This is a genomic window from Rheinheimera muenzenbergensis (assembly GCF_036984005.1).
GTDB classification, from domain to species: domain Bacteria; phylum Pseudomonadota; class Gammaproteobacteria; order Enterobacterales; family Alteromonadaceae; genus Alishewanella; species Alishewanella muenzenbergensis.
On record NZ_JALAAR010000016.1, the window covers coordinates 1 to 110,468 of the forward strand.

Genomic DNA, 110,468 nt, shown 5'->3' on the forward strand with positions numbered 1-110,468 from the left:
GTAAGTGTGGTTCAATAACAGGTAGTGGCTGAGAGCTCCGCGCAGCGGCTTAGTTCAACAGCTTATTCAAAGGATCAAAACCCGCGAGTTGCAAAATTAGCTCCAGTCTATGGCGCTAGCTGAATGTAAATCAAGCATTTTTACTTTGTTGCAATTTAGGTTGCTGCAAAATACGGGTTTTACGCCAGCAAGTTGCAGATAAAAAACTCAACGGCAAAACTGTGAATTTAAACAGCCATTTAGTGCAGATTTTAGCGAGGTATTATTGCACTGTGCAGCGTTTAGCATTACTTAGCTGTAATAACTCCAGTGTGGCGGTGGCGTCAATAATTGGGGCAACCCCATTTATAGAGATAGAAAGAAGCAATGATAGTGCCCTATACCTAATCAATAACACTGATCCTATTGATTATTTCCTTTCCAATTTTGAAAAGCGCTTACCTTATCGTATGAATCTATCGGTATGACGATTTCGCCACCACCAGACATTATGAAATAGTAGAGGTCGGTCGGGTGTTGGATCTCGGCTTGGTGCATCCGCATTTCGTCGATCATCTTGTTGACTTGATTTAGCTTGCGCTTGAGACGTTTGATCTCTTTTTCGATTTTTATTAACTGCTCCTTGATATCCTTTGCGAGCAAATCAATCTGCAGTAAATTCTGCTCGCTTATCGCAATCCCATCCTCAACGTCATCAAGTATTTCGTGGGCATCGATGATTAATAATTCGAGCTGAATACTATGTTCTTCAATTGATTTCGCAACTGCAAGCTCCATGAGTTGATCGACATGGTCATGAGCCTCATCAGGAGATTGGAAAGGTTTGACACTTTTATCGATGTAAATAGCCAATAACTCATTGCCGTACTCAATCGCACCAATTGCGGTAGATAACTTCTTTTTACCTACAGGCGTAACATAGAAACCAGGGCCTTTGCCGATGCCACGGCCTTTCCCAATCATTTCACGGCTTGGCCCGTCTTTGATTAAGGCTGCGCTTTTCTCTTTTGCATCCGTTTCGTGCACACCGAGTTTTTTAAGATTGCCAGACGACTCTGGAAATGACTCCCATCCAAAGTCGTCGGCCAGTATAGTGCGCTTGCTTTTACCACCACTTTGACTGGATGCAACATAGTTAGGCTGGAATGCCGTAAAATCAACATCATCATCCGAACTATAGGCAGCATCATCGTCCCACGATCCGCTATCGCTACTGCTATCGTCATCAAGGCATTCAAGAATTTGATCACAGTCGTCACGATGCTCTAGCTCAGATTTCAACGCTAGCTTCTGCTCATCGGTAAGAGCCTTGGATATACCACCAAATTTGCTCCAGCCGAGTACTTCCACAATTTTTCTGTAGGGAGTCGAGCTGGTAATGTCCACGTCACCTATGAGTACCCTTTGTACAATTGCTGTTGGGTTAAAGCGAATCAGGGAATTTTTAGCAGCCCCTTCTTTTCTTTGAATAGGGGGGCTTACATTCATGGCAGTTAAGCTGTTTAAGGCTTTTGTCTCAATCACATCCGCCTCAGTCTCAGTTTCTAACCCCACATCGTCATTAACTGGCGCATTTCCTATCACCTTCACCCTAGGCCTCTCCCGCCCTTGAGCCTGCTGTACTGCATTAGTGGAGGTTTGCGCGGTTGTATTTAATCGTTGCATCGCGGAGCTACTCGCCATCATTTGTGCAGTGGCTTTTAGTTTTTGTTGCTGCGGGCTGTCTGCCAGCATAGCTTGTAATGACAGTTTCGCAGTGGCGGGTTCCAGGTTATCGGAGAATGCCTTCTTGGCAACTTTGATGGAGTTTTGCTGATATTGCGCACGCGATTTTTCCTTGCGCTGGAAAACATATGCCATGACGTGTCACCGTTAAGTTATGTGATAGTAAACATAGATGACAATAGTACTGAACGATATGGATTTCGCTGAAAAAGAGGCGGATAAACGGGGTTAGTTGCGTTGGTATTTCTGTTATAACTATTGCCTACACCAAATCAATGCCACTGACCCTACCATTGAAGAATATAACTTGATTTGCTTTGTTCTCAGGGATAGATTGGTTCTATAAAAGGAATGAAGAAGTATTTCATGGATAAGATTTCCCTCTCCAAATCGAATTATTCTGAATGGGTCATTCGAAATAGCTTGTACTGGTTATCTTCAGTAACTGACTGGCAATTATCCGACTCTGATAGCTTTTGGACAATATCGCTGAAAGACAATAATGATCAAGTTGTAAGTCAACTGCATCGCCTACTAAACGATTATAAATTGCGTGAAATACTCGCACAAAAAACACAGCGTATAACTGACTCGATTGCTGTGAATGTACTGACAAGTATTGATAACAGATTGAAACTGCAATGAAATTGATGCCGTTTAATTTTGAGCGATTACACGAAAATTCATATTTTATTAGTAATGTTGCTGGCTTTAGCATGTTCATTAATTTTCAACAGTTAGAAAGCATTATTGATTTTGGTCAGACATTTATTCCTGAGCTTGATCATAATCTGGAAAATAAACTATTTATAAGCGCCCCATCTTCCATCAACACTGCCATCTCATCTTTAGCTTCTGCTCTAGGCAAACGAGTTGTGGCAGGGCTGGAATTTAAGCCCATATTCATGATCGTACCGACGCTGCGTTGTGATCATAGTTGCAAGTATTGTCAGGTCAGTCGTGCATCGATTAACGCTCAGGGTTTCGATTTGGACGAAAAGCTCATCCCAAAAATAATTGACGCTATCGCCCGTCTTTCTGAGTCACCGTATAAATTAGAGCTGCAAGGCGGCGAACCACTATTAAGATTTGATTTAGTTAAACTCATTTACCAGCAAGCTGAAGAAAAGCTTGGGGGTGATTCTATTGAAATGGTGATTGCTACCAGTTTATCGCTGGTAAGCGATGAAATAATAGACTGGGCTCGCAGTCGCAGTGTGGTATTTTCAGTCTCATTGGATGGCGATCAGCTAGTCCATGATAGAAACAGAATCCATCCTTCCGGAAACGCTTATCAGCTAGCTATCAACGGCATTAAGAAAATTCAATCACAGCTTGGCATGCATCGGATCTCAACCGTCACTACAGTTACAGATGAACTTATTAAGAATCCGCTATCGCTATTAGAAACCCACAAAGCACTGGGCCTTTTTGAATTGTTCGTCAGGCCTATTAGCCCATATGGTTTTGCCAATTCACGCTCCTCCGTGAATTACTCCATGCAGGAATATATGCGGTTTTACGCTAAGCTTTGGGATGGCATAAAACAATACCGGGCTGATGGATTGCCATTTGTCGAACATTCCGCCGCTATCCATATCAAAAAGCTTTTTGTTCCCAGTTTCTCCAGCTACGCAGATTTAAAGTCACCAAGCGGTGTAGTACTGAACTGTGTACTGTTCAATTACGATGGGCGAGTTTATGGCAGTGACGAAAGCCGTATGCTTCAGAAGGTTAATCCTCAGCTTGATTTCAGTGCTGGTACTGTTGATGAGATTTCCTTTGCAAATAGCGCTTACTATCAGAATCTAACTTCGGCGTCTTTTAACTTTCTGCATCCTGGTTGCGAAAATTGCGCATTTCTACCGTTCTGTGGCTCTGACCCTTGTCAGAATATCAGCATGCAAGGTGAGCCCATTGGTGACAAAAGCTTGTCCGCATTCTGTGAATATCATAAAAGCATGTTTAAGTTTCTGGTCAGCAAGTACAACTCCTCTATAGACGACAAATCTTTAATTGAGGACTGGATCCATGCTTGAGGTACTCAGAAATGATTTGTTTGAATGCGCTGCGGAGGAAAGCAAGCTTAGTGGGTTTTATGTACTGCGAAAATGCCAGCCACTGATTCCCGGTTTTTTACCTCAAGTAATTGTTTATGAGAATAGCGGCACCATAATAAATCCCGAGACTCCTGCTGTTATAAACTCTGAACTGTTCCGCGCCATTGAAGATGGTGATATTGCCAGCATTAGTCCCAATGGCAAAATCAGAGTTATTCTGTCAAGAAGAGCTAATCACAATACATTGTTGTTAACCGAACGCTGCGACAATCGATGTCAATTCTGCTCTCAACCGCCAAAAGACGGCGATGACAGCTGGCTGCTGGAACAAGCAATTTTAGCAATATGTGCATTTAACTTAGACGGGGAAATTGGTCTGAGTGGGGGCGAACCATTACTTTATCGTGATGATTTTATAAGGCTACTTGATACCACAATAGAGCACGCACCTCGAACCAGGCTGCACGTGCTAACTAATGGCCGGGCATTCGCTGATTTGTCATTTACCAAATCAGTAGCAAAACGCACAGAACATATCACCATGAGTTTCGGTATCCCTCTTTATGCCGCTAACAGTACGATTCACGACAAGCTTGTGGGTGCCGAAGGTGCTTTCAATGAGACAGTAAAAGGCATAATAAACGCGGGCAACTCAGGAATAAATATCGAACTTCGATTCATCCCTACCCGCCAAAACGCACAGGAATTGCCATTTGTTGCCGAATACGCCAATAGAGTTTTTACCAACATTAATCAAATTTCAGTGATGAATATGGAGCCTATGGGGTGGGCACGTAAAAACTGGGATGGGCTGTATTTACATCCCTTGGAGTACCCTTTACTACTTGAGAACGCAGCAAAAATATCACGTCAAAACAGCACACCGCTGTACTTATTTAATTATCCTTTATGCCACCTACCTGAACATTTACACGAGTTGTCGGTTCAATCCATTTCTGACTGGAAAAACTATTATCCGAAAGAATGTTCTTCATGTTCGATGAAAAACCAATGCGGTGGTTTTTTCGCATCAGCCAAAGGAAAATTTCTTCAATCACCTCAGAGGTATGTATGAAACGCTTGTTGAATTTAGCTGCTTTCTTACCTGGTTTTTTAAGTCTCAATAGCAACGCCTCTGACTTTGATTCAGGACCGGCAGCAGATAATTACCGCGATTTTGGCTTAGATAGCCTGGAGCTATCGCCCTTGAACAACGAAACGCCAATTTACATTGCCGGGCATCGCAGCCATCGCTCTCATAGCAGCCATCGAAGCCATAGCTCACATCGTTCATCAGCAGGTGGTTCTTATAGACCCTACACACCACCTCCGCCGAAACCAGCTGCGCCAGCCCCCCAAAAGCAAACGCCATCAACGCCAAGTAATACATCGTCTAATGCAGCGACTACAACCAATACAAAGCAAGCTGCGGATACATTGACCGACCAACAGAAGCGTAAATTACTGATAATGCGTGTGCAATTGGCTTTATATTCAAGTGGCCATTATTTAGGCGCAATAGACGGCATAATGGGCCCTCAATTAAGAAGCAGTATTAAAAAGTATCGGGCAGAAAACTACTTGATGGATTCAGACCAAATAGACGGTGGACTACTCAGCTCTTTGGGCGTAAGTGCCAACTAAGCTGTTCCTAATACTTATGCAGATTACTGAATTACAGAGATCAAGAGAGATTGAAAGGGCCAGTGTCATTCACATTTCTGCCAAGAAAATATGCGTATGCCGAATCAATGACACTGACCCTATTGATTCGTATATCAAAGTGCTGGCACAGGTTGTCAAAACTGTACCAACAAATGAGTATTTCGGAAATATCTATAATCTAAGCTTGTTATTCCTGTTGAGCTAAAAACAAACAAATGATACATTTATTTAACTTTAACAACTCAAGGAATGATAAACCATGTCAAAGTTACTCGAACCTTTCAGTGCTATGTTCGGCATTTTTACCGATAAAAGAAAAGCCAATAAAGTTTACACGAACCTAATGCCTTCGCTTGAATTTGTCATGACGATTAAAGGCCGTAACTCTGCAGAAGCCAGAGGCTTGCTGGCTATCTTGGCAGGTTTACCGGCCTCAGGAGCCAAAAGCGTAAACTTTGCTAAGAAATATTTGCATAACCCTGACGGATGGAAAGAGTTACCGGCAAATCCCGATGACATACCATTTGGCCACTGGCACTAAGGATCAATGATGACAAACCGCACCGGCTGGAAGCTGTTTTTTGTGCTAACAGTAATTTATTTATTGCTTGGCGTATTTAGCCTGATACAAGCAACACAACAGCCTGTCGCGATGACTAATAGTGAGATAGCCGGTTGGCTGTTTATGCTGGCTTTTGCTGTTCTTACAGCAATAGCCAGTTATGGTTACGCCTGGCGTAAAATTATAGGTTTTGGCAAATTCTGGTATCTGTTGCTCGCTGCTGCACTTTTGGCGGTTATTTACGAAGGTACAAATATGTATCAGAGCGCTGACACGGACAGCAGCGAAAAACTCTTTGTTGCGATAGTTGGCTTGGTGTATTTCGGCTTCTTTAGCCGCTTAATGCTTAACTACGCCGCTGAAGATCACAAGTCCTGAGCTAATAAAGTACTATTTTTCGTCACTCTCTGACGAGCCACGCTTTGCATTAATCATCTTGAGTAACTCCACCGTAGCGGTGGCGTCTGCCAGTGCGCGGTGGTGGTTGGTGAGTTTAATGCCGAACTCGGCGCACAGCTTGCCCAGGCTGTAAGATTGCAGCCCCGGGTAGTAGCGGCGCATATTTACTACCGTACACAACTGCGGCATATCAAACGGCAGTTCACAGCGGGCGAATTCGGCGCGGATAAAGCTGTAATCGAATTTGGCATTATGCGCGACAAAGACCGCGCCTTGTAAAAACGCACTGAGCTGGTTGGCGACATCGGCAAAGGTGGGCGCGTCGCTTACCATGTTGTTACTGATACCGGTTAAGCGGCTGATAAAAGTCGGAATGTGCCGCTGCGGGTTAATCAGGGTATTAAAAGTGTCTAATACTTTACCCGCCTGCACTTTTACCGCGCCAATTTCGGTAATGCGATCGGTACCGGCTTTGCCGCCGGTGGTTTCGACATCCAGCACCACGTATAAGCGGTTCGGGTCGACTATCCACTGCAGTTTTTCGATGCGGGCGTTAAAACCGGCATTTTGCAGTGCCAACAACCGGGCTAACTGATGGCGCTGTATTTTATCGCCCGGCGCTTTTACTTCGATAAACTGCAACTGCTGATCTTTGATTAACAACAGATCCGGATAGCCGCTGCTGTGGCGGGCAAAGTCTTGCGCCATGGCGCGCAATAGTGGCGCTAAGCTGTTTTCGCCGTTTACCTTGGGCGCATATTGCAACAGTGGTAACAGCTGCTGTGCCAGGTCGCTGTGCCAGTAAAACAGGCTATTGTTTTTGCCGTAATGCGCAGTAAGGGCACTTAGCAGCGCTGTGCTTGCAGTAGGCTGCGCCAATTGCGCCAGCTTTTGCTCGATAACAGCCTGAAACTGCTGATAAAAGCCACCGCTGGCTAAATTTCGCGGCCGCCGCTCAAACGGGTTATGCAGCGCACTGTCGTGATGCTCAAACAACTCATGCCAGAACCACAGGCCAAATAGCGCCAGCCAGAGGTTATTTTCGCCATGAAATACCGTACAACCCTGAGCCGCATAATGCGCCATTAAGCCCTGTTCGGCTTTGCCGAGGTACAACTCGTCTACGCCCACCAGCGGCGCATCTTGCAGCAACTGCGTAAGCTGCGAGCGCTGGCGGCCACTGCTGTGCTCAGCAAATTTGCGCCGGTAAAAATCTTCCGCAAACAGCCATTCTTCGTCGCAGCTGGGGTCGGCCAGTAATTGCTGCAGATACTGCTGACACTGTGTGAGCTGGCCCTGGCTGTAGTACAACCGTGCCAGCCGTTCACTGGCCGGAAAGCCGTTGCTGTGCTGATAAAAGGTGATAGCCAACTCGTTAAGCTGATACTGCTCGGCCAGCTTGCCCAACTGATAACAGCGCTCGCTGCGCTTTAGCGCCAGCGCATTGTCATCGCTTTGCGGCCATAGCGTTACCGTGCTCAGCCAGGGTGTTATCAGCAATGCCGCCTCATCGGGCTGGCGTTTAAGCTGTTTTGCCAGCTCTGCCAGTTGCTGTTTTGCACAGGCTAAAGCGTAGGCCAGCCGGGCCTGGGCTAAGTTGGTAAAGCGTGGAGTAAATTGCTGCTTAAACTGGCCGCTTTGGCGGATGCCTAAATCCCGTAAGGTAAACAGCGATAAATTTGGCTCGATGCGGCCAAAATAGAGAAAATACAGGTAGTTAAGCGCATCCTGGCGCTGCAATGCCACATAGCGCTGCGGCAACTTATCGATAAGTGGCAGCCAGTTTAGCGGTAGCTTAAGTGCGCTGCGCAGTAATTCCGGCTTGGTCTGGCTTTTTTTTGCGCCACAGCTTACACCGGTTTGCGTCTCGGCCAACTGCAGCAGCTGCCACAGCGTATCTTTTGTTAACCGCAGCCAAAAGTCTTCAAGCTGCTGCTCGCTAAGCGCACTGACAAAGCCGGCTGTGTGCAGCGCGTCCAGCACCGGCCCTGCCGGACCAATTTCGCTGTAGCTAAGCTCGGTATCGGCAAACACTGTGCCTTTACGGTTTAACATCCGCACCAGCAATTGCTGCGCCGGCGCATTTAGCGCAGCAAAATCGGTTAAAAACTGCTGCGCATCGGCGGTTAAACACTGTGCATAGTGGCCAGCAACAAACTGCAGCAGCTCGTTAAAATGCTGCAGGTAATAGCCACTGTCGAGTTCCGGCTTTGCTGCGCTCATGCGTTAGGCAATAACGGTACTAACCAGATAACCGGTATAGGCAATAAACACCGCCAACAAGATGCCGCCCTCAATGCGGTTAATGCGGCCCTGCTTTTTATAGCCATAACCCATGACAAAGATAACGGCCGTTAATACCGCCATTAGCGTCCAGTCGCGGGTCAGTACTACCGCATCAACGGCCATGGGTTCAATTGCTGCTGCTATACCCACTACAGCCAGCGTGTTAAACAGGTTAGAGCCGATAACATTACCCAGGGCGATATCATGCTCGCCCTTTTTAATGGCAATTAACGAAGACGCCAGCTCTGGTAACGAGGTACCTATAGCCACAACTGTTAAGCCTATGACTAAATCACTGACACCTAAGCCCTGAGCAATAAACACCGCGCCATATACCAGCATGCGCGAGGCGACAATTAACAGCACCAGACCGACTAACAACCAGATAATGGCCTGTTTTAATGTCATTTGCGACTGGCTTGCTAAGTCTTCGTCCATTTCGGTGGCTAAGGCATCCTGCGGGTTGCGCATGCCCTGCCAGACAGACCAGGCCATAACGGCAAAAAACACCCCCAGCAAACACCAGGCGTCAAAGCGGCTTAACTGATGATCAAATAACTGCCAGCCGGCAAACAGGGTTACCAGCATTAATAACGGCAGCTCTTTGCGCAGCACCTGTGAGTGCACAGCAATAGGGCTTAGCAATGCCACCAAACCCAGAATAAGCGCGATATTGGTAATGTTAGAACCATAAGCATTACCCAGCGCCAGTGCCGGGTTACCATCGCTGGCAGCCATAGCTGATACCACCATTTCCGGTGCTGAAGTACCAAAGCCTACTATTAACATACCAATTAACAGCGGCGGCATACCGGCATAACGCGCCGTTGCTGCAGCGCCGTCAACAAAGCGGTCGGCACTCCAAACCAACAGGCCCAACCCCGCTATCAGTGCCACTATCGCCAATAACATATGGATTCCTTTTTAAGTCAGATATAGTGCGCTCAGCATAGCATGACGCCATTTTGCCGCGAAGCGACAGCGGCGGCTTTTTGAAACTAAAGTTAAAACCGGTTAAGCTGCGCCAGATACGTAACGGAGCCTTGTATGACAACCTTAATTACCATTTTAGCCCTGCTGTTTGCCGCCCTGTTTATCGTGGTAACGTTAACCGAAAAATACGGCAACCGCGATCCGCAGCAGACCGCTAAACTCAGCCGTTATATCTTGCCGCTGGTGGCCTTACTGGTAATAGCCCAGGTCATTAAGTTTGCCTTTTTTTCTGACTAGCTGTTTTTTTGCTTTAACACCGTAACCAGTAGCGCCGGTAAAAACGTTAAGCTGATGACAGTGGAAAACAGCAAACCGCACAGCACAATAATACCAACGCCGCGATACAACTCGGTGCCCTCGCCGGGTATTAACACCAGTGGTGCCAGGCCGAACACCGTCGTGGCGGTTGACATTAAAATGGGCCTAAGCCGGGTTGCTACCGCCTGTAATACCGCTTCTGGCACTGTCATATGGCCAGCGTGCAGGTTATGCCGGCTTTGGTCGACGATTAAAATCGGGTTATTTACCACTGTGCCCAGCAGAATTAAAAAGCCCAGCATGGTGATCATATCAAATGGCTGATAAAAGCCCCCCAGACCGACAAGGTTAAGCGCACTGCTAACAGCATTTACCGACGCCAGGCCAACCAGAGCGCCAGCCAGCCCCAGTGGCACCGTAGCCAGAATAAATAACGGATATCCCCAGTGGCTGAAAATGGCCACCAGCAACAGGTATATCAGCAATACGGCCACTGCAAAATTAGCGCCCAGCGCTGCACGGGTTTCGTCCAGCTGATCAGACGCACCAGAGATGTCCAGGCTGACATCGGCTGCGATAGCACCGTCCCGCCGCAACTGCGGCACCAATTGCTGTTGCACAATTTGTACTGCGGTTTCCAGCGCCACCGAGCGTGGCGCAATAATATACAAGGTAACGGTGCGCCGGCCGTCTACCCGGCGCAGGGTGTCACTGTCGGCGACTTCGGCCAACTCGGCCAGGCTGCCAAGCGGCAACACAGCCCCGTTTGGTGTCAGTACCGGTGTTTGTGCTAACTGCGCCAGGCTCTGCTGCGCGCCGGCGTTACTAAACAGAAAAATATCCACTTTATCGTCGGCGATAAAAAACTCATCCACAAAGGCACCGTCACTCAGTGCCGACACTGCATAGCCAAAATCGGCGGCACTAAAGTTAACTTCGGCCAGCCGCTGCCAATGCGGGCGAATTTCAATCAGCGGTTGATCCAGCGACAGGGAGGACGGCTCTGAGTTTAACTGTGGTTTATCAAATAACTGGCCGGCAGCAACATAGGCCGCATCGGCCGTAGCGTACAGCTTGGCCAGATCCGGCCCGGAAATATCCAGCGCCACCGCCCGGGTACCGCCGTCATTGCTGCTGATGATAGAACCACGCGATGAAAAAGCCCGCATGCCCGGATATTGGCGAAACAGTGCCGTCATCGCCTGCATCATAGCGTCGATATCCTGCGGCCGGTTGGGCTCGCTCAGCACCCGGATGCGGCCTACCGACACACTAAGCGAGTAATACTTCAGCGACGGCATAGTGGTTTCGCCACGGTCAAACAACGCCGGATCGGCATCAACTTTGGCGGTGAGAAAAGCTTTAATTTCTTCAGCAATAGCGGCCATTTCCGACAGGTTGTAGCCCGGTGGCGCAATCATCGACGAAAAAGCTTTGGGTTCTTCGCCTTCGGGCAGGTATTCAGCCGGTGGCAGCAAATACCAGCCTGCGCCCAGCGTCAGCAGCAAGGTTATGGCCAGGGTAAACAACCGGCTGCGTTGGCTGTGGATAATAGCCTGCACCATAGCCAGCAGTGCGCCCGGTGTACTGCAGTTGTCCGTTTGCGCTGACAGTTGCTGGCCAAAGCCGAGCCGGGCAATAGCCGCCGGCACCACAAACACTGCCACCAGCATAGAGGCAATAATGGCGGCACCAATGGCAATGGCGATATCGGAATACAGCTGACCGGCTTCCTGCTCGACAAATAAAATCGGCACAAACACCAGTACGGTGGTGAGGGTAGACGCCAGCACTGCCGGCCAGACATCGCGTACACCGCGGATGGCCGCTTCAATCCGGTCCAGACCCCGGCGGCGGGCCTGCTCAATGCTTTCCAGCACCACTATGCTGTTATCCATTGTCATACCAATGGCAAAGGCAATACCGGCCAGTGAGATCACATTAATAGTGCGGCCAAAAGCCAACAGGCCCAAAAACGCCGCTATGGTACAAATGGGCACGCCAATAACCCCAACCAGCGTGGCGCGGTTGGAGCGCAAAAACAGATACAGCACTAAGGTAGCCAACATGGCGCCCAGTGCCAGATTGGTCCAGACATTGCGGATCGAATCTTCAACATAGCGCACATCGTCGCTGATCAGCATCAGTTGCAGGCCATTGCCAGCCAGCATGTCCTGATTCAGCTGCGCCACCACCTGCATCATCTGGCGTTTAATGTCGATGACATTGGAGCCCGGTTCACGCCGTACCGACAAGCCCAGAGTGCGCTCGCCATCGGTAAAAGACAAATCGCGCACCTCAAAGTGATCCAGCACCAGGGTGGCCACGTCTTTCAGCCGTACCTGGGCATCGCCCTGCTGGGTTAAAATCAGGTTTTCTAATTGCGGTAATTGCTCAAAACGGCCCACCATGCGCAATAAATAGCGCCGTTTGCCACTGTCGATATCACCGGCCGAGCTGTCGCGGTTGCGGGCGCGGATAGCGTCACGCACGTCGGTCAGGCTAATGCCACGCTGCGCCAGCTTTGCCGGATCTACCAACACCTGTATCTGCCGCTCAGCGCCACCGCTTACGCCCACTTCCGACACACCGGGCACCCGCTCCATTTGTGGCCGCACATAGTCTTCAGCGTAGTCACGCAGCATGTCCATATCCAGCTGCAGCGGGTTACCGGCCAGCGGCATCAGCCGGAAATACATAAATGCATTATTTGAAAACGAGCTGCTGAACAGCCGCGGCTGGTCGACATTTACCGGATAGGCACTGACCTGGCTTAGCGCATTGCTAACGCGGATCAGCGCTTCGTTAACGTCAACCCCAAACGGAAATTCCAGCTCTATCTGCGCCGAGCCGGTGCTGGCGCGCGACACCATCCGTTTCAGGTTGGGCAAGGTGCGCAGATAGCGCTCCTGTTCAATCAAAATTTCTTTTTCGACATCCTGTGGCGTAGCACCGGGCCAGCCGGTTACCACACTGATGGTACGCACTTCCAGATCGGGGATCATTTGCACCGGAATACGTAGCGCCGCCACTATGCCCAGCACACAGATAATTAACACCGCCACCGTTAAGATGGTACCGCGACGAATTCCGGCATCCAGCATGCGTTACTCCTTGCTATCGCGCGGCGCACCGCTGGTGTCGTCGCTCAGTATCCGCACCGGTTGGCCGTCACGCAGGGTTTCGTTGCCGCGTATAACAACCGGCTGCTCAGCCGGTAAACCCGATAACACTTCTACGCCCTGGGCACTAACGCGGCCTAATTTGACATTGTGCCGCTGTGCGGTGTTATCCCGGATGCTAAATACACTGAAATTGCCATCCGGATGGCGCAGCAGCGCATCAGAGGGGATCACCAGCACGCTGGCATCATCACGGGCAAAGTACAGGCTGGCCGTGGCAGAGCTGCCGGGCAGCAAAGCATGCTGCGCATCGTCCACCTGCAGCCGGGCCAGAAAGCTGCGCGCAGTGGCATCGGCCACCGGCACGGCCGCCACCAGTTGGGCTGACAAACTCTGCTCGGGCTGCAGATCAGAACGCACCTCCAGCCGTTGCAAGGCTGGCAGGGCGGCAAAGTATTCTTGCGGCACCTGCACGTCCAGTAACAGCGGCGTTAAACTGACCAGCTGTAACACCGGTGCCCCCAGCGCCAGCCATTCACCGCTGTCGGTATAGCGCCTGACAATTACGCCGGCAAAAGGCGCCGTTAGGGTATGGCGGGCCAGTATTTCCTGCTGCAACGCCAGCGCTGCACTGGCCTGTTGCAGCTCAGCGTCCGCCCGTGCCAGCGCTGCCTGGCGCAGGCTAAGTTCAGTTTGCGGAAATAATTGCTGCTGTGTCAGCTGGCGGGCTTCGTCTACCAGGCGCTGCGCCTCTGTCTGTTGTACCCGGGCGGCATTAAGCGCGGCCTGGCGCTGCGCCAGTTCGTGTTGCGCCAGGCTGGTATCAAGTTGCAGTAAGGCTTGGCCCTGGCTAGCCTGGCTGCCGGCATCTACCAGCACCTGAGCTACCAACCCGGCAATGCGGCTGGATAAGCTGGCATCCTGTTGCGCGGTTAAACTGCCGCTTAATACCAGTTGCTGCGACAACGCCTGCTGTTGTGGCATCACCACGCGCACAGGTACGGCGTCGTTGGCCGTGACAGGTGTGGCAACCAGAGCAAACAGCACAGCGGCAAAGATAGGCCAGCGCATAGACATCCCCAACTAAATAAGAATTGTTCTTGTTAAGCTGCAGAGTATGGCGCAAAGCGCGCTTCAGATCACTTTTTTCTGTACAAGGTGGCGCTACCAGCTTAACGGGTTTAGGCGGTAAAAGCGGCTGAGTTCCTGGTACAGGCCGTTATGCTGCTGCGCCAGCGCTGATGGTTGTTCAAAAAACACTTCGCTTATCACGGCAAAAAACTCCGCCGGGTTAGTGGCACCGTAGTGATTAAATAAGCTGCTCTGGCCTAAACTGGCCTGCCGCTGCAGGGTGGCAAATTCCGCCGCCATAACACCGGACCAGCGCTGATAGTCGCTGCTACGCTCCAGCAGGGGCGCGCCATTGGCAATGCCTTTTTCCTGATCTAACTGATGGGCAAATTCATGGATCACCACATTACGGCCATCACAGGGGTTTGCGGCGCCTTCGAGCGTATCAGCCCAACTTAACACCACCTTACCCTGGCCCCAGGACTCGCCCGACAACACCCGGTGCTGTTGTTGCATCACGCCGGCGGCATCGGTGCTGTCCGTCCTGACGACAAAGGCAGCCGGATACAGCAATATTTGCTTTAACTTAGGGTAGTAATAATCTGGCCGGTTGAGCAATAACAAGCAGGCCTGTGCCGCTATGGTTACGCGCATTTCATCGCTTACGGTTAAGCCATCACAACCAATAAACTGCTTTTCGGCAATAAACACCTGCATATGTTTTTTCAGTTGCAGCTGTAAATCTGCCGGTAACGCCCGAAAATACGGCAGCCGGCGCTTTACTATATCGCGCCATTGCGCCGGAAAAGGCTTGGCCATGATTTTGCCACGCTGATAGCGGCGCCAATAGGGTAACAATAACACCAGCGCTATAATGGCTGCGCCGAGTAACAGGGTAATCAGGATAGCCAAGGGTCACCTCAGGCATTAAGCGCCGTATACTGTAATAACGATGATGGCAACTTAATGTGGCAGCCTGGCGGATTTTTCAAGCATGCTGCACTTAGCAATATCTGCCTGGAGAACTTTGCCGTTTACTGCGGCTCTAACCCCGGTTACCAATCAAGGAGCAGCGATGTTTCAGCTATTTAAAACCCTGTTGGATAAAGTAAATGATGGCCTGGCCTCGCCGGTGGGCAATAATAGCCGCTTCGGCCTGACTGAGACCGAGCTGGCCTGTGTTTCGTTAATGCTGATGGTGGCGCACGCTGATTTTGCCAGCGGCGCAGAAGAGCAGGCGTTGGCGATTGCCTATGTCAGGCGTGAGTTTAATTTAAACGAGGCCGATGCTGCGGCGGTGGTGGCACTGGCCGATAAGCAGGCCGACGCGGCAATATCACTGCATCAGTTCACGGCCAGCTTAAAGCAGTTAAGCTATGCTGCCCGGCTCGCCTTGTTGGATAATTTGTGGCAGCAGGCCTATGCCGACGGCATACTGGACCCGAATGAAGAAGCCATGCTGCGCAAAATTGCCGATTTATTGTTTATTCGCCACAGTGACTTTATTCAGGCCAAACTGGCGGTGTGTGGTAGCTAAACATTTAATCACTGAACGGAGAATCGGCTTGCAGCAGTTAATCTTCGCGCTTATGCAGCACTTCACCTTCAATGGTCTGCTGGTCATTACCGCTTTGGCGATATTGCCCCTGAGCTTGCTGCTGCCGCTGTTGCCAGGCTTTAACTTTGCCGCGGTGACGAAACAGCAGGATCGGAATTAAAATCCAGCTTAGCAGCAACATAAACACCAGCACTGCCATGCCGATAAACAGCATCAGCCCCAGCAGTAACCAGGCCAGAATACGCTGCAAGGGCCCGCCACTGCGGCCACGGGCAAACACCTGTTGCCACTGCTGGCCTTGCTGTTTAAACGAAGAAAACATAATTACCTCAAGCTGAGTCAGCGCCCAAGCGTGACAAACACAACATCCCGCCAGTGGGGTTTTCTGTTCGATGTCCCACGGTAAGATGTCACAATAGGCTATTAGTCAGGGCGGCCAGGCAGAAGTTCAACCCCCAAGTGGGAACTGGCTGCTATACTGGCTGTAATTTTAACCTGTTATTAACCGCTATGCTGGCACTCTTGCTCACCACTCTAGTACTGACACCACCAAGCGGCAATGCCTTGCTATTGGCATCGCACAGCCCGCACGGTACAGACGACAGTCACCGCCAGATGCAGTGCATTATGCAGCAATTACAGTTGCCCTATCAAACTCTGGCCATGCCATGGCGCCGCGCCAAACAGGAAGTGAAATACAACCGCATTGATGGCTACTACACAGCAATGGCCAGCGAAGAAATGCACGATACTGCGGTATTGTCTGCACCGCTGTTTTTAGAAAATTGGTACTGGTTTTGGCATCAGCGCAATGCCGGCCCCGACAACGGCGCTAAATTGCGCTATGGTGCAGTATTGGGTAGCCATCAGGCCGACTGGCTACGCAGCAACGATATTACCGCTGAAATTGAAGTGAGCGATATCGCCCAATTACTGCAACTGCTGCATATAGGCCGCATTGACATCTTTATTGCCGATCTGGAAGATTTTGACCAGGCCAGAGTGCGGCTAAAATTGCCGGCAGAAGATTTTCAGCAGCGCTTTTTACGCTATGCCGCTTTGGGGGTGTATTTCTCGGCGCAACGTCTGCAACAACACCCCGGGCTGATCCGCCAGTTTAATGCCGCCGCGCACCTGTGTGCTACCCGCTCTTTTGCCTTGTCAGATATCGAACAACGGCAGATTAGCGACCTGATGCTGGAACATGTACGCTCGCTGGCCAAATCAGCAGTGTTGCGCCAGGCCGTTATCCGGCAAAATCAGGCGGCGATGAGCATAGCGCAGGTTCAGCAGGCTGACCTAGCCTGGCAACAACAACTGGCGCAACCCGATGGCATGCCGACGCAGGCGAACACATTGCTGCAACATCCGGCGTCAGCCGCACTGCAGCACTGGCAGGCTAATTACCAGACGTTGGTAAATGAAGTGATCCTGATGGACAACCAGGGCGCCAATGTCGCTATCAGCCGGCTGACGTCAGATTACTGGCAAGGCGATGAAACCCAATTTCTCAGCGTGTTTCAACAAGCACTGGATTATTATATCGAGGTAGTAGAATACGACCAGTCAACCGGGCGCTTTCAGGTAAAACTCAGCGTGCCCGTGCTGGATGAAACCGGCGTACATATAGGCGCACTCAGCATCGGTATTGATGTTGAGCGCGCCCTGACTGCAACCGATTAACCGGTTTTGCTACCCGGTGTTGCTACTCGGTTTTGTTACTTAGCGCCCAACGCACTATTTCGCCCCAGGATGGCTCTTTACCATACATTTGCATGCCGCGTAAAAACACCCGGCCGGCCAGGCGGCGCATCCACCATACCGTTGCCAGCAACAGCAACAGCGATAGCAGCGGCTGCCACCAGGCCACGTCCACCATAGCCATTTTTACCGGCATAGCAGCAAAAGAGGTCAGCGGTAAAAAGCTCAGTAATGTCATGGCCCAGCCAGATGGGCTGTCGATGACCAAAAAGGTAAATACCATCGGCAGCCAGGTGATCATCATTACTGCGCCTTTGCCGCTGGTATTGGGGTCGTCAATTGACGCCGCAACAGCGCCCATAAAGGCCGCGCACAGCACTACACCCAGCAATGCAAACGGGATCAGCCACAACACCACACTGAGGTTAATCCAGCTTAAATCGACACCTTTTTCGCCAAACAAACTCACCACGGTAAACACCAGCACCATCACCAGTCCGGAGGTCACCATCGCCTTCAGCGCGCTAAAGCTGTGGCCCAGCACCTTGCCATCCATCCACTGTTGCGGTGTTAAAATGGCATACAGCTGCTCTGTGACCCGCTGCTGTTTTTCGCCGGTCACGCTAATCAGTACCTGACCAAAGGCGGTAGACAGACCAACAAACAACAAAATAAGTGCGCCCATGGCAATCATTTTTTCCGGCGTATCTTTGCCTTTGTAGTTTTGATCCAAAAAGTCTGTATCAATAGTTACTGGCTGCTCCAACCGCGCCAGCTGCGTTTCATCCAGCCCCATCTGATCGGCCGCAAGTTTACGGTAGTGTTGTTGCAACACCTGCTCCAGCTGTAGCAGCCACTTTTTGCCGGTAAGGGTATGGATCACTATACCTTCGGTTTGCTCGGTCAGCACCGCATGCCAGGAGTCATCGGTTTGCATTTGCGCCAACTGCTGCGGCAAACTGATACCTGGGCGCTGAAACTGAAACTGCTCAGTGTTAGCAATATTAAAACCGGCCGGCACCGCTATACGGTATTGTTGCCGGCTTTCATCGGTAAAATAGCTCCACAGCGCCACTGCAGCCATCACCGCCAGCATCAATAAATACGATATAAGTTGTTGTTTCCACTTAAAAAATCGTAAAAACTCCCACTTAGCCACTATTAAACTCTGCCGTGAAATCATGCTGCGGCCTCCGGTTGATGTTTTGCCATAGCCGCCAGATATAGCTGATGTAAGTCGGTGTTTTGCATTTCTACCTGTGTCAGCTCACCCAGTTGCAGCAGTTGTTGCAGGCATTGTGACACCGTGACCGCTTCAGCCAGTGTCAGTAACCAGTGCCGGCCGTCGGCTGTCGCCTCAGCGATAGCCGGCAGCTGCTGCAATTGTTCTGCGCTGACTGCGCCTTCAAAAGCCACTTTAAGCTGGCGCTTATCAACACTTTGACCGCGGATCTGTTCCAGCGTACCGGCCAGTACCACCTGCCCTTGTGCCATCAGTAACATATGGTCAGCCAGTTTTTCTACCATCGCCATCTGGTGGGCACTGAGTATAACGGTCATGCCGCGGGCTTTTAGTTGCTTTAAAAACTCGACGACTTTTTCCTGATTAATCGGGTCCAGCCCGGAGAACGGTTCATCCAGTATCACCAGTGCCGGCTTATGCAGCACGGCAGCAATCAGCTGCACCTTTTGCTGGTTACCCTTGGATAACTGCTTTAGCTCATTATGGCGCCGCTCGGTAAGCTCGAACACCTGCAACCAGGTGTCCATTTCAGCCAAAGCCTGCGCTTTGCTTAAGCCGTGCAGCTGGGCCAGATACAACAGATTTTTTTCAATGCTTTTATCCGGATACAAGCCACGATCTTCCGGCAGATAGCCCAGCAACCGGCGGGGCACATGGTCATAGTGCTGGTCCTGAAAACTTATCAGTATGCTGCCACTGTCGGGCTTCGTCATACCCACCAGCATACGGATAATAGAAGACTTACCCGCGCCATTTGGCCCCAGCAGCGCAAAAATGTCGCCACTATTGATCTGAAAACTTACCTTTTTCACCGCCTGCACATTAGCGTAGGCTTTGCTGATTGCGGTAACAATTAACTGCATTTTCGCTTCCTGCTTATTAACCTGCAGTTAGCTTAACATTGCGCCCGCCGGCATTGCCAATAGCAAAATGTCAGCAAATATAACCGGCCGTCAGTACGACTGACCAAACGACAGGTACACGGCATCCTGTTGTCCCGACTGGCCATCTTGTGCCAGACCGACTCCAAAATACAGCGGCCCCAGCGGTGTGTCCCAACCAAGAAACATGCTACCGGCCCATAGCCAGTCAGTGGCATCTACACCGCCTGAGGCACCAAACACATCTTTGCGCACCCGGCCACGCTCAACAGAAGCGCCAAAGTACAGCGGGCTATTGATAAACGAAATACGCGGCTGGTTAAGCCGGTACAAATACACCAGACTGCCAAACTGAATATCGCTACCATACAGCGAATTGGGCGCATAGCCGGATAAGTTAAGAAAGCCGCCCAGGCTGTATTGTTCTAACGCCAGAATATCGACCTGATCGGCCTGGTACTGTTCAACCTGCCAGCGCGTGCGCAATGTGTGGCGCTGCCAGCTTTTAGCCGCCAGCAGTTCGATACTGCTACTGTTACTGTCGGTGTTCTGACCTAGTACATCGTCATGCATAAAACGATAGTTGCCGCTCAGGCGTATGCCCCGGGTTGGAAAACTGCGGCTGTTCAGAGTGTCCCAGATAAACTCCAGCGACGGCCCCTGACGGCGATAATCAATCTCAGGCCGGCCCAGTAGTGTGGCATATTGGCCGGGTAACACATAGCCACCGTCGCGCCAGAGCCAGCCCAGCTGTAACCTGGCATGGTCAGAAATATTCCAGCCGGTAGCAAACTGCAGCGCATGTTCGTTGTTTTTTAGTTCGCCATCCGATAAGCCGTTTTCATCGCTTAATGCCTGCACATTGCGCTGCAGCTGATAATTAGCCAACGCATATAAACCGCTGCCAGCCAGCGGCCAGTACAGTTCTGTTTCGATAAACTTATTGCTACCCAGCGCCAGCTCCAGCTGCCATTCAGCGCCCCAGTCAGACAGGTTGGTTCGGGTATAGGACGCCGCCAGCTGATACAGGTGGTTAGTACGAAAATCATCTTCAAACATCAGCCGGAAGTTGGCATAACCCGGCCCCCAGCTTTTTTCGCTGGCACTGACATTTAACACGGTATTACCCGACTCATCGCTACTCAGTTGCTGGCTAACCCGTTCAAAGGTGTCCAGACCATACAACTGGCGTAAGCCACGGCGCAGGCTGCGTTCGGTGTAAGGCTGACCAGGGCTTAGCTGCAGCCTGTCCAGCAACAAGTCATCGTTCAGCCGCGATTGGTTTTGCAACGCTATACGGTCGATAGTGATCGCCTGGCTGTCAGGCTGTTGAAATCGGCTAAACCAGTCACGGTATAGCCGTTGTGGCTGGCTGAACCCGGCCAGCGCCTGCACAAAGCGGATGGCGCTTTGCCGGCCGGATACGATAGCCTTGTCGATATTGCCAAAATCCAGCGTACTAATGTCGACTAAGTCCGGCTGCAACAATAAATCCTTGTCTGTCAGCAACTGTAGCTGTTGCTGCACGCCGGCACGTACCAAAAAGCTGGTGAGTTGCTCGGTAATGCTAAAAGCCGATTGTATTTGCTCGCGCCGCAGCAACGGTGAGTCAATACTGACCGCGATAATACGATCGACACCAAGACCCCGGGCCACACTTACCGGCAAATTGTTTACTACGCCGCCATCTACCAGCAATCTGCCGTTGAGCTCCAGTGGCCGCACCACACCGGGAATGCTCATCGATGCCTGCACCGCCTGCACCAGACTACCGTCAGCCAGAATCACTTCTTGCTGTGTCAGCAGATCGGTGGCTACCGCCCGAAATGGCACCGGTAACTGATCAAAATGCTTAAGGTTAGCAAAGATGCCAAAGGTGCCTTGCAGGATCTCAGCCAGCGCCTGGCCGCTTAAAATCCCTTTCGGTAATTTAACGCCGTCGGCGGACACGCCTAAATCGAGATTAACCGGATAGTTGTCGCTTTGCTCTTTGCGCCTGAGCGGCATTTCATCGCGGTGCACCCGATCACGAAAACCTTCGGCCCAGGGGGTATGCTGCAGCTTTTGTTCAATTTGCGCTGCACTATGGCCGCTGGCATATAAGCCACCGATAAAGGCGCCGATACTGGTACCTACCACTAAATCAATCGGAATTTGCTGGCGCTCCAGTTGCTCGATCACCCCCAGATGCGCACCACCACGGGCGCCGCCGCCGCCCAATACCAGCGCGACACAAGGCCGCTGCTGTGCTCTGGCTTGCTGGCAAATATCGGCTGCCTGTACGTTTGTTACACTGCTTATCCAGCACAGCGTCAACAAAACCCAACCCTGACGTATTAACCCTGTCTTCATTTTGTGTCGGTCCGTCTCATGTTAACTACGCTAATACCATATTGTATTTGAGCCTGTCATAGCTTATTGCTATTGTTAACCAAATTGATAAGCACGATACCGCATATGGCAAAATTTTTCGTTATGCTGCTGTTTACCCCGCCAAGCCCATGTTGCATGAAGCTGGTGCTGCATAGCAACACCTTGCCGACCAACTGCCTGCACCTCCCCGGCGCCACCGCATGCGGATAACCTCGTTGCGCAGTAAGCTGGTGGTTATTTTTGTGCTGGTGTTAAGCCTGCTGGCGCTGGCCAGTGGCTTTGCCACATTAAATACCATGAAGCGGGACAGCCAGACACAGGCACGGCAGATCCTGACCGTTGCCAATAAAGTGTTACGTCAGGCGCTGGATAACCGCGCAGAGCAGCTAAGCGACAGTGTCAGTTTGCTGGCCGCCGATTTTGCTTTTCGCCGCGCTGTCGCCACCGCCGAACAGGAAACGATAGAATCGGTACTGCAAAACCATGGTAGCCGCATTGATGCCAGCCTGATGCTGTTGCTGTCTCCCGCTGGCGACTTATTAGTCAGCTCAGATACTACGCTAAGCATCGCTGACATCGCTCCCCTGTTCCAGCAAACGCGCGGCAACAGCAACAGCACTGTAGCCGATATCGTCAGCCTGGCGGGCCAGCCATACCAGTTAGTGCTGGCGCCGGTGAAAGCGCCGGCCCTTATTGCCTGGGTAGGCATGGGGTTCCCGCTGGATACACCGCTGGCGGAAAACATTAAGAGCATTACTGCGCTGGACATCAGCTTTGTCACCCGCCAGCACAGCGGCGTGCAGCTGAAAAGTTCAACACTGGACCAGGCACATCAGCAATTGCTGCCCGCCCTGGTGCCACAGTTAATTGCCCAGGCCGACACCGCCATTATTAATGCCGAGCAGGATTATATTTCTGTCGCGCTGCCACTGGATAAGCTGCAGCAGCTATGGGCGCTACAACATTTGCCCAACCAGCGCTGGCTGGCCAGTTATCAGCAATTCCGCCAACAGCTGTTACTGATTTTCAGCGCAGCGCTGGCAGTAGCCTTGCTGGTAGCAATAGTATTTGCCCGCAGTATCACCCAGCCGCTTAACACACTCAGTCAGTTTGCCAGCCGCATTGGTCAGGGCCAGGCAGACAGTGCGCCAACCATCAGCGGTAATGATGAAGTAGCACTGCTTAGCCGCACCCTCAGCACTATGCAGCAGGATATCCGCCAACGTGAACAACAGCTGCTGTTTAACGCTGAACATGACAGCCTGACCAGCTGCTACAACCGCACAGCCGCCGAACGTTTGCTGCAGCCCTGGCTCAGTTTGCAGGATGGCTGCCTGATCCAGCTGAATATTCAGCAATTTAAAAACATTAATGATGTCCTTGGCTTTAGTAACGGCGATCAGTTACTGCAACAGCTGGCCCAGCGTTTAAACCAACTTCACCCGGCAGCCGAACTGATAGCCCGGCTGGGGGCAGACGAATTTGTCCTGTTGTACAGCAGCCCGAAAGCCACTGTGCAAGTGCAGCAGCTGCTGCAGCAGTTACTCGGCGGTTTTTTACTGCAACGCTCGGTTATTAACCTGAAATTGCGCGCCGGGGTATTTAATTTCAGTGCCGGCGCGGCAACCGTTAATGATGCGCTGCGCCGGGTTAATATAGCGCTGGACAATGCCCGGCAAATGCCGGCCGGCATTGCTTTTTATCAACAAGGCCAGGATGAAAGCCATCAGCGTGAGCTTACTTTAATTCACGACTTACCGCTGGCACTGCAAAACGGCCAGTTTTATGTGGTGTATCAACCGAAAGTTGATATTCAGCAACAACACTGCCACAGCGCCGAAGCATTGATCCGCTGGCAACATCCGCAACTGGGTTTTATAGCGCCGGATCAGTTTATTGCTCTGGCCGAGCACGCCGGCTGTATTGGCCTGATCACCGACTGGATGCTGCGCCAGGTTATCAGCCAGGCCGCAGTATGGTGGCAACAGGGGTTACATCTGCAAATTGCCGTCAACCTGTCGGTGTTTGATTTGTTAAACCCGTCCCTTACTGACACTATCCAGCAGCTGTTACAACAACAGCAACTGCCCGCAGCAGCGCTGGCACTGGAAGTGACAGAAAGTGCCATTATGCACGATGCCGATACGGTTATTCAGCAACTCAGTCAACTGCGGGCGCTGGGCATCAGCCTGGCTATCGACGATTTTGGCACCGGTCAGTCGTCACTGGCCTATTTAAAACAACTGCCGGTACATGAAGTAAAAATTGACCGCGCCTTTGTCAAAGACATTGAGCACAATGCCAATGATGCCCTTATCGTGCGGGCCACCACGCAACTGGCACACAGCCTGGGTTTTAGCCTGACCGCAGAAGGGCTGGAGCATCAGGCCGGCTTAGCCCTGCTGCAGCAATGTGGCTGCGACAAGGTGCAAGGCTACTACTTTGCCAAACCCCTGCAGGCAGCGCAGTTTGCTCAGTGGTTAAACCAATTTAATGCCGATAGCCGGCCCTGGTTCAACACGGAGACTATTGCATGACAATACGCTTACTACTGACTCTTTGTTTTTTAACCAGCCCGCTGTGTCTGGCAGGCAGCAAAATTATCGCCACCGGTGGTGCCAGCAATATTGAAGGCAGCGCTGGCGGCGGCATAGTGCCATGGGCGGTAATTAATGGCTATGGCAGCAGTGGCGAATGGGCGGCCACCGCTTTTGCTACCCAGGTCGGCGTGGATGATTTTACCCTCAGAGTGCAGGGCGCCAGCGTCAGTTATGACAATAACTGGGAGTGGTCATTTGCCCGGCAAACTTTTAGCCTTGACACTATAGGCGGTGAGTTACGCCAGGACGTGTTTGGCATCAAATATCATCTGGCCGGCGAACTACTGTACACCGCTATGCCGCAACTAAGCTTAGGCCTGCAGTACAAAAAACACCGCGATTTTGCCCTGCCGCAGGCGGTTGGCGCCCGTGATAACAGCGGGATAGATCTGTATCTGGCGGCCAGTAAAGTGCTGTTTGATCAAGTCGCCGGCCGTAACCTGCTGCTTAATGCTACGCTGCGGGCCACCAAAGCCAACCAGACTGGCTTACTGGGTTTTGGTAACAGCAACAACAATGACTATCAGCTGGTTTTCGAAGGCTCGGCGGCGCTGTTGTTAAATTACAACCTGGCGCTTGGCGTTGAATTTAAGCAAAAACCCAACGAACTGGCTTTTGCCAATGAGCAACACTGGCGCGATATTTTTGCCGCCTGGTTTGTTAATAAGCACTTGTCGCTGGTGGCCGGCTATGCCGATCTGGGCAGTATTGCCGGCCTTGATCAGCAGCAGGGTTATTATTTATCGATAGAAGGAGCCTGGTAATGCGGTTCAGTGCCATGTTAGCTATCCCGCTGCTGTGCAGCATCTTTGTGAGCAGTTGCAGCCACAACACTGCGCCCAGTTTATATCAGCAACTGGGCGGCGCCGATGGTATTGCCGCCATAACCGACGGCCTGCTGCGCGAAATAGAGCAGGATAAGCGCATCGTGCACCACTTTGCCGACACCGACATTGACCGCTTTCGCACCCTGTTGGCCGAACAACTGTGCCAGCTCAGCGGCGGGCCCTGCGTTTATAGCGGCGGCACTATGCAGGAAAGTCATACCGGCTTTAATATCAGCCTGGCTGACTATGATGCGCTGGTAGAAGGTTTAATTAAGGTGATGCAGCGGCAGCAGATCAGTATCAGTGCGCAAAACCAGCTGTTAGCCTTGCTGGCACCGATGTACAAAGATATCAGCTACCGCTGAGCCGGCCCTGTCAGGGCTGGCGCGTCAGTTTGCTGCTTAACTTGCGGCTTAACGGCGCAAAAATAAATACTAACGGAAAAGCGCAGGCATGGGCATACAGGTAGGCTTTTAACCAGGCAGCAAAAAAGCCGGTAAACCAGCCTAAGTTAATAAAAGTCAGGATGCCTGACATTAAAAATGCCATAAACCCCGACATGATAAAAGCAAACAGCACTGGCTGAAAACGCGCAGGAAACATAACAAACTCCGCCAACAGGACACCTGGTACAATTCAAAGGCGACTTTAACACAGTTTCACTGCCAGCCTATTTACACCGCGTCAGGACGCCGCTGCAGTGCGCTATATTGTTGGCATAACTACAGGATACAAGATGTCACAGATCGTTTTTCTTGATGCCGGCACCCTGGCTGACAGCGACTTATCAGCACTACAAGTTGATCATGCCAGGCTGCAATGTTTTAACTATACCGGTTACGCCGACATTGTAAGCCGGTCGCAGCATGCCAGCGTCGCCATTACCAACAAGGTGGAGCTGACAGACGCCATCATGCGCCAGCTGCCGGCGCTAAAACTCATTTGTGTCGCCGCTACCGGCGTAAATAATGTCGATCTTAACGCTGCCAGCGAGCTTGGCATTACAGTGTGTAACGTGCGCGGCTATGCCAACACTGCTGTACCGCAGCATGTGATGGCGTTATTGCTGGCGTTAACCAATAAAGTGGCCTTGTATCATCAGGCGGCGCAACAAGGCGGCTGGAGCCAGAGCCGGCACTTTTGCCTGCTGGACTACCCGCTGACTGAGCTGGCAGCAAAAACCTTTGCCGTTATCGGTTACGGCGCTTTGGGCCAGGCCAGTGCCAGACTGGCAGCCGCGTTTGGTATGCAGGTTATCATTGCCGAACAGCCCAATGCCCGCACCTGCCGCCCCGGCAGAGTACCGTTTTATCAGGCGCTGGCGCAGGCAGACGTGGTATCACTGCACTGCCCGTTGACGGCGGAAACCACCAGGCTGTTTAATGCCCAGGTGTTAGCCGCCATGAAACCGACAGCTCTGCTGATTAATACTGCCCGTGGCGGCTTAATTGACGAAACGGCTCTGCTGCAGGCGCTGCAAAACGGCCAGCTCGGCGGTGCCGCGCTGGATGTCCTGTGCCAGGAGCCGCCGGCGCCGGATAACCCGCTACTTAATGCCGGTTTAGCCAACCTGATTATTACCCCGCACATGGCCTGGGCAACAGCCGAAGCCCGTCAGCGCATGGTGGCCCAGCTTGCCAGCCATATCAGCGCTTACTTTGCCGGCAAGCCATTGCCGTCGCTATAGCTCTGGCGGCGATTAGCCGCTAAACTGCATCAAACTTTAAGAATACTGCTGCTATGCCAAGAATTACTGCTCTGTTATTGCTGTTATTTTCGCTGAACACTTTGGCTACCGAGACGTTGCAAACGCGGCTGACTGAAGCGGGTAACAATGCTGAGCAAGTCAGCAATGCCTTGCTGTCCATGCCCGCTGACAACCTGACCACAGAAGACTGGTTAGTACTGACCGAAGCCCAGCGCCGCTTGCGCAATAAAGAAGCGGCTCTGGACGCCGTTAACCGTGCCCTGCAAAGCAGCCGGCAACCCTTTTTACAGGCGCAGGCCTACCTGCTTAAAGCTCAGGTTTATGGCATTTTGTACCGCGATACCGCTATTGCCATTACCCAGCTGGAATTGGCAGAGCGTTTAGTACAACAAGCCGAAGACAATGACAGCCTGACACTGTACAGCGAGGTATTACAAAGCTTTGCCCAGGCGTATAACCAGTTAGGTGACGTAACGCGGGCCATACCCTATGCCGAAAAAAGCCTGGCGCTGGCGGTGCGTCAGCAACAAGCCGACGCTGAACTGAGCGCGCGTATTATACTGGGCCGTCTTACCCTGCAAAACAACGCTTATGGCCAGGCACACCAGCATTTACAACATGCGTTAGCCCTGGCAACCAGACTGAATAATACCGATGCGCTGGCGTCGATTCATTTTCGCCTCGGTATGGCGTATCGCAAAATTAATGACCACGTACAGGCGTTGCAGCATCTGCAACACGCCAAACAGTATTATCAGGCGGTGCAAAACCACTCCAGTTACGTTTACAGCTTAATTTACATTGGCGAAACCTATCTGGAAGACGCCAATACCGCCGAGCAGGCGGCAGCTTATCTGAATGAAGCACGGACCCTGGCCGAACAACAAAATGATCTGTTGCGCATCGGCATGGTGACGCTGGGTCAGGGCCGGCTGGCGGTATTGCAGCAGCAACCTGAACTGGCATTGCGCTATTTTAATGATGCTGTGCAGTTATTTCGCCAGCAAAATGTACAAACCTACCTGCTGGAAGCCCATCTGGCGCTGGCAGAACTTTTGCTGCAACAAGGCCAGCAGCAACAAGCTGCCCAGTTGCTGACCGAACACAGTGCACAGATGCCGCAGGCGGCAAGCTATCTGCGCTACCGCTATCATGATCTGGCATCACGTATTGATGCCGCACGCAACCAGTGGCCCGATGCCTACCAGCATTTGTTACAAGCCAGTCTGTTAAAATTTCAGCAGGTTACCGAACAAAGCGCTTTGCAGCTGGATATGCTGAATAAAAGCCTGACCAATGCCTCGGCCGATAGCCAACTGCAGCAGCAGGCGCAGCAGCTGCAGCACAAGCAGCAACAGTTGCAACACCAGCTTAATGTAAGCTGGCTGGCACTCGCCCTGGCGCTGTTAACAATGCTGATATTCAGTGCGTTGTGGTGGCGTAGCCGGCGCCAGCTGCTGCTAACTAGCCCCGGTATATCAAACTGGCAACATTTTTGTCAGCGCCTGCAGCAAAAGCGTAGCGATACCCTTTGGCTGCTGGCCATAACGTCAACGCACAGTCTGAAGCTTAAACAACATTACGGCGAACAGCGGTTGCAATTGCTGTTACAACAATATGTACAGCAGTTCGCGCCTGAGCTGGTATTGGCCAGCTGCCTGTCGGATGACGTGCTCTGGCTGGCGGTGCAAAGCGATGCCCAGACGATAAGCCAGCAGCAAACCGAGTTTTTATCGTTATTGCAAACCCGTTTCGTTGCCGCTGAGGCCAGCATACCGCTGCTAAGTCTGGCACTGCCAGTTACAGAACTGTTGGGCGCGCGCTGGCGTGCCAGCGACGTCAGTGCCTTGCGGGAAACCCTGTGGTTAAGCCTGGCCTGCTGTGAGCAGCAAGGCGAATTGTCGTATCCGCTGCTGCTTAGCTTGCGTGCTAATAAACCCCGCGCCTGTGAATGGCGCAGTAATCTGGTACGCCAGGATGTGCTAAGCGCACTGCAACTGGGAGATTTGAGCCTGCACTGCAATGGCCGCGTATTGCCAGCGTCCGGGTTTGAGCTAACCGACTAAAGCTGCAATAACCACAGCTGCGGCGGCACCTCAAACTGCTGCGGCTGGCGCCGGAACGGGCAATGAAAACTTAACCTAACGGCTTGCAGTGCCAGCCCGGAGCTGTCTTTATTGCCCTCGCCATACTGCGGATCCCCCATTACCGGATGGCCTGCCAACGCAAAATGCCGGCGTATTTGGTGCTTACGGCCGCTGATTAACGCTATATCTAACCAACTCTGTTCACGCACAGCATCGTAGTGGCGCAGGCGGAATTTGGTCTGACACGCTTTACCATCCAAAGCAAAATTCAATTCAGCCGTTGCCAGCAGCGCTGCGCCAAGCTGGCCCTTAACCCGGATCAGATAATCTTTGTTGATACGCCGCTCGCTAATCAGTTTGCTAAAAGCGGCGGCAGCGGCTTTGCTGTGCGCGATCAGCACCAGGCCACTGGCCTCCCGATCCAGCCGGTGCAGCAGAAAAACCGGCCGTTTAGCAGCAAAATGCTGCTCGGCAACACGTAGCAAAGCCAGATGATCACCCCATTCATTGCCCTGTGTCAGCATACCGGCAGGTTTAAACCAGACACTGTATTGCTGCTGATCACTGACCAGCAGTGCAGGTTCGCATTGGCGTGCCAGCAAATCGTCATCATAGTGCAGTTGCAACTGCTGGCCAGGCTGCAGCTGTGTCTGGGCACGGCGCAAACGTTTTTGCGGTTTGCTGTTTAACAACACCGCACCTTTGGCCATCGCATCCTTTAACCTTCCTTTGGATAACTCAGGTGCGCCCTGACAGAGTAAATCTATTGCCAGTATCGCCTTGTCGGCCGTTAGCTGTCTTACCAGTTTCATTGCTTTACAGATCCTTTACGTTAAAGTTCAGCCAAAATTCATCGCCGCAGCCTGTAATAGTAACAAAGCACAAGGAGATACTGTTATGAATAAAATTACCGGCTGTTTAATCGCGATACTGTGTTTACTCACTACAGAAGTGGCCGCGCAGAGCCAGAGTATCGAGCGCCGCGCCGAGCTGCGCGCAACTCCAACGGGCAACAACAGTGGCCAGAGCAGTATTCAAGCCTATCAAAGCCATGTGTGGTTTCACCGCATTGAGCTGACATTAAGCGGTGACCTTAATGACAATGGTTACTATCACCGGCTGGAAGTGGAATTTGATGCCGACACCTCGCAAAACTATCAGCAGGTATTTGCTGAGTTTAGTTTATTGCCAACCTACGGCGGCGAACGTATCTATTACACCAGCTCAGTCTTTGAATTGTTTAGCGACAGTCCCGGCGACTGGCTGGCTATCGACACCGTACTGGACCAGCGCTATGCGCCAGATACGTACCTGCTGACAGTAAGATTATTTGACGCTGCCAGCGGTTATTTGCTGGCGGAGATTTCTGGTTTTGATGATGTTAATCTTGACCTGCTGCCGCTGGAAGATTACAGCCGCGATAGCTACATCGACAGCAGTACCACCGTTGAAGTATCGGCCGGCATGACTGGAATTGCCGCCTTACTGGCATTATGCTTGCTGTTATGGGGCAGACAAAAAGCTCGGTGTGCATGAAAGCTGCGTGGTTAGTTGTGTTATTGCTAGTACCCTGGTGTCAGGCGGCACCGCTGCGCCTGACATTGCAGCAACAGAATGACATGCTGCATTTCAGCTATCGTTTTGCTGTCGGCGGTGAACCACAACAGCTCAGCTTTAGTTTGGAAAACAAGGCCATAAGTGAGCATTTCCGCCAGTTCAAACCCTTTAAACCCGCACTACTGCAACATTATTTATGGCGTGATATTCAGCGCCATGTCGCCAGCCAAGCCGGTGTAACGGTTAAACGCATGCCACGGCATGACCGGCTGGAATACCGTTTGCTAAGCACAGACGCCAAACAGCTCCAGCAACTGGCAGCAGAACTCGATGCATTAGAGGCAGAACAAACCGCGGCCTATTTACAGCAGGAATACTACACACAAGTACGTTTAGCTAACGGCCAACTGGCGGTGGTGCCGGATCATCCACGTTTAATGCAGCAAAGTCTGCCGGCTTTATTACCGGTTGCAACCGCCTTACATGCAAAATTGCAGCAGCTCGATGTGCGCCAGGCTATCGGTTATATCACTGAGTGGTTGCAGCAAATTCCGTATCAGGATTTATCAGACCGCTTACAGTCGTCCGGTGCCAGCTTCAGCCCGCCGCTGCGGTTGTTGCGTGAAAACCGTGCCGACTGTGATAGCAAAGCCGTGTTGCTGGCGGCGCTGATCCGTATGTTATTGCCGGATATTAAACAGGCGATCATTTATCTGCCGGGACATGCAGTACTGGCGGTACAACTGTCTGTGAAACAAGGTGATAGTAGTGTGACAATCAACGGCACTAACTACATCTTAATTGATGCCACCGGCCCGGCTTTATTGCCAATAGGCGAGATCAGCCCGGAATATAAAATATTTGCCCAGCCAGGTGGCTTTGCCTACCAGTTACTCTGACGGGGGTTGCCGCTGCAGCTGACAGATACGGTCAAACAACTCTCGCCACCCCTCCGGAATATGACGCACGCCATGCAGCTGGCCCTTCAGCAAACGATCGGTATGCACCAATAGCCGGTTAAACGCCGATAAAGTTCGTCGCCGGTAGCGGTATTGCATCAGCGCCAGCAGTGTGCCAAGCAAAACCAGATAAGTAAGCCAGTGCCAGAGAAAATCTTTGACCCCGGCGGCAAACAAACTGGTTTTTTGCTCCAGCAAGGCCACCGACCATGGCATGGTATTGAGCCGTTGTACCTGTAGCATATGGCCACTGATCATCTGCGGCGACAGGCTGGTAGAGCTGTGGATCACCTCGCCTGATGCATCCAGCAACATATACTGCACACCGTTATTTTGCCGCTGCAACGGGCTCAGCATAGTTTGCAGCGACAAGGCAAACACCAACCGACCCAGTCTGACGTCATCAACATACAGCGGCACCATCAACGCAGCCTGCTCGGGCAAAAACTCACTGTGAAACGTCATGTCGCTCTGATACGACATATCATCAGGTAGCTGCTGCAGCCATAAGCTAAACTGGTCCGCGACATAGTCGGGCCAACGGCTTTCGCCGTTCACAGCAAAACCCTGCTCTGATATGTAATACATGCCAACTAAGTGCGACTGCACCTGTGATGCCAGCTCAAAATAGGGCCATAACCGCTGCAGCATTTGTAGCTCATTTTGCTCAGCCGTTACCGTCAGGCTAGCGTTTTGCCGGCTGCTAAGCTGCAATACATTTATTTGCGTTTCGGTGGGCTCGGGCGGCAGTGTCAGCTTTAACAGCGCCGAGCGCTTTATTGCTTCGGCGAATGTCAGCACCGGAGTAAATTCAGCATCAATGCGCGCGCTAACATTAATTAACTGGTTTTTACTGAGCACAACTTTATCATCAACACTGCGCAGATAATGAATTGCAGCGCCGGTTAGCGACAGTAATACGATAAGAATGCAGCCAAACAGCGTACTGCGACGATACTCGTGATAGACAGGGTTATACATGCAACTCCTTTTGCACAGGCAGGTTTTATTGTTTTGGACCAAAAATAGCCTAGTTGAACTGTCGCAGTAGTCAACCAGGCTGGGTTAAAAAACGTCAGGTTTACAGGTTAGCTTCGGCAAACGATGCCAGCCGGCTACGCACAACGCCATTCAGATTAATGGTGGTACTGCCTTCAAAGTTCTTAAATCGCTCGACAATGTAAGTTAAGCCAGAGGTGACCGCCGTCAGATAGTTGCTGTCTATCTGCGACAAATTACCGGAACAGATAAGCTTTGTGCCCTCACCACAACGGGTAATAATGGTTTTAAGCTGGGCAGCGCTTAAGTTTTGGCACTCATCCAAGATCACGATAGCATTTTGAATGCTGCGGCCACGCATAAAATTGACCGATTTAAACTGTATATTGGCTTTTTCCATAATGTAATTAACACTGGCGTGTGGATGTTCATCGGTTTTATGCAGCACTTCCAGTGAGTCGGTTATTGCCGCCAGCCAGGGCGCCATTTTTTCCTCTTCAGTGCCGGGTAAAAAGCCGATAGACTCGGCAATTTCCGGCGTATTGCGGGTGACAATGACTTTGTCGTACATGCCTTTTTCAATAACCAGCTCCAGCGCTGCCGCCAGTGCGATCAGGGTTTTACCACAACCTGCCGGGCCGGTTAGGATCACCAGATCCATATTCGGGTCTAGCAGTGCCTGCATGGCCATCGCCTGATAGATGTTTTTCGGATGTATACCCCAGGCATGCCGGTGCATTAAGCGTTCATAGCCAAAATCGAGTATGCGGATTTCTTTGTCAGTAATCGCCACCACCTTGCCGGCGAAACCTTCCACTTCATCAATCAGGTATTCATTAAGATAGGCATTGGGTAACACACTGCGGTTTACAAAATGGAAGGTTTCACGTCCTTCATTTTCACTGCGACATTCACCAACCTGGCTCCAAAAATCACCGGGAAATTTATAGTAACCTTTGTATAAAAAGCGCACGTCATCAATAAGCTGGTCGGTACGGTAGTCTTCCACCAGTTTTAAGCCGGCCCCCTTGGCCTTAAGGCGCATATTGATGTCTTTGGTGACCAGGATAACTTTGGTCGGGCTCTTTTCGCGCTGCAGATACAGTGCGGTATTGATAATTAAATGATCGTTCTCGCCACCTGGCAGGCCGGGGATTTGATCAGAAATATGGTGGTCGTTAATGATAAACACATGGCCACCGCTACGCTGCTCGCCAGCTCGCGGTATCGCCACTCCTTGCAGCATTTGCTCCGGACTGGCGTCCTTTAGCACATCTTCCAGCGCGCGGATGGCCACCCGCGCATCGCGACTGACATCTTTGTTTCGGTCTTTTATATGGTCGAGCTCTTCCAGTACCGTCATTGGAATGACGACGTCATGTTCTTCAAAGTTCAGGAAAGCAAAGGGTTCGTGTAGCAGAATATTGGTGTCGAGGACGTAGATTTTTTTATCTTTACTTTTTCTTCGCGCCATATGGCTCTCCTTTTCGCCTGGCACAGGCCCCACCTGTGCCATAAAATAAGCATAGTGCACCAACGGGCTTTGCCCAGTTTAATTACAAAATTTACTGCTCATTCAGGTACTAATACTGTGACCTGCTGATATGGCACTAAGATGACAGCAGTTTTACCGCAATTACGGATGCAGGAAGGCGCGAATACTAGTACCATAGCGCCCCCAATTTCACTGATAAGGCTGAAGATGAAGTTTGCTCTGGGTCAACGTTGGATTAGCGACACCGAATCGGATTTAGGTTTAGGCACCGTAGTGGCTGCTGAAGGCAGAATGGTGACAGTACTGTTTCCGGCCAGTGGCGAAACCCGCCTGTATGCACAGGCTGAAGCACCGCTTACGCGGGTGCGTTTTAATGTTGGCGATGAAATTCGCAGCGCTGACGGCGCTAAGCTGCTTATCAGCGCGATAAAAGAGCAACACGACATTTTGCTGTACTGTGGCAGCAATTTGGATGACGGCAGCTATGTTGAATTACGCGAAACCCTGCTTGATCACTTTATCAGCTTCAATCAACCGCAAGACCGGCTGTTTGCCGGCCAGATAGACCGTTTTGACTGGTACACCCTGCGCTATCAAGCCTGGCAGCACTTGCATCACCAGCAACAAAACCCGTTGCAGGGGCTGGCCGGTGCGCGGGTAAGTTTGATCCCTCATCAATTGCATATTGCCAACGAAGTGGCACAGCGTCATGCCCCGCGTGTATTGCTAGCCGACGAAGTGGGCCTGGGAAAAACCATTGAAGCCGGTTTTATTCTGCATCAGCAACTCATCAGCGGTCTGGCCAGCCGGGTGCTTATTGTCGTGCCGGATTCTTTACAACACCAGTGGCTGGTTGAAATGTGGCGCCGCTTTAACCTGCGCTTTGCCATTTTTGATCAGGAGCGTTGCGAACAAGCCCTGCTGGATGCCAGCAACCCGTTTGAAACCGAACAATTGGTGTTATGCAGCCTGAGTTTTATCAGCCAGAATGAACGCTGGCAGCAATTGGCTGCGCAGTGTCAGTGGGATTTATTGGTGGTGGATGAAGCACACCACCTGCAATGGCACGAGCAAACGCCCAGCACTGAATATCAGTGCGTCAGCGCACTGGCCAGCGCCAGTGCCGGCCTGATCCTGCTAACGGCTACGCCGGACCAATTAGGCCATGAAAGCCATTTTGCCCGTTTAAAGTTACTGGACCCGGCCCGTTTTCACAGCTATAAGGCGTTTTTACAGGAAGAACAGCAGTACCAGCATATTGCCGCTATCGCCGCACCACTGCTGCACAATGATGCCCTGACAGCGGCTCAGGCCACGGCACTGACAACAGCATTAGCAGAGACTGATATCAGCGCTGAACTGGCCGTGCTCTGTGACACTACAGCCGCCGCTGACGCGCAAATTCAGGCGAAGCAGCAGTTATTACGCCAGTTACTGGATCGCCATGGCACCGGCCGTATTTTATTTCGCAACAGCCGCGCCAATATTAAAGGCTTCCCGAAACGCATTGCCAATATGACGCCGCTGGCATTGCCAGAGCAATATGCCAACGCGCTAAAGGTACATTTTAGTTTGAACCCACAGCTGACACTGGCGGAAAAAGTCAGCGCGCAGCTGTTTCCTGAGCAGGTGTTACAACAACTGGACGCCAGCAGCAACTGGTGGCAGTTTGACCCACGGGTCGACTATCTGCTGCAACTGTTAAAAACGCATAAACAGGATAAATTTTTACTGATTTGTGCCTCAGCACAAACGGCAATAGCGCTGGAAGAAGCATTGCGCCAACGCGAAGGCATTCGGGCCGCGGTGTTTCACGAAGGCATGAGCATTATTGAGCGTGACAAAGCGGCGGCCTATTTTGCCCAGGAAGATTACAGCGCCCAACTGTTATTGTGTTCTGAAATCGGCAGTGAGGGGCGTAATTTTCAGTTTGCCCATCATCTGGTGTTGTTCGATTTGCCATTAAACCCGGATTTACTTGAACAACGTATCGGCCGCTTAGACCGTATTGGCCAAAGCGAAGATATTCAGCTGCACCTGCCCTATTTCGCTAATCAGCCACAGCAGCGCTTGCTGGACTGGTATCACCAGGGCCTGGATGCATTGCAGCACACTTGTCAGACTGGCCGTAGCGTATACGAACAGTTTGCCGAACAACTGCTGCCGTTACTGGCACAAAGCGATATTGAGCACAGTGCGCTGACACAGTTAATTAGCGCCAGCCAAGCGCTAAACCTAACCCTGCGCCAGCAGTTGGAGCAAGGCCGGGACAGGCTGCTGGAGATGAACTCAGCGGGCGGCGCGGCTGCAGTGCAGTTGGCGCAGCAGGTAGCGGCTCAGGACAATGACACCGCCCTGCCAATGCTGATGTTTAAAGCCTGGGATATGCTGGGTATTAATCAGGAAGACCGCAGCGATACCAGCATTATTCTGACACCGTCCGAGCAAATGCAGGGCAGTTATCCGTGGCTTGGCGATGAAGGTGTCACCATTACCTTTGATCGCGCCACAGCGCTGGCCGAAGAAGATATTCAGTTATTAAGCTGGGATCATCCGATGGTACGCGGCACCCTGGATATACTCACCACAGAACCGCACGGCAGTACCTCGGTTGCGATACTGGCCAATAAAGCACTGCCCGCCGGCAGCTACCTGCTGGAGCTGAATTTTATTGTTGAAGCCAGTGCCCCTGCGCAGTTACAGCTAAGCCGCTATTTACCAGCCACCCCACTACGTGTATTGCTGGATAAAAATGGCAATAACCTGGCGGCTAAAGTCAGCTTTGATCATCTGAGCAAACAACTTAAACCTGTTGGCCGCCAAACAGGCAGCAAACTGGCCGGAGCCTTGCAGACGCTGCTACATCCACTACTTGGTAAGGCCAGCAACCTGGCCGAAGCCGAACTGGCCACTTTAGTGCAGCAGGCGAAAACGAAAGCCGATACTGCGTTAAGCAGCCAATATCAGCGTTTGGCAGCACTGCGCCAACAAAACCCATCGGTGCGGCAGGATGAGCTGGATGCGGTGCAACACAAACAACAGCAACTTGCCGAGTACATCAGCAAAGCCCGGGTGAAACTGGATGCTGTGCGCTTAATTGTGGTCAGTCACGACTGATATGTTATTGCACTATGCACCACCGCTGACGCCTTATCTGCAGATCCTGTATCAGGATGACGCACTGGTCGTGTTTAATAAACCCAGCGGCTTACTCAGCGTGCCGGGCAAAGCGCCAGAGCATAAAGACAGCCTGGAGTACCGTGCCAGGCTGGTTTGGCCCGGGATCCGGCTGGTACACCGGCTGGATATGGCTACATCAGGTATAGTGGTAATGGCGCTTAGTGCTGACAGCCAGCGCGAGCTAAACTGGCAATTTCAGCAGCGCAGCACCAGGAAGCACTATATTGCCCGGGTTGCCGGCCAGGTCAGCGCAGACTTTGGCAGCATTAACCTGCCACTGATTTGTGACTGGCCAAACCGGCCAAAACAAAAGGTCTGCTATACGCATGGCAAGCCATCATTGACACACTATCAGGTGCTGGAGCGTGACCACACTGGTAGCCGGTTAAAGCTGATACCGGTAACCGGCCGCTCACACCAATTGCGGGTACACCTGCAATGGCTGGGTCACCCGATCCTGGGCGATAAGTTTTATGCCACCGGGGTGGCAAATGATACCGCCACTAGATTGCAGCTGCATGCCGAACAATTGACAATACAACATCCGCAAACAAAACAACCTATGCATTTTGTTTGTCCCTGCCCGTTTTAATCCGCTAAAAATCATTTTTTTATTAACCTAAGGTTCATCTGCTTAAGATAACATCTGAACTATGCTGATTTAACAAGAAAATTGAACTACTTTTTTAAGGTTATGTATTAACAACTACATTAAATAATGTTGCTGTTAAATTGTTTTAGTCTAAGGAGATATGGATGAAACTTAACAAGACGTTTTTCGCAGTTGCTGTCGCTTTACCTATGTTCAGCGCCCCTTTAGTGGCCAATACTGTCAGTGCCGCTGATTTAAATGAACGTGTATTTGGTTCATTGTTTGCTGAATATTATATGCCTGACCGTGATAAAACCCGTTCTGCCGCCTGGAATTACATGGAAAAAGATGCCGGCTATGGTATCGAGTTAGGCTACTACCTGACCGAAAACTGGGCACTGCGCGCAGAGTTTGCCAAATTGGATTTGCAATCGAAACTAAACGGCTCGGATGCTGACGGTAACCGTATCGGTATAGATGCTTTATATCATTTACCACAAATGAAACCGGTCTATCTGGTAGGTGGTTTAAAGCGGATGGACGCGGTACAAAATAACACCGCTTTTAATATTGGTATTGGCTACAAACACTTTTTTAATCAGAATTTTGGCCTCTTCGCCGAAGCAAACCGTTATCAGGGCATTGATGATTCTTATGCCGATGCCGGTATCAAACTGGGTATGACCTTCCTGTTTGGCAGCGCTGCAGCTAAAGCTGCGCCGACACCTGCGCCAGCTCCTGCTCCGGCACCCGCTCCGGTAGTTGCTAAGCCGGTCGCTGTTGCTGATACAGATGCCGATGGTGTGCCAGACAACGCTGATCGCTGCGCAGACACGCCTGCCACGCACAAAGTCGATAGCAGCGGTTGTACAGTGTACGAAGAAACGATGGCATCGGTTGGCGATATTGATATTGAAGTACGCTTTCCGTTTGACTCAGCTGCAGTGCCAGCCAGTCAGCGTGTTGATGTAGAAAATCTGGGAGCCTTTATGCAACGCTTCCCGGAATCTACAGTGCTGATTGAAGGCCATGCCTCTAACATCGGTAATCCGGCTTACAACATGAAGTTATCTGAGCGCCGCGCGGCGACTATTGCGGATATCCTGAAGAATGATTTCAACATTGCCCAGTCACGCATTACCGCAATAGGTTATGGTGTTACCCGGCCACGGGTTGAAGGCAGCAGCCGCGAAGCCCATGCAGCAAACCAGCGGATTGAAGCCAAAGTAACGGCAAAAATTAAGCAACCTGTATTACGTTAAGTTTTTAAATACCGCAAAGCCGCTGATATACAGCGGCTTTTTTTTGCCTGCGTATAAAGCAAAAAAACCGGCTGCCAAGCCAGGCAAGGCTGTGCTAGGATTAGGCTCTAAGTTGTTGCGCATCCGGAGCCGGATGCCAGTTTTAATTCAGCAAGCGCCACACTTGGGCAGGATGTCGTAACAGGTGCAGCCTCAGCCGGAGTTTGTTATGTCCAGATACCCGTTACTGACCACACTGCCAGGTCTGTTATTCTTTGTCAGCGGCTTCACTGCCACAGCAGAACCAAACAACATTATATCGTTAAATGCCAACGCTCACGTCTGCAACAGTAAGGATGAAACCGCGCGCTTAGCAATAAACCCGCAGTTGCAGGAAATGGCACGGGCACTGGTAGAATTTAAACCGACAAAATTCTGTTTTATTCTGCCGGATGCCGCAGAGGTGGTTTTATTGCAGCAGCACAGCGGCTTTATTGAGTTCGACTACAAATCTCAGGTGTTGTATACCTTTAGCCATTATGTGGTTGAACGGGCATTAACTGCCAACAGCCATTAAAGCCCGCCGTGTAACGGCCGATAACCTGCCAATAGCGTGATATCGGCTGTGCGGAGCAAACAATGCGATTATACCCGTTACTACTGTTGCTGCTGTTTAGCGCCGGTTTACAGGCCGAACCCGCAGCCAGTCAGGAACAAAATAATACAGCCGACTTGACCCGACAGTTACCTGCAGAAGAAATACGCATGCTGGGCAGTCAGCCCCCCTTTCTGGTATTGCAGCGCAACTCTCTGACCGCCGCCACTAAAGGTACGGTTATTTTGGTCGCGGACGGCAATGAACATGCGGCCAGCGCTAAACATATCGATATCCTGCGCCAGCATTTAAACGAGTACGGTTGGAATACACTATCGGTAATGCCGCCGCCGTCAGAAGAATTGTTGCACACCAGCGAAGCATTGCAGCAGTATCAAAGTGCGTTACAACAACGGCTTAGTGCTGCAGCAGAACTGGCCAGCCAGCAGGCTGGCAGCATTATTGTTATTGCTCAGGGTAACAGTGCTGCTGCACTTAATCATCTGTATGCGGCTGGGCAACTAACCGAACCGGCTGCGCTGGTATTGTTAGGTGCCTATTTACCGGATGAACAACTTAACAAAGCGCTGGCCAATGCTATCGCCAGTCATCAGGTCCCCACACTGGACATCAACCTGCAATATGACAATCGTTTTGTGGTTTCACAGTTAAAATTACGCCGGCAACTGGCGAATAAATTATTTAAACCAGTATACCGCCAGCGCTTGCTCTCCGGCTCTGGCTACAATAACGATATGCAACTGTGGGTACTGCAGGAAATTTATGGCTGGTTAACCTCAGTCGGCCTGTAAATTAGCGTTGGCTTCGTTGTTGTTTGATCATTTCGTATGCTGCCTGGATCTCCTGGGTACGTTGTTTGGCTAACTCCAGCATTTCTGCAGGTACGCCTTGCGCCATCAGTTTATCCGGATGATGTTGTGACATTAGTTTACGATAGGCCTTCTTCAACGCCGTGTCGGTATCCGTTGGTTGCAATCCTAATAGCTGATACGCATCCTGCAATCTGTGCTGCATGCTATGTTGCTGCTGTTTGCGCGATGAAAACCGGCTATGCGCCTGGTACGATTGCAACAGCAGTTCTAACTGCGCCTGGCTAAAGTTCAGATAACCGGCAACCTGTTGCAGTATCTGGTATTGCGCCGCGGTAATTTGACCCTGCACACTGGCAATACTGAGCTGGATTTCGACAAATAATTGCAACACATCCTTGCGTCGCCGGTAAACCTGATAAAACTGGCTTAATTGCTGACGCAGCGGAAAACTGGCTACTTTGCCGTCACGAAAGGCGTCTTGCGCTTCTTTTTGTTGTGCTGCGCTCAGGCCCAAATCAGCCATAAAACGGCTGGCCTGCTGAATATGTGCCGGCGTGACAACGCCGGTTGCTTTGGCCAGATGGCCCATAGTAGCGAAAGTCGTGTAACGAAACAGTCCTTGTTCATCTTGCTGGCCAAACAAACCGGCAAAACCGCCGCTACTTTCAAACTGCCGTCCCCAGGCCTTGTCAAACCAATGGCCGAGTAAGATACCTAACAGCAATCCCGGCAGCTTTAATAATGCCAGACCAAACAAAGCACCGAGTATTTTACCCCACACATCTTCACCTTTAACATCATCTGTAACTGGCAGCTAATTTATACTGCGTATGCGCAGCACTATATCGGATTAGCAGGAATTCTAAAATTGATTTATTATACCGGGTCCGCTGGTGTACATAATGTCAACAGAATAATGAGTAAGGCAAGAGTGGCTGCATGAAGCATGGGTTAGCTGTGGTATTTCTTTTTCCAATCTTTAACGCCACTGTGGCTCAGGCTGAAGCTGTCTCTGCCTGTTACGTGCCCTTAGCCGTGCCGGCCGAATTGTCGCAACTGGATGTAAATGATCCGGCGATACGCATTGCATCTGACCATGCTGACATGGAAGCCAATTTGCGTACCCGTTTCAGTGGGCAGGTGGAAATCCGTTACCGTGATACCTTATTGCTGGCACCGCAGGCAAACTTTGACCGGGACAAACAAACCATCAATGCCGATGGCGGCATTCAATATTATAACCAGAGCGTGCAGGTACAGGGCGCACAGTTTAGTGCCGACCTGCTAAATAACGCAGCCCGTTTAGATCAGGCCAGTTATCACTTTCTGACACAGGCCGGCCGCGGTGATGCCAAGCGCCTTACCGCCGGTGATCAACAGTTACTGCTGGAAAACGCCTTATTTACCACTTGCCCGCAAAGTGACAACAGCTGGGGCTTGCATGCTACTAAGATCAATATTGAAGCCGGTGAAGGCTGGGGCGAAGCCCATCATGCGGTGTTTAAGATAAAAGATATTCCGGTATTTTATCTGCCTTATTTAACCTTTCCGGTTACCGAACAACGCCGCAGCGGCGTTTTACTGCCCAAATTTGGCAGTTCACAAAAATTGGGGGCAGAATTTGAACTGCCTTATTACTTTAATCTGGCGCCAAACTACGATCTGACTCTGACACCACGCTATATGAGTAAACGCGGTGCTCAGCTTAAATCTGCCTTTCGTTATTTAACTGAGCAACACCAGGGCACATTGCAGCTGGAATATCTCAACTCTGACAATGATAAACCGGACAATTTTGGTCAGCGGTATCTGGCGCATATCAGCCATGTCAGCGACTTTACCGAGCAGTGGCGTGGTTTTATTGATCTTACCGACGTCAGTGATGATGCCTACCTCAGTGAACTGGGCTCCGACTACAATAATCAAAGCGACACCCAATTGCTGCGCGAAGCTAACCTGAGCTACTACGGCGAGCAGGTGCATTCACAGTTAAGGATGCAGGGTTTTGAAATTCTGGGTAATTACAATAAAGCTTACAGCACTTTACCCGAGCTGAGTTTAGCCTCCGCCCAGCCGCTATCTTTATTACCTGGCATAAACTTCGATTGGCAGGCGCAATATGCCCATTTCAGAAATGATCAGGCCGATATCCGCGATGCTGACCGTATTCACCTTGAACCCAAACTGGTGGCACCTTTTATTACTCCGGCGTTCGAGCTGACCGCTGAAGCCAGTTTGCTCTACACCTATTATCAGCAAGACGCTGCCGATGACAACACCGCTGTAGCCTCGTCGGTCAGCCGGACTATCCCGAAAGTCAGATTACATTCCAAACTTAATCTGGAGCGTGAATACGACTGGTTCGGCGAAACCGGTTTGCAAACCTTCGAACCTCAGTTGCAATACCTTTATATTCCGTATCGGGATCAAAGTGCTATTGGTTTGTATGACACCGCCCGCCTGCAGGATGACTACTATGGTCTGTTCCGGCAAAACCGTTACTCAGGGTTAGACAGGATCAACCAAGCCAATCAGCTGACCGTCGGTTGGACCAGCCGGTTTTATGACAATATCGACAATGAGTTGTTTCGGTTTAGTCTGGGACAGATCTTTTTCCTCGATACGCCTGTGATACAACCGGGTGAAACCGACGATTTAAGTCCGGCAGAGTCGATGCTGGCTGCAGAATTAATCTGGCATTGGTTTCGCAAATGGTATTTCAGCTCCGCCGTACAATATGATATCGATAACGATCAGGTAATCAAAAGCAGTGCTTCGCTGGATTACCGTGCCAGCGACAAAAGCCTGTTTCAATTGAACCATCGATACAGCCGGGCAGTCTCAGGTGTGGAAATACAGCAGCTTGGCATGTTGGGCACCATGCCGGTGTCCGAGCAGTGGCAATTGGTCGCCAGTTACTACCGCGATTTAACGAATCATCGTATGATAGATGCCAGTATAGGTATGCAATATGAGTCCTGCTGCTGGGCCGTCAGACTGATAGCAAAGCGGCAACTGTTAACTGATTTAGAATTACCGGTTGGTAACTTTAATGATTACAGCCGTTTAGATACCAGCATTGGCGTGCAATTCGTGTTAAAAGGTTTTGGTGACAGTGCCGGCTTTGGTGTTACCGATATGCTGTCTAACGGTATTTTCAGTTATCGTCGGCCATTTTTATTAACTAATTGATGTAGGAATTTATGAAGTTATCCCAACTTATCGCGGCAACCCTGCTGTGTTGTACCAGTATCAGCGCTGTCGCTGCTGAACGCGAAATTGATCGGGTGGCCGCTATCGTTGATAACAGCGTCGTGCTAGAAAGCGACATCGTCGATATTGTCGAGCGGGTTAAGCGTAATGCCGCAGCCCAGGGGCAAACCTTACCTTCAGATGCTGCGCTGCGTACCCAGGCCACTGAAAGGTTAATTTCAACTAATCTGCAGTTACAAATGGCTCAGCGTATGGGCATGCAGATCAGCGACTCCCAGCTGGATGATACTATTCGTAATATTGCCGCCGGTGAAAAGCTGTCACTGGAAGCCTTTCGCCAACAGGTCGTCGCCGAAGAAGGTAACTACGAGCGCTTCCGTGAGCGGCTACGTGAAGAAATGATCACCAATGAAGTCGTTCGCGCCAACGTTCAAAGACGCATTTATATCAGCCCGCAGGAAGTCGATAGCCTGATCAAATTGATGGAAGAACAAGGCGCCAGCAAAGAGCAATACAACCTGGGGCATATATTAATTGCCATACCGGCTCAGGCAGGTACTGATGATGTAAACCAGGCAAAAGAGCGTGCCGATAAGGTAATGGAATTATTGCGCAGTGGCAGTGATTTTAAACGCATTGCGATAGCGTCTTCCTCCGGTGCCAAAGCTCTGGAAGGCGGCGACCTTGGCTGGATGAATATCAATGAGATGCCGTCGCTGTTTTCTGAAGCCATCCGGGGCCGGAAAAAAAGCGACATTATCGGCCCGCTGCGCTCTGGTGCAGGTTTTCATATATTGTCTATCTTCGACATTCGTGGTGACAATGTTGCCGATATAAAAGAAGTCAGATCCCGTCATATCCTGCTAAAACCGTCCATCATTCTCAGTGAAGAGCGGGCCCGTACTATGCTGGCTGAGTTTGCCGCTAAATTACGCCAGGATGACAGCGACTTTGCTGAGCTAGCCAAACAACATTCTGAAGATCCGGGCTCAAAATTAAACGGTGGCGAGCTGGGTTGGGCCGAAGCAGACATTTTCGTACCGGCCTTTCGCGATACGCTAAACCGGTTAGAGATAAACGAAATCAGTGAACCATTTCGGACTGAACATGGCTGGCACATCGCTCAGGTTATGGAGAAACGCACTGTCGATGCGACCGCAGATAAAAAGCGCGAACAGGTCTACCGCATGATCTTTAACCGTCGTTACGGTGAAGAAGCCACCAACTTCCTGCGCGAACTGCGTGAAGAAGCGCATATAGAAGTCATGTCGGAGCAATAAATGAGCATGCGTATTGGCATTACTCCAGGCGAGCCGGCAGGCATAGGGCCGGATCTGGTGATCCGGCTGGCACAACAGGACTGGCCGGTTGAACTGGTGGTATGCGCTAACGCCGCCTTATTAACCGAACGTGCAGCGCATTTGCAACTGCCGCTAAAGTTACTGCCATATGATGCCAGTAAGCCGGCCAGACCACAGCAAGCCGGTAGCCTGACAATAGTTGACTTTGCGCTGGCAGAGCCGGTGCAGGCTGGCCAGCTGAACGCTGCCAATGGCCGCTATGTTGTTGATACGCTAAGCTTTGCCGGTGAAAAATCGATCAGTGGTGAGTTTGCAGCCATTGTCACCGGGCCGGTACATAAAGGCATTATTAATAAAGCAGGCATTCCCTTCAGTGGCCATACGGAATTTTTTGCGCTGCAATCCAATACACCCTACGTCGTTATGATGCTGGCTACCGAGGGGTTACGGGTTGCTTTGGCAACGACACATATTCCGCTGGCTTATGTCGCCAAGGCCATTACCGCTGACCGGCTTACCAAGGTGCTGACCATCCTGCATCAGGATCTACAACAGAAGTTTGCTATTGCCAAGCCGAGGATCTATGTCTGTGGCCTGAACCCGCATGCCGGGGAAGATGGCCATCTGGGCCGCGAAGAGCTCGACATTATCAACCCAACCTTGGCACAACTGCGTGAAACAGGTATGGATTTGGTCGGGCCTTTGCCAGCAGACACGCTGTTTCAACCCAAATATCTGAATGACGCCGACGCTGTACTGGCGATGTATCATGATCAGGGTTTACCGGTACTAAAACATATGGGCTTTGGCCGCTCGGTTAATATTAGCCTGGGCCTGCCGTTAATCCGCACTTCAGTTGACCATGGTACTGCGCTTGAATTAGCCGGTACTGGCAAAGCAGATGCCGGTAGTTTTTTTCATGCTTTAAATCAGGCTATTACACTGGCCAACCAAACGACGAATTAATATGACTGACAATGTACATCAAGGCCACAGAGCCCGTAAGCGCTTCGGGCAAAACTTTCTGCATGATCCTCAGGTTATTGGCCGTATTGTCAAAGCCATAGCGCCCAAGCCAGGCCAGACACTGGTTGAAATTGGCCCCGGCCTTGGCGCGTTAACTGAGCCGGTAGTCGAGGCCGCCGGACACCTTATCGTCATAGAACTGGACCGCGATTTAGCGCAACGGCTAAGCGAACATCCACAGCTGGCTGACAAACTGACGATTCATCAGGCCGATGCGATGAAGTTTGATTTTAACAGCCTGCTCAAGGATGGCCAAAAGCTAAAGGTATTCGGCAATCTGCCCTACAATGTGTCAACGCCGTTACTGTTTCACCTGTTTAGCTATGCCGACCAGATTGAAAACATGCATTTCATGCTGCAAAAAGAAGTCGTACAGCGCATGACAGCCAGCCATGGCAGTAAAGCCTATGGCAGACTGAGCGTAATGACACAATATTATTGCCAGGCCATGCCGGTAGTAGAAGTGGGCCCGGGAGCCTTTAAACCGGCGCCTAAGGTTGACTCAGCCGTCGTGCGGCTGATCCCCAAAGCCATTGCGCAACGGGCCGATGTACCGGCGGAAGTGTTAAACCGCGTTTGCCTGGAGGCCTTTAATCAACGGCGTAAAACCATTCGCAACTGCTTTAGCAACATCGCCACCGCCGAACAACTGGAGCAATTGGGCTTAAACCCGACCTTACGGCCTGAACAGTTGACGGTAGAGCAATTTGTACAGTTAGCACAGTGGCTGCACCAGCAAGAGTCTGCAGTATGACAACACAGTATAATATCGCAGTTAGCGTAGATACCTTTTATATCGCTGCACAATCCGACCCCAGCGCCCAGCGCTATGTGTTTGCTTATACCATCACTATTCGTAACCACAGCAACGAGGATGTGCAGTTGCTCCGGCGGCACTGGTTAATTACTGACGCTAATGGCAAACAAACCGAAGTAGACGGCGACGGTGTTATCGGTGAGCAACCTAAACTGGCCCCCGGCAGCAGCTATCAGTACACCAGCGGTGCAGTATTGGAAACCCCGGTAGGCACCATGCAAGGCCATTATGAGATGGTGACAAAGCAGCAGGAACAGTTCAATGCTGCTATTCCGCTTTTTCGTCTGGCCATGCCTAATATTCTCAATTAATGGCTACTTACGTCATAGGCGATTTGCAGGGCTGTTACGACGCACTGCAACGTTTACTGCAGCATATCGGCTATGATCAGCACAATGATACCTTATGGTTTTGCGGCGATTTAGTTGCACGTGGGCCACAATCGCTGCAGTGCCTGCAATTTGTCAACAGCCTGGGCGATAAAGCCGTTACCGTGCTAGGCAATCATGACTTGCATCTTATTGCCTGTTATTACGGCATTAGCAATGTTAAAGCACAAGACCAACTGCAACCGTTGCTCGACAGCCCGCAGCTGGATGAACTAATACACTGGCTATGTCAGCAACCCTTGTTGTATTTAAGCCCCGATCAGCGCCACCTAATGGTGCACGCCGGCCTGGCGCCGGAATGGTCACTGGCGCAGGCTATCGCAATGACGGCAGAAGTGCAGCATCAGCTACGCACCAATCCTCAGCCTTTACTGCAAAGCATGTATGGCAACAAGCCTGAGCGATTAACCGATGCCATCAACCCGCAGCAGCGCTGGCGATTTACCGTTAACAGCTGCACACGCATGCGTTTTTGCCGCCAGGACGGTTCACTTGAGCTAAAAGAAAAAGGCCATCCCCGTAATCAGACCGTGCTGGTACCCTGGTACGAATTCTGGCGCAACCGTTTGCAGGCTGAACTCTTTTTTGGCCACTGGGCAGCGCTAAACGGGTATAGTCCTATACCCAACATCCATGCTCTGGATACCGGCTGTGTCTGGGGTAACGCATTAACAGCCTATTGTATAGAAACTCAACAAAGATACAGTGTGGCAGGTTTGGCCCGCTCAGGGTATAGTTAACAACTTAAAAGTGTGGCCTGATGTCAGCCCAATGCTGAGCTGACCAGCAGTACTGAGTTCAGTAACAATTGGAGTTATTATGAAGTTAACCGTTGCATTACGGATTATGGGAGGCTTTGGCGTTATTTCGCTACTGCTGCTGATCATTGGCACCACCTCCTACAACAGACTCAATACCATTAGCAGTGCAACCACTGAAGTGAATAAGGTGTCTATTCCTGCACTGGAAAACAGCGCCTTAATGAAAAGTGAGTTTGTCATTATGAGCAAACTCAGCTTACAGGCTTTTAATGCAATCGAGCTCAGCAGCATTGCCAGCTTTAAAGCACAGTTTAATAAAGAACAACAAGTCTATGAGGCTGCTGCGCAAAAGTTAAGTACCGCAGTCAGCAATGAGACAACTTTAAAAGCAGCTGCAGCCTCTGTTGCACAGGCCTACAATGAATTTGTACCAGTAAGCAGCCGGCTGTTTGACCAACTTAGTCGCGGTTTAACGCTGCGCGATAGTATAGACAGCAAGCTGGCTGATTTAGAAATGCATGCTGATGATATGGCGTCGCTGATTCTGGATTTTACCGACGTACGCGACGTACAGCGCCGCTTTCCCCGTTCATACACAGCGGCAACTGCGCTGGAAACCGGTATAAATACGCTGATCAGCAATGTCGTTGATTTAAACCGCACCTTGTCTGACAGCACTGCCAACACCATTAGCAATGAAATTGCCTTTCGGCTGAAAGATTTAAATGAACAGTTTGCTACCATTAAAGCCGAAGCAGGCGCTCAGGTAACGCTGGTCGCTGATCTGGAAGAAAAAGTTAAGGCTATAAACGAGCTACTGCAGGGTGCTAACGGTATTCCAAGCATTAAAGCGGCCCGCTTACAAAGTAGCGCCGAAGCGACAACCTTGTTAGCCTCAGTTGAGCAGCAAACCACCAATGCTATTACCGTGCTGACCGGTCTGTTAGACGAAGCAAGCTCAGCAGCAGAAAGCATACAGCAGCAAGCTACACAAAGCGTGTCAAACGCTATTACTATTATCTTTATCGTGATGCTGGTATCGATACTGTTAGCCGTACTGATCGCCGTTATTACTGTGAAAAGCATTATCAACCCGCTGGCAAAAGTTAATGATATTCTGGGTGTGGTGGCTTCCGGTGATTTAACGCAAAAACTGGATGACAGTGCCAAAGATGAATTTGGTGAGCTGGCACGTAACTGCAACAAGGTTATAGCCAACTTACAGCAGCTTATCCAGGGCATTATTTCACGCTCAACCCAGTTGGCTGCTGCTTCAGAGCAGACCTCAGCCATTACCGTACAAACAACCCAGGCCATACGCGAGCAAAAATCACAGGTTACGCAAGCAGCCACAGCGACTACTGAAATGAGCAGCACCTCACAAGGTGTACTGCAAAGTTCAAATGATGCAGTTGCAGAAATAAAGAATGCTGATAACGAAGCCGAGCGCGTAAAAGGCATTTCGCTGGAAAACAAAGCCATTATTCTGCAGTTATCACACGAAGTTGAGCAGGCTTCCGTAGTCATTAACAAACTGCATAAAGACAGCGCCTCCATCGGCAGCATACTGGATGTGATCCGCGGCATTGCCGAACAAACTAACTTACTGGCCCTAAATGCGGCTATTGAAGCGGCCCGGGCTGGTGAACAAGGTCGTGGCTTTGCGGTTGTAGCAGATGAAGTGCGCTCACTTGCCAGCAAGACACAAGCCTCTACCCAGGAAATTCAGGCGATGATCCAGGTGCTGCAAAGCGGTGCCCATGCTGCAGTTGAAGCCATGAACAAAGGTAAAAAGCAGGCAGAAAATTGTGTGGCAAAAACTGAAGTGGCTACCAAGGCGCTGGACTCTATCACTCATGCAGTACATTTAGCCCATGATATGAGCGAACAGATCTCCAATGCCGCCAAAGAGCAGAATCAGGTATCGCACGAGATCAGCCAGCTGCTGGAGTCTATCGTATCGATCGCGGAAGAAACCGCATCTGGCGCCGAACAGACATCAGAGTCAAGCCATGAAGTTGCCAGACTGGCAGAAGAGTTACGGGTGTCGGTAGACCAATTTAAGGTTTAACCCCATCGGGTTTGGATACAAAAAAACCGCCAATCGGCGGTTTTTTTTCAGACATTAATCGCCGCCACCGGCGCGATCTTTTAACACAGCCAGCAATGGTGAAGCAGCAAAACCATTGCCTTCAGCCCAGCCTATATCGCCCGATGCAGCAACAGCTGAACCCGGTAATTGCTTTACAATAAACTCACCGACATCGTTAGCGTTACTTTTAAACGCGTGGCGGATCAGGTTTTCACCGTTGCAGACCACACCATCATAAATGTTGCGCAAGCGCAGGCGATAATCGCTCAACACTTTACGCAGACGGTTTTTGTCATCTGCAGCAACGTAATCACACATAGAAGCAGCCAGCTGATCATCGGCTACCGCTGCAGGCGCAGCCACCAGGGTTAATGTTACTGCGGCACCACATAATAATGTTGGCAATAATCTCATCTACTACTCCTCGCTGAACTTAAGCTAAACCATCTTAACAAGATGTTTTGGCCGGTGCAAACCAGCTGCATCTCAGGCCAAACGTTCAAGTGTGATAAAACGGCAGTTATACCGGTTTTGGTCGTCAGCCGAATATAGCACGTCTTCTGTCAGTTGCCACTGCCCGCTTTGCTGATAGTCGGGAAAGAAAGCATCGCCTTCAGTTTCCAGTTCAATTTCAGTCAGATATAAACGCTGCGCCAGAGGCAAACACTGGCGGTAAATTTCACCACCACCTATCACCATTACCTCAGGCTGTTCTGCCAGCAAGCTTAACGCCTGCTCCACACTGCTTACCCATTCTGCGCCTTTGCTATCGACAGGCGCAGTGCGGCTTATTACTACATTGCGCCGGCCAGGCAGCATCCGGCCGATAGATTCAAAGGTTTTACGGCCCATGATTACCGGCTTGCCCAATGTGACCTGCTTAAAATGGCGCAAATCTGCCGGTAAATGCCAGGGCATCTGATTAGCTCGACCAATAACACGATTGGCAGCCATAGCAGCAACCATTGAAATGATCATACTGCGGCCTTAGCGCTGATAAATAACTTCAACGTCATAGTCATCATCGTCAAAATCATCGTCGTCATCATCTTCATCAATAACCGGCTGCACTTCGTTTGGTGAATCATCCCACTTAAAATTAACCGGATCAGCGATTTGCTCTGTCACTTGCTCAACGGGTAGCAGTTCAATGTAGTTCAGAATGTCTGCCGCCAAACGTTCGGTGTTATTGCGGCTGGCTGCGGCAATACTGAAAACCGGACCATCCCAGTCTAACGCTGCGGTAACTTTGGCAATAGTGTCTTCCAGTTCATCTTCTAACACTAAATCCAACTTATTAAATACCAGCCAACGTGGCTTGCCAGCCAGCTTTTTGCTGTATTTCGCCAGCTCGTTGACTATGGTCACCGCATTTTCGGCCGGATCTGAACCGTCTGCCGGAAGCACATCCACCACGTGCAATAACAAACGACAACGTTCTAAGTGTTTTAAAAACTGAATACCCAAACCGGCGCCTTCGGCGGCACCTTCGATCAAACCCGGTATATCAGCAATCACAAAAGAACGGTGCGACTCAACCCGCACTACGCCAAGATTTGGTACCAGCGTAGTAAACGGATAATCTGCAACTTTGGGTTTTGCGGCCGAAACAGCGCGAATAAGCGTTGATTTACCGGCGTTTGGCAGACCAAGCAAGCCAACATCCGCCAGCAATAACAATTCCAGACGGATATTGCGTATTTCACCTGGCGTACCATTGGTTTTTTTCCGTGGCGCGCGGTTCGTGCTGCTGGCAAAACGGGCATTACCCAAGCCATGCCAGCCACCTTTGGCAATGCGCAAACGCTGGCCGTTTTTGGTCAGATCACCTATGACCTCATCAGTATCAACATCGACAGCTCTGGTACCAACCGGCACCCGTAACTCTAAATCCTTACCACGCTTACCAGTACAGTTTACACTGCCGCCATTTTCACCGCGTTCTGCCTGGTGATATTTTTCAAACTGATAATCAACCAGCGTATTTAGGTTTTCATCTGCCAGCAGAAACACATCACCACCGTCGCCACCATCACCGCCGTTTGGTCCGCCTTTAGATACAAATTTTTCTCGTAAAAAACTGATAATACCGTTGCCGCCGTCGCCGGCCTCTACGCGGATTATCGCTTCATCAACAAACTTCATGTGGGGTGTCCTGATTACGCAGATTAAAACCAGTTAGTACTTATTGGCGATAAGTATAACTTAGGTTATTGAATGATGTCGGAAAATCAGCCCCGACTGGCTCATGCTAATAAAAAACCCCGCACCAGGCGGGGTTCTTCAGAAACGAGTTAGCTTATTCGCTAACTATACTGACGAACTTACGGTTGTGCTCGCCTTTTACTTCGAATTTCACTTTACCTTCAGTTAAAGCGAACAAAGTATGATCTTTACCGATACCAACGTTAGTGCCGGCATGGAACTTAGTACCACGCTGACGCACGATGATGCTACCAGCTAAAACAGATTCGCCACCGAAGCGTTTAACACCTAAGCGTTTAGCTTCTGAATCGCGACCGTTACGAGTGCTACCTACACCTTTCTTACTTGCCATGTGTCGATACTCCTGTTACGCGCTGATGCTGGTAATTTTCACTTCAGTGAACCACTGGCGGTGGCCCATCTGTTTACGTGAATGCTTACGACGACGGAACTTAACGATTTTAATTTTATCGCCACGGCCATGAGTGACCACTTCCGCTACTACTTTACCACCTTCAACTAAAGGTGCACCGATAGAGATGTCTTCGCCGTTAGCGACCATCAACGGTGTAAATTCGATTGTTGCGCCGGTTTCTAAGTCTAGTTTTTCTAGACGTAGAGTTTGACCTTCCGTCACACGGTGCTGTTTGCCACCACTTTGGAAAACCGCGTACATAGTTAACTCCGTACAAAGCACGCCATCGCTTGGTTAAGGGGCGTGTTAATTCAATTCACAGGGCGCGAATTGTACGCAATTTCCCCTACCCCCGCAAGTAGTAATATAAAAAAGATCATTGATACCAGAAAAGGATCCGGTTTTGCTTTGGGCCGAGCCCTGCCTTGGTGTAGAATTAGCGCCATTCTAAGGTTTAAGCAGTTGTTTTTCATGACGCTCGAACAGATCCAACAGCTATCCTCTGCGGATATGACCGCTGTTAATCAACATATTTTTTCGCAGCTAAACTCTGATGTGGCGCTGATAAATCAATTAGGCATCTATATAGTCAACAGCGGCGGCAAGCGTTTACGCCCTCTGCTGGCTGTGTTAGCCGCCCGGGCATTAGGTTATCAGGGCAAAGCCCATATTACTGTCGCCGCTATTATAGAGTTTATTCATACCTCAACCCTGTTGCACGACGACGTGGTTGATGAGTCAACTCTGCGCCGTGGCAAACAAACTGCCAATGCGGTGTTTGGCAATCAGGCCAGTGTATTAGTCGGCGACTTTCTATATAGCCGGTCATTTCAAATGATGGTATCGCTGGACGATATGCGCATTATGCATATATTGGCCGACGCCACTAATATCATCGCCGAAGGTGAAGTATTACAGCTGATGAATGTCAATGATGCTGATACCACCGAGCAAAGCTATATGCAGGTTATTTACTGCAAAACCGCCAAACTGTTCGAAGCAGCCACACAATTAGCCGCTATTATTGCCAAGCAACCTGAAGCTGTCGTGAACAGCATGAAGCTGTACGGTATGCATTTAGGCACGGCCTTCCAATTGATAGATGATGTGTTGGATTATCAGGCTGACGCCACCGAACTTGGCAAAAATATCGGTGATGATCTGGCAGAAGGCAAGCCAACGCTGCCGTTAATCCATGCCCTGAAGCACGGTACTGCAGCACAACAGGCACTGATCCGCGAAGCGATAGAACAAGGTAATGGCATGGCACAGCTTGATGCTATTATGGCAGCACTGCATGAAACCAATGCCTTTGGTTACACCAGACAACTGGCCGAAGCTGAGGCAGGAAAGGCCCGCCAGGCGCTGGCGGCCGTACCTGAGTCTGACTACAAACAAGCACTGCTGGCACTGGCTGATATAGCGGTATCGCGGCGCCACTAAAGGCTGTTATCTTAGCTAACAAAAAAGGCGCCGCAGCGCCTTTTTTAATGTGCCAAATAACTTAGTTATTCTTCACAAATTCTTCGCCTAACGTGATATCGGCTTTTAACGTGCCCAGCATATCATTCATGGCTTTTTGCTCATAAGCACTTAAAGTACCAATTGGCAGTAATGCTTCTACGCCATTTTTACCCAAAGTAATGGGCTGAGCAAAGAAACGCGCATGCTCGCCATTGCCTTCAACGTAAGCATATTCAGTTACTGCTTCACCTTGCAGACCTTTGATCAGTGAAATACAAAAACGTGCAGCAGCCTGGCCCATAGACAGTGTTGCAGACCCGCCACCGGCTTTAGCTTCCACAACTTCAGTACCGGCATTCTGGATACGGTGAGTCAGAGACGCAACTTCTTCGTCTGTAAAGCTAACACCAGCCACCTGAGACAGTAATGGCAGTATAGTGGTACCACTATGGCCACCAATTACCGGCACTGCCACCTCTGTCGGGTTTTTACCTTTTAACTCACCCACAAAAGTTTCAGCACGGATCACATCCAGCGTTGTTACACCAAATAAGCGGCGCGGATCATAAGTACCAGCTTTCTTAAATACATCAGCAGCAATAGCTACAGTAGTGTTCACCGGATTAGTAATAATACCGACCAGCGCTTTTGGACACTGTTGAACAATTGCCTCGGCTAAAGTTTTTACTACGCCAGCATTAATATTAAACAGATCTGAACGATCCATGCCCGGCTTACGCGGCATACCGGCGGGGATCATAACAATATCAGCACCTACTAAGGCTTTATTCAGATCTTCTTTACCAAAACCTGTTACTTTCACAGCTGTCGGGATATGGCTCAAGTCTACCGCAACACCCGGTGTAACAGGTGCCAGATCATACAGCGCTAAATCCGTGCCCGCAGGTAAATCTAATTTCAGCAATAACGATAATGCCTGGCCAATACCACCGGCGGCACCTAAAACGGCAACTTTCATGATTATCTCCCTTGAGGACGTTTGAATAAAAGCGCGCCAACAATACTGAAACCGCGCCGAAAATACAAATAGCTTAAGCCTAAAGTCTAAGCATTTTAGCGAATTTTAGTGTACTTTACTGCACTGAGTGTCAGACGCATTCAACTTTGCTAACATAACCCGATAGACTAACAAAATAAGAGCCAGGCATGACTAAGCAAGCCAAACAGGAAGCGTTAATTCAGGCGTTTAAAGCACTGTTAAAAACCGAAAATTTCGGCTCCCAAGGCGAAATTGTTGACGCCTTAAAGCACGAAGGCTTTGATAACATCAGCCAGTCTAAAGTATCACGCATGTTAAGCAAGTACGGCGCGGTACGCACCCGCAATGCCAAGCAAGAAATGGTATATACCTTGCCACCAGAGCTGGGCGTACCGACCACCAAAAGCCCGCTGCGCCAGTTGGTACTGGATATTGAGCACAACGACGTGATGATTATTATCCGCACCAGTCCGGGAGCGGCACAACTGATTGCCCGCCTGCTGGACTCTGTAGGCAAAGCAGAAGGTGTACTTGGTACCATCGCCGGTGATGATACTATTTTTATCGCACCGCAAAGCGTGAAAAACATCAACTTTACACTGCAAAAGGTCACTGAGTTATTTGAAAAGGTCTGAACGCAGTTTCAGTTCTTTGCTGACAGCTCCAAAAAACTGATTGAAGGCGCAAAAAATGCTGCCGTTAATTCTATCCGGTGATAATTAAGTAGCAAATCATGGCCGCTGCTGTGGGCAGACATACCGCATCGATAGCTTAGCTGGCGATGTAACGCCTGCGCTGAGGCGGCGTAAGCCAATTGGATCAAACCTTGCTGTTTTACCTGATAACTTGGCATATTTTGCATTAGAACCTCAGGCGCATTCAGATCCGGCTGCATCATCAGCCGGTGACTATCCGGTAATATTCTGTGTTCTTCCAGTGGCCGGGCACTGACTTTGTCATAGCCCATAATATCTTCCTGCTCGGCTAAACTAAGCTGATGCCAACTGAGGTGATCAAACACCAACTGTTGCAGGTACATATAGCTACCACCGGCAAACACCGGCTGTTCAGTCGCATCAATCAGACTTACCTGTCTGCGGTTACGTGCCTTAGGGTTCCAGGGTACATCAATAAAGCCTGTCAGGTTTCTTCCATCCAGATAGCGGCAACCTTGCAGCTGATCCTGGATCTCAACGTGGCTGTCCAGCATTTGCAGCACCTGCTGGCAGCTAATAATATTGACGTCTAACCGGTCCGAGCGGATTTGGATCAGAATATCCACCGGTACCGCGGCTAACTCTATATCTGCAGCTGACAGTTCAGGCAACATGCTTAAGCCAACGGGCCGGGCGCCCGGATATAGCAAATCCCAATAGTTGCTACCAATTGCGACTACTCCGCTAAGCTGTGCTTCTGAAAAATGTTCAGCCAAACGGTCAAATAATAGCGGCAAACGCGCCAGTTTACTGCGTAGTAATCGCTCATGCCCCTCGTGCGCATTCAGCAACAAATAACTGCCATGCAAATTCGCTTCAGCGCAAACACCCAATTGTTCCCGGGCCATATTCTTCCTTTTACTCCGTTCTGCTACAGCGGCAGTAAGATAATGCTCCGTTTGAGCCGCTTCAGTTGTGAGATATATCTCACAAACAAGTAAGTTTAAACGCTATTTGTGCGTTGCACTACAACACAGAATAATCAGTAACCATTTGATAATATACACAATTAGCGAGATGCTCGTCGCTTTACAATAATATTACACCAGGCTTTTTTCGTAAAAGCCATGCCGCATTCAGATAACTCAGTACATAATTACCTTGTCGGCACAAAGACGCTCTGACAGGAAAGCAGAGCACAACGCAGGATGCGGTGCAAGCTAGGATAGCACAAGGACGATGGCACGACACGTTCAGGGTGAACAGCAGGAAACTGTCACTTCACAGGCGCTGAAGTATATAGGGAAGTAGTAAGGAACCTCACAGGATGTGAGCGCGTTGTCAGGACGACAATGCAAAGGAACTCAGGACAGGCCAGGACGCCTTTAGGAACACTCCGGGAAGGAGCCAGGGATGAAAAGCGACGGACAGCTTCGACAGGATGACGAAACAGGACCTTAGGTGGCCGCGCAGTTTGCGGCCTACCTTCTTTCCCCTACAGCCTTTGCTGTGCATTAACGGTTATCCGTGCATCAATTTTCAATTGCCGCTACACTAGGTTCGAGTTGTTCAGAAGGAGCCTGATCTATTATGCATTGCCTCGGAAAACATGCGCTTTACTTCATCTGTTTATTTGCTCCGGCAGTGAGCTTAGCCGGCCCCGACGAAGATTTTGAAAAGGCGATTCAGGCGTTTAATCAAACTGAAGCCAATGCTGCGTACATTCACCTGAAAAATGTTCTGCAACAAGCGCCAGAGCATATCCCAGCTAAAGTTCTGATGGGCAAAGTACTACTGAACAAAGGCTATTTCAACGAAGCGATCACCGAATTTGAAGAGGCATTGGACAGCAACGCCGACATAGCGTCGATGCTTGAAGAGTTAGCCACCGCCTATTTATTCGCCGGTAAAAATGAACAAGTGCTTACCTTGGGTCAACGCTACCAATTAGCACCAGCGCAACGCTTTGACTGGCATCTGTTATCGGCAGCTGCACAATTGAATATGGGTAATATTGACGCTGCTGAAGCCCAATACACCGCAGCCAGTAAACTGCAAAGTGAATCTCTGCGTCTGCTTAACAGCAAGGCCGCACTTCGTTTAAAACAGCGCAATTACGACGAAGCCAATGATTTAATTACACAGGCGCTAAATATTGATGCCGCTAATCCGCAGAGCCTGCAATTGCGGGCAGAATGGTTACAACTAAACGGCAACGCCGCCGCTGCTCAGCAATTTTACGAACAAGCCACTGAGCTAAGCCCGCAAGATCCCTTGCTGCGCCGGGCGCTATTGCGCAACTATGTCAGCCAGCAAAAACTTGATTTAGCTGAGCAGACTATTCAGCATATCCTGCAATTTACACCTGATGATCCTTACGCACTGTTGCTCGCAGCCTGGTTGTCAGCCATCAAACCGCAAGCTGCTGCCGCAGAAAATAGCGGCAAGCAGCTAAGCGATTTACTGTGGAAAATGTCACGGCAACAGATAGAAGCCCAGCCTTCCCGGCTCTATAGTCGCGCGTTGCTGTCCTATGTGGAAGGCAGCTATGAGAAGGCCCGCAGTGACCTGCATGCCTATTTGCCGTTAGCACCAGCCGATTTAAACGCTGTGGCGATTTTGGCGCGCATCTACATGCGGCAAAATGATGTTAATGCCGCCATACTGCTGCTAGAACAACATCTGAGCAACCTCAATGCCATGCCGGAGCTGGCGCAGTTGTTAACAACATTGTACATAACGACCAATAAAACCAATAAAGCAGAACAACTTATCGCCTCTTTACGCCTGCAGTATCCTGACAATGCTGAATTTGCTGTACTGCATGCTGCGGTACTGAAAAAACTGACGCAGAACCCACAGGCACAACAACTGATCGAACAGTTTGAACAGCAACATGGGGCCTCTTTACTTATTACCACTAATCAGGCTTTATTTGCGCTGGAAAGTGGCGACTTTGATACTGCATTGACTCTGGCCAATCAACTGCTGCAACAGGCTCCGCAAAACAGTGGCTATCTTAACTTCAAAGCAGCGGTACTAATAAAGCTGCAACAAGCCGACGCCGCCAAAGTGCTGTTGCAACAGATACTGCAACAGGAGCCCGGTCATTTGGCTGCACAGTTCAATCTGGCACAGATAGCACTATCTGAACAAAATAATGCAAGCGCTATTGCACTGCTGGAACCGGTAGTGAAGGCAAACCAAAGTTACAAACCGGCACCGACCTTACTGGCATTGGCGTACATCAGAAGCGGGCGCCTTTCAGACGCCGAAACACTGCTGTTAGACACCACAGCTGTAGTGCCGTACCCGCCAGCTGACAGCATGTTATTTGACCTGTATATGCAACAACAAAAGTACCAGAACGCTTTATCTATAGTTGATAAAGGCTTGGAGCGTAAGTTTTTGCACGAACCCTTGCTGTGGAAAAAAGCCCAGTTGTTAAAACTGCTGTCGCGCAATGACGAAGCTATTTATCAGACCGAATTACTGCAAAGCTTGGTGCAGGATGACGCAGATAAGCTGCTACGTCTGGCGTTACTGCAACGTGAACTGGGAAACAACAGCGCCTCTGAGCAAAGTTTGCTGGCAGCCCAGCAAAGCAATGCAAAATCCAGACTGATTCAGTTAGAGCTGGTGAATCATTACCTGTTAACCGAGCAACCACTACAAGCTGAAAAATGGTTACGCCGATTGCAGCCTTATGCCGCAACAGATGCCAATATTACTATGTTAAGCGCTGATCTGGCGCTGCTAAACAAAGATACCAACAAGGCAGTGTCATTGTTTAAGCAAGCTTTGCGGCTCGATCCGGCTTTCCAGCTGGTGTGGGTAAAGCTGTACCAATTAGCCAAAAACGGTGTTGACGCCAAGGGTTTTAGCTTGCTGGCGCAAGACAACTTAAGAGAAAACAAGGATTTTAACTGGCTACGCCGGCTTCTGGCCGAGCATTTTGTCAATCAGCAACAAGTTACGGAAGCGATACAGCAGTATGAAATTCTGTTAGCGGCAGGTGCTTATAGCGATGATGTTGCTGTACACAATAACCTGGCGAATCTGTACCTGGCAACCGATGCTAAAACCGCGCTTAGTTATGCCGAAACAGCAGTTAAGCTTGCGCCGAAGCATGCTGCTGCCTTGGACACCTATGGCTGGATCCTGACTAAAACCGGTAGCTATCAACAAGCACTGGCCGTACTACGCCAGGCGAATACTCTGGATGCAGCAGAGCCGGCAACCCGTTTTCATCTGGCCTACACGCTGGCGCAGTTGCAGCGCAAAGATGAAGCAAAAACCATACTGCGGCAACTGCTTGCTGATACAGCAAGCTTCAGTGAAAAAGATGCTGCTGAGGCACTATTGCAGCAACTTTAATATCGCCGACTGCAGCTGACTAATCTAAACGGCGCTGGTACGGTGTAAAATCCGGCACTTCACGCTGGTAATCCTGCTGATACAGCCTGGAATGGACAATAAAGTCAGCGGTAGCCTGATTACAGGCTACCGGGATATTCCATACTACCGCTAAGCGGATCAGTGCCTTCACGTCCGGATCATGTGGCTGAGATGACAGCGGGTCCCAGAAAAATACCAGCCAGTCAATTTTTTGCTCGGCAATCATAGCGCCTATTTGCTGATCACCGCCCAGCGGGCCGCTTGCCAGGCACAAGACCTGTTGCTGCAATGCATCGGCAACTAATTTGCCAGTCGTGCCGGTAGCCACCAATTGTTTATCTGCAAAAAATGCCTTATGCGCCACTACCCAACTTAACAACGCTTGCTTTTTACCATCATGGGCTACCAGGGCGATCGTTTTCATCTGGCTGTGCTCCTGTAATAAAGGTCCAGCTTAACGCGAAAAAAAAGCCCTGCATAGCAGGGCAAAACAACCAAGGTCCACGTATAACATCATTATTGGTCAGCTCACTTAAGTGCTTCTGGCGCCATAAGTGAGCTATAACCACATCATTCTTTCGGTTATTGCGTCGATTCCACTATGCGTTTCATCGCTGTCATATAACCACGTAATTTTTTACCGACCGTTTCTACCGGATGCTGACGGATAGCTTCGTTAACTGCGATCAGCTTCAGGTTATCGACGCCATTGCTGCCGCTGCTACCCTTGCCGATGTATTCACTGCCAAGGCCGTTCACTATGTCTGTTAACAAAGGTACGGCTGCATGCGAAAACAGATAGTTGCCGTATTCTGCGGTATCAGAAATTACCACATTCATCTCATACAGGCGTTTACGCGCTATCGTATTGGCAATCAAGGGTGTCTCATGCAGCGACTCATAGTATGCTGACTCAGCAACGATACCGGCATCTACCATGGTTTCAAATGCCAGTTCAACACCGGCTTTCACCATAGCGACTAACAACAGGCCGCGGTCAAAATAGTCTTGCTCGGCAATTTTTTCATCCGACACCGGTGCCTGCTCAAAACCGCTGCTGCGTGTTTGCTCACGCCAGTGCAGCAGATTTTTATCATCATTGGCCCAGTCTGCCATCATAGTGCGGGAAAACTCGCCGCTGATGATGTCGTCCATATGTTTTTCAAATAATGGCCGCAGTGTGGTTTTAAGCTGTTCGGCAAGATCGAATGCTTTGATCTTGGCCGGGTTGCTTAAACGGTCCATCATATTGGTAATGCCGCCATGTTTCAGCGCTTCCGTTACGGTTTCCCAACCGTATTGGATTAACTTGGCGGCATAGCCCGGTTCGGTACCATCAGCAACCATTTTATCAAACGCCAGTATGGCACCGGTTTGTAGCATGCCACACAGGATAGTCTGCTCACCCATCAGATCGGATTTTACTTCCGCCACAAAAGATGACTGCAGTACACCAGCCCGGTCTCCCCCCGTTGCCGACGCATAAGCTTTGGCAATGTCTAAGCCTTGTCCTTTGGGATCATTTTCCGGGTGTACCGCAATTAATGTCGGTACCCCAAATCCTCTTTTATATTCTTCCCGCACTTCGGTACCCGGGCATTTTGGTGCCACCATCACGACAGTGATGTCGGGCCGGATCTGCTTACCTTCTTCAACAATATTAAAGCCATGTGAATAAGCCAGAGTCGCACCCTGCTTCATCAGCGGCATAACGGCATCAACCACACTGCTATGCTGTTTATCCGGCGTCAGGTTTAGCACTAAATCAGCGCTCGGGATCAATTCTTCATAGGTGCCAACGGTAAAACCATTGCTACTGGCTTTTTGAAATGACGCACGTTTTTCAGCAATAGCTTCGGCACGTAAGGCATAGCTTATGTTTAAGCCCGAATCACGCATATTCAGGCCCTGGTTTAAACCCTGAGCACCACAGCCGACAATAACGATGTTCCAACCTTTTAATAGCTCACAACCGTTGGCAAACTCGGCTTTGTCCATAAAACGACATTGGGCTAATTGGCCCAACTGCTGGCGTAAATTTAATGTATTAAAGTAATTTGTCATGCTGCATCTCTGAATTTGTGTTAACCGCCCTGCACTGTTGGCAGAGCCTAAGCAGTAGTCATTGCCTGCTTTAATGTCCTAATACTAGCTACTGATTTTAATTGCGTGAAGTGATATATTTACAACTCTGTATTTCATTTTTTGAAATAGACATGGATAAGCTATGGATATTCGTAGTGCTCAGTTGTTTCAGCATCTGGCCAGTAGTTTGAATTTCAGTAAAACCAGTGAGCAAATGTATGTTAGCGCGCCTACCTTAACCCGGGTGATCCAGCGACTGGAACAAGAGCTGGGCGCAGAGTTGTTTTTCCGTGATAAAAGGTCCGTCAGACTAACTCCCGCCGGCGAGCGCTTTGCCGGCTTTGTTCGTAACTGGCTGGATGAATGGCATCAATTGCAGATAGACTTACAACTGGCCAGTGCTGAACTGAGCGGCGAAATTCGCCTGTTTTGCACTGTTACCGCCAGTTATAGCCATTTACCGGCGATTTTGGATCGTTTCCGTCTGAGTTGCCCGAAAGCAGAGATCAAGCTAACCACCGGTGATGCCGCCTCAGCCATTGAAAAAGTACGGTTGGATGAAGTCGATATTGCCCTTGCTGCCCATCCGGCCTATCTGCCGGCTAATCTGGCGTTTCGCAGTATTGCCAGTTTGCCCGTGATGCTGATAGCCCCAACAATACCTTGCAAAGTTAACGACCTACTTCAGCAACAGCCTATCCCCTGGTACAAGATCCCGCTGATTATGCCGGAGCACGGCCCGGCACGCAGCCGCTTCGACCGTTGGTTACAAGATATGGCAATATCGCCACAGGTAGTGGCAAAAGTTGATGGGCACGAAGCTATGGTATCAATGGTGGCTTTAGGTACCGGCGTTGCGTTAGTCGCTGATGCGGTGGTCAGTAACAGTCCGGTGAAAGATCGTGTCCGCACCCTGGAGCTGGACTACCGCTTTGAACCTTTTGACCTTGGTGTCTGTATGCTAAATAAGCGGCTGCACGAGCCGCTTATCAAAGCATTCTGGCAATTGGCTACAGCAAAAAACTAGTGCCGAAGCCAGCTAGCTGGTTGGGCTATTTGACCACTTTCAAATGTGAAACTTTTTTCGTCTTCGGCGGTGTTGGTGGCTCTGGCTCGTCGTCCAACGCCTCGGCATATAGCTCAGCGTCATCCTCTTCTTCTTCCAGGGTAAACACTGTGCCGGCGCCGTTTTCGCGGGCATATATTGCCAGTACCGCTTGTACAGGTATGTACAGCGCAAAAGGCTGGCCACCAAACCGGGCATTAAAGGTAACCGCATCATTGCCCAACTGCAGGTTTCCTACAGCAGAGGGGTTAATGTTTAGTACTATCTGGCCATTCTGCACAAATTGCACCGGTACCTTAACCGTCGGGAAAGTGGCGTCAACAACTAAGTAAGGTGTACCCTTGTTGTCAACAATCCATTCATAAAACGCCCTAAGTAAATAAGGGCGGTTTGGCGTCATCTTCATTACAGCTTCATTCCGCGGCGGATTTCACGCTCTGCATCACTTAACGATGCCTGAAATGCGTCCCGATCAAAGATGCGTGTCATATAGTTTTTCAGCTCTTTGCTACCCGGGCCGCTCAGCTCTATATTCAATTGCGGCAAACGCCACAATAATGCAGCCATATAGCAGTCGACCAGGCCGAATTCTTCACTCATAAAAAACGGCGCTTCGTTAAATAATGGCGCTATTGATAACAAACCTTCTTTCAGCTCCTGCCTTGCAGCAGCTGCCTGGTCATCACCACGCAAAATACTGCCGGCCAGACGATACCAGTCGTGTTCAATGCGGTACATCATCAAGCGTGCCTGGCCACGGGCTACAGGATAAACCGGCATCAACGGTGGATGTGGAAAACGCTCGTCCAGGTATTCCATAATAATATTGGCCTGGTACAGCGCCAGCTCGCGATCCAACAAGGTTGGCAGGCTGCCGTATGGGTTCACTTCATACAGATCTTCCGGCAGGTTATCCTGCGTCACTTGCAGTATATCGACTGTTACGCCTTTTTCAGCCAGTACGATACGTACCTGATGGCTGAACATATCATCAGCAGCTGAGAACAGTGTCATCACTGGACGTTTGTTGGCAGTAATCGCCATGTTTTCCTCCGGAAAATTTAAAACGGCAAAGGGGCGCTAAGGCCCCTGTAAACATAACTAGTTGAAATAACTAATTAATGTACATCTCTCCAATATTCTTTCTTCAGCAGGTAAGCTAAAACGAAGAATATCAGTAAAAACACCAGCACTTTAACGCCAAGCGCATGGGCTTCCAGTTTGGTAGGCTCACCAACGTATTCCAGATAGTTTACCAGATCTGCCACGGCGCGATCATACTCTTCGCTGTTCATTTCGCCGCTGCCGTCAGTTTTTATACCAACATAGACCTGCTTTGCTTCACCATCTACCAGCCGGGTTTCGTAGGCTTTGTAAGGTTTGCCCTGCAGCTCCTGCAGCACATGCGGCATCCCCACCATTGGAAACACATCATTATTTACGCCGAAAGGACGTGACGGGTCGGCATAAAAACTGCGTAAATAGGTGTAGAGCCAGTCCGGGCCGCGCACACGTGCCACGTTGGTGAGATCGGGCGGGGTAGCACCAAACCATTTCTCACCATTCTTAGCAGACATGCTGTTAGTAATATGGTCACCGACTTTTTCACCGGTAAACATTAAATTCGCCATCCCCACATCTTCCGGAATATCCAGATCACGGAACGTACGGATATAACGCTGATACTGCATTTGGTGGCAACCCAGACAATAGTTCTGGAACAGCTTGGCGCCGTTTTGCAGTGACACCTTGTCGGTCAGATCAATAGGTGCTTTGTCCAATGGGACCGCCGGGCCAGCTGCCATCGCCAGTGACGATGCTAATAATGCTGCAGCAGACAATAACTTTTTCATCATTAGGTTAACCTCACTGGCAGTGGTTTAGTCGCTTCATTTTTACTGTAGAAGAACAGCAACACAAAGAAACCGAAATAGGTAAATGAGAACGTCTGTGACAGTAAAGTGTAGGTCGGCGTTGCCGGCAGTACACCTAACACACCCAGCGCCACGAAGCTAACACAGAAATTAACCAGATTTATCTTGTGCAGGTTACTGCGGTAGCGCACTGAACGCACTTTGCCGCGATCTAACCAGGGAAGCAGTGCCAGTGCCAGAATAGCGGCAAACATCGCTACAGCGCCCATAAACGGATGCGGGATGGCGCGCAAAATCGCATAGAAAGGCGTGAAATACCACACTGGTGCAATGTGCGCAGGGGTTTTCAACGGGTTTGCCGGCTCGAAGTTAGGTGGTTCAAGGAAGAAACCGCCACCTTCCGGGAAGAAGAAAATAACCCAGGCAAATACCAGTAGGAAACCGGCTACACCAACCATATCTTTCACCGTGTAATAAGGGTGAAATGGTATCGCATCGACAATTATCTTCTTACCACCACGAGTAAAGTACTGATGGAAGGTGAATTTTTTGTCTGCTTCAGTTTGCTCAACAGTACCGTCGTTGTCTTTTTTAATTTCGATACCATCCGGATTGTTCGAGCCGACTTCGTGCAGTGCCATAATATGCAGGAACACCAGGATAACCAGCACCAACGGCAGAGCAATGACGTGCAGCGCAAAGAAGCGGTTTAATGTCGCACCAGAGATAACGTAGTCACCGCGGATCCACAGTGTTAAATCTTCACCGACAAAAGGTATAGTACCGAAAATACCGATAATAACCTGGGCACCCCAGAATGACATCTGGCCCCACGGCAATAAATAGCCCATAAAGGCTTCTGCCATCAGCACCAGGAAAATTAACATACCGAAAATCCACAACAGCTCACGTGGTTTTTGGTAAGAGCCGTACATCATGCCACGCAGCATGTGTAAGTACACTACTACGAAGAATGCCGACGCACCGGTGGAGTGCATATAACGCAACAGCCAACCGTAATCAACGTCACGCATGATGTATTCAACAGAAGCGAAAGCTCCATCAGCTGAAGGTACATAGTTCATCGTTAACCAGATACCGGTCAGGATCTGGTTAACCAGCACTAACATGGCCAGTGAGCCAAAAAAGTACCAGAAGTTAAAGTTTTTTGGTGCCGGATACTGCATAACATGGAGGTTCATTTTCTCCATGAAGGGTAAACGGTATTCAATCCAACTCATCAGATTTTTAAACATCAGACAGTCCCCTCATCTTCACCAATTACGATGATATTGTCGTCAACGTACATATACGGAGGGATTTGCAAATTCTTTGGCGCCGGCACACTTTGGAAAACCCGGCCAGCCATATCAAACTTAGAGCCGTGACATGGACAGAAGAAACCAGAACTGACACCCTCAACCTGCGCTGAAAAATCATCTGGCAGATAACTGGGTGAGCAGCCTAGGTGGGTACAAATACCTACAGCAACAAAAATTTCAGGCTTTTTGGAGCGATGACGATTTTGTGCATAGGCTGGTTGTTGCGGTACCACTGATTCAGGATCACGTAATTTGTCTTCGTGATTCGCCAGTGCGTCCAGCATGGCCTGTGGCCGTTTTACAATCCATACCGGCTTACCACGCCACTCTACCCGGATTAACTGGCCCGGCTCAAGTTTACTGATATCGGCACTGACCGCAGCACCGGCTTGCTTGGCCTTTTCACTGGGGTTCCATGACGCGATAAAAGGCACGGCAGCTCCGACGGCACCAACACCCCCCACTACTGAGGTAGCAATGGTCAGGAAGCGGCGGCGACCTTGATCTACAGGCGCATTGCTCATCCACTTGTCTCCACGTTAACGCTTAAACTGAAGTTTAAGCGGCTGAATTTCAGCAATTATTATAAATTGAAAAAATAACGCCGATCATAATGAAAAGCCCTGCTTTACACAAGGATTAAGGCGCACTGAATAGCTATTATCTTACAGCTTGGCACTGTATTGCCTGTTAGCGCAGACACCAACTGGTAAATTGCAGACATAAAAAAGCCCGGCAATGATAGCCGGGCTCTTGCACAACAAAACGATTAACGTTTTGAGTACTGTGGACGTTTACGTGCTTTACGCAGACCCACTTTCTTACGTTCAACCTGACGCGCATCACGTGTCACGAAGCCTGCTTTACGCAGCGCCGGACGCAGTGATTCGTCAAATTCCATCAGTGCACGGGTAATACCGTGACGGATAGCACCGGCTTGACCGCTGATACCACCACCTTTAACAGTGATGTACAGGTCGAATTTCTCAACCATATCAACCAGCTCTAATGGCTGACGAACTACCATGCAAGCAGTTTCGCGACCGAAATATTCTTTCAGACCACGCTGATTAACAACGATGTTGCCTGAACCGGCTTTTAAGAAAACGCGGGCCGTTGAGCTTTTACGACGACCAGTTCCGTAATATTGATTCTGTGCCATGTTATGCTCCGATTAAATATCTAATACTTGCGGTTGCTGAGCAGCATGCTGATGCTCGGCGCCGGCGTAAACTTTCAACTTACGGAACATAGCGCGGCCCAGTGGACCCTTTGGTAACATGCCTTTAATAGCAAGTTCCAGAACCATTTCTGGTTTCTTCGCAATCAGTTTCTCGAAGCTGATTTCCTTGATACCACCAGGGAAGCCAGTGTGAGAATAATACATCTTGTTCTGTGCTTTGTTGCCGGTAACAGCCACTTTCTCAGCGTTAACAACGATGATGTAATCACCGGTGTCTACGTGTGGCGTGTACTCTGGCTTGTGCTTGCCACGTAAACGGGCAGCGATTTCTGTTGCGATACGGCCCAGCGTTTTACCTGTCGCATCAACAACGTACCAGTCGCGTGTTACGCTTTCTGGCTTAGCAGTAAAAGTTTTCATTCATTCTATCCAAAATAACTTAGTTACACCTGACACCGTGCGGGCTAATGCAGCGGATGTCGTTAGCGTACCCCTTCGAGCACAAAAACTACCGGGCTAACGGTAGCAACAGGCTGTAACGTTGGCCGGGCGCGGATTATATATTAACCAATTATAAAAATCAGCCTTAAAATGCAAAATTTATCTGTCACGGCAAAAAAATTTACGGCAAATGCGGTTTCGCCAGATATTCATGCGATTGCATCTCCTGCAGCCGGCTGATGCAACGCTTAAATTCAAAGCTAAGGATGCCTTCGCTGTACAGTAATTCCAGCTTAACCTCAGCAGAAATAATCAGCTTGACGCTGCGCTCATAAAACTCATCAACCAGTGCAATAAAGCGCCGTGCCACATCGTCATTATGCCGCCCCATAGGTTTAACGCCGGACAACAGCACGGTATGGTACAACCGGCTCAATTCCATATAGTCATATTGGCTGCGGGCACTTTCACATAATTGGCTAAAATCAAACCAAACAACGCCGTCGGCCTCATGCCGGGCCATAATTTGTCGGTTGGCTACGTCTATTGCCGTATTCTGCTGACGCGGCTCAGACGACAAAGCATTAAAATAATTCTGCAGGTTGGTATCCGCCTGCTGATCGAGCGGAAAATGATAAATCTCGGCCTGCTCCAGCGTACGCAGCCGGTAGTCAATGCCACTATCCACATTAACAATGCGGCTATGTTGTTTAATTAACTCAATTGCTGGTAAAAAGCGGGCGCGTTGTAAACCGTTACGATACAGGCCATCCGGCTCGATATTTGACGTTGCCACCAGCGTAATACCGCGGGCAAACAGCGCTTGCATTAAGGTACCCAATATCATCGCATCAGTGATGTCAGAAACAAAAAACTCATCAAAACAGAGGATATCGGTCTCTTGCTTAAAGCTATCGGCAACCTTTTCCAGCGGGTTACTCACGCCCTTCAGCAGTTTTAACTCTTCATGTACCCGGTGCATAAAACGGTGAAAGTGAATGCGCATTTTACGGTTTGTTGGCAGGCATTCGTAAAAGGTATCCACTAAATAGGTTTTGCCGCGGCCAACACCGCCCCAAAAGTACAGCCCCTGCAATGGCTTAGCTTGGGTTGACTTACCAAATAAGCGGCTGATAACAGACGGTTTATCGTCCTTTTTCGCCACAAAATCATCATACAGCCGCTGCAACTGACTAACAGCAAACGCCTGGGCCGCATCCTGATGAAAATCAGAGCGGGTTAAATCTTGCTGATATTTTTCTATCGGAGTCATTTTTAATTACTTGAAAGCCGGCACCATAAACCCTAAATAACAGCGATAATAGTAACATGCCTTACCACTGCCGATAAGAAGTTAGGTTACACTGTCGATAGAAATTGCCCTGCAGGAGTTGTTATGGAATATCTTTACATTGTTATGTGGTTAGTTATCGGTCTGGTCGTCGGCGCTGTTAGTGCCCGTTTGCTGACACTGAAACAGTTAAACCGCAACAAACTGAAGCTTGAGCTGGAAAATAGCCAGGCGCAGTTAGCTAAGTATCGCCACGATGTGTCAACTCATCTGGAAACCACTAATCAGCTGATGACGCAATTGCAGGACAATTACGCCCGCATCGCCCGGCATATAGCCGATTCCCGCATGCAGTTGGTAGAGCAGCCAACAGAGTCGGTAAAACAGGATCTGAACTACTTGTCTGGCGATACTGCGGCTTATATTCGGCAATCATTGCATCAGATTGATGAAAAACGCCGGGTCTACTCAGAGGCCGAGGCTGAAAAACAGCCACTGGATTATTCCGGACAGGCCAGCGGTTTGATTAAAGAGTACCGGCACAGCAAAGCCGACAAATAATTTGTTACATATCACGAAAACTACATGCTGAACTTTTTCTGTTAATACACGTTCTTAGTCGCATATCGCAAAAGGAGACTATTACGCTATGAATATGAAATTGTCATTGCTTGGAGCTGCCGTTGCTACCAGTCTGATGTTGACAACAGCTGCGCCGGTGCACGCCAGGATCCCGTTTTTTTCTGCCGAACAGGAAATGCCCAGCCTGGCGCCGATGCTGGAGCAAGCCACACCGGCGGTGGTGCATATTTCCGTAGAAGGTAGCCGCGAGATCCGCCAGCGCCTGCCCGAAGCATTCCGCTATTTCTTTGGCCAGCGTGGTCAGGGCGAATACCGGGAAGAGCGGCCTTTTAAAGGTTTGGGATCAGGCGTGGTAATCGACGCCGCTAAAGGTTATATCGTTACCAATAATCACGTTATTCAGGACGCTAACAATATCGAAGTGCGGCTCAAAGATGGCCGGACGTTTAAGGCCAAAAAGCTTGGCGCTGATCCAGAAAGTGATATCGCTCTGCTGCAAATAGAAGCCAAAAATCTTACCGCTATCCCGCTGGCAGATTCAGATAAACTGCGGGTTGGTGACTTTGCAATTGCCATTGGCAACCCCTTTGGTTTAGAGCAAACCGTAACCTCCGGTATTGTCAGTGCGCTGGGACGCGGCGGTCTTGGCATTGAAGGCTTTGAAGACTTTATCCAGACTGACGCCGCAATAAACAGCGGTAACTCGGGTGGCGCTCTGGTGAATATGCGTGGCGAGCTCATTGGTATTAATACCGCCATTCTCGGCCCCAACGGCGGTAATATCGGTATCGGCTTCGCTATTCCAGCCAATATGATGAAAAACCTGGCCGACCAAATCATCGAGCATGGCGAAATTCGTCGTGGCAGTTTAGGTATACGCGGTCAGGATGTCACTTCAGATCTGACAGAAGCCATGAACCTGAAAGTCAGCCGGGGTGCCTTTGTCAATGAAGTTGTGCCCGACAGTGCGGCAGAAAGCGCCGGGCTAAAATCCGGTGATGTGATTATCAGCATGAACGGCAATAAAATCAGTGCCTTCGGCGAGTTGCGTGCCAAAGTTGCAACACTGGGCGCCGGCCGCAAAGCAGAGTTGGGCATACTGCGTGACGGTAAAGAACGCACTGTGACCGTGACACTGCAAGAAGTTAGCAGTGGCCAAGTGGCAGCAAGTCAGATGCACCCGATGCTGGAAGGTGCAGAACTGGCCAATGGTGACGGTGGCGTAAAAGTCGGTGCAGTAGAAACTAACTCCGCCGCCGCTCAAATTGGCTTGGTTGAAGGCGACGTTATTGTCGGCGTAAACCGGCAACGCATCAGCAATGTGGCTGATTTGCGCAAAGCTCTGGATAACCGCAGCGGTGTAGCAGCACTTAATATTCAGCGCGGCAACACTAACCTGTATATATTGATCCGCTAACCCTGGCTAGCCAGCAGTAGCAACCTATTGCTGGCTAGATATTAGTGTTATGCTATTGTCATCTGAAACTGACCAATCCAGCGAATTTCGTGGCTAAATTTCTGTCGTTCTTGCTTAAAAGTGTCGCCTATGGTCTGGCACTGGCCTTTGTACTGATGCTGCTCTTTCCCTCACTGAGACAGGCGACATTCCCCTTTCAGACAAGTTTTAACACCACGCAGGATGATGTGCCGGTAAGTTATGCCAAAGCGGTACGACGCGCTGCGCCTGCTGTAGTCAACGTATACACCCGCAGTACCCTTGTCGACCCCCGCTCACTGCGGCCCAGAACCATAGAACGGCAGGAGCTCGGCTCTGGTGTTGTAATGAGTGCGCAAGGCTATATCCTGACTAATTATCATGTTGTTTACGGCGCCGACTATATAGAGGTTGCCCTGCAGGACGGTCGCACACTGGAAGCGGTACTAATAGGTCAGGATGAAATTAGCGATTTAGCTGTGTTGTATGTACAAGCCGATAATCTGCCGGTGATCCCACAAGATTTGCAGCTGGAACCACAGGTAGGCGATGTGGTACTGGCAATTGGTAACCCACTTAACCTGGGGCAAACCATAACCCAGGGTATCATCAGCGCAGCCGGTAATACCGGCCTGAGTTCACGCGGTTACCCCGACTTTATGCGGATGGACGCGGCTATCAACCGCGGTAACTCTGGTGGTGCCCTGGTAAATAGTAACGGCACCCTTATTGGTATTAACGCTGCAGCTTTTCAGGTTGAAAACCAGGATATTCAGGGTATTTTCTTTGCTGTGCCTTATAAACTGGCCATCAATGTTATGGAGAAACTGATTAAGCAAGGTCGGGTAAGCCGCAGTCACCTTGGCGTAACAGGCGATGCAGTGATAAATGCAGCTGGTGAACCTTTGTTGTCATCCGGCCAACGGCTGTATGGTTTCAGTGTTACGGCGATTAACGCTAACGGGCCGGCAGCGGAGGCTGGGCTACAAATTGGTGATATCGTGCTTGAGGTAGACGGCAAGCGTTTTGAAAGTATTCAGCAGGCGCTGAATATGATTGCTGAGGCCCCGCCAAATTCGGCCCTACCGCTAACGGTAGACCGCGCCGGCCAGCGCCTGATCATAAATACTATAGTGCGGGAGTTACGCCGTTAACTAACAGCACCGCAACCGTGCATAAAAAAACGCGGCCTAGGCCGCGTTTACTCTTTCTATACTGGCACCAAGCTTTTTCAGCTTATGCTCAATTTGCTCGTAGCCGCGATCGATATGGTAGATACGATCAACCACTGTAGTGCCTTGCGCAACCAGACCGGCAATCACCAGGCTGGCTGAAGCGCGTAAGTCGGTTGCCATTACCTGGGCTGAAGTCAGTTTATCCGTGTGCTGGCACACTGCGGTATTACCTTCGAGGCTTATCTTCGCGCCCATTCTCTGCAGTTCAGGCACGTGCATAAAACGGTTTTCGAATATGGTTTCGGTAATCATACCTACCCCTTCGGCAACGACGTTCAGCACAGTAAACTGGGCCTGCATGTCAGTGGGGAAACCCGGGTGAGGGACTGTTTTAATATTCACGGCTTTTAACTTGCGACCGGTCATATTTACCCGGATCCAGTCAGAGCCTGTGGTGACTTCAGCACCGGCTTCGCGTAGTTTCTCCAGAACGACTTCCAACTCAGCAGCATCAGCACTGCAGCAGGTAATGTCGCCACCGGTTACTGCAGCCGCCACCAGAAAGGTTCCGGTTTCAATCCGATCAGGCAGCACGCTGTGTACACCGCCATGCAATGCCGGCACACCTTCAATGACAATACTGTCGGTACCGGCACCGCGGATCTTTGCACCCATAGTGTTCAGATACACTGCCAGATCAACCACTTCGGGTTCACGGGCGGCGTTATCAATGGTTGTGACACCATCGGCCAGCACTGCTGCCATCATCAGGTTTTCGGTGCCGGTAACACTAACCATATCCATAATAATATGGGCGCCTTTTAACCGGCTGGCCGTCGCTTTGATATAGCCGTTTTCAACCACAATGTCAGCGCCCATTTTGCGCAAACCATCAATGTGTAAATTGACAGGTCTGGCGCCAATAGCGCAACCGCCGGGTAAGGATACTTCTGCCTGGCCAAAACGGCTCAGCAAAGGACCAAGCGCCAATATCGATGCCCGCATGGTTTTAACCAGCTCATAAGGCGCAAACTGATTATTTACATTACCGGCATCAACCTGAACCTGATTGTTGCTGAACTGCACGTCGGCACCAAATAGCTGGAGCAGTTTAACTGTGGTTTCGATATCTTTCAGCCGCGGAACATTGCTGATCGTTGTCGGTTTTTCCGACAATAAACTGGCAAACAGTATCGGTAAAGCGGCGTTTTTAGCACCGGAAATCACTACCTCACCGTGTAACGCCTGACCACCTGTAACAAGAAATTGCTGCATAAAATACTACATCGGGGGGTTAAGGAGTTTCTCTCTACGCCATTGCTGTGGTGTAAAGGTCTTAATACTGACAGCATGAATAGAACCATCAGCAATCGCTGCCATCAGTGGCGCATAAATCATTTGTTGTTGTTTTACCCGGCTTACGCCGTCAAAACAATCGCCCACCGCTAAAACAGCATAATGCGAACCTTCAGCAGTCACTCTGACTTCGCTTAACTGTAGTTGCTCGGTAAGTAACTGCTCAATCTGACTGATATCCAAAGTGAAACCTTAATCGCTAATCGGTAAAAGCGGCCTGACCGCAGTAACATCGGCCAATGATAACAGTTGTTTTGGCACATTACATAGCGCTATTGTCAAACCTTGCTGTTTTGCCGCAGCCAATTGCTGCAACAGCCAGGCAAGCCCGGCGGTGTCGATGTTCTCCAGCGCCGCTAAGTCAAACTGCAAAGCGCCAGAGCCAGCATTTAATAACGCAAAGGGTGAATACAGCATTAACGTATCACGGTTTAAAGTACCGGTAAAACGCAAACTGTCTGCCTGGCGTTCAATCTGCAGCGTTACCGTCACTGCGCCTCCGGCTTAGAAATAGGTGCCTTAGCTTTTTCCAGCAGGATCTGGGTAACATTATTCAGACCCTGTTGGCGGATCAGGTTACCAAATTCCGCACGTTTACTGTCCAGCAAAGAGATACCTTCTGCCACCATATCAAACACCAGCCAGTTTTCACTGTCACGGCCACGGCGCAGCTTAAATTCAATATTAATGTCAGGCTTACCCGGGTCAATCACACGGGTTTTTATGGTAATAATTTTCTGATTATCTATCGCCCGGGCAGGTTCGATAATCACCTTTTGATCGCTGTATTGCGTAAATACACCGGCGTAAGTTGAGATCATATAACTCTGAAACGCATCGACAAAGGCCAACAATTCCTCACGTGGCGTATTCTTTAAATCTGCACTGGTACCAATGACACGCAAAGCGGCATAGCGGCTGTCAATGTAAGGCACGAGTTCTTCGTTAACAATTTGCCGTAATACTTCCGGGTCGGCGACAATTTTTTGCTGATCACGGGCAATGCGGCTAAAAGTATTATCCGCCACTACTTCCATCATTTTATAGGGATCACTATAAGTTGGCGTATCCGCTGCTTGCGCCGTTACAGAACTTACAGCCATTACGGCTGACAATAGCATGGCATAGAATTTCATTTATCAGTTTCCACGGTTAAATAAGAATTGGCCAATCAACTCTTCCAGTACCAGAGCCGACTTCGTGTCTTCGATGTAGTCACCATTCGCCAGAATATCAACGGTCTCATCGATAAAACCCGGCTGTAATCCCAGATACTGCTCACCTAATAGACCAGAAGTTAGAATTGCCAGGCTGCTGGTTTCCGGGAAGTTATTGTAATTCTTGTTTATTTCTAACGTGACTATCGGCGTATAGTACGTTGTATCAAGCGCTATAGCCGTTACCCGCCCAACTACTACACCGCCCACTTTCACTGGCGAGCGCACTTTTAAACCACCTATATTTTCAAATTTGGCATGCAACTGATAAGTTTCACTGCCGCCCCCCAGGCCACTATTGGCTACTTTTAGCGACAACATCAAAAATGCTGCCACAGCCAAAACGATAAAAGCGCCAACCAATATTTCAATTTTCCGCGTGGTCATATTATCCACCAAACATTAATGCTGTTAAAACAAAGTCAAAGCCCAATACGGCCAATGATGCAGTCACCACAGTTTGTGTGGTCGCTGTGCTGATGCCTTCAGATGTCGGTACCGCATCATAGCCCTTATGCAGAGCAATCCAAATCACGATCAGTGCAAATACTGCACTCTTAATGACACCATTTATTACATCTTCATACAGGTCAACATTGGCTTGCATCGCCGACCAGTAGCCGCCACCGTCAACACCCAGCCAGTCAACCCCCACCAGGTGTCCGCCTAAAATACCAACGGCGGTAAATATCAATGCCAGCAACGGCATGCTGATTACGCCGGCCCAAAATCGCGGTGCAATAATACGACGCAACGGGTCAACTGCCATCATCTCCATACTGGACAATTGCTCTGTGGCTTTCATCAAACCAATTTCCGCCGTCAAAGCACTGCCGGCCCGGCCGGCAAATAATAAGGCGGTCACGACAGGCCCTAATTCACGTAACAGGCTAAGTGCGACCAGCGGGCCGAGCATTTGTTCAGCGCCAAATTTCACCAGCACGGTATAGCCTTGTAACGCCAGTACCATGCCGATAAATAAGCCTGACACCAGAATTATCAATAACGACATCACCCCGACAACATACAGCTGCTTGATCAATAAGGGTAAGCCGCGGCGCAGGTCGGGTTTTCCGAGCAGGGCACCAAATAACATAATACCGGCACGGCCAAAGCCAGTAACGGTACTGATGGTTGTTGCACCGAGTTTTTGCAATTTATCCGTTATCACGGTACCAGCTCCATCAGTTCTTCGGCATAAGGCGCCGCTTTAAAATGAAACGGCACAGCACCATCGGCCTCACCTTGCAGAAATTGTTGCACCAAAGGTGAAGGGCTGGCCCGTAACTCGTCTGGCGTACCCTGGCCTATTACAGTTTGCTCTGCCACAACATAGACGTAATCGGCAATGCTCATCACCTCGGTAACATCATGCGACACCACTACTGAAGTGAGACCCAAGGCATTGTTCAAAGAACGAATCAAACGGACAATCACGCCCATTGATATCGGATCCTGTCCGGCAAAAGGCTCGTCATACATTATCAGTTCAGGGTCCAGCGCTATGGCGCGGGCCAGGGCAGCACGCCGAGCCATGCCACCTGACAACTCGGCCGGCATTAAATCACGGGCCCCCCGCAAACCCACCGCTTCGAGTTTCATTAATACAATCAGACGAATTAAAGACTCAGGTAACCTGGTATGCTCGCGGATCGGAAATGCCACATTGTCGAATACCGACATCTCGGTAAACAGTGCGCCGCTTTGAAATAACATGCTCATCCGTTTACGCAACTGATAAAGTGCCGAACGTGACAACGCCGGCACATCCTGTCCGGCAACAAAAATATGTCCCTGATCCGGTTTAAGCTGTCCGCCTATTAAGCGCAGCAAGGTCGTTTTACCTATGCCACTCGGGCCCATAATGGCCGTCACTTTACCGCGTTGAAACTGCATATTCAGGTCGCGGTAAATGGTTCTGTCGCCGCGTTTAAACGTCAGGTGCTGAATATCCACTAATATATCTGTCAAATTTCCATTCTCCGCCTGTTAGCTGGCGTTGCCTGATTTCCCGCGCAATATACATACAACCTTGTATGTTTTCAATGCGCCAGCGACAAAGTTGTTTTATTGTAAACGCCTGAGCGACTAAAGTCGTTACAAAAAATCGTAACAAACTGTGCAAAAAATCAGACGAAGGGTAAAAACGCAGCTTTTTTTGCAATTGTTGGCGATAAGCAGGAAAATACGCCTGTTTTCAATTGGCTTACGAGGATTTTAGCCTTGTCCCCTCTGCTATTAGCTGGCATTTTTGTTATCGTTGGTCTGATCCTGCTTATTTGGAGCGCAGATCGTTTCGTCTATGGCGCTTCCTCTTTAGCCCGTACTCTTGGCATTTCGCCAATGATTGTCGGGCTTACAATAGTGGCTATGGGCTCTTCTGCGCCAGAAATGCTGGTCTCGTCCAGCGCCGCCTGGCAGGGTTATATTGATACCTCAGTTGGCAATGCCCTGGGATCAAATATTATCAATGTCTTACTGGTTATAGGTGCAGCAGCCCTGCTTAAACCCATTGCCGTTTCTTCTATTACGCTTAAACGCGAATACCCGTTACTGATTGTTTTTAGCCTGCTCGGTGCCTGGTTTATCTCAGACAGCAGCTTAACCCGCACTGAAGGCATAATTTTACTTGCTGCCTTCGCTGGCTTTATTGTGTTGCTAATCTATCTGGCCCGGCACACTGACAACAATGATCCGCTAATCGCCGAAATTGACGCTGAAATGCCGCAGCCGACCTCTAAAGCCCGGAGTATATTGTGGCTGGTGACAGGGCTGATACTGCTACTGGCCAGTTCGCAGTTACTGGTACATGGCGCTATTACCATAGCCCGCATTGCCGGTGTCAGTGATTTAATTATTGGCCTGACGATTATCGCTATCGGTACCAGTCTGCCGGAGCTTGCAGCCAGTGTGATAGGCATTATTAAAGGCGAAGACGATTTAGCATTGGGTAATATTATTGGCTCAAATATCTTTAATATTCTGGCAGTGCTGGGTTTAGGTGCCGTAATTGGCCCGGGAATGCTCGATCCGGCAGCCGCAGGGCGGGATATCTACGTTATGCTTGGCGCTACCGTACTGATGTTGTTAATGTCAGCGCGTCTGGGACGGGTGCAACGGATAAACCGATACGAAGGTGCCTTGCTGCTAGCCGGCTTTGTCGGCTATCAATACCTGTTATTTCAGTCGGTTACAGTTTAAGCAGTTAAGGACGATACAATGGTTGATTTTCGCTTACGTGCCGCAGAAGTGCTAAAAATAGAAGCCACTGCCGTCGCACAACTGGCGCAATACCTGAACGATGACTTCAATCTGGCTTGCCAGTTAATTTTTGCCAGCAAAGGCAAAACCATTGTCACCGGTATGGGTAAGTCCGGCCACATCGGCAGTAAAATTGCTGCCACGTTGGCATCAACCGGCACACCGGCATTTTTTGTTCATCCTGGTGAAGCCAGCCATGGTGATCTGGGCATGTTGTCGGTAGACGATGTTGTTATCGCCATTTCTAATTCTGGCGAAACCGCTGAAGTCTTAACAATAGTGCCGTTAATTAAACGGTTAGGCATTAAGTTAATAAGCATGACCGGTAATCCCGCTTCAACGCTGGCCAAGCTGGCTGATGCCCACCTTTGCGTTAAAGTTGAGCAGGAAGCCTGCCCACTTGGCCTGGCACCGACCGCCAGCACTACCGCTACACTGGCGATGGGCGACGCTGTTGCCGTTGCATTGCTTGAAGCCCGCGGCTTCTCCGCGGAAGATTTTGCCCTGTCGCACCCTGGCGGCAGCCTGGGCCGTAAACTACTGTTACGGCTTGATGATGTGATGCATCGTGATGAACAGGTACCGGTGATAAACCAGCTTGCCAGCATTAAAGATGCCCTGCTGGAAATATCAAAAAAAGGCCTTGGCATGACCGCAGTGGTAGACGACAGTGGCGCACTAAGCGGTATTTTTACCGATGGCGATCTGCGTCGCATCCTGGATCAACGTTTTGATATTCACAGCAACAGCATTGCCGAAGTCATGACGCGCAATTGCATCACGGCACATGGCCAAATGTTAGCCGCCGAAGCACTGCAGATCATGCAGCAGAAAAAAATTAATGGCCTGATTATTGTCGATGACAATAACCAGCCGGTTGGTGCAATGAACATGCACGACCTGCTGCGTGCCGGAGTACTGTAAATGTCATTGTTTAACCAACTGTATCAAACCGTGTCAGACGAAGTGTTGCAAAGCGCCAGCCGCATACGGCTGCTAATTTGCGATATTGACGGGGTATTTTCCGATGGTCGCATTTACCTTGGCAACAATGGCGAAGAGCTAAAAGCATTTCACACCCGTGATGGCTACGGTATTAAAGCCATACGGCAAGCCGGCATAGAAGTAGCGGTAATAACCGGCCGGCGCTCTGCCATAGTACAAAAACGCATGACAGCGCTAACGGTAAGCCACATCTATCAGGGGCAGGAAAACAAAGTTGCGGCCTTTAACGAACTGTTAGTCAAACTGCAACTTAATGCCAAAGACGTTGCCTATATCGGCGATGACCTGGCAGATTGGGCAGTTATGCAACATTGTGGCTTAGCTGTCGCAGTGAAAGATGCCCACCCCTACCTGGTGCGCCAGGCTGGCTACATAACCAGCTTGCCAGGCGGATACGGTGCCGTCAGAGAGTTATGCGATCTATTGCTGATAAGCCAACAGCAATTTGGCCTGTTTGATGGAAGCAGCACATGAGAAAACTTCTGTTACCCGTGGTGTTATTGCTGGCTAGCATTGCAGGCTATCTGTGGTTTAACCCGCAAAATGACGAAGCGGCGCTGCAAACCGATCAGGAACTGCTACCCGATTACATCGCACTCAATATTACCCGGCGGCTCTACAACACTGACGGTTATCAGGCTGATGTCGTCAGTGCGCAGCGGCTGGAGCATTTTGAACAGCTTGGTTTTATGCAATTTGAAAAGCCGGTGTATACCCTGTATAACGAACAACATCAGCCCGACTGGCAGGCCAGCAGTGAGTATGCCGTCTGGTTTGTGCAGGACAAAGTTATCCTCGAACAACAAGTGCGGATTAAAAGTTTATCGCAGGAGCAGCTGTTTGACAGCTTAGAAACAGAGAGTCTGGAAATGTTATTCCCGGACAACCGGTTGCAAAATAACCTGCCGGTATTAATTTCAGGAAAAGGCTTTGAAATTAAAGGCATCGGAATTAATGCTGATTTAATCAATCGCTCATTTAAATTGTTGCAACACCATGAAACGGTATACATAAATGAACAATAAATTTCTATATGCGCTGCTGGCGTTAATGCTTCAATCTGCTGCAATAGCTGCCCCGGACTTCGCAAAGCAAATCGAAATAAGTGCGGACAACTTATTATCACAAAAAGGCAATGTGGCGACATACAGTGAGAATGTCATTATCACGCAGGGTGCAATTCGTATACATGCCGATGCGCTGGAAATAGACATCAGTGCAGGTAAAGGCAAAGAAGTATACACTGTCAGCGGCAGCCCGGTGAAATACAGCCAACAGCTGGAAGACGGCAAAGTCGTTAATGCCTTCGCCAGTGAAATGCGCTACGAACCGGCCAACCGCACTCTGATGCTGAACGGCGATGCTGAACTGGCGCAAAGTGGCAGCGTGGTTAAAGCCTCAGCGATAAAATACAATGTAGAAACCCAGGAAATTAATGCTGTCAGCGACAGTTCGCGACGGGTCACCACCATTATTACACCTGAGGAAGACAAACAACCATGAAGTTAGTCGCCTCGCACCTGGCCAAAAGCTACAAAGGCCGGCAAGTTGTTAAAGATGTCAGTCTGGAAGTCAACGCCGGGCAAATCGTTGGGCTTTTAGGCCCTAACGGTGCAGGTAAAACCACCACTTTCTACATGATTGTCGGCCTGGTGCCAAGCGACAAGGGCCAGATCACGCTAAACAATCAGGATATCACTTTCGACCCGATACACGCGCGGGCGCGCCAGGGTATCGGCTATCTGCCGCAGGAAAGCTCAATTTTCCGCAAACTTACCGTGCATGAAAATTTACTGGCGATATTACAGACCCGCAAAGATTTAAGCCGTACCAGACGCGAAGAAATCGCTGACGATCTGTTAGAAGAGTTTCATATTGGCCACATAAAATACAGCCTCGGCATGAGCCTGTCAGGTGGTGAACGCCGGCGCGTTGAAATTGCCCGCGCGCTGGCCGCCAACCCGGCGTTTATTCTACTGGATGAGCCTTTCGCCGGTGTCGATCCGATCTCGGTACTCGACATAAAAAAAATAATTCAGCATCTGTGCCAACGCGGCATTGGTGTGCTCATTACCGACCATAATGTCCGCGAAACCCTTGATGTCTGCGAAATAGCCTACATTGTTAGCCATGGGGAGCTGATAGCTTCCGGTGCCCCACAGGAAGTTCTGGCAAATCAGAAAGTAAGGGATGTATACCTTGGCGAGCAATTCAGGCTATAGTTAGCAAAAACCTGCCCGCGCTAAATCAGGAGCACAGTAGAAGTAGATGAAGCCCTCTTTGCAACTTCGCTTAGGACAGCAACTTACTATGACACCCCAGCTGCAGCAGGCAATCCGCCTGTTACAGTTGTCGACCATAGAATTGCAACAGGAAATTCAGGAAGCGCTGGATGCGAACCCTTTGCTGGAAGCTGAAGATGAGTACGACAGCTTTGATGCTGAACCAGCGAGCGCCGCAGAATTACAGCACGACACTACGGACAACCAGGCTGACAGTCGCTCTGATGATCAAGCCGAGCCGGCAGAGCCCGATACCAGTGAATCGATGTCTGAGCAGAATATCAGCGAAGATCTGCCGCTGGACAACAACTGGGATGATTTAGTCAGTGCAGCGCCAGTCAGCGCCGGTAATGCAGCCGGCGATGACGATAGCCTGTATCAGGGCGAAACCAGTGAAACCCTGCGTGACTATCTGCGTTGGCAGATGCAGCTGACACCTTTTTCAGAAACCGACCGCGCTATTGCAGAAATTATTATTGAAGCGATAGATGACAATGGTCTGCTTACCATCAGCTGCGAGGAAATTCTTGAATCACTGGGCCTGGTTGATGTTGAAGCTGACGAAGTAGAAGCCGTCATCAAACGCATCCAACTGTTTGATCCGGTAGGCGTTGGTGCCCGCTCTGTGCAGGAGTGCCTGTTAGTACAATTACGCCAGTTTAGCCCTGACACGCCATTTTTAGCTGCCGCGCAAAGCCTGATCCGCGATCACACAGAACTTTTAGCTAACCGCGACTTTCGTTCTTTAATGCGGGTGACTAAACTGAAAGAGGATGAGCTGAAAGAAGTGATGCGGCTTATTCATTCACTGAATCCGCGCCCCGGCGCTGATGTGATCCGGGAAGAGCAGCAGTACGTGATCCCAGATGTCAGCGTAATGAAAGTAAAAGGCCGCTGGCAGGTCGAGTTAAACCCGGACGCCATGCCCAAAGTGCGGATAAACCAACAATATGCGGCAATGTCACGCACGGCTAAAAGCAGTGCTGACAGCCAGTTTATCCGTTCTCATTTGCAGGAGGCAAAATGGTTTTTAAAGAGTCTGGAGAGCCGCAACGAAACCCTGTTAAAAGTAACCAACTGCATCGTGCAACAGCAGCAAGCTTTTTTTGAACATGGTGAAGAGGCCATGAAACCTATGGTGCTGAATGACGTAGCCGAGATGGTTGGCATGCATGAATCAACCATTTCCAGGGTAACAACGCAAAAATATATGCATACACCCAGGGGTATTTTTGAACTTAAGTTCTTTTTTTCCAGTCACGTTAGTACAGAAAGTGGTGGCGAATGCTCGTCTACCGCAATAAGGGCCTTTATCAAGAAATTAGTGGCGGCGGAGAATCCGGCCAAACCGCTCAGTGACAGCAAAATGGCCGACATTCTGCTGGAGCAAGGTATCAACGTAGCGCGGCGTACTATTGCCAAGTACCGCGAATCCCTGTTTATACCGCCGTCAAATCAACGCAAGACCTTGCTGTAAATAAGCCTAAAAGAAGGAATATGTCTATGCAAATCAATCTTACCGGTCGCCATGTTGAAATTACCACAGCCTTAAGAGAATACGTTGACAGCAAATTTGCCAAACTGGAACGGCATTTCGATCATATAAATAATGTACATGTGATCCTAAACGTGGAAAAATTAAAGCAGATTGCTGAGGCCAAGCTGCATTTGAATGGCGGCGAAGTATTTGCAGTCTCTGAAGATGAAAATATGTATGCTGCGATTGACCAGCTGATTGATAAACTGGATCGCCAGGTAATCAAGCATAAAGAGAAAATTTCCCGACACTGATTTGGCCATGATGAATTTAAGCTCAATGCTTGCCGAGAACTGCACTAAAAGTGCAGTTCTTTTTAACAGCAAAAAACGCATACTGGAATATATAGCCGAACTGGCGCACCAGCAATTACCTGATATTGCCGAGTACAGCATATTAGAGGCCTTGACGACCCGCGAAAAGCTGGGGTCAACCGGGATCGGTGGCGGTATCGCTATACCGCACGGCAAGCTGAAAAATGTAACCGAGCCGAAACTGGTATTTGTTGTCAGTAAAGAAACTATTCCGTTTGACGCTATCGACAACCAGCCGGTGGATATCTTCTGCGCTATTTTAATTCCGGAACAGCAGTGTCAGGCGCACCTGAGTACGTTGGCCGCTATTGCCCGGCTACTTAGCCAGAAAGAGTTGACCAAAAAAATCCGCCACGCCGAAACTAACCAGCAGTTATACCAATTACTACTGGATTACAGCACTATGGACAGCAGCACATGAAATTACTGGTAGTCAGTGGTCGCTCCGGCTCCGGCAAATCTGTTGCCTTAAGGGTAATGGAAGACCTCGGCTACTACTGTGTTGACAATATTCCGGTCAACTTGCTGCCGACTCTGGCTACCACCGTGATGGGGCAGTATGAGCGTGTCGCCGTAAGCATTGATGTGCGTAACCTGCCACAAGATCCTGATGAACTGGCCGAAATTCTGTCTTATCTGCCACGCAAACTTGAGCTGACAATATTATATCTGGACGCCGATCACGCCAGTTTAATTAAACGCTTTAGCGAAACCCGGCGTCTGCATCCGCTGTCACACCAGGCTATGTCACTGGACGAAGCCATATCGCGCGAGCAACAACTACTGGACCCCATCTCCAGCCGCGCAGATCTGTATATCGACACCACAGATTTAAACGTGCACCAACTGGCCGAGCAGCTGCGCGAACGCATCCTGGGCCAAAAAAGCGGCCGGCTGGTGATATTATTCGAATCTTTTGGCTTTAAATATGGCATCCCCAAAGATGCCGACTTTGTGTTTGACGCCCGCTTTTTACCTAACCCACACTGGGAACCGGATTTAAAACCGCTTAGTGGCCTGGACCAACCGGTAAAAGACTATCTGGCCGCACAGCCGGTAGTTGCCAAATACATTTGGCATATCAACAGCTTTATCAGCAGCTGGTTACCGCATTTGGAGCGCAATAACCGCAGTTACCTGACTATCGCCATCGGCTGCACCGGTGGCCAGCACCGCTCTGTCTATATGGTTGAGAGCCTGGCCGAGAGTTACCGCAATACACGTGAAGACGTGCAGCTGCGCCACCGCGAGCTGGCCCGGCATCATCAAAAGAGCTAACTCAGCATGAAATACTGCACTGATGTAACCATCGTCAACCAGCTGGGATTACATGCCCGGGCAGCAACGAAACTGGCACAGCTGTGTCAGCAGTTTAACGCCCGCATTGAATTGCATCAGGAAGGTAAAACCGCAGACGCCAGCAGTGTTTTGGCGCTGTTAATGCTGGCAAGCAGCAAAGGTAAAACGCTGCAAGTTATTACTGAGGGCGACGATGGCGAGCAGGCTCTGCAAGCCGTCGCTACACTGATCCGCAACGGCTTTGACGAAGAGCAGCCGCAGTCAGGGTAACGGTTCCGGCCTGGCCTGTTTGCGCTTGTCAGCAGCTATATTGTCCCGGCCAAGGGTTTTATCAATGCTTTTCAGCTTATGATGCAAGGCAGTTTTTATCAGCATATGCGCGCTTATGGGTGCCGTGATCAGTAAGAAAATAGTAATCAATAGCTCATGCACACTGACGCCACCGCTTAAACTAAAATAGAAAATTGACCCCAGCAGTATGCCACCCATACCCAGCGTGGTAGCTTTAGTCGGGCCATGCAGGCGCATAAAAAAATCCGGCATCCGGGTTAAGCCAATAGAACCTATCAGCACAAAGCTGCCACCCAACAACAGAAAAAACGCTACCGCCCACTCAATCCAATGCTGCATCTTAGCCTCCTACTCGATAATATCGCCGCGTAACAAAAACTTACACACAGCTACGGTACTGACAAAGCCCAACATCGCGATCAGCAAAGCCGCTTCAAAATACAAGGGCGACCCCATCAACAGGCCGTATAAAATAATCAGCGCTATGCTGTTAATGTACATGGTATCCAGCGCCAAAATACGATCCGGCAGGCTGGGGCCGCGCAGCAGTCGCCACAGGTTTAGCAGCAAGGCGATACTGATCATCACAAATACCGCCATTATCACCTTATCTAGCATTGGAATATCTCCTTCAGCGGCGCCTCATAACGCTGTTTAATTGAATTAATCAACTCAGCCTCGTCAGTCAGATTCAATACATGGATCAGCAACCAGCGTTGCGGCATCGGTTCGCCTTCAGCCAGGCTTTCCAATGCCGGATACACCTCCGCACTTACCGTGCCCGGTGTCATCGATACGGTGCTGGCCAGAATAGTTATGGGTAATTCATGGTTTAAATCGAGTGGCACCCGGACAAAGGCAGGGTTAAGCCGGCGCTTTGGCCCCAGGATCAACACTGCCACCTGCGCATTAGCGGTAATGATGTCGCCAAACACCCGCAAAATGTAGCGCAGTGCCAGTACCGGCCGCTCAATCAGCGGTTGCGGATCACGAAAGCGCAACGTCAGTAACGGTATAACTACCGCCAACAGAGCACCAAAAAACAGATGTACCGCTTCTACGCTTTGGTTCAACAATAACCAAACCACAAACAGCAAAACACTGCGATAAGGTGTCGGTAACCAGCGAAACTTTGGCGTTAGTCTCATGGTGCACTCCCTGTGTTAGCTGGCGCAATAATAAGGTTCACCGCCGAGCTGACATCATGCAGCTGCACTGCCGCCTGTTGTGCCAGCTCTGTTAACGGGCCGGCAAAAATAACCAGTAACGGGCTGGCTGCCAGTAGCCAGCACACGGCAAATATTTGCAACGGCTCGGCCTTTTCTGTGCCGCAATCATTACCACTTACCCGCCAGAACAAACTACTGCCGGCACGGGATAAGCCCACTATAACCATCAGACTGCTAAGCAACACCAGACTCCAAATCCACATTTGTTGCAAAGGTTGCTGTACAGCTTGCAGCAACATCAGCTTGCCGATAAAGCCAGACATAGGCGGCAGGCCTGCCACACTCAGTGCAGCCAGCATAAACATCACACCCAGTAACACCGGTTGCGCGACACGCCGTCCTGATACCAGCCGGTCGGCCGCTTTACCGCGCTGACTGGCTATCAGGTCGGCCACTAAAAACAAGGCGCCGGTAACCAGCGTAGAGTGCACAGTGTAATACAGTGCCGCCGCCGCAGACTGCGGGGTATTAAGTGCTACCAGCGCGACCAGAGTACCGACCGATACCAGCACCAGATTGGCAACTAAACGGCGAAAATCCGGGCTGGCCAGCACACCAACAGCACCCAGCGCTATCGTCGCCAGGCCGGCTATCAATAGCCAGTTATCGGCAATACCGCTGAGCTCACCGGCTGTATCACCAAAAATCGTGGTATAAACCCGCAGTAGCGCGTATACGCCAATTTTTGTCATCACCGCAAACAATGCCGCCACGGGTGCCGACGCCGAGGCATAGGTCGCCGGCAACCAGAATTGCAGCGGTAATACCGCCGCTTTTAAGGCAAACACTATCATTAACATTAGGCCGCCGGATTTCACCAGCATCAGGTCCTGCTCTGGCAAGGCCGCCACTTTCAGCGCCATATCCGCTATATTCAGCGTACCTAAGGTGCCGTACAGTACTGCCAGCGCAAACAAAAAGATGGCTGAACCAGTCAGATTTAACACTACATAATGCACAGCAGCTTTAGTTTTGTTTTTACCGCCGGCATGAATTAACAGGGCGTATGACGCTATCAGCAGTACTTCAAAAAACACAAACAGGTTAAATAAATCACCGGTTAAGAAGGCACCGTTAATGCCCATCAACTGAAACTGAAATAACGGGTGAAAGAACGAGCCTTTTTCGTCCTCACCGGCGCTACCGTAACAAATCGCCCCCAACGCCAGAAAAGACGTTAAGCACACCAGTACCACCGACAATGTATCAGCGACCAGAATAATGCCAAACGGGGCCTGCCAGTTACCTATGGCATAGTGCAATAAGCCTTGTTGCTGCACCTGCATTAACAGCACCACCGCCAGAACGAGCTGAATAGCGCTGGATATCATGCTGATCCAGCGCCGGCGCATTGGCGAATAGTGTACCGGCGGTAACATTATTATGATGGCCGTTAGCATCGGCAGCAGTATTGGTGCCGTAATAAGATGCCACATCAACGACTCTCCTTCTTAAAGCTGTCTGCATCGGGTAGCTTACCGTCGACATGATCATTGCCCAGATCGGCCCTTGCCCGGATAGCCAAAATCACCAGAAACGCCGTCATGGCAAAACCAATTACAATGGCGGTTAACACCAGCGCTTGAGGCAAAGGGTCAGCATAATGCTCACTGGTGCCCAGCACGGCAGCACCGCGCAGCGTTAAACGGCCCGAGGTAAAAATAAATAAATTTACCGCATAAGACAGCATCGTCAGCCCCAGCATTACCGGAAAGGTGCGGCCTCGCAACATCAGAAAAATGCCGCACGCGGTCAGAAAACCAATACAACAGGCAACCAGCGTTTCCATTAAATCGTCTCCTTATGTACCGGCCGGTGCGAGGTGGTCATCTTACCCAGACTCGCCAGGATCAGTAACGTCGAGCCCACTACTGTGACATAAACCCCCAAATCAAAGGCTATAGCACTGGCCAGCTCAAGCTTGCCCAGCACGGGCACATCAAAATAGTCGAACCAGGAGGTTAAAAACGGCCGGTTAAACAGCCAGCTGGCGGCGCCGGTTAGCAGAGCGATTAACAAGCCAACCGCGACAACCCGCTGATATTCAACATTCATCCGCGCTTTCACCCAATCTACGCCCTGGGCAATATATTGCAAAATAATGGCGACCGCGGTAACCAGGCCGGCAATAAAACCACCTCCGGGTAAATTGTGGCCTCGGAAAAAGATATATATTGATACCATCACAGCCAGTGGCAGCAGGCTTTGCGACACGGTAGACAGTAATAAAGAATGCCGCTCCAGTGCCCAGGGCCGGCCATCGCCGTCACTGCTGGGTTTAAACAGCGGGATCCGCGTCAGCAATTTAAAGATCCCCAACGAGGCAATACCCAGTACGGTAATTTCGCCTAGCGTATCAAAGCCACGGAAATCGACCAGGATCACGTTCACCACATTAGTACCGCCGCCTCCGGTTTTGGCATTGGCGATAAAGAAATCCGAAATCGAACTTAACGGCCGGGTCATCAGGGCATAGCTCAGGCTGCCAATCACCACGCCAACCATGCCGGCTATGCTGACATCACGCACCACACGTGACGCTTCAGATTGCTTTGGCGTTTTATGCGGCAGAAAAAACAGCGCCAGCATCAACAAAATAATGGTAACCACTTCGACCGACAGCTGGGTAAGCGCCAGATCCGGCGCGGAAAAGCGGGTAAAGGCAATAGAAACCATCAGCCCTACTACTGAGATCATTAACAAGGCAACCACGCGTTTGCGGTGCCAAACCACAGTGGCAAAAGCTGCGATCAGCAGCATTAGCGCCCCGGTAACGTTAACCGCATCAAGTGGCAATTCTTCTCTACCGCCCCATAACACCGCAAGATTAGTCAGCGGCGTACCGGCAAGTATCACAAAGCTCAGCAATACCAGGGTCATATAACGCTGCAAAGAGCCGTTATCAATAAAACCGTATAACCTGGCGCAACGGGCGGCAAACTGCTTTACCAGCCGCTCAAAGCTGTTTAGCGCATCCATTTCCGGCAAGGTATTCTGGAAGTCAAACAAGTGTTTACGGTTGACATAAATCAAGGTGCCGCCGGCCAGCGCCAGCACACTCATTAGCAATGGCAGGTTTAAACCGTGCCAGATTGACAGGCTGTACTCTGGCACTTCACCAGCCAATACCGCCAGCGAGGCAGCATGCAATAAATCGCCTATCAGATAGCCAGGGAAAATACCCACCAGAATACACAGCGCCACCAGCACCTCTACCGGCACCCGCATATAGCGCGGCGGTTCATGCGGTGTCTTGGTCAGGCCTTTTGGCTGGCCATTAAAAAATACATCATGAATAAAGCGCATCGAATACGCGACAGAAAACACTGCCGCCACCGTTGCCAGCACCGGTATTACCCAGGATATCGAACCAAGCAGATGCTGGTGCAGCGTTTCGGCAAAAAACATTTCTTTGGATAAGAAGCCGTTGAGCAACGGCACCCCGGCCATTGCCGCCGCGGCCACCATCGCCAGCGTAGCGGTGATCGGCATAAACTGCCACAAACCATTCAGTTTGCGCATATCGCGCGAGCCCGACTCATGGTCAATAATGCCGGCGGCCATAAATAATGATGCTTTAAAGGTAGCGTGGTTAATAATATGAAACACGCCGGCTACCGCAGCCAAATCAGTGCCCATACCAAACAGCAAGGTAATCAGGCCCAAATGGCTAATGGTGGAATATGCCAGCAAGCCTTTTAAGTCGTGTTTAAACAGCGCCAGATAGGCGCCAATTAGTAAGGTTGCCAGGCCGGTGACACTGACCAGCACAAACCAGAGTTCGGTGCCGGACAACGCCGGATAAAACCGCGCCAGCAAAAAGATGCCGGCTTTTACCATGGTTGCCGAATGTAAGTAAGCACTTACCGGCGTAGGCGCTGCCATCGCATTTGGTAGCCAGAAATGAAACGGAAACTGCGCCGACTTGGTAAAACAGCCAAGCAAAAACAGCACTAACAACAGCGGATACAAGCTGTGCTGTTGGATCAGCTCTGCACTGGCCAGCACCTGGTCCAGCTCATAACTGCCGACAATTTGCCCGGTCAGCAAAAATGCTGCCAGCAACGCCAAACCACCGGCACCGGTAACGGTCAGAGCCATCCGCGCACCGCGACGGGCTTCGCTTTTGTGCCACCAGAAACTGATCAGCAAAAACGAGCTGACACTGGTCAGCTCCCAAAACAGCCAAAGCTGCAGCAAATTGCCGGACAACACTATGCCCAGCATCGCGGTCATAAACAGCATCAGATAGGCATAAAAACGCGCCATCGAATCGCGCTCAGACAGGTAATAACGGGCGTACAGAATAATCAGCAGGCCAATGCCGAGGATCAGAAGCGCAAATAAAAAGGCCAGGCCATCAATGCGGATATGTAACTGCAACCCCAGCACCGGGGCCCATTGCCGGACAAACTGCAGCGTTTCGCCTGCCAGTAACGCCGACGAGTGATACATTAACAACATCAGGGCAAAGGCCGGCGGTAAAGCCGTAGCCAGTGCGCAGGCGCTGCGGTTCCATTTGGCCGTCAGCAGCGGAACCAGAGTTCCTAACAGCGGCAGAAGTAATATCCACAGAAGTGTCATAGCTGTCGCGTTTCCTTTTTAAAAAAGCAGACTGATTATATTACAGCCCCTTTGCTACTACCTATTTAAGTTATTGATATCCATGGGCAGTTAGCTAAGCATAGATGAAATCCAGCTGTTGTAACACAGAAGGGCAAAAATTCAGTTTGTCGCTGTTCATTGCCGCTAGTTATACCGTTATCCGCTGAAAAAGTCTATTGATGCCGGCAGTGCCAAGCCTTGAGCTGCCTTATTTTCAGCCTGTTTAACCGCAGTTTTGTCGCACTGCTGCGCTGGTAATTTGGCCATAAAGCACATACAACTAATAACAGGCTTTGGCAAAATCACAGGGGCCAGTATGAACTACAGAACCGAACGCGACAGCATGGGCGAATTGCAGGTACCGGCACAGGCGCTGTATCAGGCGCAAACTCAACGCGCCGTGCAAAATTTTCAGCTAAGTGGCCAGACGCTGCCGGCAGATTTTATCCGCGCACTGTTACATATAAAAAAAGCCGCTGCGGCCGCTAACCTGCAATTGGGTTTACTGGAAGCAGATATCAGTCAGGCTATCGCTCAGGCTGCCGATGCCCAGTTGGCCAGCACCGATATGCAACAATACCCATTGGATATTTTTCAAACCGGCTCGGGTACCAGTAGCAATATGAATGTCAATGAAGTACTGGCGACCCTTGCCAGTCGCCAGCTTGGCCACAGTGTGCACCCGAATGACCATGTTAATCTGGGGCAAAGCAGTAACGATACGATCCCCAGCGCTATCCATGTCAGTGCGGCTATCGCATTGCAGCAGCAATTATTGCCGGCACTGCAGCATTTACAACGCATACTGCAAAGCAAAAACCAGCAAATTGGCCATATTGTTAAAACCGGCCGCACTCATTTAATGGATGCCATGCCAGTCAGTTTTGGCCAGGTGCTGGCTGGCTGGCAGGCCCAGCTCGCACAAGCTGAACAACATATACAACAGCAACAGCGGCAATTGCTGGCACTGGCGCAAGGCGGTACAGCGGTCGGCAGTGGCATTAATGCCGATCCGGGCTTTGCCGCGGCGTTTTGCCGGCAGCTGAGCGATAACACCGGCCTGGCATTTCGCCCGGCAGACAATTTCTTCAGCGCTATCGGCTCGCAAGACACGGCGGTTGCTACTTCAGGTGCACTGAAAACCCTGGCGGTCAGCCTGATGAAAATAACTAGTGATTTACGCTGGATGAACTCAGGTCCGCTGGCTGGCCTGGGTGAAATAGAGCTGCCGGCATTGCAACCCGGCTCGTCTATTATGCCGGGCAAAGTCAACCCGGTGATCCCGGAAGCGCTGGCGATGATTTGCGCTCAGGTGATCGGTAACGACAGCAGCATTACGCTGGCCGGCCAGTCGGGTAACTTTGAGCTGAATGTGATGCTGCCGCTGATTGCCAATAATTTACTGCAGAGTATTGCATTACTCGCCAATGGCTGCACGGCGCTGGCCGATCAGGCCATCAGCGGCTTTACGGTGCGGCAAGATAACATCAGCAAAGCCCTGGCACGCAATCCAATCCTGGTTACCGCACTTAACCCGCTGATTGGCTACGCCAAGGCCGCCGAGATCGCCAAGCAGGCTTATCAGCAACAGCGGCCGGTGCTGGAGGTGGCACTGGAACACACCCACTACAGCCGCGCTGAGCTTGAGCAGCTGCTGGACCCGGCGCGCCTGACACAGGGTGGCAACGCCGGTTAGCACTACCGCTGGATCTTGTGGCCTTTGACGGCGTAAAACAAAATCATGCCATAGCACGGCAGCAGCAACCAATAGGCATGCTGGCTGTCGCCGCTTTCGGCCAGCCAGCCGTACAACAGCGGTAACACGGCACCACCGGCAATACCCATAATCAGCAACGCGGACGCGGTAGCCGTAAGCCGCCCCAGCCCCTGCAGCGCCAGCGGCCAGACCGCCGGCCACACCAGCGCATTAGCCAGCCCCAGTAACGCCAGATAAAACACCGGGTCCGGCACTGCCGGCGCCCCTGTCCAGCCAATAACAATTTGCGACAGCTGCAGGCTGTCTGCCGGGCTTAGCAGCACGCCGCAGGTAAAGCCGATACCGCTCAGTGCAGATAACAGCAAGGCTTGTTGCTGCGTCAGCCAGCGCGGGATCAGCAGTATGCCCAGCACATAGCCCAGCACCATAAAGGCCATGGTATAGGACGTCAGGCTGCCAAAATGACTGACACCCAGCCCTTGGCCAAATAAGCCGATGGTGTCGCCGGCAATCACTTCGACACCGACATAACAAAATAACGTCAGCATACCCAGCATCACCTGCGGATAACGCAGTACTGCACGCCAGTTACTGCTTACTTCAGTCTGCGCTTCCAGTTGCAGTTCAGGCAGTGGCGACCACCAGACAAAGGCCATCAACCCCAGCAACACAGCCGTCATCAGCAAATAAGGCGTAATCAGCCGCTGCGATAACTCTGTCAGCATCAGCTGTAATTCGTCGCTGCTAAGCCGCGCCAGTGCTTCATTGCTGTATGCGTCCATACCGGTCAGGATCCAGGCACTGAACAACAGCGGCACAATAAAGCCGGCCCCTTTGTTAACAATGCCCATACAGCTGATACGCATAGCGGCACTTTCGCGCGGGCCAATGCAGACAATGTAAGGGTTAGTGGCGGTTTGCAGTATCGTCAGCCCGGTGCCCAGCACAAATAACGCCAGTAAAAACAGGCTGAACTGCGTCGTTAACGCCGCCGGTACAAATAACACCGCACCGGCACTCATCACTGCCAGGCCAATCACCATACTGTTTTTATAGCCAAAGCGCGTCAGCAAAGACGACATTGGCAGCGCCATAACAAAATAGGCAATGTAAAACACAAAGGCGACCAGCAATGCCTGAAACTCATTGAGCTGACAGGCTATTTTTAAAAACGGGATCAAGGCACCGTTTAGCCAGGTGACAAAACCAAAGACAAAAAACAAAATGCCAATCAGCAGCATAGGCAATAAGCTACTGCGCTCAGGTAGCGCTTGTTCCGATAGACGTTCTGACATCAGTGTTCCCCGTTTATGTTGCGCTGTTGCGCTTATTGTAAGTGGCCGGCTATCCAGCAGGCCTGTACTGTACCGTCGTCATTTAACCAGACCAAATCGGCGTTAAAGCCTTCGGCAATAGCACCGCGCAGCGCCGAGTGGCCAATAAAAGCCGCCGGCGTGCTGCTGGCCATTTGCACTGCGACAGCCAGGCCGGCACCCAGTTCACTGGCGGCATAGTGCACCGCACTGGCCATATCCAGCACAGAACCCGCCAATGAGCCCTGGGCATTGGTCAGTTTCATACCGCTGCGCCGCACAACGCCATCAAAAAAAGCAAACTCGTGCTCGTCGGTGCCCACCGGTGACATCGCATCGGTTACCAGCATTAACCGCGTTGCGCCTTTGGCATTAAGCGCTATGCGCGCCGCCAGCGGGTGCAGATGCTCGCCGTCTAAAATAATGCCACAGTAAGCGCGGCTGTCGGCCAGCGCACACCCCACCATGCCCGGCTCGCGCGACGTTAACGCCGACATACCGTTATATAAATGGGTAAAGCCGCTGGCGCCGGCATCCAACGCCGCCATAACAATGTCTGCCGTCGCATTGGAATGGCCCAGACTAACCAGTACACCACTTTGCACCAGCTGAGTGATCTGCGACGGGCTGATACATTCCGGCGCTACCGTCAGCAGCCGTACGCCCAGATCGGTGCGCTGATACAATGCCAGTTCAGCGTCAGTCAGCGCGCGTAAATACTGCGGCGGATGGCAACCACGTTTTGGCGTGGATAAATGCGGCCCTTCAAAATGAATGCCGATAATTCCGGGCACTGCCTGCTGTATTGCCTGCGCCACAGCACCGGCAGCGCGGCGCATCACCTCAATATCATCGGTAATCACCGTCGGCAGCATGGCAGTAGTGCCAAAGCGGGCATGTGCCTGCATCATTTGCTGCAATGCCGCCAGCGTCGGCTGCTGATTAAACAACACACCGCCACCACCATTGACCTGGGTATCAATAAAGCCCGGCAGCAGCACACCGCTAGTCAGACGCTGCAGCGGCACGCCTGGCGGTGGCTGATCGCTGATTTTGCGGATAATGCCATCTTGCAGCAGCAGATATTTATGTTGTTGTAATTCGCCATGCAGCAGCACGGTAGCAGCGTACAGACACAAAGCTTCAGCTGACATATTGTTGTCCTGTAAATAAGGCCCGGCCCAGCAGCGCCGCACCGCGTACGCCACTGCCAGCACCAAATTCTGCCCGGGCAAACTGCGGTAAAGCGGCACCGTGGAATAAATGCTGCGCTGTGGCATCGGGTAATGCCTGCAGCAGCTCGGGAATATCTGACAAACCGCCCCCCAGCACGATAATATCCGGGTCTAAGGTTAAAATCTGCGCCGCCATCACACTACCCAGCGCGCTGATATAACAGGCAAAGGTAGCGAGCGCCGCCGGCTCTGCCTGGCGGTACGCGGCCAGCCATTGATAGGTATCCACTTGGGGCTGGCCACTAAAATGCTGATATAACCTGGCCAGGCCGCTACCGGAGACATAAGGCTCGGCACAACCGATCAGGCCGCAGCCACAGCGGAACAACGGCAAAGCAAACTGCTGCACTACTGCAGCCGCCAGCCCCTGATGGCCAAATTCGCCGGCCAGCATAGACGCGCCCTGATACAGCTGGCCATCCAGACAAAAACCTCCACCGGCACCGGTACCAACAATAGCGCCGAATACCCGCCGCCGGCCTTTACCTGCCCCCAGCAGCGCCTCAGACAAGGCAAAACAGCGACAGTCATTGCCAATGGCGACCGGGCGCTGCAACCGCTGTGTCAGCGCCGCCGCCACCGGCTGATTAGTCAGGCAAGGCACATTACTGGATAACACCGTGCCATCAGAGCGGATCACCCCCGGTAAGGCGATGCCTACCGTGCCTCCATTGCCGTACAACTGATCGGCCTGCTCAACCTGCGCCACCACTGTCTGCAAAAAGCCGGCATAGTCGTTGGTTGGCGTTGCCAGCCGCCAGCTTTGCAGCGGCTGCATGTCAGCAGCAAATACCGTCAGCGCGATTTTGGTGCCACCTATATCCAAGCCGTAATGCATCAGTTACTCCGTAAAAGGATACAGCCTGACACCCTGCACCACACGGTTTACCTGGCCGCCGGGGCAAGGGTTATCCGGTGATACGTTCAGTTGCAACGCTTTGTAAAACGCCAGCGCCTGACACCAGAGTACAAAGGGTAAGCCCAGCCAGACATCGGCCAGTGCCGTGCCCGCCGCCAGCTGTTGCTGCGCCAGCACATCTATCGCCAGCGCCTGGTTATCCTGTTGCAGTTCACGCAGTAAATCCAGATCGTACTGCTGGCTGTAGCGGTCTGACGACTGCAATAACAAAATTTGCGTGCTGCTGCTTACCAGTGATTTCGGGCCATGGCGAAACCCCAGCGGCGTCTCAAAGCTGCTCAGCACCTGGCCGGCTGTCAGTTCCAGATATTTTAGTGCCGCTTCCTGCGCTATGGCTTTGAGCGGGCCGGCCCCTAAAAACACCATCCGCTGGCAAGGCTGTAAAGCCTGGGCGCGGATCTGATCAAGCCGTGTATCCAGGATCTGCTGCGCCAGTGCGATACTGCCGTTCAGTGCCTGTTGCTCGGGTGCAAACGTCAGTAGCGTCGCCAGATACATGCAGCTGAAACTGCTGGTCATGGCAAAGCTTTGGTCATGCGCCGCATCCGGCATTAAATACAGCAGGCTGTTGGCTGGGTGCTGCTGCGCATATTGCGCCAATTGGCCTTGCGCATTGCAGCTGATCAGCAGATGCCGGCAGTCTGGTAACAACTGGTCAGCCAGCTGCACCGCTGCAACACTTTCCGGGCTATTGCCCGACCGGCCGTAAGACACCAGCAAGGTTGGCTGCTTACTGCCTAAGTACAGCTGCGGATGACTGACGATATCAGTGGTGCTTATTGCTTCTGCCCGTTGCCCGGCCAGCGGCAGTTGTTGCTGAATATGCGCTGCCAGCGCCTCACCAATGTAAGCCGAGGTGCCGGCGCCGGTAAAAATAATACGTAGCTGCGGCTGGGCCAGCAGTGGAGCCAGCCAGTTGGCTAGCTCAGTTGCAAAACTGCGGTGTTGCTGCGCCAGTTGTTGCCATAGGCGTGGCTGCTGGCAAATTTCGCGCGCCGTCCAGGTAGCACCAGCGCGATCTAATTGCGCCGGGTCGGCTAATAGCTGTGCATCCGGCAAATCAGTGGCTAACATCAGCGTCAGCTCCTTGTGTCTTAGTCATGCCACAGGCATTGGCGTAATGCGCCAGCACCTGGTCTATTTTATCCAGCAATAAGGCTTCGCCATTATTGTCCAGCTTGCCACGTAACACTGCCTGATACTGCAGCGGCAGATACTGGCTGAGTAACGGCAGTGGTAACGGCCGGTTTAAATTGCTTAGTAAGCGGCTAACCGCCTGTTGCAATGCAGTTTGTGGCCAGTAATAACGAATACGATCACTAAAGCTGTACAGCAGCTGCCAGCCCTGCTCGGTACTGTCAGTATAAAAGCTCTGCCAATAACCGGGTTGCTGCTGCATCAGCGCAGTGCACTGTGCCGCTAAACCAGAGCACTCAGCCGCCGGCAACAGCAGGCTTTCAATATGTGCCAGGGCCAGCAGTGCTTCGCGCAGCGCAAAGGTCAGTTGCGGCCCGACCTTTAAAATAGCAAAGTGGCCGCTCACTAAGCCGGTATAGCCTTCCGGTAACTGATAATCGGTAGAATGCGCCTCAAATACCAGTTGTGGCTGCTGTGCAATATAACCGCTTAGCGCTGCTGCAGCATCGGCGTTAAATAACTGCAGCTTGCTGTTATCAAATTCCACCCCCGGCTGTACCACCAGCGCCAGCACTTTTTGCCAGACGTCATCTGCCAGACCGGCGGCTAAAAACGCCTGGCGGTGGCTTAGTAACGTCTGCTCAACCGCCGCCACCGGCGTCAGCGCTAAATCGTGTTCCAGCTCGGTTACACCGCCAGGGGCCGGCACTTCAGTGCCAATGACATAACACAGTTGTTGCCCCGGCGCACAATGTTGCTCGGCTACCTGACACAGCCGCGCCGCGCGCGCCGCAATCAGCTCATCGCTTAGCTGTGCCGGGTCGTCCGCGCAGCGCATACTGGTATCAAGATGAATTTTACAAAAGCCGGCCTGCACATAGGCCGCAATCAGTTGTTCGGCCTGCGCCATGGCCGCCGCACTGCTTTGTTTACACCACACTACCGGGCCCAAATGGTCGCCGCCGAAAATCAGCTGCTGCGCACTGACGCCTTCAGCTTCAGCCAATTCCGACACATAGCGGATAAAGTCTGCCGGTTGCATGCCGGTATAACCACCATACTGGTTAACCTGGTTCGCAGTGGCTTCAACTAACAATAGTGATTTATCTGTGCGCGCCCGGCGCAGGGCTGCTTTTAGCACCAGCGGCTGGGCCGAACACACCGAATAAATGCCCCGCTGCGCCCCGGCTTTGTTGGCCTGTAGCACAGCGCGCAGCGCTGACACGGCCGCAGCAGATGAATTTAACACCGACACAGCGCCTCCTTAACCCACTATGCCCAGTGGTTTGCCGGTTTGCCAGGCGCCACGGGTAAAATCAGGGAAATCTTTCGCATTACTGCGATCGGCTACCGACGCTACCGATAGCGGCAGTACCGCAGACCAGGCTGCACCGTCGTATACATCCTGATCCAGTGGCTCGGCGTTGCGCAGACAATAAATCATCCGCCAGCACATTAAAAAATCCATGCCACCATGGCCGCCGTTTGTTTCAGCTTCTTTACCCATGCGTAACCATAACGGGTGGTCATATTTTGCGTACCACTTGGTCATATCCTCGTCCCAGTGGTGATAATTACCACTGCCGCCCTGCTCCAGCGCGATACGATTAGGGAAACCGGCAAACACGCCATTGGTGCCCTGGATCAGATTGTGCCGGCTGTACGGCCGTGGTGTCGTCGTGTCATGCTGGATCATAATGCTGCGGCCCTGCAGCGTTTTAATAATGCTGGTATTGATATCGCCATGTATATATTTCAGCTGGTTGCGCGGATGATCAGCGGCAAATTCACGCTTAGCATAGGCTTGCCGGCCCAGCGCCGGCGAACTGACCGAAGTTAAATAGTCAAAGCGGTCACCACGGTTAATATTCATATACTGTGCAACCGGCCCCAGACCATGGGTCGGGTACATATTACCGTTCAGTTTGGTATGAAAATGCGTACGCCAGGACCCGGTTTTACGCTCGGTTTCTTTCATCTGCCAGCGTAATTCGTGAATATAGGCAGCCTCACCGTGCAGCAGTTCGCCAAACAGGCCCTGGCGCACCATATTCAGCACCATCAATTCATCGCGGCCGTAGTTGACGTTTTCCATCATCATGCAATTGCGTTGCGTGGCTTCAGCGGTATCAACCAGATCCCACATTTCTTCCAACGTCAGTGCCATCGGCACTTCAACAAAGGCGTGTTTACCGGCCAGCATGGCATCTTTTGCCATTGGGTGGTGCCACTGCCAGGGGGTAGCAATAACGACGATATCAACATCATCGCGGCTTAACAGCTCACGGTAGCCGTATTCACCCTTGTTGTAATACGCCGGGGTGTCGCGGCCATAACGGCTAACAATGTCTTTAGCGCGTTTTAGTACTTTAGCGTCCGGATCACAAATAGCCGTAATGCGGGTACCGGCAATTTTACTGAAATGATGCACAAAACCTGAGCCGCGCTCACCAACACCTATCAGGCCTACTCTTACCTCGTGCATTGGCGGCACCACCAACCCCATCACCGACTTACCCTTTGCCTTGGGTATAAAACCGGTACCAGCCCCGTTACTGGCGCAAGACGCCAGCGCCCCCAGGGCTGCTGTGGCCATTGATGCTTTTAAAAATGAACGACGATTTAAGCCTGACATACCAATCCCCTGTTACAAGTTTGTTTTATCTATCAGGTGTAATTGCACACCCTGTTTGGTTAATTCTTCGGCATAGTGCTCTGGTATACCGCTGTCGGTTACCAGCGTGTGGATCGCCCGGCTGGCACAAATCACATGAAAGGCCTGCTGCTCAAATTTGGACGAATCTGTTACCACAATGATCTCGTTGGCTATTTCACACATCAGCCGGTTTAAACTGGCTTCTTTCTCAAAATGGGTGGTTAAACCGGCGCGTAAATCAAAGCCGTCTACCCCCAACACCAACTTGTTAAAGTTGTAATCACGCAAACTTTTCTCTGCCACGCTGCCATAAAATGACATCGATTTTTTCCGCAGCAGGCCGCCGGTTAACATCACTTCGACGTCTTCAGACTGCGCCAGCTCCATGGCGATATTCAGGCCATTGGTCATGACTATCAGATCGCGACGCTGGCTTAAATTGGCTGCTACCTGCTGGGTGGTGGTGCCCGAATCCAGGATCACTCTGTCGCCATCATGAATAAGCGCTGCCACCGCCTGACCCAACTGCTGCTTTAAGGCCGAGTAACAATGCCGTTTTTCTTTCAGTGACAGCTCGCGGCTTAGCTCACTGTTAATCAGCGCACCACCGCGGGAGCGCACCAGCAGTTTTTTCTGATCCAGCACCGCTAAATCACTGCGAATGGTGACCTCCGACACCGCAAAATGCTGCGCCAGTTGCTTTACCGCCACCTTGCCCTGTTGTTGCGTCAGCCGGACAATTTCCTGCTGCCGTTCAATGGTATTTAACATGTCCATGCAATTTTCCGTCAGTTTGCTTTCACTGTGCCGAACATACCATGTGGCTTTAGCTTTCAAAAGCTTTCGAAACCAGTATTCGCTCTACCCCAGGGCAGCCAGCCCTGCTAACACAGGCTGTTCGTCGCTTTCGCCTGGCTGACATCACTTTCACTTTACCTTAGCATGCCGCATTTCGAAAATAAATAAAAGTTTTTTTGCACTTCGTTGTTGATCATTGTCTAATTTTAGCGCTATAAGTAAATACAAGAAAGCAATTAACCCTTCATTTGCTTTCGATGAAAAATAAAAAATGGCAATAGCCGTACTAACAGCAATAGCGGGGGAACAATGAACAGCATCACAGCAAAACCAGCCATACTCAGCCTGGCCATCAGCCTGGCACTTAGCGCTCAGGTCAGCGCCGAGCAGCAAAGCGACACCAGCACTGAACAGGAAGTTGAGTACATCCAGGTATCAGGCATCCGCAGCAGCATTAAAGAATCGTTATTTCAAAAACAAAACGCCACCAGTGTGGTTGATCTGGTGGTGGCGGACGATATAGGTAAGTTTCCGGATGAAAATCTGGCCGAAGCACTGCAGCGTATTCCCGGCATTACCATTACCCGTAATGGCGGCGAGGGCCAAAATATACTGGTGCGCGGTTTAGGTGGCGGCTATAACGTTACCACGCTGAATGGCCGTAAACTGGCGTCTGAATTTGCCGGCCGCGATTTTAACTTCGACACCATCGCTTCTGAGCTGGTAAACGTACTTAAGGTATATAAATCTCCGCAAGCCCAGCTGCCGGAAGGCGGCATTGGCGCCGTTATTGATATTGAAACCCGCAAACCGCTGCAGCTGGACGGCCGCACTATAGCGGCCTCGGTCAAGGGCATTTATGAATCCCGCACTGAAGACGTACACCCGCATGCGTCGCTGATTATCGGTGATAAAACGGCAGACAGCAGCTTTGGTGCGCTGTTCTCTGCCGTTTATTCACGTAAAACCCTGCGTGCCGATACCTATTCTGCATCCGGTTTTTTTGACGAAGATGAAGGCTGGGGTGTCGACAGCGCCGGCGTGCCGGTAGATCACAACAACAACGGCGTAATTGATGACAATGAAACCTTTGCCTCTAAGATCCCAAGCTATATGTATTTTGCCAATGCGCAGGATATCCGCGAACGCTTAGGCGCTACCCTGGCACTGCAATGGCGCCCGACCGACAAGCTGGATTTAAATTTTGATGCCTTGTATTCGCGCTACAACACCGACGGTAACCGTTATCAAATAGGCTTTGTTAATTACGATGAAGACTGGACACCCGGCACGCCCTTGTTTAGCGACGCCGAGTTTGACGACTTAAACCGGGTCATAAAAATGCGCCAGACCGGCGAAAATACCATGGTAGAACTGCTGAATATCAGCAGCCCGCGTAAAACCGATACCTATCAGCTGGGGTTTAATGCGCTGTATCAGCTAACCCCGCAGTGGTCAGTTACACTGGATGCTGCTTTGTCGGAAGCGAAAAACCAAAACGCCGGCGATAACCGTTTTATTGTCGCCCGTGGCTTTGTCGATGCTATCGATATCGATTACAGCACAGGCCATATGCTGCCTGATGTGACGATAAGCCCCGGCCTGACGGCAGAGCAGGATTACGGCGCGCACTACAGTTATAACTCCGGTACCGGCGTCGATGACAAAATCACCGATTTGAAGCTGCTAACCAATTATGTGCCACTGGCGGGTATCGTCAGTAAAATTGATGCCGGCCTGCACTATGTTAAACAAACAAAAAGCCAGAGCCAGTTTGCCTCAGCCAACCCCAGCCAGTTTAGCCGCGGTGGTTTTTACCTGACGCGCGACGGCTATAGTTTCGATAACAGCAGTGTGTTTAGCAAAGGCGAGTTTGAACTGTTTAAAATTCCGGCCGATGTATTTGTACCGGCCAATTTTGATAACTTTCTTGACGGTGAAAACAGCACATCGCCGGCGCCCTGGCCCAGTTTTGATTACGACAAACTGCTGGCCTATTACCGCAGCCTGAACGCCGAAGCCGCCGATAAAAGCATCGTCGCAGTACAAAACCGCGCCGGCAGCTATCAGGTTGCAGAAGAAGTCAGCACCGCCTTTATTGAGCTAACCATAGAGCAGGAGATGTTTGGCCTGCCGTATATGTTGAATTTTGGCCTGCGCGCCAGCCAAACCGATGTTACCTCCAGTGGCTTTGGCTACGATTTAAGCAAAGTAACACTGGACAGTGAAGGCCAACCGGTTAACAACGACTGGCGTCAGGTATTGCCGGTCAGCTACAGCGACAGCTACCGCAATGTGCTGCCCAGTGTGAACTTTAAACTTAACCTGGCTGATAACTTACTACTGCGCCTTTCTGCTGCCGACGTTCTCAGCCGGCCGGCGCTGTATTATCTCCGCTCCTGGGCCGCGCCTAACTTTACCAGCCGTGAGCAGGGCTTACCAACACTGGCAATGGGCAACCCCGGCGTGAAGCCGGAAGAAGCGAGGCAGGCTGATTTAACTCTGGAGTGGTATTACGGTGACAGCAGCGCCTTAAGCGGCGGTATCTTTGTAAAAGATATCAAGTCATTTGTCACTGAGGGTAAATATGCCGCCAATGTGGCCGGTACCCAGTATCTGGTCACCACCTCGGTAAATGGCGACTATGGCGCCAGCGTAACGGGTTATGAAATGGCCTGGCAACAATCGTTGCAGGACTGGTTACCCGAGCCGTTTAACGGTCTGGGTTTTCAGCTTAACTATACCTATGTTGACAGCAGCTATGATGAGCCGGCGTTAAAAGCCAAAGATCTGCCGTTTCAGGGCATGTCCGAAAACTCCTACAACGCCGTGTTGTATTACGAGCAATATGGCGTGCAGGCCCGGTTAGCCTATAACTGGCGCTCTAAGTTTGTCACCAACCCGGAAGACTGGGGCGGCGCATCCTGGATAGCCGACTACGGCCAGTTAGATGCCAGTTTCAGCTACGACATTATGCCCAAACTCAGCCTGTTTGTTGAAGCCACCAACCTAACCAACAGCCGCTACTGGGGTTATGTTAAACGCGAAGATCAGGTGAACTATCTGGAGCGGTTTGGCACTCAGCTGGCGCTGGGCATACGCGGTAGCTTCTAACTTAGGCAACCCCGCCACTTGAACCATCAGCCCCGAAGCGGGCTTTTGGTTCAAATACGAACATTCTGCTGAAAAACCGGCTGATTTTAACCATACAACTTGCTGCACTGTAGCGCTGTCAGCCATAACTAGGCTGGCAGCAAGCAAACTTTGCCGCAGTGCGCAGAAAAAATGCCACCGGTAGACAAACCATAATATCCCGCTGCGTTATAAAAATAACTATTTAAAATCAACAGGGTGTCTTGTCTGGTTAAGTTATGCAATACCACCGGCAGCACCCCTAGCAAAGGGTAGCTAAAGCATGTTTAATAAAACTCTTCTGGCAGTGTTACTGGGCAGCAGCGTGTTGCTTGGTTGCAACAGCAACAATGACGAGCCGTTACCAGTACCGGACACCGGCACTGAAACCCCGGCACCACAACCCGATACCAGCGTAATAAACCTGACCGATTTAGACACCGTGTACGGCTATGCCAGTGAAAACGGCGGTACCAGCGGCGGCAGTGGTGACAACAAAGTTGAAGTGACGGTCTGCACCGGCGAAGAGATGATCAGTGCCATTAAAAATAAAGACCCGCAGCGGCCGCTGACTATCTGGGTTAATGGCAGTATTAACCTGCAAAATGCCAAAGATACCCGTATTGATATTAAAGATGTGTCAGACATTTCTATTATTGGCCTGGGCACCCAGGGTGAAATGGCCGGTATTGGCTTTAACATAGTGCGGGCCGAAAACATTATTATCCGTAACCTGCGTATTCACCATGTGCGGGCAAACCAGGGCGCACCGGGCGATGGTATCAGTATCGAAGGGCCGGTGCGTAATATCTGGATCGATCACAACGAGATTTACAACAGCCTGACCGTTGACGACCCGACGCTGACCGAAGATCAGGTAAAAGACTATTACGACGGTCTGGTTGATGCCAAAGGTGACGCCCAGTTTATTACTATCTCGTTTAATAAATTCCACCACAGCTGGAAAACCTCGCTGGTGGGCTCATCCGACAGCGATAACTTTGACCGCACGCTAACCTACCACCATAACCACTGGTATAACGTTAATTCACGGCTGCCGTTATTCCGCTTTGGCAAAGGCCATATCTACAATAACTTTTACGACGGCGCGTTGGAAAGCGGTATTAACAGCCGCATGGGTGCGGTGATCCGCATCGAGCATAACCATTTTGCTGATATGAAAAACCCGGTGATGTCGCTATACAGCCAGGAAGTCGGCTTCTGGCAGCTGATAGACAATATTTTTGACAACATCAGCTGGCAGGACAGCCCGGCCGATGGCGTCGTCGCCGGTGAAAACGCCCAGTCTACCGGCGAGCTGAGCGTACCTTATGACTACAGCGCCAGCCTGCTGCCGGTGCACAATGTTAAAGCCACCGTGCTGGCTTATGCCGGTGTCGGCGTTATCGATACCCCGCCCAGCCCGGGGTTGTGCGCTGCACCGCAACCGGCCGAGCCAGAACCGGTAGAGCCTGAGCCAGTGCCGGTCGATCCGGTCGAGCCGCCCACTAATGTAAACTGGGGCAGCTATGACGCCAGCCTGCAACCCTTTGCGGCCAATGCGGTAACCCTGCCCGATGGCAGCCAAACCGCCTTTGCCGCACAACAAAGTGGCGGCGTTGATGAACCCAATCTGTTTAGCGCCAACGGTGATGGCACGGTAACGTTTGACAGCACCGCCAGCGGAGCCGATCGCAGCCGGGCCAAACTGGATAATGTAGTAGCCGCCGATGGCGTGTATCCGAAATCCTTTACCCTGCTAATGGGTATTAAAGGTAATGCCGGCGGCAACCGGGTGCTGGAAACTGAAATTGCACTGGGCGACAGCGCCGCCACTTCTGCCACCAGCCGGCTTAAAATTGTGTTTCGCAATGACGGTAATAATGCCGGCGTACAGCTGGAAAATGCCAACAATGGCTCGTCCATTACCGCCGGCAAAGGCAACGAGCCCGATCCGCTGGATATGAGCCAGTTCAGGGTGTACCACTTTACTCTGGTGTTAACGTCGCCCACCACAGGTAACGTGGCGCTGTACGTTGCCGGCAACAATACCCCGCTGCTGCAACTGGACGGCGTTACTATGCGCCCGGCCAGCAACAATACCGACAATTACCTGCAAATCGGTGATGCCGGCAGCAGCAGTTATCTGGCCGATATTGACTGGCTGCTATGGACCGATGCGGCAGCCTACACGCCCGACATGCTAAAAGGCTTGTTACCGGCCGGTATTGGCGATATCAGCGGCTATGAAGCCCAGCCTTAAGTGGCTAAACACCCCGCCGGATTCCGCCGGCGGGGTTTTATTGCTATAGTTGGCGGCAAAACCAAACCGGGACAATACCTTATGTTGCGCTTTGCCAGCTTAGTTTGTGCGTTATTCACCAGCAGCCTTTTTACCAACAGTGTTAGCGCCGCCCCTGTTGTGCTGTCAGACATCAAAGGCTACGGCTTTGATAACCAGCGTCAATTACAGCCATTCAGTGTACTGGTATTTGACGATGCCAGCGGCAAAGTACTGGCGCGTGGCGATGCCGCGCTGTTAACGCAGTATCCGCAAGCCACTAAGCTTAGCGGCAGGGGTAAAACGGTGCTGCCGGGCTTAATTGACGGCCATGGCCACATATTGGGGCTGGGGCAGTATTTAGCGGTAGCCGAGCTGCGCGGCAGTGACAGCGAGCAGGATGCGGTAAGCCGGGTAGCACAGTTTGCCAAGGCCAATAAAGACGCGCCCTGGATTATCGGCCGCGGCTGGAACCAGGTATTGTGGCCGGATAAACAATTTCCAACCACCGCCTTACTCGATGAAGCCATCAGCGACAAACCGGTATACCTGAAACGTATCGATGCCCACGCCGGCTGGGCGAACAGCAAAGCGTTGGCACTGGCTGGTATCACCCGCGAGACGATAGATCCGGCCGGCGGCGAAATTATCCGCGACAGCCAGGGCAACCCGACCGGGGTGCTGATAGACAATGCCATGACGTTGGTAGAGCAACATATCCCCGAACCGGACGAAAACGACACGCTGCGCGCGCTTAACGTCGCCTTTGCCCACTTGTTGGCGCTGGGCATTACCAGCGTGCATGATGCCGGCGTCGACACCAGCACCGTTAAGCTGTTTCAGCAGCTGGCGGCCGCGCAAAAACTGCCGCTGCGTATTTACCCTATGCTATCGGCGCGTGACCCGCAGCTGCCACAGTGGCTGGCAGCAGGTATTATTGACGACCCGACAGATTATCTCGATATCCGCTCGGTTAAAATTTACGGCGACGGTGCCCTGGGTAGCCGTGGCGCAGCCCTTATCGAGCCCTACAGCGATCAGCCCGCGCAAAAAGGCCTGCTGGTTACCCAGCCGGATCAGTTAACGCAAATTATGCAGCTAACCATTGATGCCGGCTTTCAAACCAATGTGCATGCCATCGGCGATTTAGCCAACCGCTTAGTGCTGGACCGCTTTGAGCAATTGGTACCGGCAGCTAAACGCGCATCAAGCCGGCACAGAATTGAACATGCGCAAATTGTGTCGCCAAAAGACATACCGCGCTTTGCCAAACTGCAGGTGTTACCGGCGATGCAGGCGGTGCATGCCACTTCAGATAAAAATATGGCCGGCGATCGCTTAGGCGTGGCGCGGCTGCGTGGTGCCTATGCCTGGCGCAGCTTTGTCGATCAGGGCAGCATTATTGTCGGCGGCTCCGACTTTCCGGTCGAGCTGGCCAATGCCTTTCACGGCATTCACGCTTCTGTTACCCGGCAAGATCATAACAATCAACCAGAAGGCGGCTGGCTACCCGAGCAAAAGCTCAGCTTAACTGAAGCGCTACGTTCTTTTACCGTTGATGCCGCTTACGGTGCCTTTCAGGAAACCAGCATGGGCACGCTGGCACCCGGCAGCTGGGCCGACTTTATTCTGGTCGATCGCGATATTTATCAGATCCCGGCCGAGCAGTTGTGGCAGGTAGAAGTAGAACAAACCTACGTTAACGGTAAGCAGGTATTCGCTAAATGATCAGCCAAAAGTGGAGTAAGCTAATCCGCTCGTTGCAGCAAAAGAAATACCGTAAAGCCGAACAGCTGTTTTTTGTTGAAGGCGAAAAAGCCGTATTAGAACTACTGGCCTCTACCTGGCAGGTTGACGCTGTGTTCGCGACAGAAAAGTTCTTGCAGCAGTATCCGCAGCAGGTAAAAGCCGCAACACTGGTGCAACCATGCAGCAGTGATGAGCTGGTAAAGGTAGGTACTTTTGCCAGTAACGACGCCGCACTGGCGGTAGTAAAAATGCCGGCGCACAGCGATTTTGTGCCGCATAGCCACGGCTTTGTGCTGGTGCTGGATCAAATTAACGACCCGGGTAATTTAGGCACCATTATCCGCATTGCCGACTGGTACGGCATTAAGCATATTGTCTGCTCGGCGGACACCGCCGATTGCTACAACCCCAAGGTTATCGCCGCCGCTAAAGGCTCGTTTTTACGGGTGCAGCTGCATTACCAGGCCCTGCAGCCGCTACTGGCACAAAGCAAATTGCCGGTGTACGGTGCTTATCTCGGTGGCGAGTCGGTGCATCAGTTACAACTGACAGCAGATGGCGGCTTTATCGTGCTGGGCAACGAAGCCAATGGTATCAGCGCAGAGTTAGAGCAGGTTATCAGCCGCAAGATTACCATTCCGGCCTTTGGCGAAGCAGAGTCACTGAATGTCGGTATAGCGGCAGCAGTGATTTGCGATAATTTGCTAAGGCTTAGTCAGTAGTAATAGCGGTATAAACACTAGTGTTGGTAGTTACTGACCCTGAGGTCCTCTAACTTATAAATCATGCATTTTGTTTGAGAAATGCCGGAAGTTGGTTCAAAAGCATCGATGATGATACATCTTGAAACAATGAGGTTCTTAGATATGGGTTTGACAAAAATAGCAGGCCTTTATGTAACTGCTCAAAAAGAGATTTTACGTAATCAGAATCAGTTCTAGGTGATAAATTTTTTACATCTGAAGCTTCTGCATCATCGGTTTCCATATTCTTCGAGTTTTCTTTTAGTTCATGTACTGCCCAGGTTGTACCGGAGTTGATTTTAGCCTCTATGTATCTGGCTCTCCCCAAGCTAAAAGCGGCAATACGCACATCGTCTAAACTGGTATTATTGTCTAATGCAAACTGATAAGCGTCAGCTAGCTTCTTTTTATCATCACTGTTAAGGAATGCGTAGACTGAGCCACTATTTGCGTTTACATCTCCCGGTGGTATGTCGACGATATTCATATCTACTGTGATATCATCTATCACTCTTTTAATTTCATCAGGTGTGTATTTATATTCTGATTGTTTGGCTATTTCGTTGACTGATTCAGCAAGTAATTCAACTCTTTTTTTTGTGCCAATATAGACTGGGGAAGGGGTTTGTTTCGCTGCACTTAGCGAGAGTTTATACAAAGAGTTTAAACTTTGCCCTTTCTGACTAAGTCCAATGTCAGAATGAGAAGTGTTGGCCTCTGGAGCCCTACTGCTGTTTGCAGGTGCTACGCCTACTTGCTCTTTAGCGTTTGCTTTTCCAGTATCAAAGTTCAGTTTCTCAGTATTGACTATCATCCCTTGCCCTCGTTTGGTATTAGTAGCCGTAAGTTACTTTTATGGTATTTAGTACATTGTTATCCCAGTGAGCAAAATATGTGCCACCTGTTAATGTGTACCGTAACACCATAGTACCTCTGGCATCGAATCCATTAAAATGATTGGGTAACGAAGCCAATGGCATCAGCGCAGAGTTAGAACAAGTCATCAGCCGCAAGATTACCATTCCGGCCTTTGGTGAGGCAAAGTCACTCAATGTGGGTATCGCGGCGGCAGTGATTTGCGATAATTTGCTACGGCTTAGTCAGTAGTGCTAGCCGCGTAAACACTAGTGGTAGTTGCGGTTAACAGCCTAAAACACCGACGCAGCTTTGCTGCGTCCCAGTGCTTTGTGTTAGAGCTTACCCTCAACGATTTGACCGCTACAAAGTTTTTCGGCCACTCTTTTCATTAGAGTGGCTCGCTGATCCAAAAATTCTTCGTAGTTATTATCCATTAACTCCGAGACAGGTATTAAGTGTGATTCTAAACGCCTTTCAACTTCAGGTTTACCAAGAGAAGAAGCCTCCATTCTCTCAGAGACGTAATCAGATGGCGTCTTTGCTGAAATATTTCTGTTTGTTCGCCATGAAATTAACGCGCAATTTAGGGCTTTATTAATCTGATAGTCTTTGCAGCCTTTTTCTTTCAGCCAAGCCTGAGGAAACACATGATGATACTCTCTCGCCAGAAGGTTTTCGTAAGAAGCTGGAGCACCATGGTAATACACCCATTTTTAATTGACGCTGAAAGTAGAAGGTTGCGTTATTAAAGCCTGTTTGTATTTCGGTGGTAT

General features: G+C 50.6%; 105 protein-coding genes. 52 read left to right on the forward strand and 53 right to left on the reverse strand.

Annotated features, from left to right (window positions below; all coding sequences use genetic code 11):
- Positions 1-402 precede the first annotated feature (402 nt).
- Positions 403-1,860: a hypothetical protein gene (locus MN202_RS16205; protein ID WP_335737184.1), complete on the reverse strand. Its 1,458-nt coding sequence runs from the start codon at positions 1,858-1,860 to the stop codon at positions 403-405.
- 231 nt (positions 1,861-2,091) lie between these two features.
- Between MN202_RS16205 and hxsD the strand changes: the two genes are divergently transcribed.
- From hxsD to MN202_RS16235, 6 genes are all read left to right on the forward strand, one after another.
- The gene (gene hxsD / locus MN202_RS16210) at positions 2,092-2,370 is read left to right on the forward strand and encodes a His-Xaa-Ser system protein HxsD (RefSeq protein WP_335737185.1); all 279 of its coding nucleotides are present in this window, start codon (positions 2,092-2,094) and stop codon (positions 2,368-2,370) included.
- Entirely contained in the window at positions 2,367-3,764 is a 1,398-nt protein-coding gene (gene hxsB, locus MN202_RS16215; protein ID WP_335737186.1) for a His-Xaa-Ser system radical SAM maturase HxsB, read from the forward strand. Before hxsD ends, hxsB begins: the two co-directional genes overlap by 4 nt.
- Positions 3,757-4,860 carry a His-Xaa-Ser system radical SAM maturase HxsC gene (gene hxsC / locus MN202_RS16220; protein WP_335737187.1) on the forward strand — a complete coding sequence of 368 codons (1,104 nt, stop codon included), beginning with the start codon at positions 3,757-3,759 and terminating at the stop codon, positions 4,858-4,860. The genes hxsB and hxsC overlap by 8 nt, the downstream gene beginning before the upstream one ends.
- Positions 4,857-5,429, forward strand: coding sequence for a His-Xaa-Ser repeat protein HxsA (hxsA, locus tag MN202_RS16225; protein WP_335737188.1), 573 nt, complete (start codon positions 4,857-4,859; stop codon positions 5,427-5,429). Before hxsC ends, hxsA begins: the two co-directional genes overlap by 4 nt.
- Before the next feature lie 280 nt (positions 5,430-5,709).
- Complete coding sequence (locus MN202_RS16230; RefSeq protein ID WP_335737189.1) at positions 5,710-5,991, forward strand: hypothetical protein; 282 nt, start codon at positions 5,710-5,712, stop codon at positions 5,989-5,991.
- A gap of 9 nt (positions 5,992-6,000) precedes the next feature.
- Positions 6,001-6,390 (forward strand): hypothetical protein, encoded by a 390-nt coding sequence (locus MN202_RS16235; protein ID WP_335737190.1) that lies wholly within the window; start codon positions 6,001-6,003, stop codon positions 6,388-6,390.
- 12 nt (positions 6,391-6,402) lie between these two features.
- Here MN202_RS16235 and MN202_RS16240 read toward each other — a convergent pair whose 3' ends face one another.
- Together MN202_RS16240 and MN202_RS16245 are read right to left on the reverse strand one after the other, a co-directional pair.
- Positions 6,403-8,634, reverse strand: coding sequence for an exonuclease domain-containing protein (locus MN202_RS16240; RefSeq protein ID WP_335737191.1), 2,232 nt, complete (start codon positions 8,632-8,634; stop codon positions 6,403-6,405).
- Positions 8,635-8,637: 3 nt separating this feature from the next.
- Positions 8,638-9,609: a calcium/sodium antiporter gene (locus tag MN202_RS16245; RefSeq protein WP_335737192.1), complete on the reverse strand. Its 972-nt coding sequence runs from the start codon at positions 9,607-9,609 to the stop codon at positions 8,638-8,640.
- A 135-nt stretch (positions 9,610-9,744) separates the two neighbouring features.
- Here MN202_RS16245 and MN202_RS16250 point away from each other — a divergent pair, with 135 nt between their 5' ends.
- The gene (locus MN202_RS16250) at positions 9,745-9,927 is read left to right on the forward strand and encodes a hypothetical protein (protein ID WP_335737193.1); all 183 of its coding nucleotides are present in this window, start codon (positions 9,745-9,747) and stop codon (positions 9,925-9,927) included.
- On the opposite strand, the gene MN202_RS16255 is transcribed toward MN202_RS16250, so the two are convergent.
- The 3 genes from MN202_RS16255 to MN202_RS16265 all read right to left on the reverse strand — a co-directional run bounded on the left by MN202_RS16255 (position 9,924) and on the right by MN202_RS16265 (position 15,053).
- On the reverse strand, positions 9,924-13,052 hold the full coding sequence (locus MN202_RS16255) for an efflux RND transporter permease subunit (RefSeq protein WP_335737194.1): 3,129 nt from the start codon (positions 13,050-13,052) through the stop codon (positions 9,924-9,926). The genes MN202_RS16250 and MN202_RS16255 overlap by 4 nt on opposite strands.
- A 3-nt stretch (positions 13,053-13,055) precedes the next feature.
- The gene (locus MN202_RS16260; protein ID WP_335737195.1) at positions 13,056-14,141 is read right to left on the reverse strand and encodes an efflux RND transporter periplasmic adaptor subunit; all 1,086 of its coding nucleotides are present in this window, start codon (positions 14,139-14,141) and stop codon (positions 13,056-13,058) included.
- 93 nt (positions 14,142-14,234) lie between these two features.
- Positions 14,235-15,053: a M90 family metallopeptidase gene (locus MN202_RS16265; RefSeq protein ID WP_335737196.1), complete on the reverse strand. Its 819-nt coding sequence runs from the start codon at positions 15,051-15,053 to the stop codon at positions 14,235-14,237.
- 163 nt (positions 15,054-15,216) lie between these two features.
- Between MN202_RS16265 and MN202_RS16270 the strand changes: the two genes are divergently transcribed.
- Positions 15,217-15,678, forward strand: coding sequence for a tellurite resistance TerB family protein (locus MN202_RS16270; RefSeq protein ID WP_335737197.1), 462 nt, complete (start codon positions 15,217-15,219; stop codon positions 15,676-15,678).
- A 37-nt stretch (positions 15,679-15,715) separates the two neighbouring features.
- Here the strand turns inward: MN202_RS16270 and MN202_RS16275 are convergent, their stop codons facing one another.
- On the reverse strand, positions 15,716-16,021 hold the full coding sequence (locus MN202_RS16275) for a hypothetical protein (RefSeq protein WP_335737198.1): 306 nt from the start codon (positions 16,019-16,021) through the stop codon (positions 15,716-15,718).
- Positions 16,022-16,209: 188 nt separating this feature from the next.
- Here MN202_RS16275 and MN202_RS16280 point away from each other — a divergent pair, with 188 nt between their 5' ends.
- On the forward strand, positions 16,210-17,382 hold the full coding sequence (locus MN202_RS16280) for a hypothetical protein (protein ID WP_335737199.1): 1,173 nt from the start codon (positions 16,210-16,212) through the stop codon (positions 17,380-17,382).
- 22 nt (positions 17,383-17,404) lie between these two features.
- Here the strand turns inward: MN202_RS16280 and MN202_RS16285 are convergent, their stop codons facing one another.
- From MN202_RS16285 to MN202_RS16295, 3 genes are all read right to left on the reverse strand, one after another.
- Positions 17,405-18,583: an ABC transporter permease gene (locus MN202_RS16285; RefSeq protein WP_335737200.1), complete on the reverse strand. Its 1,179-nt coding sequence runs from the start codon at positions 18,581-18,583 to the stop codon at positions 17,405-17,407.
- Positions 18,580-19,506 (reverse strand): ABC transporter ATP-binding protein, encoded by a 927-nt coding sequence (locus MN202_RS16290; protein WP_335737201.1) that lies wholly within the window; start codon positions 19,504-19,506, stop codon positions 18,580-18,582. The genes MN202_RS16285 and MN202_RS16290 overlap by 4 nt, the downstream gene beginning before the upstream one ends.
- A 90-nt stretch (positions 19,507-19,596) precedes the next feature.
- Positions 19,597-21,876: a patatin-like phospholipase family protein gene (locus MN202_RS16295; RefSeq protein ID WP_335737202.1), complete on the reverse strand. Its 2,280-nt coding sequence runs from the start codon at positions 21,874-21,876 to the stop codon at positions 19,597-19,599.
- Between the two features lie 221 nt (positions 21,877-22,097).
- On the opposite strand from MN202_RS16295, the gene MN202_RS16300 reads away from it, so the two are divergent.
- Genes MN202_RS16300 through MN202_RS16310 form a run of 3 tightly spaced genes read left to right on the forward strand, consistent with a single transcriptional unit; the run spans position 22,098 to position 25,689 of the window.
- Positions 22,098-24,434, forward strand: a complete 2,337-nt coding sequence (locus tag MN202_RS16300) for a putative bifunctional diguanylate cyclase/phosphodiesterase (protein WP_335737203.1) — start codon at positions 22,098-22,100, stop codon at positions 24,432-24,434.
- The gene (locus MN202_RS16305) at positions 24,431-25,261 is read left to right on the forward strand and encodes a DUF3034 family protein (RefSeq protein WP_335737204.1); all 831 of its coding nucleotides are present in this window, start codon (positions 24,431-24,433) and stop codon (positions 25,259-25,261) included. The genes MN202_RS16300 and MN202_RS16305 overlap by 4 nt, the downstream gene beginning before the upstream one ends.
- Positions 25,261-25,689, forward strand: a complete 429-nt coding sequence (locus MN202_RS16310) for a group I truncated hemoglobin (RefSeq protein WP_335737205.1) — start codon at positions 25,261-25,263, stop codon at positions 25,687-25,689. Before MN202_RS16305 ends, MN202_RS16310 begins: the two co-directional genes overlap by 1 nt.
- A 10-nt stretch (positions 25,690-25,699) precedes the next feature.
- On the opposite strand, the gene MN202_RS16315 is transcribed toward MN202_RS16310, so the two are convergent.
- On the reverse strand, positions 25,700-25,927 hold the full coding sequence (locus tag MN202_RS16315; RefSeq protein WP_335737206.1) for a DUF2798 domain-containing protein: 228 nt from the start codon (positions 25,925-25,927) through the stop codon (positions 25,700-25,702).
- A 133-nt stretch (positions 25,928-26,060) separates the two neighbouring features.
- On the opposite strand from MN202_RS16315, the gene MN202_RS16320 reads away from it, so the two are divergent.
- Together MN202_RS16320 and MN202_RS16325 are read left to right on the forward strand one after the other, a co-directional pair.
- Positions 26,061-27,011: a D-2-hydroxyacid dehydrogenase gene (locus tag MN202_RS16320; RefSeq protein WP_335737207.1), complete on the forward strand. Its 951-nt coding sequence runs from the start codon at positions 26,061-26,063 to the stop codon at positions 27,009-27,011.
- Positions 27,012-27,064: 53 nt separating this feature from the next.
- Entirely contained in the window at positions 27,065-29,098 is a 2,034-nt protein-coding gene (locus tag MN202_RS16325) for a hypothetical protein (protein ID WP_335737208.1), read from the forward strand.
- On the opposite strand, the gene MN202_RS16330 is transcribed toward MN202_RS16325, so the two are convergent.
- Positions 29,095-29,931, reverse strand: coding sequence for an RluA family pseudouridine synthase (locus MN202_RS16330; protein ID WP_335737209.1), 837 nt, complete (start codon positions 29,929-29,931; stop codon positions 29,095-29,097). The genes MN202_RS16325 and MN202_RS16330 overlap by 4 nt on opposite strands.
- Before the next feature lie 85 nt (positions 29,932-30,016).
- Here MN202_RS16330 and MN202_RS16335 point away from each other — a divergent pair, with 85 nt between their 5' ends.
- Positions 30,017-30,655, forward strand: a complete 639-nt coding sequence (locus MN202_RS16335; RefSeq protein ID WP_335737210.1) for a choice-of-anchor H family protein — start codon at positions 30,017-30,019, stop codon at positions 30,653-30,655.
- Positions 30,652-31,575 carry a hypothetical protein gene (locus MN202_RS16340; RefSeq protein WP_335737211.1) on the forward strand — a complete coding sequence of 308 codons (924 nt, stop codon included), beginning with the start codon at positions 30,652-30,654 and terminating at the stop codon, positions 31,573-31,575. The genes MN202_RS16335 and MN202_RS16340 overlap by 4 nt, the downstream gene beginning before the upstream one ends.
- Here MN202_RS16340 and MN202_RS16345 read toward each other — a convergent pair.
- Positions 31,567-32,616, reverse strand: a complete 1,050-nt coding sequence (locus MN202_RS16345; RefSeq protein WP_335737212.1) for a hypothetical protein — start codon at positions 32,614-32,616, stop codon at positions 31,567-31,569. The two genes, MN202_RS16340 and MN202_RS16345, sit on opposite strands and share 9 nt — an antisense overlap.
- Before the next feature lie 100 nt (positions 32,617-32,716).
- The gene (locus MN202_RS16350; protein WP_335737213.1) at positions 32,717-34,108 is read right to left on the reverse strand and encodes a PhoH family protein; all 1,392 of its coding nucleotides are present in this window, start codon (positions 34,106-34,108) and stop codon (positions 32,717-32,719) included.
- Positions 34,109-34,249: 141 nt separating this feature from the next.
- On the opposite strand from MN202_RS16350, the gene rapA reads away from it, so the two are divergent.
- From rapA to MN202_RS16375, 5 genes are all read left to right on the forward strand, one after another.
- Positions 34,250-37,246, forward strand: a complete 2,997-nt coding sequence (rapA, locus tag MN202_RS16355) for an RNA polymerase-associated protein RapA (protein WP_418334612.1) — start codon at positions 34,250-34,252, stop codon at positions 37,244-37,246.
- A 1-nt stretch (position 37,247) separates the two neighbouring features.
- Positions 37,248-37,901 (forward strand): pseudouridine synthase, encoded by a 654-nt coding sequence (locus MN202_RS16360; protein WP_335737214.1) that lies wholly within the window; start codon positions 37,248-37,250, stop codon positions 37,899-37,901.
- Positions 37,902-38,065: 164 nt separating this feature from the next.
- Entirely contained in the window at positions 38,066-39,163 is a 1,098-nt protein-coding gene (locus MN202_RS16365) for an OmpA family protein (RefSeq protein ID WP_335737215.1), read from the forward strand.
- Between the two features lie 208 nt (positions 39,164-39,371).
- Positions 39,372-39,719: a hypothetical protein gene (locus MN202_RS16370; RefSeq protein ID WP_335737216.1), complete on the forward strand. Its 348-nt coding sequence runs from the start codon at positions 39,372-39,374 to the stop codon at positions 39,717-39,719.
- A 62-nt stretch (positions 39,720-39,781) separates the two neighbouring features.
- On the forward strand, positions 39,782-40,549 hold the full coding sequence (locus tag MN202_RS16375) for a DUF3530 family protein (protein ID WP_335737217.1): 768 nt from the start codon (positions 39,782-39,784) through the stop codon (positions 40,547-40,549).
- A 1-nt stretch (position 40,550) separates the two neighbouring features.
- Here MN202_RS16375 and djlA read toward each other — a convergent pair whose 3' ends face one another.
- Positions 40,551-41,351 carry a co-chaperone DjlA gene (djlA, locus tag MN202_RS16380; RefSeq protein ID WP_335737218.1) on the reverse strand — a complete coding sequence of 267 codons (801 nt, stop codon included), beginning with the start codon at positions 41,349-41,351 and terminating at the stop codon, positions 40,551-40,553.
- Between the two features lie 158 nt (positions 41,352-41,509).
- On the opposite strand from djlA, the gene MN202_RS16385 reads away from it, so the two are divergent.
- The 7 genes from MN202_RS16385 (at position 41,510) to MN202_RS16415 (ending at position 50,148) form a co-directional block, all read left to right on the forward strand.
- The gene (locus MN202_RS16385) at positions 41,510-43,762 is read left to right on the forward strand and encodes an LPS-assembly protein LptD (protein ID WP_335737219.1); all 2,253 of its coding nucleotides are present in this window, start codon (positions 41,510-41,512) and stop codon (positions 43,760-43,762) included.
- An 11-nt stretch (positions 43,763-43,773) separates the two neighbouring features.
- Entirely contained in the window at positions 43,774-45,063 is a 1,290-nt protein-coding gene (surA, locus tag MN202_RS16390; protein WP_335737220.1) for a peptidylprolyl isomerase SurA, read from the forward strand.
- Positions 45,064-46,050 carry a 4-hydroxythreonine-4-phosphate dehydrogenase PdxA gene (pdxA, locus tag MN202_RS16395; protein ID WP_335737221.1) on the forward strand — a complete coding sequence of 329 codons (987 nt, stop codon included), beginning with the start codon at positions 45,064-45,066 and terminating at the stop codon, positions 46,048-46,050.
- A gap of 1 nt (position 46,051) precedes the next feature.
- A complete protein-coding gene (gene rsmA / locus MN202_RS16400; protein ID WP_335737222.1) occupies positions 46,052-46,864 on the forward strand; it encodes a 16S rRNA (adenine(1518)-N(6)/adenine(1519)-N(6))-dimethyltransferase RsmA in 813 nt (270 codons plus the stop codon).
- Complete coding sequence (gene apaG, locus MN202_RS16405; protein ID WP_335737223.1) at positions 46,861-47,238, forward strand: Co2+/Mg2+ efflux protein ApaG; 378 nt, start codon at positions 46,861-46,863, stop codon at positions 47,236-47,238. Before rsmA ends, apaG begins: the two co-directional genes overlap by 4 nt.
- Positions 47,238-48,056 carry a symmetrical bis(5'-nucleosyl)-tetraphosphatase gene (locus tag MN202_RS16410; RefSeq protein WP_335737224.1) on the forward strand — a complete coding sequence of 273 codons (819 nt, stop codon included), beginning with the start codon at positions 47,238-47,240 and terminating at the stop codon, positions 48,054-48,056. The genes apaG and MN202_RS16410 overlap by 1 nt, the downstream gene beginning before the upstream one ends.
- 79 nt (positions 48,057-48,135) lie before the next feature.
- On the forward strand, positions 48,136-50,148 hold the full coding sequence (locus MN202_RS16415) for a methyl-accepting chemotaxis protein (RefSeq protein WP_335737225.1): 2,013 nt from the start codon (positions 48,136-48,138) through the stop codon (positions 50,146-50,148).
- 54 nt (positions 50,149-50,202) lie between these two features.
- Here the strand turns inward: MN202_RS16415 and MN202_RS16420 are convergent, their stop codons facing one another.
- From MN202_RS16420 to rplU, 5 genes are all read right to left on the reverse strand, one after another.
- The gene (locus MN202_RS16420) at positions 50,203-50,583 is read right to left on the reverse strand and encodes a DUF3718 domain-containing protein (protein WP_335737226.1); all 381 of its coding nucleotides are present in this window, start codon (positions 50,581-50,583) and stop codon (positions 50,203-50,205) included.
- Between the two features lie 72 nt (positions 50,584-50,655).
- Positions 50,656-51,147: a type 3 dihydrofolate reductase gene (gene folA / locus MN202_RS16425; protein WP_418334617.1), complete on the reverse strand. Its 492-nt coding sequence runs from the start codon at positions 51,145-51,147 to the stop codon at positions 50,656-50,658.
- A gap of 9 nt (positions 51,148-51,156) precedes the next feature.
- Entirely contained in the window at positions 51,157-52,314 is a 1,158-nt protein-coding gene (gene cgtA / locus MN202_RS16430) for an Obg family GTPase CgtA (RefSeq protein ID WP_335737227.1), read from the reverse strand.
- 154 nt (positions 52,315-52,468) lie between these two features.
- A complete protein-coding gene (gene rpmA, locus MN202_RS16435) occupies positions 52,469-52,726 on the reverse strand; it encodes a 50S ribosomal protein L27 (RefSeq protein ID WP_008220951.1) in 258 nt (85 codons plus the stop codon).
- A 15-nt stretch (positions 52,727-52,741) separates the two neighbouring features.
- Entirely contained in the window at positions 52,742-53,050 is a 309-nt protein-coding gene (rplU, locus tag MN202_RS16440) for a 50S ribosomal protein L21 (protein ID WP_134052668.1), read from the reverse strand.
- A 210-nt stretch (positions 53,051-53,260) separates the two neighbouring features.
- Here rplU and ispB point away from each other — a divergent pair, with 210 nt between their 5' ends.
- A complete protein-coding gene (gene ispB / locus MN202_RS16445; protein ID WP_335737228.1) occupies positions 53,261-54,232 on the forward strand; it encodes an octaprenyl diphosphate synthase in 972 nt (323 codons plus the stop codon).
- A gap of 61 nt (positions 54,233-54,293) precedes the next feature.
- Here the strand turns inward: ispB and mdh are convergent, their stop codons facing one another.
- Positions 54,294-55,232 (reverse strand): malate dehydrogenase, encoded by a 939-nt coding sequence (gene mdh, locus MN202_RS16450; RefSeq protein WP_335737229.1) that lies wholly within the window; start codon positions 55,230-55,232, stop codon positions 54,294-54,296.
- Between the two features lie 188 nt (positions 55,233-55,420).
- On the opposite strand from mdh, the gene argR reads away from it, so the two are divergent.
- The gene (argR, locus tag MN202_RS16455; protein ID WP_335737230.1) at positions 55,421-55,888 is read left to right on the forward strand and encodes a transcriptional regulator ArgR; all 468 of its coding nucleotides are present in this window, start codon (positions 55,421-55,423) and stop codon (positions 55,886-55,888) included.
- A gap of 8 nt (positions 55,889-55,896) precedes the next feature.
- On the opposite strand, the gene MN202_RS16460 is transcribed toward argR, so the two are convergent.
- A complete protein-coding gene (locus MN202_RS16460) occupies positions 55,897-56,817 on the reverse strand; it encodes a Dyp-type peroxidase (protein ID WP_335737231.1) in 921 nt (306 codons plus the stop codon).
- Between the two features lie 682 nt (positions 56,818-57,499).
- Between MN202_RS16460 and prsT the strand changes: the two genes are divergently transcribed.
- Positions 57,500-60,286, forward strand: a complete 2,787-nt coding sequence (gene prsT / locus MN202_RS16465; protein WP_335737232.1) for an XrtA/PEP-CTERM system TPR-repeat protein PrsT — start codon at positions 57,500-57,502, stop codon at positions 60,284-60,286.
- Between the two features lie 19 nt (positions 60,287-60,305).
- Here the strand turns inward: prsT and MN202_RS16470 are convergent, their stop codons facing one another.
- A complete protein-coding gene (locus MN202_RS16470; protein ID WP_335737233.1) occupies positions 60,306-60,731 on the reverse strand; it encodes a methylglyoxal synthase in 426 nt (141 codons plus the stop codon).
- Between the two features lie 158 nt (positions 60,732-60,889).
- A complete protein-coding gene (ilvC, locus tag MN202_RS16475; protein WP_335737234.1) occupies positions 60,890-62,371 on the reverse strand; it encodes a ketol-acid reductoisomerase in 1,482 nt (493 codons plus the stop codon).
- A gap of 163 nt (positions 62,372-62,534) precedes the next feature.
- Here ilvC and ilvY point away from each other — a divergent pair, with 163 nt between their 5' ends.
- Entirely contained in the window at positions 62,535-63,419 is an 885-nt protein-coding gene (gene ilvY, locus MN202_RS16480; protein ID WP_335737235.1) for an HTH-type transcriptional activator IlvY, read from the forward strand.
- A gap of 25 nt (positions 63,420-63,444) precedes the next feature.
- Here ilvY and MN202_RS16485 read toward each other — a convergent pair whose 3' ends face one another.
- The 8 genes from MN202_RS16485 to zapE form a co-directional block, all read right to left on the reverse strand.
- On the reverse strand, positions 63,445-63,858 hold the full coding sequence (locus MN202_RS16485; RefSeq protein WP_335737285.1) for a ClpXP protease specificity-enhancing factor: 414 nt from the start codon (positions 63,856-63,858) through the stop codon (positions 63,445-63,447).
- A gap of 5 nt (positions 63,859-63,863) precedes the next feature.
- On the reverse strand, positions 63,864-64,502 hold the full coding sequence (gene sspA / locus MN202_RS16490; protein ID WP_335737236.1) for a stringent starvation protein SspA: 639 nt from the start codon (positions 64,500-64,502) through the stop codon (positions 63,864-63,866).
- A gap of 74 nt (positions 64,503-64,576) precedes the next feature.
- Positions 64,577-65,314 carry a cytochrome c1 gene (locus MN202_RS16495; protein WP_335737237.1) on the reverse strand — a complete coding sequence of 246 codons (738 nt, stop codon included), beginning with the start codon at positions 65,312-65,314 and terminating at the stop codon, positions 64,577-64,579.
- Positions 65,314-66,588 (reverse strand): cytochrome b, encoded by a 1,275-nt coding sequence (locus MN202_RS16500; protein WP_335737238.1) that lies wholly within the window; start codon positions 66,586-66,588, stop codon positions 65,314-65,316. Before MN202_RS16500 ends, MN202_RS16495 begins: the two co-directional genes overlap by 1 nt.
- Entirely contained in the window at positions 66,588-67,178 is a 591-nt protein-coding gene (petA, locus tag MN202_RS16505; RefSeq protein ID WP_335737239.1) for a ubiquinol-cytochrome c reductase iron-sulfur subunit, read from the reverse strand. The genes MN202_RS16500 and petA overlap by 1 nt, the downstream gene beginning before the upstream one ends.
- A gap of 245 nt (positions 67,179-67,423) precedes the next feature.
- On the reverse strand, positions 67,424-67,816 hold the full coding sequence (gene rpsI, locus MN202_RS16510; protein ID WP_335737240.1) for a 30S ribosomal protein S9: 393 nt from the start codon (positions 67,814-67,816) through the stop codon (positions 67,424-67,426).
- A 12-nt stretch (positions 67,817-67,828) separates the two neighbouring features.
- A complete protein-coding gene (gene rplM, locus MN202_RS16515; protein WP_205311632.1) occupies positions 67,829-68,257 on the reverse strand; it encodes a 50S ribosomal protein L13 in 429 nt (142 codons plus the stop codon).
- 202 nt (positions 68,258-68,459) lie between these two features.
- Complete coding sequence (gene zapE / locus MN202_RS16520; protein WP_335737241.1) at positions 68,460-69,551, reverse strand: cell division protein ZapE; 1,092 nt, start codon at positions 69,549-69,551, stop codon at positions 68,460-68,462.
- A 123-nt stretch (positions 69,552-69,674) separates the two neighbouring features.
- Here zapE and MN202_RS16525 point away from each other — a divergent pair, with 123 nt between their 5' ends.
- The 3 genes from MN202_RS16525 to MN202_RS16535 all read left to right on the forward strand — a co-directional run bounded on the left by MN202_RS16525 (position 69,675) and on the right by MN202_RS16535 (position 72,740).
- Positions 69,675-70,130 carry a Z-ring associated ZapG family protein gene (locus tag MN202_RS16525; RefSeq protein WP_335737242.1) on the forward strand — a complete coding sequence of 152 codons (456 nt, stop codon included), beginning with the start codon at positions 69,675-69,677 and terminating at the stop codon, positions 70,128-70,130.
- Positions 70,131-70,218: 88 nt separating this feature from the next.
- Positions 70,219-71,568, forward strand: a complete 1,350-nt coding sequence (locus tag MN202_RS16530) for a Do family serine endopeptidase (RefSeq protein ID WP_335737243.1) — start codon at positions 70,219-70,221, stop codon at positions 71,566-71,568.
- Positions 71,569-71,657: 89 nt separating this feature from the next.
- Positions 71,658-72,740: a trypsin-like peptidase domain-containing protein gene (locus MN202_RS16535; RefSeq protein ID WP_335737244.1), complete on the forward strand. Its 1,083-nt coding sequence runs from the start codon at positions 71,658-71,660 to the stop codon at positions 72,738-72,740.
- A gap of 36 nt (positions 72,741-72,776) precedes the next feature.
- Here MN202_RS16535 and murA read toward each other — a convergent pair whose 3' ends face one another.
- From murA to MN202_RS16570, 7 genes are read right to left on the reverse strand one after another with little or no spacing between them, the layout of a single operon-like run.
- Complete coding sequence (gene murA, locus MN202_RS16540) at positions 72,777-74,036, reverse strand: UDP-N-acetylglucosamine 1-carboxyvinyltransferase (protein ID WP_335737245.1); 1,260 nt, start codon at positions 74,034-74,036, stop codon at positions 72,777-72,779.
- Between the two features lie 6 nt (positions 74,037-74,042).
- Positions 74,043-74,300 carry a BolA family protein gene (locus MN202_RS16545; RefSeq protein ID WP_335737246.1) on the reverse strand — a complete coding sequence of 86 codons (258 nt, stop codon included), beginning with the start codon at positions 74,298-74,300 and terminating at the stop codon, positions 74,043-74,045.
- A gap of 9 nt (positions 74,301-74,309) precedes the next feature.
- Positions 74,310-74,609 (reverse strand): STAS domain-containing protein, encoded by a 300-nt coding sequence (locus tag MN202_RS16550; RefSeq protein WP_335737247.1) that lies wholly within the window; start codon positions 74,607-74,609, stop codon positions 74,310-74,312.
- Positions 74,606-75,253, reverse strand: a complete 648-nt coding sequence (locus tag MN202_RS16555; protein WP_335737248.1) for an MlaC/ttg2D family ABC transporter substrate-binding protein — start codon at positions 75,251-75,253, stop codon at positions 74,606-74,608. Before MN202_RS16555 ends, MN202_RS16550 begins: the two co-directional genes overlap by 4 nt.
- Before the next feature lie 3 nt (positions 75,254-75,256).
- A complete protein-coding gene (gene mlaD / locus MN202_RS16560) occupies positions 75,257-75,721 on the reverse strand; it encodes an outer membrane lipid asymmetry maintenance protein MlaD (RefSeq protein WP_335737249.1) in 465 nt (154 codons plus the stop codon).
- 1 nt (position 75,722) lies between these two features.
- Positions 75,723-76,502, reverse strand: coding sequence for a lipid asymmetry maintenance ABC transporter permease subunit MlaE (gene mlaE / locus MN202_RS16565; protein ID WP_418334637.1), 780 nt, complete (start codon positions 76,500-76,502; stop codon positions 75,723-75,725).
- Positions 76,502-77,305: an ATP-binding cassette domain-containing protein gene (locus MN202_RS16570; RefSeq protein ID WP_335737251.1), complete on the reverse strand. Its 804-nt coding sequence runs from the start codon at positions 77,303-77,305 to the stop codon at positions 76,502-76,504. Before MN202_RS16570 ends, mlaE begins: the two co-directional genes overlap by 1 nt.
- Positions 77,306-77,557: 252 nt before the next feature.
- Between MN202_RS16570 and MN202_RS16575 the strand changes: the two genes are divergently transcribed.
- From MN202_RS16575 to MN202_RS16625, 11 genes are read left to right on the forward strand one after another with little or no spacing between them, the layout of a single operon-like run.
- A complete protein-coding gene (locus tag MN202_RS16575; RefSeq protein ID WP_335737252.1) occupies positions 77,558-78,535 on the forward strand; it encodes a calcium/sodium antiporter in 978 nt (325 codons plus the stop codon).
- A gap of 18 nt (positions 78,536-78,553) precedes the next feature.
- The gene (locus tag MN202_RS16580; protein WP_335737253.1) at positions 78,554-79,519 is read left to right on the forward strand and encodes a KpsF/GutQ family sugar-phosphate isomerase; all 966 of its coding nucleotides are present in this window, start codon (positions 78,554-78,556) and stop codon (positions 79,517-79,519) included.
- Positions 79,520-80,074, forward strand: coding sequence for a 3-deoxy-manno-octulosonate-8-phosphatase KdsC (gene kdsC / locus MN202_RS16585; protein ID WP_335737254.1), 555 nt, complete (start codon positions 79,520-79,522; stop codon positions 80,072-80,074).
- Positions 80,071-80,625, forward strand: coding sequence for an LPS export ABC transporter periplasmic protein LptC (gene lptC, locus MN202_RS16590; protein ID WP_335737255.1), 555 nt, complete (start codon positions 80,071-80,073; stop codon positions 80,623-80,625). Before kdsC ends, lptC begins: the two co-directional genes overlap by 4 nt.
- Positions 80,615-81,103 carry a lipopolysaccharide transport periplasmic protein LptA gene (gene lptA / locus MN202_RS16595; RefSeq protein ID WP_335737256.1) on the forward strand — a complete coding sequence of 163 codons (489 nt, stop codon included), beginning with the start codon at positions 80,615-80,617 and terminating at the stop codon, positions 81,101-81,103. The genes lptC and lptA overlap by 11 nt, the downstream gene beginning before the upstream one ends.
- Complete coding sequence (gene lptB, locus MN202_RS16600) at positions 81,100-81,822, forward strand: LPS export ABC transporter ATP-binding protein (RefSeq protein WP_335737257.1); 723 nt, start codon at positions 81,100-81,102, stop codon at positions 81,820-81,822. Before lptA ends, lptB begins: the two co-directional genes overlap by 4 nt.
- Positions 81,823-81,868: 46 nt before the next feature.
- Positions 81,869-83,359, forward strand: a complete 1,491-nt coding sequence (locus MN202_RS16605) for an RNA polymerase factor sigma-54 (protein WP_335737258.1) — start codon at positions 81,869-81,871, stop codon at positions 83,357-83,359.
- Positions 83,360-83,385: 26 nt separating this feature from the next.
- Positions 83,386-83,673, forward strand: a complete 288-nt coding sequence (hpf, locus tag MN202_RS16610) for a ribosome hibernation promoting factor (RefSeq protein WP_335737259.1) — start codon at positions 83,386-83,388, stop codon at positions 83,671-83,673.
- 7 nt (positions 83,674-83,680) lie between these two features.
- Entirely contained in the window at positions 83,681-84,154 is a 474-nt protein-coding gene (ptsN, locus tag MN202_RS16615) for a PTS IIA-like nitrogen regulatory protein PtsN (protein ID WP_335737260.1), read from the forward strand.
- On the forward strand, positions 84,151-85,011 hold the full coding sequence (gene rapZ, locus MN202_RS16620) for an RNase adapter RapZ (protein WP_335737261.1): 861 nt from the start codon (positions 84,151-84,153) through the stop codon (positions 85,009-85,011). The genes ptsN and rapZ overlap by 4 nt, the downstream gene beginning before the upstream one ends.
- 6 nt (positions 85,012-85,017) lie before the next feature.
- Positions 85,018-85,302, forward strand: a complete 285-nt coding sequence (locus MN202_RS16625) for an HPr family phosphocarrier protein (protein ID WP_335737262.1) — start codon at positions 85,018-85,020, stop codon at positions 85,300-85,302.
- Here the strand turns inward: MN202_RS16625 and MN202_RS16630 are convergent.
- The 6 genes from MN202_RS16630 to MN202_RS16655 are packed head-to-tail and all read right to left on the reverse strand — an operon-like array spanning position 85,294 to position 91,136.
- Positions 85,294-85,662, reverse strand: a complete 369-nt coding sequence (locus MN202_RS16630) for a Na+/H+ antiporter subunit G (protein ID WP_335737263.1) — start codon at positions 85,660-85,662, stop codon at positions 85,294-85,296. The two genes, MN202_RS16625 and MN202_RS16630, sit on opposite strands and share 9 nt — an antisense overlap.
- 9 nt (positions 85,663-85,671) lie before the next feature.
- Complete coding sequence (locus tag MN202_RS16635; RefSeq protein WP_335737264.1) at positions 85,672-85,941, reverse strand: K+/H+ antiporter subunit F; 270 nt, start codon at positions 85,939-85,941, stop codon at positions 85,672-85,674.
- Positions 85,935-86,471, reverse strand: coding sequence for a Na+/H+ antiporter subunit E (locus tag MN202_RS16640; RefSeq protein ID WP_335737265.1), 537 nt, complete (start codon positions 86,469-86,471; stop codon positions 85,935-85,937). Before MN202_RS16640 ends, MN202_RS16635 begins: the two co-directional genes overlap by 7 nt.
- Positions 86,468-87,988, reverse strand: a complete 1,521-nt coding sequence (locus MN202_RS16645) for a monovalent cation/H+ antiporter subunit D (RefSeq protein ID WP_335737266.1) — start codon at positions 87,986-87,988, stop codon at positions 86,468-86,470. Before MN202_RS16645 ends, MN202_RS16640 begins: the two co-directional genes overlap by 4 nt.
- Positions 87,988-88,341, reverse strand: coding sequence for a Na+/H+ antiporter subunit C (locus MN202_RS16650; protein WP_335737267.1), 354 nt, complete (start codon positions 88,339-88,341; stop codon positions 87,988-87,990). The genes MN202_RS16645 and MN202_RS16650 overlap by 1 nt, the downstream gene beginning before the upstream one ends.
- Positions 88,341-91,136, reverse strand: a complete 2,796-nt coding sequence (locus MN202_RS16655) for a monovalent cation/H+ antiporter subunit A (RefSeq protein ID WP_335737268.1) — start codon at positions 91,134-91,136, stop codon at positions 88,341-88,343. Before MN202_RS16655 ends, MN202_RS16650 begins: the two co-directional genes overlap by 1 nt.
- Before the next feature lie 337 nt (positions 91,137-91,473).
- On the opposite strand from MN202_RS16655, the gene MN202_RS16660 reads away from it, so the two are divergent.
- A complete protein-coding gene (locus tag MN202_RS16660; RefSeq protein WP_335737269.1) occupies positions 91,474-92,853 on the forward strand; it encodes a class II fumarate hydratase in 1,380 nt (459 codons plus the stop codon).
- A 2-nt stretch (positions 92,854-92,855) separates the two neighbouring features.
- On the opposite strand, the gene MN202_RS16665 is transcribed toward MN202_RS16660, so the two are convergent.
- Genes MN202_RS16665 through agaR form a run of 7 tightly spaced genes read right to left on the reverse strand, consistent with a single transcriptional unit; the run spans position 92,856 to position 100,911 of the window.
- Positions 92,856-94,169: a sugar MFS transporter gene (locus tag MN202_RS16665; protein WP_335737270.1), complete on the reverse strand. Its 1,314-nt coding sequence runs from the start codon at positions 94,167-94,169 to the stop codon at positions 92,856-92,858.
- Between the two features lie 32 nt (positions 94,170-94,201).
- Positions 94,202-95,341 (reverse strand): N-acetylglucosamine-6-phosphate deacetylase, encoded by a 1,140-nt coding sequence (gene nagA, locus MN202_RS16670; RefSeq protein WP_335737271.1) that lies wholly within the window; start codon positions 95,339-95,341, stop codon positions 94,202-94,204.
- Positions 95,331-96,260, reverse strand: coding sequence for an ROK family protein (locus tag MN202_RS16675; protein WP_335737272.1), 930 nt, complete (start codon positions 96,258-96,260; stop codon positions 95,331-95,333). Before MN202_RS16675 ends, nagA begins: the two co-directional genes overlap by 11 nt.
- 3 nt (positions 96,261-96,263) lie before the next feature.
- The gene (locus MN202_RS16680; protein ID WP_335737273.1) at positions 96,264-97,415 is read right to left on the reverse strand and encodes an SIS domain-containing protein; all 1,152 of its coding nucleotides are present in this window, start codon (positions 97,413-97,415) and stop codon (positions 96,264-96,266) included.
- Positions 97,402-98,733, reverse strand: a complete 1,332-nt coding sequence (locus tag MN202_RS16685; protein ID WP_335737274.1) for a class II D-tagatose-bisphosphate aldolase, non-catalytic subunit — start codon at positions 98,731-98,733, stop codon at positions 97,402-97,404. Before MN202_RS16685 ends, MN202_RS16680 begins: the two co-directional genes overlap by 14 nt.
- 9 nt (positions 98,734-98,742) lie before the next feature.
- Complete coding sequence (locus MN202_RS16690; protein ID WP_335737275.1) at positions 98,743-100,113, reverse strand: Gfo/Idh/MocA family oxidoreductase; 1,371 nt, start codon at positions 100,111-100,113, stop codon at positions 98,743-98,745.
- A gap of 12 nt (positions 100,114-100,125) precedes the next feature.
- Positions 100,126-100,911 carry a transcriptional repressor AgaR gene (gene agaR, locus MN202_RS16695; protein WP_335737276.1) on the reverse strand — a complete coding sequence of 262 codons (786 nt, stop codon included), beginning with the start codon at positions 100,909-100,911 and terminating at the stop codon, positions 100,126-100,128.
- 330 nt (positions 100,912-101,241) lie between these two features.
- On the opposite strand from agaR, the gene MN202_RS16700 reads away from it, so the two are divergent.
- The 4 genes from MN202_RS16700 (at position 101,242) to MN202_RS16715 (ending at position 108,816) form a co-directional block, all read left to right on the forward strand.
- Positions 101,242-104,046: a TonB-dependent receptor gene (locus MN202_RS16700; RefSeq protein WP_335737277.1), complete on the forward strand. Its 2,805-nt coding sequence runs from the start codon at positions 101,242-101,244 to the stop codon at positions 104,044-104,046.
- A 301-nt stretch (positions 104,047-104,347) separates the two neighbouring features.
- Positions 104,348-106,327, forward strand: coding sequence for a pectate lyase family protein (locus tag MN202_RS16705; RefSeq protein ID WP_335737278.1), 1,980 nt, complete (start codon positions 104,348-104,350; stop codon positions 106,325-106,327).
- Complete coding sequence (locus tag MN202_RS16710; RefSeq protein ID WP_335737279.1) at positions 106,328-108,073, forward strand: amidohydrolase; 1,746 nt, start codon at positions 106,328-106,330, stop codon at positions 108,071-108,073.
- Complete coding sequence (locus MN202_RS16715) at positions 108,070-108,816, forward strand: TrmH family RNA methyltransferase (protein ID WP_335737280.1); 747 nt, start codon at positions 108,070-108,072, stop codon at positions 108,814-108,816. Before MN202_RS16710 ends, MN202_RS16715 begins: the two co-directional genes overlap by 4 nt.
- Before the next feature lie 61 nt (positions 108,817-108,877).
- Here the strand turns inward: MN202_RS16715 and MN202_RS16720 are convergent, their stop codons facing one another.
- Positions 108,878-109,651 (reverse strand): hypothetical protein, encoded by a 774-nt coding sequence (locus MN202_RS16720; protein WP_335737281.1) that lies wholly within the window; start codon positions 109,649-109,651, stop codon positions 108,878-108,880.
- Between the two features lie 143 nt (positions 109,652-109,794).
- Here MN202_RS16720 and MN202_RS16725 point away from each other — a divergent pair, with 143 nt between their 5' ends.
- Complete coding sequence (locus MN202_RS16725; RefSeq protein ID WP_335737282.1) at positions 109,795-109,944, forward strand: TrmH family RNA methyltransferase; 150 nt, start codon at positions 109,795-109,797, stop codon at positions 109,942-109,944.
- The last annotated feature ends 524 nt before the right edge of the window (positions 109,945-110,468 follow it).

What these genes read in the sequence shown, in the direction of transcription:
- MN202_RS16205 (WP_335737184.1), bottom strand. Translation starts at nt 1,860, where the DNA reads ATGGCATATGTTTTCCAGCGCAAGGAAAAATCGCGTGCGCAATATCAG.
- hxsD (WP_335737185.1), top strand. Translation starts at nt 2,092, where the DNA reads ATGGATAAGATTTCCCTCTCCAAATCGAATTATTCTGAATGGGTCATT.
- hxsB (WP_335737186.1), top strand. Translation starts at nt 2,367, where the DNA reads ATGAAATTGATGCCGTTTAATTTTGAGCGATTACACGAAAATTCATAT.
- hxsC (WP_335737187.1), top strand. Translation starts at nt 3,757, where the DNA reads ATGCTTGAGGTACTCAGAAATGATTTGTTTGAATGCGCTGCGGAGGAA.
- hxsA (WP_335737188.1), top strand. Translation starts at nt 4,857, where the DNA reads ATGAAACGCTTGTTGAATTTAGCTGCTTTCTTACCTGGTTTTTTAAGT.
- MN202_RS16230 (WP_335737189.1), top strand. Translation starts at nt 5,710, where the DNA reads ATGTCAAAGTTACTCGAACCTTTCAGTGCTATGTTCGGCATTTTTACC.
- MN202_RS16235 (WP_335737190.1), top strand. Translation starts at nt 6,001, where the DNA reads ATGACAAACCGCACCGGCTGGAAGCTGTTTTTTGTGCTAACAGTAATT.
- MN202_RS16240 (WP_335737191.1), bottom strand. Translation starts at nt 8,634, where the DNA reads ATGAGCGCAGCAAAGCCGGAACTCGACAGTGGCTATTACCTGCAGCAT.
- MN202_RS16245 (WP_335737192.1), bottom strand. Translation starts at nt 9,609, where the DNA reads ATGTTATTGGCGATAGTGGCACTGATAGCGGGGTTGGGCCTGTTGGTT.
- MN202_RS16250 (WP_335737193.1), top strand. Translation starts at nt 9,745, where the DNA reads ATGACAACCTTAATTACCATTTTAGCCCTGCTGTTTGCCGCCCTGTTT.
- MN202_RS16255 (WP_335737194.1), bottom strand. Translation starts at nt 13,052, where the DNA reads ATGCTGGATGCCGGAATTCGTCGCGGTACCATCTTAACGGTGGCGGTG.
- MN202_RS16260 (WP_335737195.1), bottom strand. Translation starts at nt 14,141, where the DNA reads ATGCGCTGGCCTATCTTTGCCGCTGTGCTGTTTGCTCTGGTTGCCACA.
- MN202_RS16270 (WP_335737197.1), top strand. Translation starts at nt 15,217, where the DNA reads ATGTTTCAGCTATTTAAAACCCTGTTGGATAAAGTAAATGATGGCCTG.
- MN202_RS16275 (WP_335737198.1), bottom strand. Translation starts at nt 16,021, where the DNA reads ATGTTTTCTTCGTTTAAACAGCAAGGCCAGCAGTGGCAACAGGTGTTT.
- MN202_RS16280 (WP_335737199.1), top strand. Translation starts at nt 16,210, where the DNA reads ATGCTGGCACTCTTGCTCACCACTCTAGTACTGACACCACCAAGCGGC.
- MN202_RS16285 (WP_335737200.1), bottom strand. Translation starts at nt 18,583, where the DNA reads ATGATTTCACGGCAGAGTTTAATAGTGGCTAAGTGGGAGTTTTTACGA.
- MN202_RS16290 (WP_335737201.1), bottom strand. Translation starts at nt 19,506, where the DNA reads ATGCAGTTAATTGTTACCGCAATCAGCAAAGCCTACGCTAATGTGCAG.
- MN202_RS16295 (WP_335737202.1), bottom strand. Translation starts at nt 21,876, where the DNA reads ATGAAGACAGGGTTAATACGTCAGGGTTGGGTTTTGTTGACGCTGTGC.
- MN202_RS16300 (WP_335737203.1), top strand. Translation starts at nt 22,098, where the DNA reads ATGCGGATAACCTCGTTGCGCAGTAAGCTGGTGGTTATTTTTGTGCTG.
- MN202_RS16305 (WP_335737204.1), top strand. Translation starts at nt 24,431, where the DNA reads ATGACAATACGCTTACTACTGACTCTTTGTTTTTTAACCAGCCCGCTG.
- MN202_RS16310 (WP_335737205.1), top strand. Translation starts at nt 25,261, where the DNA reads ATGCGGTTCAGTGCCATGTTAGCTATCCCGCTGCTGTGCAGCATCTTT.
- MN202_RS16315 (WP_335737206.1), bottom strand. Translation starts at nt 25,927, where the DNA reads ATGTTTCCTGCGCGTTTTCAGCCAGTGCTGTTTGCTTTTATCATGTCG.
- MN202_RS16320 (WP_335737207.1), top strand. Translation starts at nt 26,061, where the DNA reads ATGTCACAGATCGTTTTTCTTGATGCCGGCACCCTGGCTGACAGCGAC.
- MN202_RS16325 (WP_335737208.1), top strand. Translation starts at nt 27,065, where the DNA reads ATGCCAAGAATTACTGCTCTGTTATTGCTGTTATTTTCGCTGAACACT.
- MN202_RS16330 (WP_335737209.1), bottom strand. Translation starts at nt 29,931, where the DNA reads ATGAAACTGGTAAGACAGCTAACGGCCGACAAGGCGATACTGGCAATA.
- MN202_RS16335 (WP_335737210.1), top strand. Translation starts at nt 30,017, where the DNA reads ATGAATAAAATTACCGGCTGTTTAATCGCGATACTGTGTTTACTCACT.
- MN202_RS16340 (WP_335737211.1), top strand. Translation starts at nt 30,652, where the DNA reads ATGAAAGCTGCGTGGTTAGTTGTGTTATTGCTAGTACCCTGGTGTCAG.
- MN202_RS16345 (WP_335737212.1), bottom strand. Translation starts at nt 32,616, where the DNA reads ATGTATAACCCTGTCTATCACGAGTATCGTCGCAGTACGCTGTTTGGC.
- MN202_RS16350 (WP_335737213.1), bottom strand. Translation starts at nt 34,108, where the DNA reads ATGGCGCGAAGAAAAAGTAAAGATAAAAAAATCTACGTCCTCGACACC.
- rapA (WP_418334612.1), top strand. Translation starts at nt 34,250, where the DNA reads ATGACAGCAGTTTTACCGCAATTACGGATGCAGGAAGGCGCGAATACT.
- MN202_RS16360 (WP_335737214.1), top strand. Translation starts at nt 37,248, where the DNA reads ATGTTATTGCACTATGCACCACCGCTGACGCCTTATCTGCAGATCCTG.
- MN202_RS16365 (WP_335737215.1), top strand. Translation starts at nt 38,066, where the DNA reads ATGAAACTTAACAAGACGTTTTTCGCAGTTGCTGTCGCTTTACCTATG.
- MN202_RS16370 (WP_335737216.1), top strand. Translation starts at nt 39,372, where the DNA reads ATGTCCAGATACCCGTTACTGACCACACTGCCAGGTCTGTTATTCTTT.
- MN202_RS16375 (WP_335737217.1), top strand. Translation starts at nt 39,782, where the DNA reads ATGCGATTATACCCGTTACTACTGTTGCTGCTGTTTAGCGCCGGTTTA.
- MN202_RS16385 (WP_335737219.1), top strand. Translation starts at nt 41,510, where the DNA reads ATGAAGCATGGGTTAGCTGTGGTATTTCTTTTTCCAATCTTTAACGCC.
- surA (WP_335737220.1), top strand. Translation starts at nt 43,774, where the DNA reads ATGAAGTTATCCCAACTTATCGCGGCAACCCTGCTGTGTTGTACCAGT.
- pdxA (WP_335737221.1), top strand. Translation starts at nt 45,064, where the DNA reads ATGAGCATGCGTATTGGCATTACTCCAGGCGAGCCGGCAGGCATAGGG.
- rsmA (WP_335737222.1), top strand. Translation starts at nt 46,052, where the DNA reads ATGACTGACAATGTACATCAAGGCCACAGAGCCCGTAAGCGCTTCGGG.
- apaG (WP_335737223.1), top strand. Translation starts at nt 46,861, where the DNA reads ATGACAACACAGTATAATATCGCAGTTAGCGTAGATACCTTTTATATC.
- MN202_RS16410 (WP_335737224.1), top strand. Translation starts at nt 47,238, where the DNA reads ATGGCTACTTACGTCATAGGCGATTTGCAGGGCTGTTACGACGCACTG.
- MN202_RS16415 (WP_335737225.1), top strand. Translation starts at nt 48,136, where the DNA reads ATGAAGTTAACCGTTGCATTACGGATTATGGGAGGCTTTGGCGTTATT.
- MN202_RS16420 (WP_335737226.1), bottom strand. Translation starts at nt 50,583, where the DNA reads ATGAGATTATTGCCAACATTATTATGTGGTGCCGCAGTAACATTAACC.
- folA (WP_418334617.1), bottom strand. Translation starts at nt 51,147, where the DNA reads ATGATCATTTCAATGGTTGCTGCTATGGCTGCCAATCGTGTTATTGGT.
- cgtA (WP_335737227.1), bottom strand. Translation starts at nt 52,314, where the DNA reads ATGAAGTTTGTTGATGAAGCGATAATCCGCGTAGAGGCCGGCGACGGC.
- rpmA (WP_008220951.1), bottom strand. Translation starts at nt 52,726, where the DNA reads ATGGCAAGTAAGAAAGGTGTAGGTAGCACTCGTAACGGTCGCGATTCA.
- rplU (WP_134052668.1), bottom strand. Translation starts at nt 53,050, where the DNA reads ATGTACGCGGTTTTCCAAAGTGGTGGCAAACAGCACCGTGTGACGGAA.
- ispB (WP_335737228.1), top strand. Translation starts at nt 53,261, where the DNA reads ATGACGCTCGAACAGATCCAACAGCTATCCTCTGCGGATATGACCGCT.
- mdh (WP_335737229.1), bottom strand. Translation starts at nt 55,232, where the DNA reads ATGAAAGTTGCCGTTTTAGGTGCCGCCGGTGGTATTGGCCAGGCATTA.
- argR (WP_335737230.1), top strand. Translation starts at nt 55,421, where the DNA reads ATGACTAAGCAAGCCAAACAGGAAGCGTTAATTCAGGCGTTTAAAGCA.
- MN202_RS16460 (WP_335737231.1), bottom strand. Translation starts at nt 56,817, where the DNA reads ATGGCCCGGGAACAATTGGGTGTTTGCGCTGAAGCGAATTTGCATGGC.
- prsT (WP_335737232.1), top strand. Translation starts at nt 57,500, where the DNA reads ATGCATTGCCTCGGAAAACATGCGCTTTACTTCATCTGTTTATTTGCT.
- MN202_RS16470 (WP_335737233.1), bottom strand. Translation starts at nt 60,731, where the DNA reads ATGAAAACGATCGCCCTGGTAGCCCATGATGGTAAAAAGCAAGCGTTG.
- ilvC (WP_335737234.1), bottom strand. Translation starts at nt 62,371, where the DNA reads ATGACAAATTACTTTAATACATTAAATTTACGCCAGCAGTTGGGCCAA.
- ilvY (WP_335737235.1), top strand. Translation starts at nt 62,535, where the DNA reads ATGGATATTCGTAGTGCTCAGTTGTTTCAGCATCTGGCCAGTAGTTTG.
- MN202_RS16485 (WP_335737285.1), bottom strand. Translation starts at nt 63,858, where the DNA reads ATGACGCCAAACCGCCCTTATTTACTTAGGGCGTTTTATGAATGGATT.
- sspA (WP_335737236.1), bottom strand. Translation starts at nt 64,502, where the DNA reads ATGGCGATTACTGCCAACAAACGTCCAGTGATGACACTGTTCTCAGCT.
- MN202_RS16495 (WP_335737237.1), bottom strand. Translation starts at nt 65,314, where the DNA reads ATGATGAAAAAGTTATTGTCTGCTGCAGCATTATTAGCATCGTCACTG.
- MN202_RS16500 (WP_335737238.1), bottom strand. Translation starts at nt 66,588, where the DNA reads ATGTTTAAAAATCTGATGAGTTGGATTGAATACCGTTTACCCTTCATG.
- petA (WP_335737239.1), bottom strand. Translation starts at nt 67,178, where the DNA reads ATGAGCAATGCGCCTGTAGATCAAGGTCGCCGCCGCTTCCTGACCATT.
- rpsI (WP_335737240.1), bottom strand. Translation starts at nt 67,816, where the DNA reads ATGGCACAGAATCAATATTACGGAACTGGTCGTCGTAAAAGCTCAACG.
- rplM (WP_205311632.1), bottom strand. Translation starts at nt 68,257, where the DNA reads ATGAAAACTTTTACTGCTAAGCCAGAAAGCGTAACACGCGACTGGTAC.
- zapE (WP_335737241.1), bottom strand. Translation starts at nt 69,551, where the DNA reads ATGACTCCGATAGAAAAATATCAGCAAGATTTAACCCGCTCTGATTTT.
- MN202_RS16525 (WP_335737242.1), top strand. Translation starts at nt 69,675, where the DNA reads ATGGAATATCTTTACATTGTTATGTGGTTAGTTATCGGTCTGGTCGTC.
- MN202_RS16530 (WP_335737243.1), top strand. Translation starts at nt 70,219, where the DNA reads ATGAATATGAAATTGTCATTGCTTGGAGCTGCCGTTGCTACCAGTCTG.
- murA (WP_335737245.1), bottom strand. Translation starts at nt 74,036, where the DNA reads ATGCAGCAATTTCTTGTTACAGGTGGTCAGGCGTTACACGGTGAGGTA.
- MN202_RS16555 (WP_335737248.1), bottom strand. Translation starts at nt 75,253, where the DNA reads ATGAAATTCTATGCCATGCTATTGTCAGCCGTAATGGCTGTAAGTTCT.
- mlaD (WP_335737249.1), bottom strand. Translation starts at nt 75,721, where the DNA reads ATGACCACGCGGAAAATTGAAATATTGGTTGGCGCTTTTATCGTTTTG.
- MN202_RS16580 (WP_335737253.1), top strand. Translation starts at nt 78,554, where the DNA reads ATGGTTGATTTTCGCTTACGTGCCGCAGAAGTGCTAAAAATAGAAGCC.
- kdsC (WP_335737254.1), top strand. Translation starts at nt 79,520, where the DNA reads ATGTCATTGTTTAACCAACTGTATCAAACCGTGTCAGACGAAGTGTTG.
- lptC (WP_335737255.1), top strand. Translation starts at nt 80,071, where the DNA reads ATGAGAAAACTTCTGTTACCCGTGGTGTTATTGCTGGCTAGCATTGCA.
- lptA (WP_335737256.1), top strand. Translation starts at nt 80,615, where the DNA reads ATGAACAATAAATTTCTATATGCGCTGCTGGCGTTAATGCTTCAATCT.
- lptB (WP_335737257.1), top strand. Translation starts at nt 81,100, where the DNA reads ATGAAGTTAGTCGCCTCGCACCTGGCCAAAAGCTACAAAGGCCGGCAA.
- MN202_RS16605 (WP_335737258.1), top strand. Translation starts at nt 81,869, where the DNA reads ATGAAGCCCTCTTTGCAACTTCGCTTAGGACAGCAACTTACTATGACA.
- hpf (WP_335737259.1), top strand. Translation starts at nt 83,386, where the DNA reads ATGCAAATCAATCTTACCGGTCGCCATGTTGAAATTACCACAGCCTTA.
- ptsN (WP_335737260.1), top strand. Translation starts at nt 83,681, where the DNA reads ATGATGAATTTAAGCTCAATGCTTGCCGAGAACTGCACTAAAAGTGCA.
- rapZ (WP_335737261.1), top strand. Translation starts at nt 84,151, where the DNA reads ATGAAATTACTGGTAGTCAGTGGTCGCTCCGGCTCCGGCAAATCTGTT.
- MN202_RS16625 (WP_335737262.1), top strand. Translation starts at nt 85,018, where the DNA reads ATGAAATACTGCACTGATGTAACCATCGTCAACCAGCTGGGATTACAT.
- MN202_RS16630 (WP_335737263.1), bottom strand. Translation starts at nt 85,662, where the DNA reads ATGCAGCATTGGATTGAGTGGGCGGTAGCGTTTTTTCTGTTGTTGGGT.
- MN202_RS16635 (WP_335737264.1), bottom strand. Translation starts at nt 85,941, where the DNA reads ATGCTAGATAAGGTGATAATGGCGGTATTTGTGATGATCAGTATCGCC.
- MN202_RS16640 (WP_335737265.1), bottom strand. Translation starts at nt 86,471, where the DNA reads ATGAGACTAACGCCAAAGTTTCGCTGGTTACCGACACCTTATCGCAGT.
- MN202_RS16645 (WP_335737266.1), bottom strand. Translation starts at nt 87,988, where the DNA reads ATGTGGCATCTTATTACGGCACCAATACTGCTGCCGATGCTAACGGCC.
- MN202_RS16650 (WP_335737267.1), bottom strand. Translation starts at nt 88,341, where the DNA reads ATGGAAACGCTGGTTGCCTGTTGTATTGGTTTTCTGACCGCGTGCGGC.
- MN202_RS16655 (WP_335737268.1), bottom strand. Translation starts at nt 91,136, where the DNA reads ATGACACTTCTGTGGATATTACTTCTGCCGCTGTTAGGAACTCTGGTT.
- MN202_RS16660 (WP_335737269.1), top strand. Translation starts at nt 91,474, where the DNA reads ATGAACTACAGAACCGAACGCGACAGCATGGGCGAATTGCAGGTACCG.
- MN202_RS16665 (WP_335737270.1), bottom strand. Translation starts at nt 94,169, where the DNA reads ATGTCAGAACGTCTATCGGAACAAGCGCTACCTGAGCGCAGTAGCTTA.
- nagA (WP_335737271.1), bottom strand. Translation starts at nt 95,341, where the DNA reads ATGTCAGCTGAAGCTTTGTGTCTGTACGCTGCTACCGTGCTGCTGCAT.
- MN202_RS16675 (WP_335737272.1), bottom strand. Translation starts at nt 96,260, where the DNA reads ATGCATTACGGCTTGGATATAGGTGGCACCAAAATCGCGCTGACGGTA.
- MN202_RS16680 (WP_335737273.1), bottom strand. Translation starts at nt 97,415, where the DNA reads ATGTTAGCCACTGATTTGCCGGATGCACAGCTATTAGCCGACCCGGCG.
- MN202_RS16690 (WP_335737275.1), bottom strand. Translation starts at nt 100,113, where the DNA reads ATGTCAGGCTTAAATCGTCGTTCATTTTTAAAAGCATCAATGGCCACA.
- agaR (WP_335737276.1), bottom strand. Translation starts at nt 100,911, where the DNA reads ATGGACATGTTAAATACCATTGAACGGCAGCAGGAAATTGTCCGGCTG.
- MN202_RS16700 (WP_335737277.1), top strand. Translation starts at nt 101,242, where the DNA reads ATGAACAGCATCACAGCAAAACCAGCCATACTCAGCCTGGCCATCAGC.
- MN202_RS16705 (WP_335737278.1), top strand. Translation starts at nt 104,348, where the DNA reads ATGTTTAATAAAACTCTTCTGGCAGTGTTACTGGGCAGCAGCGTGTTG.
- MN202_RS16715 (WP_335737280.1), top strand. Translation starts at nt 108,070, where the DNA reads ATGATCAGCCAAAAGTGGAGTAAGCTAATCCGCTCGTTGCAGCAAAAG.
- MN202_RS16720 (WP_335737281.1), bottom strand. Translation starts at nt 109,651, where the DNA reads ATGATAGTCAATACTGAGAAACTGAACTTTGATACTGGAAAAGCAAAC.